This is a genomic window from Brevibacillus sp. HB1.4B (genome assembly GCF_013284285.1).
GTDB lineage: Bacteria > Bacillota > Bacilli > Brevibacillales > Brevibacillaceae > Brevibacillus > Brevibacillus porteri.
Genome location: NZ_JABSUT010000001.1, coordinates 57,672 through 173,014, shown reverse-complemented (window position 1 = coordinate 173,014; position 115,343 = coordinate 57,672). Strand labels below are relative to the sequence as shown.

At 46.2% G+C, this 115,343-nt stretch carries 125 protein-coding genes, 2 pseudogenes and 2 riboswitches (2 of these 129 cut by a window edge); of the genes and pseudogenes, 16 read left to right on the top strand and 111 right to left on the bottom strand.

Annotation, left to right across the window (positions count from 1 at the left end; genetic code table 11):
- The 26 genes from spoVAEA to HP398_RS00815 all read right to left on the bottom strand — a co-directional run.
- Positions 1-341, bottom strand: partial view of a stage V sporulation protein SpoVABEA gene (spoVAEA, locus tag HP398_RS00940; protein ID WP_017248059.1) — the 5' portion only. It extends 274 nt beyond the left edge of the window; 341 of the gene's 615 nt are visible here — the first part of the coding sequence; its start codon is at positions 339-341; the stop codon falls past the left edge of the window.
- 29 nt (positions 342-370) lie between these two features.
- Positions 371-721, bottom strand: a complete 351-nt coding sequence (gene spoVAE / locus HP398_RS00935; protein WP_007724093.1) for a stage V sporulation protein AE — start codon at positions 719-721, stop codon at positions 371-373.
- Positions 721-1,746: a stage V sporulation protein AD gene (spoVAD, locus tag HP398_RS00930; protein ID WP_173621583.1), complete on the bottom strand. Its 1,026-nt coding sequence runs from the start codon at positions 1,744-1,746 to the stop codon at positions 721-723. Before spoVAD ends, spoVAE begins: the two co-directional genes overlap by 1 nt.
- A gap of 13 nt (positions 1,747-1,759) precedes the next feature.
- Positions 1,760-2,245 carry a stage V sporulation protein AC gene (spoVAC, locus tag HP398_RS00925; RefSeq protein ID WP_017248057.1) on the bottom strand — a complete coding sequence of 162 codons (486 nt, stop codon included), beginning with the start codon at positions 2,243-2,245 and terminating at the stop codon, positions 1,760-1,762.
- 81 nt (positions 2,246-2,326) lie between these two features.
- Positions 2,327-2,746 (bottom strand): stage V sporulation protein AB, encoded by a 420-nt coding sequence (locus tag HP398_RS00920; RefSeq protein ID WP_017248056.1) that lies wholly within the window; start codon positions 2,744-2,746, stop codon positions 2,327-2,329.
- Positions 2,743-3,357: a stage V sporulation protein AA gene (locus HP398_RS00915; protein ID WP_017248055.1), complete on the bottom strand. Its 615-nt coding sequence runs from the start codon at positions 3,355-3,357 to the stop codon at positions 2,743-2,745. Before HP398_RS00915 ends, HP398_RS00920 begins: the two co-directional genes overlap by 4 nt.
- 166 nt (positions 3,358-3,523) lie before the next feature.
- On the bottom strand, positions 3,524-4,279 hold the full coding sequence (gene sigF / locus HP398_RS00910) for an RNA polymerase sporulation sigma factor SigF (RefSeq protein ID WP_017248054.1): 756 nt from the start codon (positions 4,277-4,279) through the stop codon (positions 3,524-3,526).
- A gap of 11 nt (positions 4,280-4,290) precedes the next feature.
- The gene (gene spoIIAB, locus HP398_RS00905) at positions 4,291-4,740 is read right to left on the bottom strand and encodes an anti-sigma F factor (protein WP_007724107.1); all 450 of its coding nucleotides are present in this window, start codon (positions 4,738-4,740) and stop codon (positions 4,291-4,293) included.
- Complete coding sequence (gene spoIIAA / locus HP398_RS00900) at positions 4,740-5,090, bottom strand: anti-sigma F factor antagonist (protein ID WP_007724108.1); 351 nt, start codon at positions 5,088-5,090, stop codon at positions 4,740-4,742. The genes spoIIAB and spoIIAA overlap by 1 nt, the downstream gene beginning before the upstream one ends.
- Positions 5,091-5,237: 147 nt before the next feature.
- The gene (locus HP398_RS00895; RefSeq protein WP_017248053.1) at positions 5,238-6,422 is read right to left on the bottom strand and encodes a D-alanyl-D-alanine carboxypeptidase family protein; all 1,185 of its coding nucleotides are present in this window, start codon (positions 6,420-6,422) and stop codon (positions 5,238-5,240) included.
- 143 nt (positions 6,423-6,565) lie between these two features.
- The gene (locus HP398_RS00890) at positions 6,566-8,638 is read right to left on the bottom strand and encodes a methyl-accepting chemotaxis protein (RefSeq protein WP_173621582.1); all 2,073 of its coding nucleotides are present in this window, start codon (positions 8,636-8,638) and stop codon (positions 6,566-6,568) included.
- Between the two features lie 179 nt (positions 8,639-8,817).
- Positions 8,818-9,777, bottom strand: a complete 960-nt coding sequence (locus tag HP398_RS00885; protein WP_026043036.1) for an ABC transporter ATP-binding protein — start codon at positions 9,775-9,777, stop codon at positions 8,818-8,820.
- Positions 9,778-9,797: 20 nt separating this feature from the next.
- Positions 9,798-10,787 (bottom strand): ABC transporter ATP-binding protein, encoded by a 990-nt coding sequence (locus HP398_RS00880; protein WP_026043035.1) that lies wholly within the window; start codon positions 10,785-10,787, stop codon positions 9,798-9,800.
- A 14-nt stretch (positions 10,788-10,801) separates the two neighbouring features.
- Positions 10,802-11,719: an ABC transporter permease gene (locus HP398_RS00875; RefSeq protein WP_017248051.1), complete on the bottom strand. Its 918-nt coding sequence runs from the start codon at positions 11,717-11,719 to the stop codon at positions 10,802-10,804.
- Positions 11,720-11,725: 6 nt separating this feature from the next.
- Positions 11,726-12,658: an ABC transporter permease gene (locus HP398_RS00870; RefSeq protein ID WP_017248050.1), complete on the bottom strand. Its 933-nt coding sequence runs from the start codon at positions 12,656-12,658 to the stop codon at positions 11,726-11,728.
- 248 nt (positions 12,659-12,906) lie between these two features.
- Complete coding sequence (locus HP398_RS00865) at positions 12,907-14,565, bottom strand: peptide ABC transporter substrate-binding protein (protein ID WP_173621581.1); 1,659 nt, start codon at positions 14,563-14,565, stop codon at positions 12,907-12,909.
- 115 nt (positions 14,566-14,680) lie between these two features.
- Entirely contained in the window at positions 14,681-15,151 is a 471-nt protein-coding gene (locus HP398_RS00860) for an Lrp/AsnC family transcriptional regulator (RefSeq protein WP_012686077.1), read from the bottom strand.
- A gap of 330 nt (positions 15,152-15,481) precedes the next feature.
- Positions 15,482-16,789 (bottom strand): pyrimidine-nucleoside phosphorylase, encoded by a 1,308-nt coding sequence (locus tag HP398_RS00855; RefSeq protein ID WP_017248048.1) that lies wholly within the window; start codon positions 16,787-16,789, stop codon positions 15,482-15,484.
- Positions 16,790-16,813: 24 nt separating this feature from the next.
- Positions 16,814-17,623, bottom strand: a complete 810-nt coding sequence (locus tag HP398_RS00850) for a purine-nucleoside phosphorylase (RefSeq protein WP_007720725.1) — start codon at positions 17,621-17,623, stop codon at positions 16,814-16,816.
- Positions 17,624-17,683: 60 nt separating this feature from the next.
- Entirely contained in the window at positions 17,684-18,856 is a 1,173-nt protein-coding gene (gene deoB, locus HP398_RS00845) for a phosphopentomutase (protein ID WP_069844653.1), read from the bottom strand.
- Positions 18,857-18,975: 119 nt separating this feature from the next.
- On the bottom strand, positions 18,976-19,863 hold the full coding sequence (xerD, locus tag HP398_RS00840; RefSeq protein ID WP_017248046.1) for a site-specific tyrosine recombinase XerD: 888 nt from the start codon (positions 19,861-19,863) through the stop codon (positions 18,976-18,978).
- Between the two features lie 93 nt (positions 19,864-19,956).
- Entirely contained in the window at positions 19,957-20,196 is a 240-nt protein-coding gene (locus HP398_RS00835) for a YqzK family protein (RefSeq protein ID WP_007720735.1), read from the bottom strand.
- 156 nt (positions 20,197-20,352) lie between these two features.
- Complete coding sequence (gene fur, locus HP398_RS00830; protein WP_007720739.1) at positions 20,353-20,817, bottom strand: ferric iron uptake transcriptional regulator; 465 nt, start codon at positions 20,815-20,817, stop codon at positions 20,353-20,355.
- Positions 20,818-20,911: 94 nt separating this feature from the next.
- A complete protein-coding gene (gene spoIIM, locus HP398_RS00825; protein WP_016739960.1) occupies positions 20,912-21,538 on the bottom strand; it encodes a stage II sporulation protein M in 627 nt (208 codons plus the stop codon).
- A 67-nt stretch (positions 21,539-21,605) separates the two neighbouring features.
- Positions 21,606-22,778: an endonuclease Q family protein gene (locus tag HP398_RS00820; protein ID WP_017248044.1), complete on the bottom strand. Its 1,173-nt coding sequence runs from the start codon at positions 22,776-22,778 to the stop codon at positions 21,606-21,608.
- A gap of 4 nt (positions 22,779-22,782) precedes the next feature.
- Positions 22,783-23,352, bottom strand: a complete 570-nt coding sequence (locus HP398_RS00815; RefSeq protein ID WP_305852141.1) for an NUDIX domain-containing protein — start codon at positions 23,350-23,352, stop codon at positions 22,783-22,785.
- 93 nt (positions 23,353-23,445) lie between these two features.
- Here HP398_RS00815 and HP398_RS31320 point away from each other — a divergent pair.
- A pseudogene (locus tag HP398_RS31320) lies at positions 23,446-23,490 on the top strand (hypothetical protein); the annotation flags it as partial.
- A gap of 10 nt (positions 23,491-23,500) precedes the next feature.
- Here HP398_RS31320 and HP398_RS00810 read toward each other — a convergent pair.
- The 10 genes from HP398_RS00810 to HP398_RS00765 all read right to left on the bottom strand — a co-directional run bounded on the left by HP398_RS00810 (position 23,501) and on the right by HP398_RS00765 (position 37,507).
- Positions 23,501-24,700, bottom strand: coding sequence for a DUF3866 family protein (locus tag HP398_RS00810; RefSeq protein WP_173621580.1), 1,200 nt, complete (start codon positions 24,698-24,700; stop codon positions 23,501-23,503).
- A 143-nt stretch (positions 24,701-24,843) separates the two neighbouring features.
- Positions 24,844-25,965 carry a M20/M25/M40 family metallo-hydrolase gene (locus HP398_RS00805; RefSeq protein WP_017248041.1) on the bottom strand — a complete coding sequence of 374 codons (1,122 nt, stop codon included), beginning with the start codon at positions 25,963-25,965 and terminating at the stop codon, positions 24,844-24,846.
- A 91-nt stretch (positions 25,966-26,056) separates the two neighbouring features.
- The gene (gene mce / locus HP398_RS00800) at positions 26,057-26,473 is read right to left on the bottom strand and encodes a methylmalonyl-CoA epimerase (protein WP_069844648.1); all 417 of its coding nucleotides are present in this window, start codon (positions 26,471-26,473) and stop codon (positions 26,057-26,059) included.
- A 328-nt stretch (positions 26,474-26,801) separates the two neighbouring features.
- Positions 26,802-28,946: a copper amine oxidase N-terminal domain-containing protein gene (locus HP398_RS00795; RefSeq protein WP_017248039.1), complete on the bottom strand. Its 2,145-nt coding sequence runs from the start codon at positions 28,944-28,946 to the stop codon at positions 26,802-26,804.
- Positions 28,947-29,186: 240 nt separating this feature from the next.
- Positions 29,187-30,524 (bottom strand): dihydrolipoamide acetyltransferase family protein, encoded by a 1,338-nt coding sequence (locus HP398_RS00790; RefSeq protein WP_217368462.1) that lies wholly within the window; start codon positions 30,522-30,524, stop codon positions 29,187-29,189.
- Between the two features lie 20 nt (positions 30,525-30,544).
- Positions 30,545-31,528 (bottom strand): alpha-ketoacid dehydrogenase subunit beta, encoded by a 984-nt coding sequence (locus HP398_RS00785; RefSeq protein ID WP_017248037.1) that lies wholly within the window; start codon positions 31,526-31,528, stop codon positions 30,545-30,547.
- Positions 31,529-31,541: 13 nt separating this feature from the next.
- Positions 31,542-32,534, bottom strand: a complete 993-nt coding sequence (locus HP398_RS00780; protein ID WP_017248036.1) for a thiamine pyrophosphate-dependent dehydrogenase E1 component subunit alpha — start codon at positions 32,532-32,534, stop codon at positions 31,542-31,544.
- Between the two features lie 18 nt (positions 32,535-32,552).
- Positions 32,553-33,974 (bottom strand): dihydrolipoyl dehydrogenase, encoded by a 1,422-nt coding sequence (gene lpdA, locus HP398_RS00775; RefSeq protein WP_017248035.1) that lies wholly within the window; start codon positions 33,972-33,974, stop codon positions 32,553-32,555.
- Positions 33,975-34,112: 138 nt separating this feature from the next.
- Positions 34,113-35,204 (bottom strand): Glu/Leu/Phe/Val dehydrogenase dimerization domain-containing protein, encoded by a 1,092-nt coding sequence (locus HP398_RS00770; RefSeq protein WP_017248034.1) that lies wholly within the window; start codon positions 35,202-35,204, stop codon positions 34,113-34,115.
- Positions 35,205-35,437: 233 nt separating this feature from the next.
- Entirely contained in the window at positions 35,438-37,507 is a 2,070-nt protein-coding gene (locus HP398_RS00765; protein WP_173621579.1) for a sigma 54-interacting transcriptional regulator, read from the bottom strand.
- 216 nt (positions 37,508-37,723) lie between these two features.
- On the opposite strand from HP398_RS00765, the gene HP398_RS00760 reads away from it, so the two are divergent.
- Positions 37,724-37,984, top strand: coding sequence for a DUF2627 domain-containing protein (locus HP398_RS00760; RefSeq protein ID WP_007720834.1), 261 nt, complete (start codon positions 37,724-37,726; stop codon positions 37,982-37,984).
- Here HP398_RS00760 and HP398_RS00755 read toward each other — a convergent pair.
- From HP398_RS00755 to HP398_RS00720, 8 genes are all read right to left on the bottom strand, one after another.
- Positions 37,981-38,904: an MraY family glycosyltransferase gene (locus HP398_RS00755; RefSeq protein WP_371736689.1), complete on the bottom strand. Its 924-nt coding sequence runs from the start codon at positions 38,902-38,904 to the stop codon at positions 37,981-37,983. The genes HP398_RS00760 and HP398_RS00755 overlap by 4 nt on opposite strands.
- On the bottom strand, positions 38,886-39,578 hold the full coding sequence (locus tag HP398_RS00750; RefSeq protein ID WP_017248032.1) for a glycosyltransferase family 2 protein: 693 nt from the start codon (positions 39,576-39,578) through the stop codon (positions 38,886-38,888). Before HP398_RS00750 ends, HP398_RS00755 begins: the two co-directional genes overlap by 19 nt.
- Complete coding sequence (locus HP398_RS00745) at positions 39,565-40,119, bottom strand: copper transporter (RefSeq protein ID WP_017248031.1); 555 nt, start codon at positions 40,117-40,119, stop codon at positions 39,565-39,567. The genes HP398_RS00750 and HP398_RS00745 overlap by 14 nt, the downstream gene beginning before the upstream one ends.
- A 25-nt stretch (positions 40,120-40,144) precedes the next feature.
- Positions 40,145-41,311, bottom strand: a complete 1,167-nt coding sequence (steA, locus tag HP398_RS00740; RefSeq protein WP_173621577.1) for a putative cytokinetic ring protein SteA — start codon at positions 41,309-41,311, stop codon at positions 40,145-40,147.
- Positions 41,312-41,422: 111 nt separating this feature from the next.
- Complete coding sequence (locus HP398_RS00735) at positions 41,423-41,599, bottom strand: DUF2759 family protein (RefSeq protein ID WP_017248028.1); 177 nt, start codon at positions 41,597-41,599, stop codon at positions 41,423-41,425.
- Between the two features lie 116 nt (positions 41,600-41,715).
- Positions 41,716-42,519, bottom strand: coding sequence for a class I SAM-dependent methyltransferase (locus HP398_RS00730; RefSeq protein ID WP_017248027.1), 804 nt, complete (start codon positions 42,517-42,519; stop codon positions 41,716-41,718).
- Positions 42,520-42,521: 2 nt separating this feature from the next.
- Positions 42,522-42,896: a VOC family protein gene (locus tag HP398_RS00725; protein ID WP_017248026.1), complete on the bottom strand. Its 375-nt coding sequence runs from the start codon at positions 42,894-42,896 to the stop codon at positions 42,522-42,524.
- On the bottom strand, positions 42,880-43,689 hold the full coding sequence (locus HP398_RS00720) for a class I SAM-dependent methyltransferase (RefSeq protein ID WP_173621576.1): 810 nt from the start codon (positions 43,687-43,689) through the stop codon (positions 42,880-42,882). Before HP398_RS00720 ends, HP398_RS00725 begins: the two co-directional genes overlap by 17 nt.
- Positions 43,690-43,789: 100 nt before the next feature.
- Between HP398_RS00720 and HP398_RS00715 the strand changes: the two genes are divergently transcribed.
- Positions 43,790-44,656 carry a LysR family transcriptional regulator gene (locus tag HP398_RS00715; protein ID WP_017248024.1) on the top strand — a complete coding sequence of 289 codons (867 nt, stop codon included), beginning with the start codon at positions 43,790-43,792 and terminating at the stop codon, positions 44,654-44,656.
- Between the two features lie 7 nt (positions 44,657-44,663).
- On the opposite strand, the gene HP398_RS00710 is transcribed toward HP398_RS00715, so the two are convergent.
- The 3 genes from HP398_RS00710 to HP398_RS00700 all read right to left on the bottom strand — a co-directional run bounded on the left by HP398_RS00710 (position 44,664) and on the right by HP398_RS00700 (position 46,656).
- Positions 44,664-45,521 carry a metallophosphoesterase gene (locus tag HP398_RS00710; RefSeq protein WP_173621575.1) on the bottom strand — a complete coding sequence of 286 codons (858 nt, stop codon included), beginning with the start codon at positions 45,519-45,521 and terminating at the stop codon, positions 44,664-44,666.
- A complete protein-coding gene (locus HP398_RS00705; RefSeq protein ID WP_173621574.1) occupies positions 45,514-46,092 on the bottom strand; it encodes a beta-class carbonic anhydrase in 579 nt (192 codons plus the stop codon). Before HP398_RS00705 ends, HP398_RS00710 begins: the two co-directional genes overlap by 8 nt.
- Before the next feature lie 114 nt (positions 46,093-46,206).
- Complete coding sequence (locus HP398_RS00700; RefSeq protein WP_254475767.1) at positions 46,207-46,656, bottom strand: hypothetical protein; 450 nt, start codon at positions 46,654-46,656, stop codon at positions 46,207-46,209.
- A 117-nt stretch (positions 46,657-46,773) separates the two neighbouring features.
- Between HP398_RS00700 and HP398_RS00695 the strand changes: the two genes are divergently transcribed.
- On the top strand, positions 46,774-47,211 hold the full coding sequence (locus HP398_RS00695; protein ID WP_173621572.1) for a hypothetical protein: 438 nt from the start codon (positions 46,774-46,776) through the stop codon (positions 47,209-47,211).
- Between the two features lie 97 nt (positions 47,212-47,308).
- Here the strand turns inward: HP398_RS00695 and HP398_RS00690 are convergent, their stop codons facing one another.
- The 4 genes from HP398_RS00690 to HP398_RS00675 form a co-directional block, all read right to left on the bottom strand.
- Complete coding sequence (locus HP398_RS00690) at positions 47,309-47,995, bottom strand: hypothetical protein (protein ID WP_173621571.1); 687 nt, start codon at positions 47,993-47,995, stop codon at positions 47,309-47,311.
- 23 nt (positions 47,996-48,018) lie between these two features.
- Entirely contained in the window at positions 48,019-48,213 is a 195-nt protein-coding gene (locus tag HP398_RS00685) for a transcription initiation factor TFIIIB (protein ID WP_173621570.1), read from the bottom strand.
- A 30-nt stretch (positions 48,214-48,243) separates the two neighbouring features.
- Positions 48,244-48,912, bottom strand: coding sequence for a hypothetical protein (locus tag HP398_RS00680; protein WP_173621569.1), 669 nt, complete (start codon positions 48,910-48,912; stop codon positions 48,244-48,246).
- Positions 48,913-49,381: 469 nt separating this feature from the next.
- Positions 49,382-50,386, bottom strand: a complete 1,005-nt coding sequence (locus HP398_RS00675) for a DUF4062 domain-containing protein (protein ID WP_173621568.1) — start codon at positions 50,384-50,386, stop codon at positions 49,382-49,384.
- Between the two features lie 803 nt (positions 50,387-51,189).
- Here HP398_RS00675 and HP398_RS00670 point away from each other — a divergent pair.
- The gene (locus HP398_RS00670) at positions 51,190-51,414 is read left to right on the top strand and encodes a helix-turn-helix domain-containing protein (protein ID WP_173621567.1); all 225 of its coding nucleotides are present in this window, start codon (positions 51,190-51,192) and stop codon (positions 51,412-51,414) included.
- Between the two features lie 76 nt (positions 51,415-51,490).
- On the opposite strand, the gene HP398_RS00665 is transcribed toward HP398_RS00670, so the two are convergent.
- The 18 genes and pseudogenes from HP398_RS00665 to dxs all read right to left on the bottom strand — a co-directional run bounded on the left by HP398_RS00665 (position 51,491) and on the right by dxs (position 68,256).
- Positions 51,491-51,658, bottom strand: coding sequence for a hypothetical protein (locus HP398_RS00665; RefSeq protein ID WP_173621566.1), 168 nt, complete (start codon positions 51,656-51,658; stop codon positions 51,491-51,493).
- Between the two features lie 347 nt (positions 51,659-52,005).
- Positions 52,006-52,446, bottom strand: coding sequence for a hypothetical protein (locus HP398_RS00660; RefSeq protein WP_173621565.1), 441 nt, complete (start codon positions 52,444-52,446; stop codon positions 52,006-52,008).
- Between the two features lie 1,032 nt (positions 52,447-53,478).
- The gene (locus HP398_RS00655) at positions 53,479-53,658 is read right to left on the bottom strand and encodes a hypothetical protein (protein WP_173621564.1); all 180 of its coding nucleotides are present in this window, start codon (positions 53,656-53,658) and stop codon (positions 53,479-53,481) included.
- Between the two features lie 30 nt (positions 53,659-53,688).
- The gene (locus tag HP398_RS00650) at positions 53,689-54,354 is read right to left on the bottom strand and encodes a GPW/gp25 family protein (protein ID WP_173621563.1); all 666 of its coding nucleotides are present in this window, start codon (positions 54,352-54,354) and stop codon (positions 53,689-53,691) included.
- A gap of 37 nt (positions 54,355-54,391) precedes the next feature.
- Entirely contained in the window at positions 54,392-54,682 is a 291-nt protein-coding gene (locus HP398_RS00645) for a hypothetical protein (protein ID WP_173621562.1), read from the bottom strand.
- 35 nt (positions 54,683-54,717) lie between these two features.
- Positions 54,718-54,999 carry a hypothetical protein gene (locus HP398_RS00640; RefSeq protein ID WP_173621561.1) on the bottom strand — a complete coding sequence of 94 codons (282 nt, stop codon included), beginning with the start codon at positions 54,997-54,999 and terminating at the stop codon, positions 54,718-54,720.
- 32 nt (positions 55,000-55,031) lie between these two features.
- A complete protein-coding gene (locus HP398_RS00635; RefSeq protein ID WP_173621560.1) occupies positions 55,032-55,817 on the bottom strand; it encodes a hypothetical protein in 786 nt (261 codons plus the stop codon).
- 32 nt (positions 55,818-55,849) lie between these two features.
- Complete coding sequence (locus HP398_RS00630) at positions 55,850-56,464, bottom strand: hypothetical protein (protein ID WP_173621559.1); 615 nt, start codon at positions 56,462-56,464, stop codon at positions 55,850-55,852.
- A 784-nt stretch (positions 56,465-57,248) separates the two neighbouring features.
- Positions 57,249-57,776, bottom strand: a complete 528-nt coding sequence (locus HP398_RS00625) for a hypothetical protein (RefSeq protein ID WP_173621558.1) — start codon at positions 57,774-57,776, stop codon at positions 57,249-57,251.
- Between the two features lie 55 nt (positions 57,777-57,831).
- Positions 57,832-58,368 carry a hypothetical protein gene (locus HP398_RS00620; RefSeq protein ID WP_173621557.1) on the bottom strand — a complete coding sequence of 179 codons (537 nt, stop codon included), beginning with the start codon at positions 58,366-58,368 and terminating at the stop codon, positions 57,832-57,834.
- Positions 58,369-58,618: 250 nt separating this feature from the next.
- A pseudogene (locus HP398_RS00615) lies at positions 58,619-59,593 on the bottom strand (tyrosine-type recombinase/integrase).
- Positions 59,594-59,749: 156 nt separating this feature from the next.
- Positions 59,750-60,538 carry a sporulation transcription factor Spo0A gene (spo0A, locus tag HP398_RS00610; protein ID WP_173621556.1) on the bottom strand — a complete coding sequence of 263 codons (789 nt, stop codon included), beginning with the start codon at positions 60,536-60,538 and terminating at the stop codon, positions 59,750-59,752.
- 258 nt (positions 60,539-60,796) lie between these two features.
- Positions 60,797-62,131: a SpoIVB peptidase gene (spoIVB, locus tag HP398_RS00605; RefSeq protein WP_017248019.1), complete on the bottom strand. Its 1,335-nt coding sequence runs from the start codon at positions 62,129-62,131 to the stop codon at positions 60,797-60,799.
- Between the two features lie 241 nt (positions 62,132-62,372).
- Entirely contained in the window at positions 62,373-64,097 is a 1,725-nt protein-coding gene (gene recN, locus HP398_RS00600; protein ID WP_173621555.1) for a DNA repair protein RecN, read from the bottom strand.
- A gap of 16 nt (positions 64,098-64,113) precedes the next feature.
- Positions 64,114-64,563 (bottom strand): transcriptional regulator AhrC/ArgR, encoded by a 450-nt coding sequence (gene ahrC / locus HP398_RS00595; protein ID WP_017248017.1) that lies wholly within the window; start codon positions 64,561-64,563, stop codon positions 64,114-64,116.
- Between the two features lie 5 nt (positions 64,564-64,568).
- A complete protein-coding gene (locus HP398_RS00590) occupies positions 64,569-65,426 on the bottom strand; it encodes an NAD(+)/NADH kinase (RefSeq protein WP_069844630.1) in 858 nt (285 codons plus the stop codon).
- A gap of 128 nt (positions 65,427-65,554) precedes the next feature.
- Positions 65,555-66,373, bottom strand: a complete 819-nt coding sequence (locus tag HP398_RS00585) for a TlyA family RNA methyltransferase (protein WP_017248015.1) — start codon at positions 66,371-66,373, stop codon at positions 65,555-65,557.
- A complete protein-coding gene (gene dxs / locus HP398_RS00580; protein WP_017248014.1) occupies positions 66,370-68,256 on the bottom strand; it encodes a 1-deoxy-D-xylulose-5-phosphate synthase in 1,887 nt (628 codons plus the stop codon). The genes HP398_RS00585 and dxs overlap by 4 nt, the downstream gene beginning before the upstream one ends.
- Positions 68,257-68,504: 248 nt before the next feature.
- Between dxs and HP398_RS00575 the strand changes: the two genes are divergently transcribed.
- The gene (locus HP398_RS00575) at positions 68,505-70,199 is read left to right on the top strand and encodes a M3 family oligoendopeptidase (protein ID WP_173621554.1); all 1,695 of its coding nucleotides are present in this window, start codon (positions 68,505-68,507) and stop codon (positions 70,197-70,199) included.
- Between the two features lie 53 nt (positions 70,200-70,252).
- Here the strand turns inward: HP398_RS00575 and HP398_RS00570 are convergent, their stop codons facing one another.
- The 21 genes from HP398_RS00570 to HP398_RS00470 form a co-directional block, all read right to left on the bottom strand.
- Positions 70,253-71,155, bottom strand: a complete 903-nt coding sequence (locus tag HP398_RS00570; protein WP_069844627.1) for a polyprenyl synthetase family protein — start codon at positions 71,153-71,155, stop codon at positions 70,253-70,255.
- Positions 71,155-71,406: an exodeoxyribonuclease VII small subunit gene (gene xseB, locus HP398_RS00565; RefSeq protein WP_017248011.1), complete on the bottom strand. Its 252-nt coding sequence runs from the start codon at positions 71,404-71,406 to the stop codon at positions 71,155-71,157. Before xseB ends, HP398_RS00570 begins: the two co-directional genes overlap by 1 nt.
- Entirely contained in the window at positions 71,375-72,757 is a 1,383-nt protein-coding gene (xseA, locus tag HP398_RS00560) for an exodeoxyribonuclease VII large subunit (RefSeq protein WP_173621553.1), read from the bottom strand. The genes xseB and xseA overlap by 32 nt, the downstream gene beginning before the upstream one ends.
- 113 nt (positions 72,758-72,870) lie before the next feature.
- Positions 72,871-73,725, bottom strand: coding sequence for a bifunctional methylenetetrahydrofolate dehydrogenase/methenyltetrahydrofolate cyclohydrolase FolD (gene folD / locus HP398_RS00555; protein WP_017248009.1), 855 nt, complete (start codon positions 73,723-73,725; stop codon positions 72,871-72,873).
- An 88-nt stretch (positions 73,726-73,813) separates the two neighbouring features.
- The gene (locus HP398_RS00550; RefSeq protein ID WP_173621552.1) at positions 73,814-74,776 is read right to left on the bottom strand and encodes a tRNA (adenosine(37)-N6)-threonylcarbamoyltransferase complex transferase subunit TsaD; all 963 of its coding nucleotides are present in this window, start codon (positions 74,774-74,776) and stop codon (positions 73,814-73,816) included.
- A gap of 18 nt (positions 74,777-74,794) precedes the next feature.
- A complete protein-coding gene (gene nusB, locus HP398_RS00545; RefSeq protein WP_069844622.1) occupies positions 74,795-75,199 on the bottom strand; it encodes a transcription antitermination factor NusB in 405 nt (134 codons plus the stop codon).
- Positions 75,200-75,246: 47 nt separating this feature from the next.
- Positions 75,247-75,459: a DUF2273 domain-containing protein gene (locus HP398_RS00540; protein WP_017248006.1), complete on the bottom strand. Its 213-nt coding sequence runs from the start codon at positions 75,457-75,459 to the stop codon at positions 75,247-75,249.
- A 12-nt stretch (positions 75,460-75,471) separates the two neighbouring features.
- Positions 75,472-76,029, bottom strand: a complete 558-nt coding sequence (amaP, locus tag HP398_RS00535) for an alkaline shock response membrane anchor protein AmaP (RefSeq protein WP_026043028.1) — start codon at positions 76,027-76,029, stop codon at positions 75,472-75,474.
- A 152-nt stretch (positions 76,030-76,181) separates the two neighbouring features.
- Complete coding sequence (locus HP398_RS00530) at positions 76,182-76,598, bottom strand: Asp23/Gls24 family envelope stress response protein (RefSeq protein ID WP_017248004.1); 417 nt, start codon at positions 76,596-76,598, stop codon at positions 76,182-76,184.
- Positions 76,599-76,668: 70 nt separating this feature from the next.
- Positions 76,669-78,024 (bottom strand): acetyl-CoA carboxylase biotin carboxylase subunit, encoded by a 1,356-nt coding sequence (accC, locus tag HP398_RS00525; RefSeq protein WP_069844621.1) that lies wholly within the window; start codon positions 78,022-78,024, stop codon positions 76,669-76,671.
- Positions 78,025-78,040: 16 nt separating this feature from the next.
- Positions 78,041-78,541 (bottom strand): acetyl-CoA carboxylase biotin carboxyl carrier protein, encoded by a 501-nt coding sequence (gene accB, locus HP398_RS00520; protein ID WP_017248002.1) that lies wholly within the window; start codon positions 78,539-78,541, stop codon positions 78,041-78,043.
- A 207-nt stretch (positions 78,542-78,748) separates the two neighbouring features.
- Entirely contained in the window at positions 78,749-79,423 is a 675-nt protein-coding gene (locus tag HP398_RS00515) for a SpoIIIAH-like family protein (protein ID WP_069844620.1), read from the bottom strand.
- 13 nt (positions 79,424-79,436) lie between these two features.
- On the bottom strand, positions 79,437-80,132 hold the full coding sequence (gene spoIIIAG, locus HP398_RS00510; protein ID WP_173621551.1) for a stage III sporulation protein AG: 696 nt from the start codon (positions 80,130-80,132) through the stop codon (positions 79,437-79,439).
- A gap of 31 nt (positions 80,133-80,163) precedes the next feature.
- The gene (gene spoIIIAF / locus HP398_RS00505; RefSeq protein WP_017247998.1) at positions 80,164-80,841 is read right to left on the bottom strand and encodes a stage III sporulation protein AF; all 678 of its coding nucleotides are present in this window, start codon (positions 80,839-80,841) and stop codon (positions 80,164-80,166) included.
- An 8-nt stretch (positions 80,842-80,849) separates the two neighbouring features.
- Entirely contained in the window at positions 80,850-82,034 is a 1,185-nt protein-coding gene (gene spoIIIAE / locus HP398_RS00500; protein ID WP_017247997.1) for a stage III sporulation protein AE, read from the bottom strand.
- A gap of 16 nt (positions 82,035-82,050) precedes the next feature.
- On the bottom strand, positions 82,051-82,440 hold the full coding sequence (spoIIIAD, locus tag HP398_RS00495) for a stage III sporulation protein AD (protein ID WP_017247996.1): 390 nt from the start codon (positions 82,438-82,440) through the stop codon (positions 82,051-82,053).
- A 13-nt stretch (positions 82,441-82,453) separates the two neighbouring features.
- Positions 82,454-82,657: a stage III sporulation protein AC gene (gene spoIIIAC / locus HP398_RS00490; protein ID WP_007725726.1), complete on the bottom strand. Its 204-nt coding sequence runs from the start codon at positions 82,655-82,657 to the stop codon at positions 82,454-82,456.
- A 16-nt stretch (positions 82,658-82,673) separates the two neighbouring features.
- Positions 82,674-83,192: a stage III sporulation protein SpoIIIAB gene (gene spoIIIAB, locus HP398_RS00485; protein ID WP_017247995.1), complete on the bottom strand. Its 519-nt coding sequence runs from the start codon at positions 83,190-83,192 to the stop codon at positions 82,674-82,676.
- The gene (gene spoIIIAA, locus HP398_RS00480) at positions 83,180-84,142 is read right to left on the bottom strand and encodes a stage III sporulation protein AA (RefSeq protein ID WP_173621550.1); all 963 of its coding nucleotides are present in this window, start codon (positions 84,140-84,142) and stop codon (positions 83,180-83,182) included. The genes spoIIIAB and spoIIIAA overlap by 13 nt, the downstream gene beginning before the upstream one ends.
- A gap of 146 nt (positions 84,143-84,288) precedes the next feature.
- Complete coding sequence (locus tag HP398_RS00475) at positions 84,289-84,762, bottom strand: CD1247 N-terminal domain-containing protein (protein WP_017247993.1); 474 nt, start codon at positions 84,760-84,762, stop codon at positions 84,289-84,291.
- Positions 84,763-84,841: 79 nt separating this feature from the next.
- A complete protein-coding gene (locus HP398_RS00470) occupies positions 84,842-85,105 on the bottom strand; it encodes a YqhV family protein (protein WP_017247992.1) in 264 nt (87 codons plus the stop codon).
- Positions 85,106-85,254: 149 nt separating this feature from the next.
- Between HP398_RS00470 and comA the strand changes: the two genes are divergently transcribed.
- From comA to HP398_RS00455, 3 genes are read left to right on the top strand one after another with little or no spacing between them, the layout of a single operon-like run.
- The gene (gene comA, locus HP398_RS00465; RefSeq protein ID WP_173621549.1) at positions 85,255-86,076 is read left to right on the top strand and encodes a phosphosulfolactate synthase; all 822 of its coding nucleotides are present in this window, start codon (positions 85,255-85,257) and stop codon (positions 86,074-86,076) included.
- On the top strand, positions 86,067-86,783 hold the full coding sequence (locus HP398_RS00460; RefSeq protein WP_173621548.1) for a 2-phosphosulfolactate phosphatase: 717 nt from the start codon (positions 86,067-86,069) through the stop codon (positions 86,781-86,783). Before comA ends, HP398_RS00460 begins: the two co-directional genes overlap by 10 nt.
- 36 nt (positions 86,784-86,819) lie before the next feature.
- Complete coding sequence (locus HP398_RS00455; protein WP_048035783.1) at positions 86,820-87,281, top strand: DUF441 domain-containing protein; 462 nt, start codon at positions 86,820-86,822, stop codon at positions 87,279-87,281.
- A 51-nt stretch (positions 87,282-87,332) separates the two neighbouring features.
- Here HP398_RS00455 and HP398_RS00450 read toward each other — a convergent pair whose 3' ends face one another.
- The 7 genes from HP398_RS00450 to HP398_RS00420 form a co-directional block, all read right to left on the bottom strand.
- Positions 87,333-89,021 carry a DUF4179 domain-containing protein gene (locus HP398_RS00450; RefSeq protein WP_173621547.1) on the bottom strand — a complete coding sequence of 563 codons (1,689 nt, stop codon included), beginning with the start codon at positions 89,019-89,021 and terminating at the stop codon, positions 87,333-87,335.
- Positions 89,002-89,571, bottom strand: coding sequence for an RNA polymerase sigma factor (locus HP398_RS00445; protein ID WP_173621546.1), 570 nt, complete (start codon positions 89,569-89,571; stop codon positions 89,002-89,004). The genes HP398_RS00450 and HP398_RS00445 overlap by 20 nt, the downstream gene beginning before the upstream one ends.
- Positions 89,572-89,769: 198 nt before the next feature.
- Positions 89,770-90,624 carry an aminoglycoside 6-adenylyltransferase gene (ant(6), locus tag HP398_RS00440; protein WP_173621545.1) on the bottom strand — a complete coding sequence of 285 codons (855 nt, stop codon included), beginning with the start codon at positions 90,622-90,624 and terminating at the stop codon, positions 89,770-89,772.
- Between the two features lie 145 nt (positions 90,625-90,769).
- Positions 90,770-91,327, bottom strand: a complete 558-nt coding sequence (gene efp, locus HP398_RS00435; protein WP_007725738.1) for an elongation factor P — start codon at positions 91,325-91,327, stop codon at positions 90,770-90,772.
- A 41-nt stretch (positions 91,328-91,368) separates the two neighbouring features.
- Positions 91,369-92,439, bottom strand: coding sequence for a M24 family metallopeptidase (locus HP398_RS00430; RefSeq protein WP_173621544.1), 1,071 nt, complete (start codon positions 92,437-92,439; stop codon positions 91,369-91,371).
- A gap of 28 nt (positions 92,440-92,467) precedes the next feature.
- The gene (gene aroQ / locus HP398_RS00425) at positions 92,468-92,908 is read right to left on the bottom strand and encodes a type II 3-dehydroquinate dehydratase (RefSeq protein ID WP_017247984.1); all 441 of its coding nucleotides are present in this window, start codon (positions 92,906-92,908) and stop codon (positions 92,468-92,470) included.
- A 140-nt stretch (positions 92,909-93,048) separates the two neighbouring features.
- Positions 93,049-93,561 carry a YqhR family membrane protein gene (locus HP398_RS00420; RefSeq protein ID WP_254612845.1) on the bottom strand — a complete coding sequence of 171 codons (513 nt, stop codon included), beginning with the start codon at positions 93,559-93,561 and terminating at the stop codon, positions 93,049-93,051.
- A 124-nt stretch (positions 93,562-93,685) separates the two neighbouring features.
- Between HP398_RS00420 and HP398_RS00415 the strand changes: the two genes are divergently transcribed.
- Both HP398_RS00415 and HP398_RS00410 read left to right on the top strand, forming a co-directional pair.
- Entirely contained in the window at positions 93,686-94,633 is a 948-nt protein-coding gene (locus HP398_RS00415) for a DUF1385 domain-containing protein (RefSeq protein ID WP_017247982.1), read from the top strand.
- A gap of 36 nt (positions 94,634-94,669) precedes the next feature.
- Positions 94,670-95,029: an ABC transporter C family protein gene (locus HP398_RS00410; RefSeq protein ID WP_017247981.1), complete on the top strand. Its 360-nt coding sequence runs from the start codon at positions 94,670-94,672 to the stop codon at positions 95,027-95,029.
- A gap of 43 nt (positions 95,030-95,072) precedes the next feature.
- On the opposite strand, the gene HP398_RS00405 is transcribed toward HP398_RS00410, so the two are convergent.
- The 3 genes from HP398_RS00405 to HP398_RS00395 form a co-directional block, all read right to left on the bottom strand.
- Positions 95,073-96,002, bottom strand: a complete 930-nt coding sequence (locus tag HP398_RS00405; protein WP_173621542.1) for a patatin-like phospholipase family protein — start codon at positions 96,000-96,002, stop codon at positions 95,073-95,075.
- 120 nt (positions 96,003-96,122) lie between these two features.
- Entirely contained in the window at positions 96,123-96,554 is a 432-nt protein-coding gene (gene mntR, locus HP398_RS00400; protein ID WP_173621541.1) for a transcriptional regulator MntR, read from the bottom strand.
- Between the two features lie 99 nt (positions 96,555-96,653).
- Complete coding sequence (locus HP398_RS00395) at positions 96,654-97,217, bottom strand: NADPH-dependent FMN reductase (protein ID WP_173621540.1); 564 nt, start codon at positions 97,215-97,217, stop codon at positions 96,654-96,656.
- A gap of 156 nt (positions 97,218-97,373) precedes the next feature.
- Here HP398_RS00395 and HP398_RS00390 point away from each other — a divergent pair, with 156 nt between their 5' ends.
- Positions 97,374-98,381 (top strand): hypothetical protein, encoded by a 1,008-nt coding sequence (locus tag HP398_RS00390; protein ID WP_173621539.1) that lies wholly within the window; start codon positions 97,374-97,376, stop codon positions 98,379-98,381.
- 167 nt (positions 98,382-98,548) lie between these two features.
- Here HP398_RS00390 and HP398_RS00385 read toward each other — a convergent pair whose 3' ends face one another.
- A complete protein-coding gene (locus HP398_RS00385) occupies positions 98,549-99,886 on the bottom strand; it encodes a M28 family peptidase (RefSeq protein ID WP_173621538.1) in 1,338 nt (445 codons plus the stop codon).
- Between the two features lie 317 nt (positions 99,887-100,203).
- Between HP398_RS00385 and dat the strand changes: the two genes are divergently transcribed.
- Entirely contained in the window at positions 100,204-101,055 is an 852-nt protein-coding gene (gene dat, locus HP398_RS00380) for a D-amino-acid transaminase (RefSeq protein WP_017247975.1), read from the top strand.
- Between the two features lie 55 nt (positions 101,056-101,110).
- On the opposite strand, the gene HP398_RS00375 is transcribed toward dat, so the two are convergent.
- The 5 genes from HP398_RS00375 to gcvT form a co-directional block, all read right to left on the bottom strand.
- Positions 101,111-101,941 (bottom strand): lipoate--protein ligase family protein, encoded by an 831-nt coding sequence (locus tag HP398_RS00375; RefSeq protein ID WP_017247974.1) that lies wholly within the window; start codon positions 101,939-101,941, stop codon positions 101,111-101,113.
- 71 nt (positions 101,942-102,012) lie between these two features.
- Positions 102,013-103,092: an undecaprenyldiphospho-muramoylpentapeptide beta-N-acetylglucosaminyltransferase gene (locus HP398_RS00370; RefSeq protein WP_017247973.1), complete on the bottom strand. Its 1,080-nt coding sequence runs from the start codon at positions 103,090-103,092 to the stop codon at positions 102,013-102,015.
- A gap of 98 nt (positions 103,093-103,190) precedes the next feature.
- Positions 103,191-104,660, bottom strand: coding sequence for an aminomethyl-transferring glycine dehydrogenase subunit GcvPB (gene gcvPB / locus HP398_RS00365; protein WP_017247972.1), 1,470 nt, complete (start codon positions 104,658-104,660; stop codon positions 103,191-103,193).
- Complete coding sequence (gene gcvPA / locus HP398_RS00360) at positions 104,653-106,005, bottom strand: aminomethyl-transferring glycine dehydrogenase subunit GcvPA (protein ID WP_017247971.1); 1,353 nt, start codon at positions 106,003-106,005, stop codon at positions 104,653-104,655. Before gcvPA ends, gcvPB begins: the two co-directional genes overlap by 8 nt.
- Before the next feature lie 42 nt (positions 106,006-106,047).
- On the bottom strand, positions 106,048-107,151 hold the full coding sequence (gene gcvT, locus HP398_RS00355; protein ID WP_173621537.1) for a glycine cleavage system aminomethyltransferase GcvT: 1,104 nt from the start codon (positions 107,149-107,151) through the stop codon (positions 106,048-106,050).
- A gap of 79 nt (positions 107,152-107,230) precedes the next feature.
- Positions 107,231-107,346: riboswitch (glycine riboswitch) on the bottom strand.
- Positions 107,347-107,444, bottom strand: a riboswitch (glycine riboswitch). It lies immediately after the preceding riboswitch.
- A gap of 220 nt (positions 107,445-107,664) precedes the next feature.
- On the opposite strand from gcvT, the gene HP398_RS00350 reads away from it, so the two are divergent.
- The 3 genes from HP398_RS00350 to HP398_RS00340 all read left to right on the top strand — a co-directional run bounded on the left by HP398_RS00350 (position 107,665) and on the right by HP398_RS00340 (position 111,500).
- Positions 107,665-109,371 carry a DEAD/DEAH box helicase gene (locus HP398_RS00350; protein ID WP_017247969.1) on the top strand — a complete coding sequence of 569 codons (1,707 nt, stop codon included), beginning with the start codon at positions 107,665-107,667 and terminating at the stop codon, positions 109,369-109,371.
- 36 nt (positions 109,372-109,407) lie between these two features.
- Positions 109,408-110,532, top strand: a complete 1,125-nt coding sequence (locus HP398_RS00345) for a YqhG family protein (protein WP_173621536.1) — start codon at positions 109,408-109,410, stop codon at positions 110,530-110,532.
- A gap of 110 nt (positions 110,533-110,642) precedes the next feature.
- Positions 110,643-111,500 carry a hypothetical protein gene (locus HP398_RS00340; RefSeq protein WP_017247967.1) on the top strand — a complete coding sequence of 286 codons (858 nt, stop codon included), beginning with the start codon at positions 110,643-110,645 and terminating at the stop codon, positions 111,498-111,500.
- A gap of 33 nt (positions 111,501-111,533) precedes the next feature.
- Here the strand turns inward: HP398_RS00340 and HP398_RS00335 are convergent, their stop codons facing one another.
- The 5 genes from HP398_RS00335 to HP398_RS00315 form a co-directional block, all read right to left on the bottom strand.
- Positions 111,534-111,788, bottom strand: a complete 255-nt coding sequence (locus tag HP398_RS00335) for a YkuS family protein (RefSeq protein ID WP_017247966.1) — start codon at positions 111,786-111,788, stop codon at positions 111,534-111,536.
- Positions 111,789-111,827: 39 nt separating this feature from the next.
- The gene (locus HP398_RS00330) at positions 111,828-111,989 is read right to left on the bottom strand and encodes a YqzE family protein (protein ID WP_007725773.1); all 162 of its coding nucleotides are present in this window, start codon (positions 111,987-111,989) and stop codon (positions 111,828-111,830) included.
- A gap of 57 nt (positions 111,990-112,046) precedes the next feature.
- A complete protein-coding gene (locus HP398_RS00325; protein ID WP_069844598.1) occupies positions 112,047-112,568 on the bottom strand; it encodes a shikimate kinase in 522 nt (173 codons plus the stop codon).
- Entirely contained in the window at positions 112,565-114,433 is a 1,869-nt protein-coding gene (locus tag HP398_RS00320; RefSeq protein WP_026043023.1) for a stalk domain-containing protein, read from the bottom strand. The genes HP398_RS00325 and HP398_RS00320 overlap by 4 nt, the downstream gene beginning before the upstream one ends.
- Before the next feature lie 196 nt (positions 114,434-114,629).
- Positions 114,630-115,343, bottom strand: partial view of a helix-turn-helix transcriptional regulator gene (locus tag HP398_RS00315; RefSeq protein WP_069844596.1) — the 3' portion only. The gene runs 246 nt beyond the window's last position; only the last 714 of its 960 coding nucleotides appear in the window; its start codon lies off the right edge, out of view; it ends in the stop codon at positions 114,630-114,632.

Here is a 115,343-nt window from a genome sequence, read left to right as displayed (position 1 = left end):
TTTACAGAATAAGCGACTGTCGCACCATTGACCCAGTGTGTATTCGAGGCTACTGCAATTGCACCGATTACTTCGATATCAGGATGCTTCACCACGTATTCGAGTGCTCGTTCTCCTCTACCCTTGCCGTAATCTCCATTGTCATCGAACATGACGATGACAGGATCATACGGTGTCATTTTAATGAGTTCGACCATCTGATTGCCTCGTAATGGAGTCGGATTCCCGGCAGACAGTGATATACATCGCCCCCCAAATTGCTTAGCGACATTCTCGATAACTTTTTGGGCAATATGATCTCCGTCTGTCACCAATATGACTTTCCGGCGTACTGTGTCCATGCTGGGTCACCGCCTTTTACTGCCTGGACTTACCCTTTGGGTTTAAAGATGAGTGAGGCAAAAAATCCAAATGCAATCGCGGCCGATATACCCGCACTCGTGACCTCAAAAATCCCCGTTGCCACACCGATCAACCCATGTTGTTCGGCCTCGCTGATAGCTCCGTGATACAAAGAATGACCGAAGCTCGTAATCGGTACAGTCGCTCCTGCGCCTGCGAAATCAATAAACTTGTCATACACGCCGATAAAATCGAGAAAAACTCCTGCCACGACCAGCGTACTCATGACATGAGCAGGCGTTAGCTTGCCAACATCCAGAAGGAGTTGACCCACTACACAAACCAATCCCCCTACGACAAAAGCAATCAGGTACTCCATCATTTTCCTCCCTCAAGTGCAACCGCATGGGCGATGCACGGTATCGAATTGCCCTGCTGAGTGCTTACCGGGCTTAATAGTGCTCCCGTGGCGCAGATCAACACGTTTTTCAGTAACCCACGGTTGAGCTGATCCATTATGTAGCTATAAGTGACTACTGCACTGCTGGCACAACCGCTCCCGCCTGCAAATACATCCTGATCGGGGGAGTATATCATCAATCCGCAATCATTGTAGACTTGATCCATGTCGTATCCTTCTGTCAGCATAAGCTCCTTTAAAATCGGATACCCGACAGCTGCCAGGTCACCAGTCACGATCAAATCATAGGACTGTGGAGAGCGCCCCGTATCTTGAAAATGCGTCTGAATCGTCGAAGCAGCTGCTGGCGCCATGGCCGTCCCCATATCAAACGGGTCTTTAATCCCCATGTCCACTACTTTCCCCATCGTTGCATACGTAATGCGCGGACCATTTCCCCCTATCCCGACCAATCCCGCGCCAGCTCCTGTCACTGTCCACTGAGCGCTGGGCGGCTTCTGGCCTCCGTATTCCGTAGGATAACGATACTGCCTTTCTGCTGTGGCATTGTGGCTACTGCAAGCAGCAATCGCCTTGTTTGCATAGCCTGCGTTTACCAAAGCCGCCGCATTTGCCAGTGTAAGCATTGAGGTAGAACAAGCGCCGTACATGCCCAAAAGCGGAATCGTCAACTTTTCTGCTGTAAAGTTGGTGGTGATGTTTTGATTCAACAGATCACCCGCAAGAATGATATCCACATCCTTGCCCGTGATCCCCGCCTTTTGCAACAATGTGTTGACTGCATCCTCCATTAACTGGCGTTCGGCGTCTTCCCACGTTTGTTGGCCTGCATACATATCATCGTGGATCTTATCGAACAAGTGCGCCAGCGGCCCTTCTCCTTCTTTTGGTCCCACAGCAACTGCCGAGCTTTGCAGGCGAACATTTTGATCAAAGTGCCAAGTTTGCCGATTGACTCGTTTCACAGGTGGATTGTTTGACACTGACAGCCCTCCCTTAGAAAAACATGTTGATCAGGCTCTTTAATATTCCTGCAACGAAAGCAGCAACAACCCCAAAAACAATGACCGAACCAGCGAGCTTAAACATATTTCCCCCAACGCCAAGCACAAACCCTTCGCTCCGATGTTCAATGGCAGCAGAAGCGATCGAATTGGCAAAGCCTGTAACAGGCACGGCTGATCCGGCTCCAGCATACTGCCCGATATTGTCATACACACCTAAACCTGTGAGCAAAACGGATAAAAAGATGAGTGTCGCAACGGTCGGATTGCTTGCCGTTTTCTCCGTAAATCCGAAGAAGGTAATATACATATTTTGAATGGCCTGACCCAACAAACATATGGTCCCTCCTACCCAGAAAGCACGAAACGAGTTAAGCAGAACATTTCGTTTGGGCTGGAACTTGGAAGCCTGCTGTTGATACAGTTGTTTGGTCATCTGCATCGATCCGGGGTTTTTGGATTTTGTTTTGGTTGCCATGCCCTTTCACTCCCTTTGTAAGCTTTCTTCCTATATCCTTCCTTTTTCTAAAGATGCCTATGAATAGTGGTATTTACCATTTCACAGATGGAGCAACCATTGCAATAAGGAACCTGTCACTTTCCCCAGCACCACTGCCATCAACAGAAAAAGAAGACTGCCGTCCATGTGGATTCGCTTTGCTAATATCGGAAAGACGTTCAGTACCTCAGTTAAGCCTGCGGCGAGTGTCCCCACAAATATCCCTGCAAAGATCCCGTAAAGCGAAGAAACAATAACGGGCAATTGAACACCCCAATGAAAAAAATCAATAAACGTAAAAAAAAGCGCTCCGGCCACCAGAGCCCATTCCAGCGAGCGGATATACCGATGAGCATTCGTTAATTGTGTCAACCTCGGAATGATGTCCAGAACGGTAATAAACGCGACCAGCCCGCTCCCTACTGCAAGCCCTCCACCCAGCCCGATCAAAATAAGCAACAAGCACTTGATGACGCTCATTTCTTCGTCCGTTGGTTTTCCTTGTTTTCATTTTGTATGTAGTATTGATCCAGGCTTTGCTGATACATAAACAATTCCACTTCAAGCGGACTAGGTTCCTCGTTGATTTTTTTCTGAAAGATATGATTGAAAAACAGAATCATCCCCAAGCCGATTCCGATAGAGTATGGGATTTGCATCCACAAAGGCTGATGGCTTTTTTCACCTGTAATCAAATAGTAGATTCGTTCGTGAACCTGCATCATGCTGACATCCGTATGGAAATTCATGATCGCCAATCCTGAGCCAATGAACAACAGAAGCCACACCAATGCCACTAAAATCGGATTTGATTTCTTACGTGGATTGAGTACTTCCACAATGATTTGGGGTGCACCCTGGACGTCCAGTTCCACATCAGGATAGACAGAACGCAATCTTTTAATCACCTGCATAATATCGATAATGATCAAATTGCCATCCGTTGGCTTCGTCTGGTAAATGGGCATCCGCTTTAACGCTTCCTCGCGCTCTCCATCCCAGTAAAGCTGGCAAATGTCCCCAAGCGTAATCATAGCTTGTGGCTGTATGGCCAATCGCTTTCTCAGGCGCAGAAACAACGCGTCATTCATGGTACCTTCCCCTTCCATCACATACCTGATTATTCGCTAGTATGTGCCTCGCCACAAAACCCATGCAAACAAACGGAAATGATCGTTCTGTTTAATGAAAACTATCGAGATGTTTTTCACAAAACAAAACACCCCAGCCACGTAGTGACCGGAGTGTTTGCATCTGTTAATGCTCAATTTGCTCTTTGATCGTTTGCAAAATGCGCTTCTCAAGGCGCGATACCTGTACTTGCGAGATTCCCAGCCTCTCCGCTACTTCTGACTGCGTCTGATCCTTGTAGTAGCGCAGGTAGACAATGAGTTGTTCCCGCTCGCTCAATCGACTGATCGCATCCTTGAGCGCAATTTTTTCAAACCATTTGTTGACCCCTTCATCCGCAATCTGATCGATCAAAGTAATGGGGTCCCCGTCATTTTCAAAAACCGTTTCATGGATGGAAGAAGGTGCCCGATTCGCTTCTTGCGCAAACACGACTTCTTCTGGCGTAATCCCCACCACGTCCGCAACCTCAGCAATCGTGGGTGCGCGACCGAATTGCTTGTACAGCTCATCCTTTGTTCGTCGTACCTTATTGGCTGTTTCTTTGAGTGATCGACTTACCTTGACTGTACCGTCATCACGTAAGAAGCGTTGAATTTCTCCGATAATCATCGGCACAGCATAGGTTGAGAATCGAACATCATAGGAGAGATCAAACTTGTCTACGGCTTTCAAAAGGCCAATACAACCGATCTGAAACAAATCATCCGCTTCGTATCCACGGTTGATAAAGCGCTGGACGACGGACCAGACCAGCCGAATATTGCTGTTGACTAAAAGCTCTCGTGCCTCAGTGTCGCCAGCTTGGCTTTTGGCGATTAGCTCTTTTACTTGGTCATTGGTCAGAAATGGTTGACTCGCGTTTTTGATATCGGCACCCATAGGCACTACCCCTAATTTTGCAAGGCTTTGGCAAACGCTAGGCGTTTGGTGAGGCGCACAGTTGTTCCTTTACCCACAACCGTTGCCACTTCCAAAGAGTCCATGAAATTCTCCATAATCGTAAAGCCCATCCCAGAGCGCTCAAGCTCTGGTTTCGTCGTATAGAGTGGCTGCATAGCCTGCTCCACATCCTCAATTCCACGTCCATTGTCTTCTACAATCAGATCAATACTGTCCTCTTGAATTCGCACAGAGATCTGTACCACACCCTCTGGATTTTCGTCATAACCATGAATAATGGCATTGGTAACAGCCTCGGATATAACGGTTTTGATTTCTTCCAGCTCGTCCATCGTAATATCGAGTTGAGAAATGAAGGCTGCGACTGCTACACGTGCGAATGCTTCATTTTGGCTCAATGCTGCAAACGACACTGACATAAAGTTACGTTGTACCATCATTACGCCACCCCCAGAACATGCAAAGCATCCGCTTCGTTTTCGCGAAACTTGATTACCTTGAATAACCCGGACATCTCAAATATTCGATAGATCGTAGGATTGATCGAGCAGACATACATTTCTCCAGATCGGGCAGAAATCTGCTTGTATCTTCCCAAAATAACCCCGATACCAGAGCTGTCCATAAACGTCAAATCAGCCAGACTCAGCACAATATGGCGAATCGTAGAGGTACGCAAAAGATCATCCGCCTTCTTGCGCAACTCCTCTGCCGTATGATGATCCAGCTCACCCTGCAAACGGATCACCAGCACATCCTGCCGTGTCTCCATCGCGACTCGTAAACTCATAGCTGACACACTCCTTCTCCCTTGATAGAAACTCTCTTTCTTCCTCGGCGAAACCAATTCCTGCCAGCCGACAAAAGAACAAAAAAATCGAGCAGCCGCGCCATTCCATTCGGGGCAACTCGATTCTTTTCGCGCTCATGCTGTCTGTCAGTAGCTAATCAAAACGCTCTTGGTGGTTCGCTTGAGAATCTCCCACATGTTGGCTTTATCTACCTGATCTTCTGGGAACAGATCGATTCGGTTTACTTCCTTGCCATCTTTCGTTCGGATGAAAATGTGGCCAATTACTTGGTCTTTTGCTATAGGTGCGTGAACCGCCTCATTGATGACAATTTCCTTCTGGAAGGTATCGGCCGATTCTCCTTTTTTCATTAACAAACTAACCGCATGTGGTGTCACCGCATTGATTTGCGGTTTCTGACCTTTATCTACAACGAGTGCGCGCACTGCTTCTCCCTTTTTGTACATCGGCATCACCTGAAAGTGTGTGAATGCGTAATTGAACATGGTCGAAACCTCATTGTTACGCGTTTTTACATCAGGCTCACCCATGACGACTGCAATGACACGCATGTTGTTGCGTTTGGCTGTCGCTGTTAAACAGTATTTCGCTTCGCCTGTGTACCCTGTTTTCAAACCGTCCACCCCTTCATAAAAACGCACCAGCTTGTTCGTATTTACAAGCCAGAAGGGGCTCTCTGTATCTTTCCGCAAATAGTCTTGATACGTACCGGTGAACTTCGTGATGCCATCGTGCTTTAAGAGCTCACGTGACATGATCGCAATATCTGCTGCCGAAGAGAAGTGATTCGCGGCTGGAAGTCCATTGGAGTTGACAAAATGCGTATTTTTCATACCGAGCTGCTGTGCTCGTTCATTCATTCGCGCGACAAAACTCTCTTCTGTCCCAGCCAAGTGTTCAGCCATCGCTACAGAGGCATCATTCCCAGAAGCAATCGCAATCCCTTTCAACATGTCCTCTACCGTCATTTCTTCACCAGGCTGTAGAAAAATTTGCGACCCGCCCATTGATGCTGCTCTTTCACTTGTTCGAACCTTATCGGTAAGCTTAAGCTCTCCCCGCTCCACCGCTTCCATGATCAAAAGCATGGTCATTACTTTGGTGATACTGGCGGGTGGCATTTTTTCATTGGCGTTCTTTTCATACAAGACTGTTCCCGTATCCGCTTCAATCATCACTGCGGATGAAGCTAGTGGGGCAAAATGATTGTCACCCTTTTGCTGTCCAGCCTTTTCTTTGGCAACAGCCATCGGAGAAAAGATGGTAAAGCACATAACGAAGCATAGAGCGAGGTATCCATTCCGTTTCATAGCAGTCTCTTCCCTCCATTCATGTTTTTATTCTCACCATCATGAAAGGAAAATATTCACACAAAAACGGCAAGATTATCTTCTCGAAAGACATCCGGTTACACAAAAAAATCCCTTCCACTACTCGCAGAAGGGACACTTTCTTAAATGACGAATCGGCTCACATTTTGAGTTAACTCGTCCGCCATTTTTTTCAATTGTTCTACGTTTTCATTAATGCGTGCAATCGAATTCAATTGTTCATCCACTGTCTCTACCACACCTGAGATGGAATCACTAATTTCATCCGACATGGTGGCGAGACGCTGCATGGAGTTCGTCACAACCTGATTACCTGCGGCCATCTCTTCCGAGGTCGCCGTCATCGATTCGCTTTGCTCTGCGGCCGATTGAATCTCTGCCACGATATTTTGGAAAGCAGTACCCACAGACTCTACAGACTGCAAGCCTCCACTCACCATGGTAACGATCTCGTCCATATGCTTGCTCATATCCATTGCCTCATCATTGATCGAATGGGCAATAGCAGCAATACGCTCAGAGAAGGAGCTGCTTTCCTCTGCGAGCTTGCGAACCTCGCTGGCTACAACCGAGAAGCCTCGTCCAGCATCTCCAGCACGGGCAGCTTCAATGGCTGCATTCAGCGCCAACAAATTCGTCTGCGATGCAATACTCGTAATCATTTCGACGATACTCGTAATTTCACGAGCACGATCACGAAGATTGTGCATTTGCCCAGCAGTACGTTCTACCTCACTAGTGGCACGTCTTACCGTATTGATTACGTTCCCCACTAATTCCATTCCGCCTTGCGCTCTCTCAAACGTACGGGTCGTAGCAACCGATGTTGATTCGGCAGCCACAGCCACCTGTTCAACGCCTTCCGATATTTCCGAGACGGTATTGGCCGTCGCTTGCACTTCATTTGTCTGCGTAGAAACGCGTTGAGCAATCGTTGAAATATTATCCGTAATGACGTTAATGGCTCCTTTGTTCTCTTGCGCAAATAGAGTCAGCTCATCTGTCGCTACGTTCAGTTGTGTAGCTTGTCCCTGTACAAGGGCAATCAGCTTGCGAAGTTCAGCCGCCATCTCATTCATTTTGCGCCCAACCATAGCCAGCTCGTCATTGCCGTTTACTTTTACGTTGATATTAAAATGTCCGGCGCCGATTTGATCCATATCCCGGGCTATCGCGAACAAGGAAAGTCGAATCCGCTTCGCAAACCACCAGATCGCCCAAACCGAGAGTCCGATGATCGGCAAGCTGAAGAGCACGAAGTATAGCCACATTCCGTCCACCTCGCCATACACCTCGTCGGTTCCCGTGGACAAAACTACATTCCATTTCAACAACGGTATTGGTGCAAAAGCTGCAAATGAATCAATACCATGATCCGAGTACAATAAGCTATTGCTTGTCTCATACTGCATCAGGGCAAGCATCTCTTCATAATCTTTGTCACCAGCTAGCACGAGCTTGTTGTTGTTATTCGGATTTTGATGAGCTACAACCAAACCATCTTGTCGAACGACAAATGCGTAGCCATTCTCCATGAAAGAGATCTCAGGAATTTTTTGAATCATTTGGTCAATTGTAAACCCAACAACGAACAATCGGCTCGTATCATCTGTCTTTTCCCCTATGGGTGTCGCAATATAAAGAAAACTCTTGTTGCTGCCTTCAACGATTTCTTCATCAGAAATGACCAAGGATTTCGTAGTTAGTGCTCTTTGGAAGTATTGCTTTTGCTTGAAGTCAATCTCATTGGTCCCGGTCAAGGAATACAGGGATTTCCCGGTAGCCGTGTCGATCAAATAGATTCGGGATACTTCTTTATGTGCCTGGCGCAATAGAGTAAACTGCTCCATGATAAGCGGCTGTAGCTCTGTCATCATCACACGTTTGGTTGCCGCCGATTTCGTGGAGTTCACAATTGCTTTTATGTCATCTTCTATGCTATTTGCATGCTGGTCAGCCAGCATTTTCGCCTGGTTAGAGGTAATGCTGAACAGCGTTGATTTCGAGAAGGAAAGAGCTATGTATTGCAAAGAACCGATAATAATAAGTACAAGAATTAGGCCAAACACAATCATCTTTGTAGCAAGAGAGCCTTTTAGCTTTTCCGTTGCTACTTGGCTAGTCAAATTTACTTTTTTTAAGAGATTCGAAATTCCCTCCTTCTTGTTCCATCGTGGCGACAAAAATTTACTCATGCTACTTGCCCCCTTTATCGCTACTACAATTTTCCAGTGCAAGAACTCCGAAAAAATACCCCTGAAAAAACTGCCTCTGGGTACAATACCCATTTTTTTCAGAGGTAAAACCTCCCTTATGAAGGGAAACGAGTTCCGGGCTGCACGAGTAGCCTCGGAACTCGTTATTTGTAGTTGATTTAGTTATACAAATGACAAGCTGCGAAATGTCCTGGCTCTACTTCTTTCCATACAGGTGCGGATGCAGCGCATTCCGGCATTGCTTTCGGGCAACGAGTACGGAAATGGCAACCGCTTGGTGGGTTCATTGGGCTAGGTACATCGCCTTGCAATACAATGCGCTCACGGTTACGCTCAACTTCTGGGTCTGGAATCGGAATCGCAGACAACAGCGCTTGCGTATACGGGTGGAGCGGCTTTTCATACAAAGCATCGCTTTCTGCCAGCTCAACCATTTTACCCAGGTACATAACCGCTACACGGTCGGAAATGTATTTTACCATGGACAAGTCATGGGCAATGAACATGTAGGTCAAGCCCATTTTTTCTTGCAGCTGTTCGAGCAAATTTACAACCTGTGCTTGTACGGATACGTCCAAAGCAGAGATTGGCTCGTCACAAACGATGAATTTTGGCTCTACTGCCAATGCACGGGCAATTCCGATACGTTGGCGCTGTCCGCCTGAAAACTCGTGTGGGAAGCGGTTCATATGCTCAGGATTCAAGCTCACCAAGGAAAGGAGCTCCTGGATGCGTTCTTTGCGCTTTTGACCAGTCGCCAGGCCATGAATATCCAGTGCCTCGCCAATGATATCCCCAACTGTCATACGCGGATTCAAGGATGCGTAAGGGTCTTGGAAAATCATTTGCATGTTGCGGCGCATCGCCTTCATTTCCTGCTGGTTCAAATTCATGATGCTCTTACCTTCAAACAGGACGTCCCCTTCAGTCGCATCATACAGTCTCAAGATGGTACGACCGGCAGTGGACTTTCCACAGCCTGACTCTCCTACTACGCCCAATGTTTCTCCACGTTTGATCTCAAACGAGATATCATTCACAGCTTTCAGAGTATTATCGCCAATAGAAAAGAACTTTTTTAGATTACGTACTTCAATTAAATTTTCACGTTTATCCACTGATATCCCTCCTTCTACGTTCATGCACGGTTCTGAGCAAGCGGATGCTGAAGCCAACAAGCTGCTCGCTGAGTCGTGCTGACGTCGTTCAGCTCAGGATCGATCTCTTGGCACACACGCATCGCTGATTCGCAACGCGCAGTGAATCCACAGCCAACTGGCGGACGCAGAAGGTCTGGCGGCGTACCAAAAATCGGTGTCAGTGGCTCGTCACGGTTCAAGTCAAGACGTGGTACCGAGCGAAGCAAGCCTTTGGTGTAAGGATGTTGCGGATTGTAGAAAATATCGTCAACTGTTCCTGTCTCGATCACTTTTCCTGCGTACATAACGATGACGCGTTCACACATCTCAGCAACAACACCAAGGTCATGCGTGATCAAGATAATGGAAGTGCCTGTTTTCTTTTGCAATTCTTTCATCAGGTCCAAAATTTGCGCCTGAATCGTTACGTCCAAAGCTGTCGTCGGTTCATCCGCGATCAACAGCTTCGGCGAACAGGCGAGAGCGATCGCGATCATCGCACGTTGACGCATACCGCCAGAGAACTCGTGTGGATATTGCTCCACACGTTTCTCAGGTTGCGGAATACCAACCATGGTCAACAGCTCAATGGCACGATCACGTGCTGCAGCTTTCGACATGTTTTGGTGCTTGATCAAGCCCTCGGTAATTTGGCTACCGATGGTCATGGTTGGGTTCAAGGAAGTCATTGGATCTTGGAAGATCATCCCGATATCTTTACCGCGGATCGATTCCATTTCTTTTTTCGACTTCTTGACGATATCCTCGCCATTGAAGAGAATTTGCCCTTGTTTAATTTCACCTGGAGGCATCGGAATCAGCTTCATGAGGGTTTGAGCGGTTACGGATTTACCGCAACCGGACTCCCCTACAATCGCTACAGCCTCTCCGCGGTTGACGTGAAAATTCACACCGCGGACTGCTTTTACTTCACCTGCATACGTATGGAAGGATACATGCAGGTCTTTTACATCAAGAATGCGTTCCATTACGACGATCCCTCCTATTTACGCAGGCGTGGGTCTACTGCATCGCGCAGACCGTCACCGAACAAGTTAAATGCCAAGATGGTCATGGAAATAAAGATTGCCGGGAATGTCAAACGCCATGGATAGTACTTCATGGCCGGCAAGCCCTCATTGGACATCGTTCCCCACGATGCAATTGGTGCCGAAACCCCTAACCCGATAAAGGACAAGAAAGATTCTGCGAAAATCGCGGAAGGTACAGTCAAGCTCAATGTAACGATAATTGGACCCAAAGCATTAGGAATCAAGTGTTTGAAGATCAGACGGTTGGCGTCAGCTCCAAGGGAGCGTGCTGCCAGTACAAACTCTTGGTTTTTCAATTGAAGGATCTGACCACGCACAATCCGGGCCATACCGATCCATCCCGTTATCGTCAAGGCAAGAATAATCGTTCCAACACCAGGCTCTAATACAACCATCAACAAAATAACAACCAGCAGGTAAGGAATTGCAAACAAGATATCTGCGAAACGCATCATCAATTCATCTACTCTTCCACCATAGAAACCTGCGAGACCACCCCAGATCACACCAATGATCAAGTCAATGAACGCTGCGGCAAGACCTACTTGCAGAGAGATACGTGCACCGTACCAAATACGCTCAAATACGTCACGACCTAGGTCATCTGTGCCAAACCAGTGTTCAGCAGACGGCTTTTTGTTCTTGCCAGCCAGATCCGTCGTAAAATAATCTTGTGGAGTTAGCCATGGGACCACAATGGCACATACGATCAACGCAGCAATGAAGATCATAGAAATCATTGCGACTTTATTCATTCTCAAACGACGCCAAACGTCAGACCAGAAAGAGAGACTTGGGCGCTTGATTGCTTCCGCTTGACGAAGGTCAACGGAAATTGGCTCGAAATGTTCTTTAGTCAAGTTTTGCACGTGTCATTACTCCTTTCCTGCGTCCGAAAGTTTGATCCGTGGGTCTACCAAGGTGTATGCGATGTCAACAATCAGAATCATCACAACAAGGATCATGGAGTAGAACACGGTCGTACCCATGATTACCGTATAGTCGCGGTTTGTAATGGACAAAACGAATTCGCGACCAAGACCAGGAACACCGAAAATACGTTCAATAACGAATGCACCTGTCAAAATACCGGCAATCAGTGGACCCAGGTAAGTAACAACTGGCAAGAGCGCATTACGGATTGCGTGTTTTACTGTAATGGTAAAAGTGTGCAGCCCTTTTGCTTTTGCTGTTTTGATGTAATCTTGACCCATAACTTCAATCATATTGGAACGCGTCAAACGCGCGATAAATGCCATCGGTGATGCGGCGAGTGCCAATGATGGAAGGATGGTGTATTCGAATCCTTCCCATTTCGCGATTGGAAACCAGCCCAAATTAATAGCGAAAATGTATTGGTAAAAGGACGCCAAAATAAAGCTTGGTACCGATAATCCCAAAACGGCGATGACCATCGCGGAATAGTCTTGCCATTTATTATGGTTTAGCGCTGCGATAACCCCTAGCGTAATCCCACCAAAGATAGCGAGCAATAAAGCTTGTGCACCCAAGTGAGCAGAAACTGGGAAACCACGATTAATCATGTCATTAACAGTTGAAGATTTCTCCGTAAACGATGGACCGAGCTCCCACGTTACTACACCCTTCAAATATTCAAAGTATTGTTCGTGCAACGGCAGGTTCAGCTTGTACTTTGCCTCTAGTGCTGCCTTAATTTCCGGCGGGACCTGCTTCTCGGATGTAAATGGACCACCTGGTACTGCTTTCATGATGAAGAAGGTGGCCGTTACAATTAAGAAGAGCGAGATGAGCATAAAAATGATGCGCTTACCGAGATAACGGATCAACTAACTTACCCCCTTGTAGATTTTTGATTGCTTTCACGTCCCATGTTTACACTGCGGAACGCTGCCGACACAGTGTAAAAATCGGCTGTGTAAATAACCCTTAGATCTCTTGCAGTAAAGCTTCTCTCTCTATTTTCTCTTTGCTGGCAATCATGCCAGCTGGTATTTATGGGAAGGGCTTGCATAGCAGAGGGTATATGAGCAACCATATAACCTCTGCTGCAAATCCCGTTTCCTTCGTTATGAAATTACTCGATGTATGCGCCTTTCCAATCCACGTCACCCAGGCCAGTTTGGTGAACGCCTTTCACTTCTGGCTTCTGTACCCAAGATTGCGTGTAGAAGTAAATTGGCATGATTGGCATTTCATCCATCAGGATTTGTTCTGCATCTGCCAAAATTTTCTTACGTTTCTCGAGGTCTGATTCCTGAGCGGATTGGTTCAACAACTCTTTATATTTTGCATTTTCCCAACGCGTATCGTTGTTTCCACCCATTTTATCTTTGTAAAGCTCCAGGAAGTTGATTGGGTCATTGAAGTCACCCAGCCAGCCCATCCGTCCAATCTGGAAATTACCCTCATGCATATCTTCCAGGTAAACTTTCCATTCTTTGTTCTCGAGTTTCACATCTACACCGAGATTTTTCTTCCATTGGTCTTGGATGGCCTCAGCAATCTTCTTGTGAGCCTCAGATGTGTTGTAGGACAACGTAATCGCTGGCAACTTGCTCATGCCAACCTCTTTCAGTCCCTCTTCCAAAAGCTTTTTCGCGTTTTCTAAATCTTTGTCTTTGAAGTAGCCGTTTGGATTCAGCACCATGGATGGAGGTACAGCGCCTGTTGCCGGGATTTGACCCGTTTGGAGAATGTTGTCGATCAAGGCTTGGCGATCGATCGAGTAGGCAAATGCTTTTCTCACTTTAATGTTATTAAATGGCGGCTTTTCGGTATTGAACTTGTACCAGTACGTACCAGCGATTGGATTTGTTTGAATCTTGCCTTGATCTTTCAATGCTGGAATCGCATCTGTTGGCAAAGCACTCATTGGTGCGCCAGCCCAGTCGATTTCGCCATTTTCGAACATGGAGAGCTCTGTATTTTCGTCTTCTACCATGGAGAATTCGATTTTTTCGAGCTTTACATTGTCTTTATCCCAGTAATTTTCGTTCTTCACGAGCACCATCTTGCTCTTGTGCTCCCAAGATTCGATTTTGAAAGGTCCGTTACCGACGTGCGAACTTGCTTCGGCTGCCCACTTCGGATTTGCATCAATTACTTTTTTGTTAACTGGGAAGTAGGTACGGAATGCGAGCAATTCCAGGAAGTATGGAGTTGGATTCTCCAGCTTAACTTCCAGCGTCTTATCGTCAAGTGCCTTCACACCTACTTCATCAAGCTTTGCTTCGCCCTTATTTGCTTTTTCACCATTTTTCACGTAGTACAGCTGATATGCGTAGTTGGAAGCTGTTTTTGGATCGAGAGCACGCTTCCAAGCATATTCAAAGTCATGTGCAGTTACAGGATCACCATTGCTCCATTTCGCTTCTCTGATTTTAAATGTGTAAGTGAGCTTATCATCAGAGACTTTGTAGCTCTCAGCGGCAGCTTCATGTGGCTTATCGTCGGTACCAATGCGGGTCAAGCCGTCAAAGGTTGCCAAGATAATCGCGCCTGAAGTCGTGTCCTCTGCGAGTCCTGGATCAGTTGTAGGTGGCTCGGAGTGCAGGTTCATCTTTAGAACTTGTGGCTTCTTCTCAGCAGCTGGTGTTGCAGGCTGTGAAGGTGCTGGCGTTGCAGGTGTTCCTCCTGCCGGTGGAGCGGCAGCTGGTTGTCCTCCTCCGCACCCTGCCAGGGCGGTTCCTAATACAGCAATCGAGCTCACAAGTGCAAACATATTCTTTTTCAACGCAATAACCCCCAGTACGTTTTTCTTTTTTGTCTTTTTTCTGAAAATAAAGGACGAAAAAAAAACGAAAACTACGCGAAGCTGCTTGACTTCGGCTGGAAGGCATCAACCCCTTTCATTGCAGGGTCACCTCGTCGTCTTGAACGAAAGAGAAGGTGTCTTTGTACTGCTTCAGTTCCAGTGAAACGTCCGCAGCTGCAATTCCTTCAATTTGAGAGAGTCGTTCATTGACAAAGGTGATCAGCTCATCATTACTATGGAAACACGCTTGGATAATCAAGTCGTGCTTACCGCTATAAGCGCCTACAAAGCGTACTGCAGAAAATTTGCTCAATTTTTCTGCCACTTCTTTCTGCAAACCTAGCTTTGTGGTTAACCCGATGATAGCCTGCACATGTAATCCTAATTTCTCTGGATCGGGTTGTATTACGAATTGGAAGACTCCGTCTTGCAAAAGACGAGTGATGCGCGATCGAATCGTTCCTTCGCTCACGCCTAGTTGATGGGCGATTTCTGTATATGGGATACGCCCATCTTCATGGAGGATTTGCAGAATCTGTCTATCGACATGGTCCAGCTTTTTCATAAATACGATTTTCTGGGAACCTCCATCATTTTTTTACGAATTTCGCAATAATCTTTTACAAACAGTCTAATACAATAAAAGTAATCGGAAATGATAGCGGTGTCAACGAAATTTGACAAGTAGAATTATAAAACTTTATAAAGTCAATCCGAACAGTAAAATATATTTTATACAATAAAAAACGACTTATATCTTACTATTGAATATGAAAAACTAGATTTAATCAACAATATTTTTTCGAGAAACTGTATTTTTACTCATAAAACAAGGCGTGCTCATGTGCTGTGCACGCCTTGTTTTATTTGATTGATCAACTAATATTCAGACTTTCTATGCTTCGATAATTTTATAAATCAACGGTTGTTCTCCGTCGATTGCCGTCGAAATTTGGAAGGCACCTTCCATTTCTTTCAACGCATTTTGCAAAAGATGGTCTTCGTTGGCATGGATGGTGACCAAAACTTCGCCTGCCTTCACCTGATCCCCGCGTTTTTTGTGCAGAACAAGACCTACTGCCAAGTCAATCGGCATTTCTTTTGTTAATCTGCCAGCACCCAAGACAACAGAAGCATGACCGATCGCTTCTGCATCAATCGCGCTCACAAAGCCGTCCTGTTCGGCTGTAACGGTATGAATGATCTTTGCTTGCGACAAACGAGACAAATCATAGACGTCCTGTTTATTGCCGCCTTGAGCCTCTACCATTTCCGCCAGTTTATCTACTGCTTTTCCGGAAGCCATCAGGTCTTCGAGCTTTTTACGTCCTTCTTCCACATCAGTAACAAGCCCACCCATAACAAGCATGCGGGAACCAATAGCCAATACCAGCTCGGTCAAATCGCGCGGACCTTTACCTGCTAGTGTCTCCACCGCTTCTTTCACTTCCAGTGCATTGCCCACAGCAAAGCCAAGCGGCTGGTTCATATCGCTGATGACCGCCACCGTTTTACGTCCTACTTGGCTGCCGATTGCAACCATCGCATTTGCTAATGTTTCTGCCTCTTCAATGCTTTTCATGAAAGCGCCCTTCCCTACTTTTACGTCAAGCAGGATGGCATCTGCCCCAGCGGCAATCTTCTTGGACATAATGGAGCTTGCAATCAACGGCACAGCTTCTACAGTAGCTGTCACGTCACGCAGCGCATACAGCTTCTTATCTGCAGGTGTCAGGTTGCCAGACTGCCCGATTACGGACACGCCAATATCACGCACCTGCTGCAAAAATTGCTCGCGTGTGCGTTCTACTTCGAAACCTGCGAAGGACTCCAGCTTGTCAATGGTGCCTCCTGAGTATCCAAGGCCTCTTCCAGACATTTTTGCCACAGGAATACCTGCTGCCGCAACCAATGGCGCAACAACAAGAGTAGTCTTGTCGCCTACCCCACCTGTACTGTGCTTGTCTACCTTAATTCCTTGCAGAGAAGACAGGTCAAGCTGTTCGCCTGACCCTGCCATTGCCAAGGTTAGATCTCCTGTCTCTCTCGCTGTCATGCCACGGAAAAAGACTGCCATTGCCCATGCGGACATTTGGTAGTCAGGAATACTTCCATCTGTATAGCCTGTCACCAGAAATTGAATCTCTTCTGTTGTCAGTTCTCCGCCATCACGTTTTTTGGCGATCATATCGACCATACGCATTGTTAATCCCTCCGAATCCGTTACTTACATTTTGGCTACGATACCGTTCACCAGAGCCAGGAATTGCGATTTTACCTTTTCTGTTGTTTCCATTACTTCATCATGGGACAGAGGTTGTTCCAAAATACCTGCTGCCATGTTGCTAATGCACGAAATACCGAGCACCTTCACACCCATGTGTCGTGCCACGATTACTTCTGGTACAGTTGACATCCCTACAGCATCTCCACCCAACAGGCGAAGCATACGGATTTCTGCAGGAGTTTCATAGGTAGGACCTAGCAGACCTGCGTATACACCTTCACGGAGCTGGATTCCCTGCTCGGAAGCAACTTCATGAGCCAGTTTGCGGAGCTGTTTGGAATAAGCTTCAGACATATCTGGGAAACGTGCTCCCAATTGTTCATCGTTTGCACCGATCAATGGATTGCGGAACGTCATGTTGATGTGATCGGAAATCAGCATGAGGTCGCCTGCATTGTAGCCTTCGTTGATTCCGCCAGCAGCATTGGTTACAATAATGGTTTCTACGCCGAGCAGCTTCATGACACGGATTGGGAAAACAACGGCATCCAGACCATGTCCCTCATAAAAGTGGAAACGACCTTGCATCGCAACAACTTGCTTGCCTTGCAGCTTGCCAATCACGAGTTGTCCTTTGTGGCCGACAACGGTGGACACAGTGAAGCCTGGAATTTCATGATAAGGAATGATCACCGGATTTTCGATTTCATCTGCCAAAACACCCAGCCCTGATCCGAGTACGAGACCAATGGTTGGTTTTTCTGTTAGTTTCGGTTCGATATATGCTACTGCATCATGGAAATTTGCCAATTCAACTCTCTCCTTTTTTGTGTTTCTTCTATTATATAAATGTTTATTTTTGCTTAACCTTTATAAATGATTGAGGAAGCTTTTCCCAATCACTGGAGCAGTTACTCCAAAATTGTCTGCGATGGTCGCACCCAAGTCCGCAAACGTCTCACGGATGCCCAAATGTGCCCCAGCTTGAATACCCTTGTGATAGACAAGCAACGGAACGTATTCTCTCGTATGGTCGCTGCCATGATGTACAGGATCGTTTCCATGGTCTGCCGTGATTACCAGTAAATCATTTTCTTGTAGCGCTTCCAAAAGTTCTGGAATACGAGCATCGAACTCCATCAACGCTTGACCATACCCTTCTGGATCGCGGCGATGACCAAACTTCGCATCGAAGTCCACAAGGTTTACAAAAGAAAGACCTGTAAACGATTGTTTCATCGTGCCCAGAATTTGATCTACACCGTCCATGTTATCTTTGGTACGGATAGATTGGGTAACACCCTCTTCTGCGTAGATGTCGCCGATTTTGCCAATTGCAATAGAAGCAAGGCCAGCATCCTGCAAACGATTCATGACTGTCGGAGCAAATGGCTTCACAGAATAATCGTGGCGATTTGACGTACGGCTAAAATTGCCTGGCTGTCCAACAAATGGACGCGCAATAACACGAGTAACGGCGAATTCATCACGAAGCGTCAACTCACGAGCTACCTCGCAAATATGGTACAGCTCTTCAAGCGGAACAACCTCTTCGTGCGCTGCTACCTGGAATACACTGTCCGCAGACGTATAGACAATCACCGCACCCGTTTTCATATGCTCTTCGCCAAGCTCGTCGAGAATGTCTGTCCCTGAAGCAACTTTGTTCCCGAGCACTTTGCGACCAATACGTTGTTCAAATTCCGAGATCAGCTCTTGTGGAAATCCATCTGGATACGTGTTAAACGGAGTAGACACATGCAGACCCATGATCTCCCAATGACCAGTCGTCGTATCTTTCCCCATGGAGATTTCTTGCATTTTTCCATAATGGGCCATAGGGGTTGCTACTGGTGCAACGTTCTGGAGTGGTGCAATATTTCCCAAACCTAATTTTTGCAAGTTGGGCAATGAAAATCCTGCAACTCGTTCCGCAATATGACCTAAGGTGTTCGCTCCTGCATCATTGAACTTAGGCGCATCAGGTTGTTCGCCAATCCCTACGCTGTCCATGACGATCAAAAAAACTCGTGAATACTGCATCTTAACGCCTCCTGTTTACCAGTCATTCGAATTCTAAGATCAAGTCGTCAGACGTCTGACCTGATTCAGAAAATTTTTCTCCGCCCGACAATCAGGCGGAGTCGATCGGTTTTTCATACTCATGCTCGCGGATGCGTCTTGGCATAGATGTCCTTAATCCGCGTTCTGGTCACATGTGTGTAAATCTGGGTGGTTGAAATATCAGCATGCCCAAGCATCTCTTGAACAGAGCGCAAATCCGCTCCATTTTCCAGTAAGTGAGTGGCAAAAGAGTGGCGAAGTGTATGGGGTGTAATCTCTGCACGGATGTTAGATTTTTGGGCATATCGTTTAATAATTTTCCAAAAACCTTGCCGTGTAATTTGTTTGCCCAAGTGATTCAGAAATAATGCAGTATCACCAGTTCCTTTTACCAGCTTGGGGCGCCCTGCCTGTAAATAGTGGCGAACCACTTGAATGGCAACCGAGCCTAACGGAATGATTCGCTCTTTTGATCCTTTTCCCATGCACTTGACAAAGCCCATATCCAGATTCACATCAGCACTATCCAGATTGACTAACTCCGAGACACGAATGCCTGTCGCATATAAAAGCTCAAGCATCGCCTTGTCCCGCAGCCCGGCAGGATGATTGACAGGAGGACTTTCCAAAAGACGTTCCACTTCCTCAACAGAGAGCACTTTCGGCAAGCGTTTCTCGATCTTCGGTGTTTCCAGATGAATGGATGGATCTTTATCTATGTACTTATCCCGAATGAGAAACTGATAAAACGCTCGTATCGATGCCATATTGCGAGAAAGCGTTGCTGTAGCACGTCCTTTTTCCCGTAAAACAAGTAAGTAACCAATGATGTGCGTCCGAGTAGAATCCTCTATTCGAGCAACACCTTGCTCCTGTAAGTACGAGGTAAAGGCCACCATATCCCGTTGATAGGATTCCAGGGTATTTCTCGATAACCCTTTCTCCACAGTCAGGAAATGAATAAACTGATCAATCAGACTGTCCATGAAGCTGTCCCCTTCAGCTGATAAGTATCTTGTATTGCTTTCCACAAAGAAGAAGAAACTCCTGCTTCTCCAAATAAAAAACTCATACTTGCATTACTCTCCCGTTAAAAAAAAGAGCTGTAGTCGTGCGACATAACCGTCAAAATCCTGTGCCTGAGAGGTATTGATGACTTTTACTACCTTCACTGCATTCCCATGTGGTTCATGATAAGGGTTTGCCGGGAGAAATTTGTCCGCCAGCAAGGTAATGATGCCGTAGGAGAGCAAGGTGCAGGTAATGAAAAGAAGCAAGAAGCGAAGACCCTCCATCAAGCGGCGATAAGAGACCTTCATCCGTGAGCCTCCTTACAGACTTTCTTTCATTTATATGCACTTGTCCCCTGCTCCATTCGAATCGATCCTCTCTTAGGATTCCACAGGAATAGGTCTGCCATTACAAAAGCTCCCAATGAAAAAAGAAAAACTTCTCCGTTCCCAGAGAAGTCGACTTTATTTGAAGTCCTCCACGTTCACTTTATCTACGCAACGATTGCAGATCCCGTAGAAGGTCAATCGGTGGTCGGTAATATAAAAGTTGTAAACATTCTTGACTTTCTCTTCTGCTGTGACAAGCAGATCTTCAAAAATTTCATCCACCGTACCACAATTGAGGCAAATGAGGTGATGATGGTGATAGGCAGCATTATCATCACGAAGATCGTAACGAGCTACGCCATCGCCAAAATTCATTTTATGGAGGATCTTCAGTTCGCTCAACAGCTCTAATGTCCTGTATACGGTAGCAAGCCCGATTTCCGGCGCTTTATCCTTCACCAACAAGTAAACATCTTCCGCGCTCAAGTGATCTTCTTCATTCTCCAACAACACGCGAACAGTGGCTTCACGCTGTGGTGTCAGCTTGTAGTTTTGTGAATGCAACTGCTGCTTAATTTTCTCTAATTTTTCTTCCAACATTAATGCCCCTCCCCGCTCGCATGAAACCTGTTCCTATTATAGTAGAGGGGCATCGAATAAGTCAAATGCATAAGTTCTTACCTGAGAATTATTCTTAATTAAGTACGAGCTGCATCAACCGAGGGGAAATGAAGGTTTCAAACAAGGCTGCAATCGTCAATACCGCCAGCATGCTAAGTACAAGAACCGTATAGCCCATAAAATGCGGCATGATGACATCCCTTTTGCTTAGCACTCTCGTTCGTATGAGTCGAAGAGAAAACGAAATTCCGCTGACGCCTACAATAAAAAGGGCAGGGACGACTAATAAATTTTGTGGGAGAACACCCACCATGGCAAATGTTACGCCTTGCCATTGGAGTTGACTCACCAAAAAACCGACGGTGAAACCAACCACGACTCCTTTTAAGAAGAGCATCAACAAAATCATAGGCAACCCAATAATGGATAATCCTAGCACCCACATGATCGCTATGGTTTTGGCATAATGACCAAACGCCTGCTGAAAATGGGCACTGGTCTCAGGGATTCCATCACTGCCAAGACTGTTGAAAAAATATTGTAGAAAACCGTACAGCTCCTGCTTCTGTGACAATGGCAGTGAATTGACGAGGACGGCTCCGAAAATAATGCCCATCGTAAACAGGACGATCGTGAACCAGTAGAGTGACTGATGTTCTCTCGCATAGGATTGGATAGTTTGTCCGACTCGTGAACGCACGCTTCGTCGCCTCCCGCTTGGCTGATTACTGTACAGCTTATGCGGACGAGTTCTCCCCTATGACAACCTACATCGGGACGATCTTTCCGTAGGTACCGGCGCCGCCTTTTTGAACAGAGAGCTTTCCCTCTCGTGCGTGTACGATAAGCGATGCGATTTTCTCTCCGACAACAGAGGTGAGCTCTTCTTCGTTTACGCGATGCAATACGTTCATCTGTGTACCAAACGACCGATACAGCTTGTCCAACAATTTCGGACCGATTCCCGGAATGAATTCCAACGGGATTTGCTCGATATAAGGAGGACGGAACGCCGGATGCTGGCCGGCCTCTACATCCGCCAGCTGATCAATGCGCGCTGCAACCCCTCGCACAATTCGTTGGAAGCCGCATTCTGGACATTTGCCAGAGGCATCCGCCGCTAGTAAAGACTGGCACCCTTGACACGCCGTCTGATGATACTTCCCAAGCTCGGGATGCAGACCGTAGTTCATATGAACCCCTCTGCCACCGATGCGCTTAATTGCTTTCACCCACTCTGCGAAGGAACGCTCTTGCATATATATCGCTTGATATTCCCGGCCTATCTTCGCCAGAGAATGAGCATCTGAGTTTGTGAGAAAGGTTTTGTCATGGAGCTCGGATATGCGGTCTGCCATGATGGTATTCGCACTCAATCCCAGCTCAACCGCATAGATAAGCGACGGATCAAGCACTTCGGCCATCGAATCCGTACAGCTCCCATACAACCCTTTATGCGGCGTAAAAATATGTGCCGGGATCAAGAGGCCCTGCAATTGATCGACACAGGCTTGTAGTTCCCTCAGTGATGTGTAGATACGCTGAGAACTTAAATGCACATTTTTGCAGCGTTCAGACAGCCACGCGGTAAATTGCTTCATTTCTTGCAGTTTCGGCAGATAAACGAGAAAATGAGCTGCACCACGCCCTGGCTCCTTGATTTCTACTTCGCACCCCAAGAGTAGCAGTGTATCTTTGTAGGAAATCCCTCCATCCACCTGTTCAGTGGCTAATCCCTTTTCCAACAGATCTACCAGCTCATCCTGAACCTCCGGCGAATGTGCATCGATAATCCCGATGACATCCATCCCTTTTTTATCTGAGGCTTCCTCCAAAATTTTCGTGAGTGTCATTTGGCGAGAAGCCGTTATTTTCACAGGTTTACCGGTCCACGTACCACCGATGTGAATATGCATGTCGCAAAAATACGAAGAAAGCATAGTACTAACCACGTTCGCGTAGCATTTTGTTTTCCCACGCAAACAATGCCACGACTGTTTTGGCATCGCGAATTTCTCCACTTTGATGCAGAGCATGCGCTTCTTCCAATGTTACTTCCAGCACATCGACGAACTCATCCTCGTCCGGCTTGCTTTCTCCTTTTTTCAAACCAGTGGCCACAAAAACATGTAAAATTTCATCCGCGAAGCCGGGAGATGTGTAAAAAGAGCTGAGCGGTGTGTACTGACTCGCAACATAGCCAGTCTCTTCTTCCAGCTCGCGCATTGCACATGCAAGCGGCTCTTCCCCTGGCTCCAGCTTTCCTGCTGGGATTTCCACGATCGTACGCTCCAATGGCTTGCGGAACTGTCGAACTACAACCATTTTGTTATCATCTGTTATCGGCATTACAGCTACCGCGCCTTGATGATTCACGATTTCTCGCTTGGCTGTGTTGCCATTGGGCAGAAGGACCTCATCTACCTTGACCTTAATAATTCTTCCGTCATAAATCGGTTGACTGGAAATGGTTTTTTCATATAAGTGATCATATTTACTCACTGTCGTCATCATCCTTTTTTCATGAAGTCGTTCTAAATCGTCGATTCCCTCCATAAGTTGGGAGCATAGAGCTTGTCCATCTTATTGTATCGGAGGAGATTATGAATGAAAACATATGTTAGCGAAAACCAATTGCGTATGGTTGGGAAAGCTTGGGAGATCAAGGCTGCACTTCGTTCCTGGTCAAATAAAGACCTAACGCTTCAAGCGTACTTAATGAAGCGGGCAAATGCGGGGCGTCGTTAACGGTTTGGACGATGTAGCCCAAACTGTTTTCTACATAATCGGCAGCCATCCATGCCGTCTGAAAAGGGGCAGGGTCCTCTTGCCAATTTCGTCCCATCGTAGAAAAGGACAAGCCATACCCCTTTTCCAGCGCTGCTAGTTCTAATTGGTCTGGGACTTTTCCTTTTATGAAAATATGCTTCCCCGCAACTTCTAGCGTTTTCAATTGCCGTGAAAGGACTTCATCTCTTTCATCTCCGAAAATCGGAATTGTAACCAGGGCAGGACAAAGAGCAAATCGGTTTAATATCGATACAGTATGATGACTGACACCGTAATGCCTGGTACGTGGGTCACCAAAGCTGATTCGTGGAATAAAAAAGGGCGTTCCACCGAGAGTGGATACGGCATGAATGACCTCAGCTAACTGAATTCCCGAGAAGCCATAAGGTGTACCTGTACCTGCTACCCCAGGTCCCAACATACAAACAATAATATCGGCATGCTCTACATGGCGCGCTGCCAACAAGCCACTATGAATCGTCAACGACTCGCGATCTCCACCCCACGCATGACCTGTCGTTACCGTCGCAGCCAAGCTCCCGACTGCTTTTAATTGCTGGACGTGCTGACTCAAGGCAATCGGCAAGGATGCACCGTCTGGCATGACATATACGATACGGACATTTGGATTTTTTTTATGCAAAGCAAGGACAGCAACAGGTAGAAGACTGTGCAGCTCTCCGACCAAAACAGGGGTACCTTCCAAGGATAGGTCATCTTGCACAAACAAAGGGTGGTACGGGCTAGTCTGTTCTTCTACCGAATCAACCGCGAGCTGCCATGGCGAATAGCGCATTTTCATGACATGCCCCCACTCATTCGGAAGAACATCGGTTTCCTCCAGTTGGGTAACCTTCCCTACGACAAAGTGATACCCGCCTGTCCCCAATTCAAGGCGAACAGCAGTTGTATTGATCAAGAGTAAATCGCCACTGCTATAATCCTCCTGCAAAAAAGACAGCACTCTCTCCATTTTGTATCCAGCAACCGATTCTATCCGGACTTCGAGTATCTGCATCCCTGTTTGTTTTTCTAGAACTTTTTGGACCGTCCCCACTGCCAAACGGAGCACTCAGCTTCCCCCTTTCATTCCTGCCTCGTCCCCACTTTCTATTCAGTCTATGATGAACAGTGCTTGTCTCAATCATGCAAACGAGTAAGAGAACGTACAAAAAGGCCGGAACCCCTCGCAAGGAGATTCCGACCTTCTTTTGATTACTCTTGTACTTCTGCAATTACAGCAAGCACCAGCTCAGCCGCTTTGTTCAGTTCAGCGATTGGCATGCGCTCGCTTTTTGTATGGATTTCTTCATAGCCGATGGCAAAGTTTACGCTTGGCACGTTGTAGCCGTTAAATACGTTACCGTCGCTTCCGCCGCCGCTTGCAACCAGCTCAGGATTGCGGTCTACACGCTTAACCGCTGCAATCGCTTTTTGTACAACAGGCGTTTCTTCGTTGAATTTGTAGCCGTGATACATAAAAATAACGTCATTTTCGCAAGTCGCACCCATTTCGGCTGCCACTTCTTCAAATGCTGTCGTCATTTTCTTCACTTGAGCTTCCAGCTTGTCCATGACCAAGCTGCGAGCCTCTGACCAAATTTCCACATAATCCGTTACGATATTGTACGCTTTACCGCCTTCAAAACGACCGATGTTTGCAGTTGTGTCCGCATCGATACGGCCTAGTGGCATACGGGAAATGGCTTTACTTGCAACCGATATAGCACTGATGCCATCCTCTGGATTCACACCTGCATGCGCTGCTTTGCCGTGAATTTTGGTTACGATGCGATATTGTCCAGCACCAGCTACTGTAATTTTTCCAACCGGACCTTCCGAATCGAGGATGAAGCCCATTTCTGCTTTCAGCAGGCTGGAATCCATTGCGCGGGAGCCTACAAGTCCTGACTCTTCTCCCACAGTCAATACGACTTGGATCGTTGGATGTGGCAAGTTTTGCTCTTTCATGCTACGAATACCTTCAAAGATCGCCGCGATTCCTGCTTTGTCATCCGCACCGAGGATCGTCGTTCCATCGGAATAAATATAGCCATCGCGAATTTGTGGCTTGATTCCGTTTCCTGGTACAACCGTATCCATATGACTGCTAAACAGGATAGTCGGACCGTTGCCAGTTCCTTCTAAGGTTGCGATCAGATTGTTGGCACCATGTCCGGTTTTCGCTGCTGCGTCATCCTCTTCTACGGTAAAGCCCATCTCAATTAGTTTTTCTTTGAGCACCTTATTGATCTCTGCTTCGTTCTTCGTTTCACTGTCAATTTGGACGAGCTCTAAAAATTCATTTAACAAACGCTCTTGGTTGATCGTACTCACACTCGTTACCTCCTGATCGTACTGCCCGATTTTGGTACATATTCACAAGTTCCAGTATACCGCAAAAAAAATTTTTCTACTACGTAAACGCCTATGATTCTTTCGGATATTGGCATAGCTCATACAAAACGCCATTCGCTGCCTTTGGATGCAAAAATCCAATCAAAGCATCGTGCGCACCCGCTTTGGGGACCTCGTGAATGAGAGGTACACCTTGCTCTTTTAATGTGGCTAGACGACCCGCAACATCATCCACATCAAAAGCAATGTGGTGAATGCCTTCTCCGCGTTTTTCCATAAATTTTGCTATTGGACTCTCATCACTTAACGGTTCTAGTAATTCAATATGACTTTCCCCGATCTTTAAAAATGCCACTTGTACTTGTTCGCTCTCAACGATTTCGGTTCCAACCAACTCCAATCCCAATTGCTCGGTATAAAAGGGAAGCGTCTTTTCCAAGCTTTTTACCGCAATGCCAATATGGGCAATTTTTTTCGGTGCGCTCACGAATCATCATCCTTTTGTAAGTGGTTGTCTCATTGGCTACATTTCGGTACAATTTCAGCATGGGCGAAAAAAAGAAAGCCAATGATATCCTTTTCTTCATTCTAGCACAGCCACTTACAGAATCACCTGATAATTTCCTCTACCTTGAAAGGAGGTTTGATTAGAATGAGACACCAGTCGCTCTTTGCAAAAATCCTGATCGGCATTCTAATACTCTCACTCATCGTTCCCACGTTTTTTTACTTTCAATAAACGATTGATAAAACGATTAAAAACCCCTTTCCGACTGAAAAGCGGAAAGGGGTTTTTCGTTTGTCCCAGCTCGTTATTATTTTTGAACGAATATGCTGGAAGTTTTCGCATCCCAGCCGACTTTATAACCAAGATTATCCGTAACGGTACGGATTGGGATCATTGGCATGCCGTTTTTGAGAACAACAGGTGTTGGCAATTGGATATCCGTTTTGCCTACTTTTGCTGTTTTCGACCCAACTGTAAACTTCACGACTTTGGTTCCACTGATAACAGCAACACTTGTATTGTTCCATTGCGTAGTCAGTGCCAATCCTTCTTTAAAGAATTGGGCTGGAACCATGGTCGTATTACCATCTGCAAGGTAAGGAGCTACAGAGAGAGGATACGTTTTGCCATTCAGGCTGAAGTTTGCTGTATTTACTTTAAAGGAAGCCGCGTTCGCTGGAATAGCTGTTGATGGCTGTTGTGGTGTTGGCGTTCCAGGCTTTGGTTGAGCCGGAGAAGGCATCCCTACACCAACAGCACGCGCAAACAGCAAGCCTCTTTCTTCGGAAGTAAATACGCTAATGCTATATGTGTTTTTCACAGCAGGGTTTACGATGTTCGCCGCTGGATTGATCACGATAGTAGCATTTGTTGCCGCAGGAATATCCTGAGACGGATAAATCAGAACGTTTTGTCCACGAACCGCAACAAAATTCGCACCTGCACCATTCACAGAGATGTTAGCTGGCGCGATGTAAGCCGGTACCTTGTAGCCTACCGGGAATACGATCTCGATGAAATCGCGCTGTTTTTGCAGACCAACACCCAATCCTTTGATTGCCACGTTCACACCCGTCTGCTTGCCAAGTGCATTTTGTGTCAATGCGATAGTTGCGGTGCTGTTGTTAGTAGTTGTATTTGGTACAGGTATTGGAGTTGTCGGGTTGGTTGGCGTCGGGTTCACCGAAGAGCCACCGATGCTGAAGGATTTGGATTCCAAAGTTCTTCCGGAAACAGTAGCCTTCAACGTATAGCTACCCGCTGCTTTTGGATTCGAAATCCACGCTCCGTAAGTAACTTCAACCTTCACTTTGCTATTGGTACCGAAGTTGGTTGGCGCTACCAACGCGATTCTATTTCCAACTGCAGTTGCTTTTTTCGCTGGTTTCCCATTGAGCAAAAAGTCTGATGCAGTCAAAATACCCGGTACCATGTCAGATGATGGGAATTCAAGAACTAGTTCCCCATCTGCTTTCAATTCTTTGCTACCGAAATCAGCATCAAAGGTGTAGCTGGTACGAGCACCTGCGCCCGGATCGGACAGGTTCACAGTAAAGCTGTCGGAAGCGTTGCTAGGAGTGGAGGAACCGTTCTTAGTAATTTCAACATCCTCTGATTCGTATGTAGTTCCATCATATTTCACTTTGAAAACGTGCTTGCCTCCGGAATTAGGGTTCTCGATTCCAGCATCCTTGTCAAATTCCACGGTGATGTAATCATCTGCGTCTGCACCACTCGGAATTTTGACATCAACGGTACTGCCACTAACACTGACAGATTTCGCTGTATAGCCGTTTACTTTTACATCCTCTTCATCAATGCTTGATGGCAGCATGTTTTTATCTGGGAAAGTGACAGTAATCGTGGAGTTTGACTCCAGCTCATCACTTCCTTTGAGAGAAATTTTGCCAAGCTTGAGGCTAACTTTTTCTCCTGCTGCTTTGCTGCTCAACGATACTGCGTAATCTTTGCTGGACTTGCTACTGCTGCTCGAGCTGCTTTTTTTGATATCTACATCATCCGATTCCGAATCCTCGTCACCCGCTTCTACACTTACGCTGTATGAACCTTTGTCATCGGGATTCGTGATACCGCTCGTAATTTTAATCTTAATTTTATCGCCTTCATCTAGATCTTCATCAGTCTTGATTGTAATTTCGCCTTTAGAAACACTTACTTTCTTCACATCGAAGCTAGCATCAATATCGTCTGTATCAATATCATCGTCGATATCAAAATCAGAATCGAAATCAATAGTAATGGATTCTCCACTTTCCAGATCTTCTTCTAGCTTGAATTCAATTGTGTAATCACTTTCTTTACCTGCACCATCGTTGTCAGCCGTTACCGACAATTTTTCAATAGCATGTGCTTGCTGCGGTACTGCCACAAATGGTGTAGCGGCCAGCGCTGATGCCAGCACTATTGGTAGTGCTTTTTTACTTTTCTCCATGTTTTTCCTCCCATAATTACCCTTAATCTGGAAATTCTCTCTAGCGGGACGCTACCAGTCTACCACAAATGCTATCTGGTGGGAATCTCTTCTAGATCATTTATGAGACTTACTGGCTCCAATTGGTAAGACGAAAATGTCTCGGAAAAAGTTACATACGTAATGATCGATTTGGAAAATTTTTTTGTCATTCTTTTATCAAAAAAACCAGGTCGTTACTTGACCTGGTTTTTCGACACCCTAGTATAGCTTGGTATCCGGACCTACATTTTCAAGCTTTTGTTTCACACTCTGAAGGAATCGTCCGCAAATCAGACCATCCAGCACGCGATGATCCAAGGACATGCACAGATTGACCATCGAACGCACTGCAATCATGTCGTTAATGACGACAGGGCGTTTCACAATGGATTCGACACTAAGTATCGCAGCTTGCGGAGCATTGATAATCGGCTGGGACAAAACAGAGCCAAATGAGCCAGTGTTGTTAACCGTAAAGGTCCCACCTGTCATGTCATCCATTGTCAATTTCCCTGCACGGGTGCGAGCTGCCAGATCATCGACTGCCTTAGCAATGCCAAGAATTGATTTTTGGTCAGCATGCTTGATGACAGGAACATAGAGAGCATCTTCCGTGGCTACTGCGATGGAGATGTTGATGTCCTTTTTCACGATGATTTTGTCATGTGCCCATGTGGAATTGATCATCGGGTACTCTTTCAACGCTTCTACAACCGCTTTGATAAAGAACGGAAGGAATGTGAGGTTGAGCCCTTCTTTTTTCGCAAATTCACCTTTGGCCTGATTGCGGAAGTTAACGAGATTGGTCACGTCTACTTCGACCATCGTCCAAGCATGTGGAGCTTCGTGCTTGCTCTGTACCATCCGGTTTGCAATCGTACGACGAATCGACGTTACGGGTACAACTTGATCACCGCTTGCAACCGGAATATCTACGGAAACAGCAGGAGTCGAAGCGGGTGCTGACGGCACAGGTGTTGAAACGACAGTAGATTGTTCGACTGCTGCCACGGGAGCCTGCGCGACTGTTTCTTTCACTGTCTCAGCTGGCTTTTGGCCGCCCGCGTCGATAATCGCTTGGACATCTTTGCGCGTAATACGGCCGCCTGCTCCAGTCCCTACAACGCGGGACAAATCAATGCCATGTTGCTGTGAAAGCATGACTACAGCAGGTGAATAACGTTGTTTTGGTTCATCAATGACTGGTGCTTGCTGAATCGATACCGCCGGCGTAGCTGCCTTTGGCTGCTCGGTTGCAGGCGCTTGTGGAGCCGTAGTTTCCGGTGTGCTAGCAGGCGCTACAGTTCCACCTTCTGCTCCACTTTCTTCTATATATAGGATCAATGTGCCGACAGCGACTGTCTCACCTTCTGGCACGACGATCTCAGTAACGCGTCCTGAAACGGTAGAAGGAACCTCTGCGTTTACTTTATCCGTCGTCACTTCAGCCAGCGAGTCGTATTTCTTCACCGTGTCGCCTACATTGACCAACCATTTGCTGATGGTGCCCTCGGTCACGCTCTCTCCGAGCTGGGGCATAAGTACTTTCGTTGCCATGATCCTTGGTCCTCCTCGCCTTAAAAGTTGGCCAGCTCGCGCATTGCTTCCAATACTTTTTCCGGGTTCAGCATAAAGTATTTTTCCATCGGCGGGCTGTATGGCATAGCTGGCACATCTGGACCACAAAGACGTTTGATCGGTGCATCCAAATCGAACAGGCAATGCTCCGCTACAATGGCAGCTACCTCACCGCCAACGCCGCCTTCTTTGTTGTCCTCGTGTACGATCAATACTTTACCTGTCTTCGAAGCCGCTTCTACAATCGCTTCTTTGTCCAACGGATACAGTGTGCGCAAATCTAGCACATGCGCGCTGATGCCTTCTTGTGCAAGCTTTTCCGCAGCTTGTAGACAGAAGTGCAGAGTCAAGCCGTAGGAGATGACCGTGATATCTGTTCCCTCTCGCTTCACGTCCGCTTTGCCAATCGGCAACACATAGTCGTCCTCAGGCACTTCGCCCTTGATCAAACGATAGCAGCGCTTGTGCTCGAAAAAGAGCACCGGATCTTCATCGCGAATGGCTGCTTTTAGGAGACCTTTTGCATCATAAGGTGTCGAAGGTGCCACTACTTTCAAACCAGGGGTGTTCGTGAACATCGCTTCCACAGATTGCGAGTGGTACAGTGCACCATGAACCCCGCCGCCGAATGGGGCACGAATCGTGATTGGGCAATGCCAGTCGTTGTTCGAACGATAGCGCATTTTCGCAGCCTCACTGACAATTTGGTTCACAGCTGGCATGATGAAGTCAGCAAACTGGATCTCCGCGATTGGACGCATACCGTAAGCTGCCGCACCAATCCCTACACCGACAATAGCGGATTCAGCCAGTGGCGTATCAATCACACGCTCCTCACCAAACTCATCAATCAACCCGTTTGTCGCACGGAAAACCCCACCGCGTACGCCAACGTCTTCTCCGAGGATAAACACATTGGAATCGCGACGCATTTCTTCACGCATCGCCATTGTAATTGCATCAATAAAAGAAATGACTGCCATAAAAGATCCCCCCTTATTCCCCGTATACGTATGTCATTGTCGATTCTGGTGTTGGATATGGCGCGGTTTCCGCATATTCAGTGGCTTCATCCACTTCCAGCTGGACGCGGGCAAGCATATCTGCTTCCTTATGTTCGTCCAAGAGTCCGATCTCTCTCAAATAGGCAGCGAAAACAATCAACGGGTCCTTTTTCTTTGCTTCTTCTACTTCTTCTCTCGTACGATACACACGATCGTCATCGTCACTAGAGTGCGGAACAAGGCGATACATAACGGCTTCAATCAGCGTTGGCCCTTGACCACTACGAGCACGTTCAACCGCTTCTTTCATGACACGATATACTTCAATCGGATCGTTTCCGTCCACACTGATTCCAGGGAAGCCGTAACCGATCGCACGGTCTGCTACACTTTCACAAGCCAACTGCTTATTTAGTGGTACAGAGATCGCGTATTTGTTGTTTTCACAGAAAAAGATAACCGGGAGCTTGTGGACACCCGCAAAGTTCGCACCTTCGTGGAAGTCCCCCTGGTTACTGGAGCCTTCTCCGAACGATGCATACACAACAAAATCTTTTTGCTTCATTCTACCTGCCAAAGCCATACCAACTGCGTGTGGCACTTGAGTAGTCACAGGGCTTGAGCCCGTCAAAATATTGTACTTCTTGCCACCGAAGTGACCTGGCATCTGTCTTCCACCGCTATTCGGATCTTCTGCCTTCGCAAAAGCGGACAGCATGCAATCACGGGCTGTTTGGCCAAAAACCAGAACCAAACCAAGATCGCGATAGTATGGGCACAAGAAGTCTCTGTCTTTTTCCATCGCAAAAGCTGCTCCCACCTGAGCTGCTTCCTGACCCTGGCAGGAAATCACGAACGGTACTTTGCCCGCACGATTCAACAGCCATTGGCGCTCGTCAATTTTTCTGGCCAATAGCATGTAATAATACATGTCAAGGACTTGCGCATCGGTCAATCCCACTTGCTCATGTCGCTTGGTTGTCATCGTTACATACCCTCCTTGCTAATTGTGTATCGCTTTTCCGTCGACAGCCTGTGCTGCCTCCATGATTGCTTCTGATAAAGATGGATGCGGGTGAATCGTCTGTCCGATCTCCCACGGAGTCGCATCCAGTACACGGGCCAAGCCCGCTTCGGAAATCATATCTGTCACATGTGTACCGATCATGTGAACCCCTAACAAATCATTGGTCTTGGCATCAACGACCAACTTCACAAAGCCGTCATTCTCACCGTGGATCAGAGCTTTGCCCAACGGCTTAAAGCTGAATTTGCCGATCTTCACATCGTAGCCTTGCTCTTTTGCTTCTTTTTCAGTGAGTCCGACATTTGCGACTTCAGGTCTGCTATACGTACATTTCGGAACCTTGGTGTAATCCATTGGGTGCGGGTTTTGTCCAGCCATGTGCTCTACCGCGAGTATTCCTTCATGCGAAGCAACATGCGCCAATTGCAGACCGCCAATCATGTCACCAATCGCATAAATATGAGGCTCTGCGGTCTGGAAAAATTCATTAACCACGACTACGCCACGCTCGACTTTGATTTCTGTTGCTTCCAAACCGATGTTTTCTACATTCGCTTGGCGTCCTACAGATACGAGTACCTTTTCGGCTTCAAAGGTTTGGACTCCATCCTTGACTTCCGCCTGAATAGAGACTTTGCCTTCCCCTTTTTCCAACGATTCAGGCAGCACCTTTGCTCCCGTCACGATGTTGACTTTCCGCTTTTTCAACAGACGAGCCAATTCCTTGCTCACTTCTTCATCCTCAAACGGCAAAATACGGTCGGCGTACTCCACAACAGTTACTTCCACACCGAAATCATTGAGCATGGAAGCCCACTCAATCCCGATGACACCGCCACCAACGATGACAACAGAAGCAGGCAATTGCTCCCACTGCAACGCTTCATCGCTTGTTACCACATATGAACCGTCAATGACCAAACCGGGAAGTGTGCGTGGACGAGAACCTGTTGCCAGCAAAAGGAATCGTGGAACGATCATTTCTTGGTCCCCGTTCTCCTTTTCAATGCGCACAGCACCTGCCTGCGGAGAAAAAATGGAAGGCCCCATAACTCTTCCAAAGCCTTCGAAGACAGTAATACTGCCTTTTTTCATCAAGTACTGAATCCCTTTGTGAAGTTGGTCGATAATGCCTTGCTTTCGCTCTTGTATTTTTGTGAAGTCATAGCCTACAGTACCTGCCGAGACTCCGTATTTGTCAGCTTCCTTCAGGGTGGAGAATACTTCTGCACTGCGCAATAGCGCTTTTGATGGGATGCAACCACGGTGCAAGCAAGTACCACCGAGCTTTTCTTTTTCCACGATTGCTACCTTCATTCCCAATTGGGAAGCGCGGATTGCCGCTACATAACCGCCGGTACCTCCCCCGAGGACGACTAAATCAAACTCTTGAGACACCACGATCTCTCCTTTCATTCGGAAAGCTAACCTGCGTATTTACGAGAATATGAATATTCAAAGAAAACGGTTTATGTATTCCTGACCGCCCTCCATAGAAGAGCGGACAGGAGTTTGAACTTTATAGAAGAAACGAGATTAGCGCTTGTAAACAGTCTTGCCGTTTTGCAGGAAAGTATTACGTGATCTTGCAACACTTGCAATGCGCTCTTCCGCCATGCGATCAGCAGCTTTGTAGGAAGCCATGCCATCACGTTCAGCGATTTCATAAATTTTCAGGATGCTGTCATAAATCGTTTCTACTTTTTTCAGTGCACGCTCGCGGTTGTAGCCTTGCAGCTCATCTGCCACATTGATTACACCACCAGCATTGATCACGTAGTCAGGTGCGTAGATCAGACCCATTTCGTGAATTTGGTCGCCGTGTCTCTCTTCTTTCAACTGGTTGTTAGCTGCCCCAGCGATCACTTTTGCTTTGAAGAGTGGAATGGTGTCATCGTTGATGATTGCACCCAATGCGCAAGGAGAGAAGATATCGCACTCTACACCAAAGATCTCGTTTACGCCTACCGCTTTGGCACCGAAATCGTTCACTGCGCGATCTACGTTTTCTTGATTGATGTCCGTTACGATCAAATGCGCGCCTTCTTCATGCAGGTGGCGGCACAGATTGTACGCTACGTTTCCTACACCTTGTACGGCAATCACACGTCCGGAGAGAGAGTCAGAACCGTAAGCCAATTTAGCAGCAGCTTTCATTCCACGGTAAACACCATAAGCTGTTACTGGGGATGGGTTGCCACTGGAACCGAATGCTGGAGAAACGCCTGTGACGAAATCTGTTTCCAAGTGGATCATATCCATGTCTGCTACCGTTGTTCCTACATCCTCAGCTGTGATGTAACGGCCATTCAGCCCTTGAATATAGCGACCGAAAGCACGGAACAGCTCTTCGCTCTTGTGCTCACGCGGATCACCGATGATGACTGCTTTACCACCACCGATGTTCAGTCCTGCTGCTGCGTTTTTGTAAGTCATCCCACGACCGAGACGCAGTACGTCCACAATCGCCTCTTCTTCTGTTTTATACGGCCACATGCGCGTACCGCCGAGTGCTGGTCCTAATGTCGTATCATGAATGCAAATGATTGCTTTCAAACCGGAATTTTCGTCTTGGCAAAATACCAATTGCTCGTAATCGTACTTTTGCATGTAGTCAAAGATGTTCACTGAAGAAACCTCCCTAGTATCTTTCGTTTTCCGCTTAGGTAAGCTAGCGTAACAGTGGGCTCCATTTGGAGAATTTCCCGTCAAAAGGTATATGCAAAAGTCATGCCAATAAAATCAAACTTATGAAAGCGCTTTATTTACAAGAACGTGGAATGAGTATCCTGACGTCAAGTCTGCATTTTTTTGCATATACGCGCAAATATTTGCGTGCAATATTTTGCACAGCTGCTTCGTTACTCTTCCTGCACATCCATGATGCCCAATTTTTCCATCTTGTAGTACAAACTGCGAATCGCGATTCCAAGGCGTTTGGCTGCAAGGGTGCGATTGCCTTTGGCTGCTGCCAGTTCCCGCAATATGTGCTGACGTTCTGCCTTTTCCACAGCTTCTTTTAACGAGGTACCCGTAGAACCCTCATGCTGGGCCTCTTCCTTTTTGGTCGAAACAATTCTTCTTTCCAGTGGGGGTAAATGCTCCGGCAAAATGATTCGCTCGTTGATCCGCATATGAATCATCGCCCTGCCCAGTACATTCTCTAGCTCGCGTACATTGCCTGGCCAGTGATAGGACAGAAGCATCTGCCATGTTTCTTCATGCAGTTCTTCTACATTTCTTCCGTACTCCAGATTGGCTTTTCGTAGCAGGTGCATAGCAATCGGTTTAATATCTTCCAAGCGCTGTCTGAGTGAAGGGATATGAATCGGCACGACGTGGAGACGATAATACAGATCTTCACGGAAACGTCCCGCTCCAATCGCCGCCTCCAGATTCACATGGGTAGCCGCAATGACGCGAACATCGATGTTGATCGGTTTCGTTCCACCCACTCGTACAACCTCTCGCTCCTGCAGGACGCGCAAAAGCATGACCTGCATGCTCATGGACAGCTCGCCGATCTCGTCCAAAAAGATCGTTCCACCGCTCGCTTCCTCAAACAGCCCCCGCTTTCCTCCTCGACGCGCGCCTGTAAACGCGCCTTCCTCATAACCGAAAAGCTCACTCTCCAGCAGGCTCTCTGAGATCGCTGCACAATTGACACGGATGAATTGGTTGTATTTTCGTTCACTTTCATTATGTATGGCGTGGGCAAATAGTTCTTTCCCCGTTCCCGATTCCCCACGAAGAAGGACAGTTGCTGGAGTTGACGCCGCTTTTTTGGCTTGCTCGATCGCTTGCTGCATCGGCTCGCTATAGCCGATGATGTCTGCAAAGCTATATTTTGCCTCCAAATTGCGGATGATACGACGAGCTCTCTCCAGCTCTTCTGTCAGGCGCTTGAATTCGGAGACATCGTGAATGACGCCAACGCTGCCTTTCAGCTCACCATCGACCACAACTGGTGCAACATTGACCACGACGTCCTTGCGCTTAGGTCCTAATTTCATAGGGACGCCTCTCACTGCCTTCTTCGTTTTCAGGACTTGCATGTGCATGCTATCGCCTTCGGAAATGTCTACCGTCGCTGGTTTCCCGATGATGTCGTCTTGCGAAAAGCCCGTAAGCCTTGTGTAGGCCTTGTTAATCAAAAGTCCATTCCCGAATTGATCAACGACTGATATTGCTTCGTCCGATGATTGAATAATCGCTTGTAGCATGCTCTGCAAATCTTTCAAGTTCGTCACTTCTTCTGCCAACGCCATGATTTCTGTAATATCACGGAAAATGGCAACGGCTCCGACAACTTCTCCTCGATCATTGCGAACGGGCACGCGGTTTGTAATAATCCGCGTCTGATTCGGCAAGACCTGCTCCTGATTCAATTCGGGAGAGCCTGTCTTTAATACAATATGTAACCGAGTGTTCGGTATACGCTCCGAGACTTTAGTATCCAGCACTTCACTCGCCTCGATGCCCATCAATCGCTCTGCAGCTTTGTTGAACAACGTAATAATTCCTTGGCGATTGACCCCGATAATCGCGTCATGAGTGGAGTTCAGCATCGTTTCGCGCTCCCGCTGATTTTGCATCAAGACTGCAATCAGCTTATCGCGTTCCCGAATCAATTTCATGACGATTCTCGTAAACGTTCCCGGGATGAGCACCGTCTTATCTTTCTTTAATTGCCTGAGATGCTCATACTCCCCCAAGTCCCCTGTAGCTTCTAAAATGACATCCAGATCCTCGTCCAAATAAGGCCGATAATCTTGATCGGCGGGAATCCCCAAAGATTGGGCCAACAGTATGCCTGGAGCGTCCGGCCGTTGATCGACCACAGCCACGACTTGTAATCGGTCCATCTGGTTTAGCATCCGCAGGAGTGCTGTACCACCACGTCCCGCACCAACGATGAGCAGCTTGTGCATGCGAGAGACCCCTCACTTTTTGAACAACCTCTTTACGATCTTACTCGTTACCATTGTACTCCAACAAATCGTTGATGGACAGGCGTTCTTCCCTAACGTGCGCTCGTTCGTGTGCAACAGGTACGGTGGACAAGGCTGTTCGCATCCGATATGATGAAAAGACCTTATTGTAGTTGGTGAAGTCGTTTACGCATTTGAGAAAGGGGTGAAAAACCCTTGGTTTTTCAGAAAATCATTGCACTCTTAATTATGGTAATCCCGGCGGCAATCGCCATGTACGGAATCAAGTTAATTCGTGACGCATTCTTCTATTCTGCCTCTCCGGATGTTGGATTTTTATGGGGAAAACTCATTCTAGGGATACTGGCTTTCGCCATCCCTGTATGGTTTATTGCCGGATTTATTCTCCATCACGAGCGCAAAAAAAATCGCGTACAGCCCCGTTTCATGGTTCCTGAACCTGATGACGAGGACTAGACCAAACCGGACGAGCCAGTCTGGTTTTTTTTATTTTCAGCTTCTGCAGCTCTCCCCCATTGATCGAGTCGTCTGAGCCAACCAACCTGTTCAATCACACGGGAAAACGAGCAAAATTCTGACGTAACCTGAAGACACAAGAAAAGCACGAGCATACTCGCCTGTACATAAATCGGTGTCCCGATGACCAAGGAAAAGCCTACTGCAAAGCCCAAGGCATTCGCCCCTGTATCTCCGAGCATGATTTTGCCGCCAGCGTCATGAGGAAACATGAGCATACTCGCCACGAAGATAGGCATCAAAAAAATCCAGTTTGCCATCGCCGTACCGGCTCCTATTGTCCAAATGCCAAAGGCCCCTGCAATTGCTGTCAGGCCCCAAAACACTTTGATCGCCCTTGCAGGCCGCAAATCAAACAAGTTAATGATGTTGGGGGCGAGAGCAAGTAAACCAAAGGAAACAATACCTGCCCACAACGAATTCGAAAGAGAGAAGGAAAGACAAAAAGCCGTGCTTGTCCCACCTATCAGCTTCCACATGCCACTGGTCATTCGCCTCTCTCTCCATAACACGCCGAAATGTCCACGAAAGCCTTTTGCATCCCGATCTGATGCGCGATCGTCACGCCACCCCCAAAAGGCCATTGTGATCATACCTGTTAGAAATAAAAAGCCGGGCAGGAGAAGCTCGCTTTTGGCCCCTCTGAGCAAAAGGAATCCGATTAGCACGATCCCGGTTATAGCGCTCGAACATACGAGGATAAGACCCCCTGCTGTCAGTACTGGCTCTCTATCGTAATTGAATCGATTCATCCCCATGGCATTAAGCTTTTGTATACCGATTTTATGCAGCGGGCGGTCAAGCACCAGCGGAAAAACGACCGCGACAAGCATCATAAGCATCATGTTTTTCGTTTCCACTCATGCCCCTCCCACCATTTCCAGCATAGCGTTCGACTAATCGCGACAAACTCTTTCCCTCGATGACAGAAGCCTGCCCAATCGTTTTTCGTTTCACGGTGCGAAAAAAAGACAGGCACCTCTGCTACACGATACCCTGCCCGCAAAGCATCGACAGTGAGCCCCACCTCTATGCCGAATCCTTTATCCTGGCTCCCCAATCGGTTAAGAAGCTCGCGACGTATTGCCCGTTGTCCCGATAAAGGGGCTTTTGCTTCAAAGCCTGTCAACATCCGAATGCCATGATGGGCCAAGCCTTTTGCTAATCCGAGCCCTGCTTTCACTTGCGGAGGTGGAAGAACAGCTACCGCCATATCACAGACATCTTGTAGCACCGGCGTAACTAAATGTGCAGCTTCTGCTGCGCTGTCTCGCAAATCACCGTCGAGAAGCATGACCACATCCCCACTGGCGCACTTCCAGCCCAGTTGAACAGCTGCACCTTTCCCTTGATTGCGCGGCGCTCGAATCACCATATCCGCCCACTTGCTTGCGATGTGTGCAGTCTCATCTTTACTACCATCATCAACGACGATCAGTTCATCACAAAAAAAGCGTTCACGGATGGCACGGAGTGTATCACCGATAGAAGCCTGTTCGTTGAACGCCGGGATGACGACGCTAACTTTTTTCACGCGAGCCCTTCCTCTCAGCCAATCTATTTTGCACTTGCTCCAAAAGTGCCCATTGTTTTGCAGGAGAGTCAGGCACTTCTACGACCTGAATCCAGGAATTCGCCTGTTTTTCCCGTAGCCAAAGCGGGGCTTGCCTTGCTACCACCAAAAGCACCCCATCTTCCCACTTGTTTCCCTCGCGATACGAAACCACTTCCATTCCTACCGAATGCATCAGTTGCTTAATCTGTTCAGCAACGTTGCCATCCTCCTGCCAAACATACACCTTGCTTCCTGCCAGTTCATCCACATAGCGTATGCTCATGAGTTGGACGACTTCTTGGTTGCTGTGTGCAACTTCCTTGAGCAATCGATTCATTTGCTGCCTTAATTCATGGTTGCTTTTGAGAGCGCGATCGTACTTTGCTTCCATATTGGAAAGAATGCCATTTGTTCCTTGCGTTATCCATGAATGGCCTGCCATCCCTCCTAACAAGATACCTACCCCAAGCGCGACAAATATGGCAGCCAGTGAAATCAAATGATAGCGGAAGGGTATCATGTATACCTCCATGAAAATGCGTTGTTCATAAAGTCCAAGTCCGCCACTGGGTCCAAATCATCTGGACAGCATGACGGGTGATCGGATTAATGACGAGCGCGGCTGAAACAGGGAGAAGCATAGCGACTATACACCACCCCCACAGCTTCCATGACTCGCTCGGCCGATAGAGATGACTGACTCCTTTGGCATCAATTAGCTTTGTCCCGATCTTCGTGCGTACCAATAACGTGCTCGCCATACCTTTGCGGCCTTTTTCCAGAAAATCAATCATATTGGTATGGGCACCGATCGTAACGATCAGTTCAGCCTCGTTTTCGTACGCTAACAGCATCGCCACATCTTCGCTCGTACCAGGCGCTGGCAACACATGAAAAGGCAAACCGAGTGCTTTTACGCGAATCGTTCCAGGTGCTGTCCCATCCACAAAAGCATGTACGACGATCTCCGCTCCGCTTTGGAGCGCTCTGTCCGAGACGCTGTCCATATCTCCCACTATCAGGTCTGGACGATACCCTGCTTCCATGAGGGCATCTGCACCGCCATCGACACCAATCAAAACAGGTCGATATTCGCGAATGTAGGAAGACAGCGTCAGTAAATCCTCTCTGTAATGTTTCCCGCGAACGACGGCAACGACGTGTCGCTGTTCCATTTTTGTATGTAATCGCACATGGCAAATTGGTTTCAAAAATAGGTCTTTTTCCTTGCTGGCGTACAAAAGTGTATTGTCAATAAACGATGAGAGCGTGTCATCCAACTTATCGTGCGCTTCATGCCATCGGTTCAAAATAGCTGGAACCGTCACCTGCTGCAGCCTACATACATGGACCCACTTCTCTTCCAATAGGATGTACAGATTTTCTTCACGTATCGTTGCATACTTGCCCTCGACCCATTCCACGAACGAATCCGACACATCTCCATCCAGTACCTCATAGAGTGTGACACCGTTTGTTAAAAGTTGACGAGCTCCTTCAGCCGGGTATTGCCCCGTCATGAATGGTGAAAGGTTGAGGACAACTTTTACCCCTCTTTCCAGCAAGGACTGTGCTGCTATCTCATCAACATCCGGATGATCAATGATGGCGATATGATGGGAGTGGAGACGTTTGCACAACTGCTTCGTCTTCAGATCAGCTGCTACGACAGCCGTGTATGAATGTGCTACAGAACTTTTTCGTTTGCCCACGTTTTCCACCTCCGCCTTTAGTATGCTAAATATTTCCTTCCTACATGCAAAAAAAAGAAGCCGTGCATCAAATGCACAACCTCTTTTTAAGCGAAGCGTTTTCAGTTTCATCTACGCACCCTTGACCAGGTAGTAAATGATCAAACCATCTGCGAACAGGAAAACCATCAAAGATACAAAGCCAAATAAGATTGCAAATGTGTTTTTCGCTTTGATGGAACTCAAACAGCCCCAAGCAATAAAGAATGTGAAGATAAACATCAGGATGTCAAATAAAACTAGTTTCATAAACGACAACTCCTTCACCATGATGACGCAAACCGGAATACAATGGCAATTCCATTATATAGCTTCACGTATTATGAGACAAGCATATCCAAATTTGTGAACAAAAAGTTTCACAATTATTCCCCTTTTATTGTGCCACATGTTGCGTTGCCTATCCATATACTCCAGCAATCTTGCTCATTCCATTTTTCTTGCCCGGCTACGTGATCATGGATGGTGTGAATGAGGTCCTTCAGTTCCGCATCGGTCAATTCATGCAGAATGGAGCGGCCTTTTCTTGAAAGCAAGTCAGCTTCCAATTCAGACCAGCTATCGTATTCACGCCTTGTCTCCCATAGGGTTGTCTTGTTCACCTGTTTAAGCCCCGCGAGTTTCATGGTGTTCTGCACCGCTGTATCATCCGGTCTTCGTCTCTGTTCGATCGTGAGTAAGCGCGGGTACCGGGTAAAAAAATAACCGCGAAAATGAGTTGGCGATGCTGGCATTTTGACATCGTCTATCGTCCTGTCTTGTATGAAGCAAATTCCCCCCGGTGCCAAGAGCCTAATGACTTCCTTAAAAAACTTCTGCAAGTCTTGCTCCGGGAAATGATGGATCAAGGCGCGAGCGAATACAATATCCGCACACTGACTCGGTAAGCCTGTTGCGCGGGCATCGCCCTGTGCAAACGAAATCTTCGGATCGTCAGCGCATTGCTCTCTCGCCGCATCTACCATCACCTGGGAAAAGTCAATCCCTGTGACAGAAGCAGCTCCTAACCTAGACCAAGCCTTGCTGTAAATTCCACCACCACAACCGATGTCTACGACGTTTTTTCCCACAGGATTGACGAGTGACAGGATCGTCTGACTCCACGAATCGTCAGCGGTTCTTCCCGTATAGCTCAACTGGTTTTTCTCTGCATGAAAATCAATGGTCATTCCTATTTCGCCTCCATGAACTCCAGTCGGTTTCCAAATGGGTCCTCTGTGAAAAAGCGGATAAGGTGAGGAATTTCTTCGTCAATCCGAAACGATACCCCATTTGCTTGCAGATGCTCCATCAACGAACCAATGTTTTGCACAAGGAACGCCGGATGTGCTTTTTTCGCGGGAATGAATCCTTCCTCTACGCCAATATGAATCATTTGAGCGCCACATTGAAACCATACACCACCTCGTACGAGAAGCTTCTCTGGCTTTGGAACCTCCGGCATTCCCAAAAGCTCACCGAAAAACTTGCGGGCTACGTCCTCCGTTCCTCCTGGTGCTGCTAATTGTACATGATCGAGCCCAATCCATTCATGCTTTGTTGTCATCGTCTTCATTTCCTCCTCTTTTTTTACACAGAACCATCCATTCGTCAATCTGATGGGTCATTACTTTGCCTTCCTTTGTGGTAAGCCCGAGATATTCCTTTTGTTCGTCTGTAGCGTTTAGCAGCAGTTTTTCGACGTCCGCCTCCTGCTCAACTGATTCGGAAGTACGCTGAACCCATGGTAAAAACTCAAACCTTTTTTTGCGTTCCTGCTGCTTTTGTGGATTCAAGCCGTTCGCTTCAAACAAAGCGCGCCATTCACTTACAGAAAGACAGCGAACATGACTGGGATCGCGTGTTTTCTCTACTTCATTTATGAATGCCGAGAGTGACGACTCCTCAGGCGAAACATTGTCGATGAAGAGAAACAACCCACCAGGGGACAGCACGCGACTCACCTCACGAACAAAAGCCGCCGGATCTGGAAAATGATGAGCTGCGATTCGGCATGTGACGATCTCAAATGATTCATCGAGAAAAGGAAGAGATTCTGCATCAGCCTGAACATACATCACATTATGAACAAGTGCTGTATCATTGGCCGCAGCCGCCGCCATGAGCATCGGGCGAGTCAAATCCGTGGCGACGACCAAGCTCACATGTGGAGCCAATGTCCTCGCTACGTGCCCACCTCCTGTGGCTATATCCAGTGCCCGCCACTTCTCTGCTGGCTGCATCCACTCCACCATCAGTTCCAGGTCGCTACCCTTTGCATGCGTCTTGCTTTGCACGTATTGCTCGGCATTTTTTCCAAATTGCGCTTGTACAGCTTGTTTGATCTCCTCATTCTTCATCGGGAACACCTCCTGCCTACATCATATTCCAATGTTTGTCATCTTTGTTATAGAATACAGATAACTAGTTATCAAGAATTTGAATAGGAGGCAACTCACAATGGATCGAGAAAGTCTTGAGGTATTTTTGACGATTGCTCGTCATGGATCGATTAATCGCGCTGCACAGGCATTATTTTTGGCGCAATCAACATTGACGCACCGATTGAAGCAGTTAGAGCGCCAGGTTGGAAGTGCGCTTTTTGTTCGTACTGCCTCAGGAGTGAGTCTTACAGGCGAAGGACGTCGGTTACTACCAGTGGCTACAAATATCGTGGAGCAAATGCGCTCCTTTATCCAAGAGAAAGAACAGCGCCAATCGATGAACATCGTCGCAGGAAAAGCTTTTGTCGCCTATGAACTGCCGAGGCTGATCGGGGAGTACCGGATTGCTCATCCGGGCTTTACCTGCTACGTCCGCTCTACGTTGTACGAGGAATCCCTCAGCGCTCTGCTAACCGGAACGGCCGATATTGCCTTTCTCGGGAGTGAAATGTATCACCCACATATCCATCAAGAATTCCTTCCCAGCGATCGCCTCCTGCTCGTCATGGCACCAAGTCATCCTTGGGCAAACGGGTTTCCTGGTTTTCAGGCATGGGGAACCGAGGAAATGATTGTGTTCGGGAATCACACTGCTCCTTATCGCCAACGGATTGACCGCTATCTGGCGCAGCAGGGAGTTTTTCCGAATATTATTATGGAATTGGACAGTTTCAATGCTGTTAAAAAAATGGTCGAACGTCAGCTAGGGATCACGATCCTTCCGGAAAGAACCATACAACAAGAGCTAGCGACCGGAAGATTGGTCGCCTACGATATCGCAAACGGCGAATTAGTACGCCCCACGCTCATCGCCTACCTGCATCCAAAAAAAGAGGACGATGCTTTCCAGCAATTCGTCCAATGGATCAAGGAACATTATTAACAAGAGTTTACTGTAGGGTTAGTACCGTAAGCTCCGGGCGGCAAAATAAACGAACAGGCAAGATCGTCGTACCCAATCCTCTGTTGGTGTACACAGCCATGCCACCTACCTGATACAGTCCTTGTACATATTTACGCCCGTATTGCGGCGCCAAGAGATGACCAATGAAGGGCAAGCGCACTTGTCCGCCATGGCTGTGGCCGGACAGTTGGAGATGCACGGGATGCTCTGACGCAATATCAGCAAAATCAGGCTCGTGCACCAACAAGATCACGCTGCCCTCCGGCGGGATATTTTCCAACGCCCGCGGAAGATCAGGTACGCCATAGAAAACATCATCGACCCCCGCCATGTATAACTGCTGGCCATCTTTGTGCACGACAACGTGCCGATTATCCAACACATCGAATCCAGAAGCGACTAAGCCATCTCGAACTTTTTGTTGTTCACCAGCTCGATAATCGTGGTTGCCTAAAACGGCGAATTTGCCTAATGGGGCTAGGAGCTGATTGAAAAGGGGAACGGCGGCGAATAGAGGCCGCGTCACTTCATCTACGATATCCCCAGTGAAACAAATCAAATCCGGTTTTTCGCTCTGAATCAAGGCAATAACCGACTCTAACTCTTTCGGTTCAAAATAATGGCCGAGATGGACATCACTGAATTGAATGAGCTTTGTCCCTTTAAAGCTTTCTGGCAATCCCGGTATCGTGATGGACAATCGCACGATATCAAGTGCTTTCCGTTCCCATACATGACCGTACACGCCAGTCGCTACACCGAGACCAATCAATCCACCTACCCATTTCGTGACTTTGTGGAGAAATGATTTTCTTGAAATGGGGGCAAGGTTAGGATCATTCACTGTCTTTCATTCGCTCATACCCATTCACGACAACGTCCAATCTTCCCGTCACCGGGTCAATGAGTAAGCCATGCACCTCCACATTAGGTGGGAGGAGTGGGTGATTTTTAATCGTTTCTACGCTATTTTTCACACTTTCTTCTACACGATCGAATCCGTGCAACCATTTATGTAAGTTAATCCCTGCATGTTGAAGCGTGGAAAACGTTTGAGCCGAGACTCCTCGCTCCAGCATCTTCTCCATCGTGCGTTTGCTGTCTATCGCACTCATCCCGCAGTCATAATGCCCGACGACCATCACTTCTTCGGCATTCAATTCGTAGATCGCAATCAGAATACTACGCATGATACTCCCAAAAGGATGGGACACGATTGCCCCGGCGCTTTTTACGTGCTTGATATCTCCATTGCGCATGTTCATGGCTTTCGGCAGCAGTTCAACCAAACGGGTATCCATACAAGATAGCACGACCAATCGTTTATCAGGAAACTTGGTGGTTTGGTACTTTTCATATTCTTGGTTCGCCACAAATTCACGGTTAAATGCGAGAATTTCATCTAAATTACGCACTTTCACAGCACCTGCCTCGCTCTTTGTAGTATGTATTTGTATCGTATGCTTTTCTATTTTACATAGGAGAATCAAAATCTCGCAAGTGACTGTGGCAGTTTCTTATCAAGTGGTTCATTTTTTCAGGATGTAATGTTGCTCGTCTAAACGAAATTTTTCTGGTGAAAAGAGGTTCTCAATCGTCGAGTAAATTGGTTCTCTTTTCGTGAATTTCTCACCTATCCATAGACCATACAGTTCAACCTGCGTCTTGTCGTGATCAAGTAGCTCCTCGCACCAAGCACGTAGATGCATCATTCTGGTCATGCTTTTTTGATAGTCCTCTACGTATCTTTGATAATGACGAGGTCTCTCCTCTTCTGGGTACATCCCTAGTTTTACTTTATCAGGATGCTTGGAAATGCTAAACCTGCAAGCGCAACCCTCTTCAGTTGTCACCAGCCACGCCTGTTTTTGCGGAAAATACTTGAATAAATCAGGGCTTTTTTCCCGTGACAGTTTGCCTGTCAAAACATAAGGAGAGACTATCGGATTAGGCTCAATTCCTGGTGTTTCTCTTATCATGACGAATAATTCTAGGCACATGGATTCAGTTCCTCCGGAAAGAGTACTTTTTTAGTTATAGTAAAAATACCCCAAATTTGGTAAAATGATTAAAAACAGAATTAGGAGAGTTGCAGATTGAAATTTAGACTAGCCTTCATACTTGCTCTAGCACTAATCCTTCCAGCCTGTAGTGAAACGGCAAGCACACCAGAAGTGCCGCTACCTGCATATGTATTAGCCATTGACCGGTTTGACGAAAGCACCGGAATGTGGATGGTTGCTTTAGCGACAGAATCAAATGATGAAAAGGAATTGCGCGCTTTAGTGGAAAATACTCGGACCTTAGCGAAAGACAAGAAAGAGGAGATTAACTCCGTTTCTGTGACCATTATCAAACCAGATGGAAGGATTCCTTCCACTATTACGGCATTTGGGAGAATTGCCTTGACGAGTAAAGGCATGGAACAAACCGGATTAAGTAGTACTTCCGAAATGGTATTTGAATATAGAAACGCACCCGCTGCAAGCCCCGAACAAACACCTACTACACCAACTAAAGAAACAGCTAAGTGACCTCTGTAATTCTATCTAGTAAAATGGTATATTGATGATTAAAGTCAGGGTTAAAATACCTTGGCTTATTTCTTGTACCGACAAAACAGCCAATTCATCAGGTTAAAACTTGGAAAAGCTTTTCTAATTGTTCCTTATTTGCGAATGACTCATCAATCGATAAAAAGGATAATAGGGTAATTGGTTTTTGGGCTTTATCTGCCGCAAACATTTTGTGATGACCATCCAATATAAAATGACTATAAACCCATATCTCATCAAAATGATTCAACGGATATTTTATATCTAGGAAAGAAATGCTCAACGCTGTAGGGGTTTCTTTTACATTCACCCTGTCTTTGTAATCATTAATTGCTATAGGATTTAATGATTCACTGGATTGAATGGGTACTATATATTCTTCAATTTTCCTCATACTGCTAATATTCCTTAGCCCAGCCTTATAGTACTCAGTCCCATGTGCCTCTCTTTTCAGCCTAGGATACACCTTCAGCAAAGTTGCAATGTAATGACCATTGGGAATGAGACAGGATAAATCAGACAGGAACTCTTGGTCTAGTGAATTTATCCCTTGATTTAATCTGTTGGATATTTTTGTTGCGCTTTTCATATCCATTCCTGAAGCGCTGGCATAAAAAAGACAGGTTTCACAATCTATACCTGTATTGGCGATCTCTTTTCCCTCAATGGTTAGAAACCTTTGACGATAACCAGCCTGCTTATACGCAATTGGTGATGTAGAAGAACGAATATGAATTTCTTTATAGGACAATAGTTTGCTCATTTTTCATTATCTCCAAGATCATTTTAACTTTTATATTTAGAGGGGTTTTCAACATAACTCTCGATAACATAACCACAATTCGTACAGATTCTATGAATGATGGCAGAACCAAGAGGGATAATCTTGCCTAAAGGAAACACTGCCGCATCTCCAGCTTGCCTCCCTTTTCCAATCTCATTACCTCCACATTTCGGGCATTGTTCTATTTGATTTTCCATTTTATACCTCGCTATTCTTTTGATATTTCATTAATCTTTTAAATGTTCATTCCACAATGCTTTGTCATAGTAATCAACACAAAGACCTTGATTGTTTCGCGTAAATAGATCTAAATGATAGTGATCATGACCGAAACTCCTAAGAAACGAACCTGCACCCGTTCTTGAAAGTGGCTCAAAAGAACCAGAAGCGTATTCAAATACTATTTTGCTCCCTATTATAAAAAGAGTGTTATAATCTCGCTTCATCAATATCTTATCTTTATTTTCCTTATAATGGAACATTAAATAATCATCATAGTCTAAATCAGAAAATATTCTTGGATTCACTTCAAAACTTCTAACTCTTCCCTTTTGCTGATGTGCTTTCTGTCTTAGCTCTTTCCACTGATGCGTATTAAGGTGTAGGGAATGATGAAGGAAAACAAGTTCATTATTCTTTTTCGTATGTGAAAATCTATGCAAGTGTATAGGTAAGTCTTTTTCCGAATTTGTTACATGAATGATCTTATCTCTGTGATTTGAACCTATAAGAAGAACACAAGCTAAATACTGCAACGATTGTTGATTACCAAAAATCATAAACATGTCCTTCTCAAATTCACATGCGAATATATCTTTCGTACGAAATACAGGAGTTAGAACAATGTACTTTTTATTCTGTAACCAGATTTCTTTTTGAAGGAATTGGATTTTCAAAACAGCCTCCAATAGATTTGTTTTTTCGCAAATGGCTATCTCGTTACAAAATGCTCCATTTTTTTCACGCGATGATTATCTGTCAGCAAGAGAAGTCGAAGGGAACAAAGATGACTGCTATCCGAATCGTAATAATCTCATTGAATGTCAGACGACCTTGAGAAATTAAACCTGCCTGAACAAAGAACCAATTTTGAATTTCAAAAATTAAACAGTAATAAAGCACTTATTATTGGACTTTTGATTCTCTGTTCGATTCTAATCACATTCTATTATATAGGCAGTAGTATTATTGATCATCGCATGATAGGCTCATTTGGTATTAGCGGATTTATTATATCTGCAATTTCATTGCTTCTCATGATAAAAAAGGATTAGAGGATTCCTTATTAGGTGCCATACGCTGCACCTTTTTCTTTTGAATAAAAAAGACCTGTGACCATTAGCCACAAGTCCCTAGTGTAATCCATTATTCTTCTGTAGCTGCTGTTTCATCATTTGAAGAACTCAATTGGATTTCTTTCTGTAACATTGCTAAAAATTTATGGCCTGACTTTGAAGTATGTATTTTATCATATTTTCCTCCTGTTGCCTTAACCTTTTCCATTAGCCCATATTGCATGTATTTTGGTACTACATAAGCAAAAATATACTTGCTTTGTGCATGTGCACTTGTATTGTTGGTTACACCATTTGCCAATCTTGAAGAATGTTTTATAAAAAAATCCAATAAACTGAGCGTTGATTCTATTGTAAATACATTCTGAGGTAAAGTTACTGTTTCAAGTTTAAGTAGAGCTTTCAATTCCTTATAAGTTAAGCCATTAAACTCTGTTTTATCTTTTTGCTTTTCAGCTAACTTGCCGTTTGCCTCCTTTAACTTTTGATTCTCCTTAAATAGTTCCAAGTTTTCTTTTTGTAGCTTAATGATTTCCTCATTCAAGCCACTCACTTCAGGCATTTCTTTTCCAGATATCCAACCATGCAGTTTGTATCTTAATTCTATTTCCCTCAAAGACTCATAGATGGCAATCTTAATGTCCTTCGTATCATCAAAGAAACTACTCATTCTACTAGTAGCCTGCACTTTAAATTTCTTGTATTTATCAGGATTGTCCACTTCTATTGCTTCTGATGACATTTCTTTTAACTTTTCATCCAAAGCAGATTTATTCATTACAACGGCAAAGACTGGGATGCCTTTATCAACAGCATACTCATATTCTAGATGAGTATAGCTCTTACCACTCTTTTTCTCAATTGATCCATAACGACCACCAAGAATTAGCATATACACATCAGACTCATCAATCCAACGCTTGATTACGTCTAGCTGAGAGTCATTGCCAGCTTTGAATAGCTCCATACCTGCTGGAATATGCCCAGCACTTAAAATAGCTTCAACTGCTGCTTGGCGCTCGTCCTGCAAGTCCTTGAAAGTTGATGAAATAAACACTTGTAACTTCTTATTCATGCCATACGCCCCTATAATCCATTTCCAAATATTGTACCATAATTGGGGCATAAGAATCAGATTTAACAAGACTAAAAAAGCATTTCATACCTGTGACACCTAAAGTAAATCTTTATTACTCTTTCATGTAAATCCTTATAGTTAATTAAGTGAATCAAGTATGAAAATAGATGTTACAAATAAAAAACCACTATACTTGGATAGTGGCAGTTAAAATTGTATTACTTACGAATCTTATTAAGTCCCATTTGAAGGTATTTTTTGAATCATCAAAATCATAACGATACAGGTAAATAGTTGTTACTTCCAGTTGATCCATGACCTCTTGTTTCACGATATGTTTGTCTTGTATCTCCAGCTCAACTTGCTCATATGATTGTTGAGGTTTGATCGAGATGACCTGTTCGCTATCCCTCAATACAACTGATTACGCTTTCTTTGGCTCACTAGCAACGAAATAAATAACATTCAATGTGTTTGTATCAGGTCTGACCGAAACGCTCACACCTTTCAACTTGATGTACAATCCGTTTTATCTTTTCGCAGTACACGCTCATGAAATCGTCGAGTAATCTAGACACAGACTTTACTGCCTATCATGGCATTCACTTGGGATTAATGACGTAGGAGATTCATAGTGTTAAGCCTCCTTATATTGAAAATGACAATAGGAAAGTAGCAGAAATAAGTGGAGATTTCCGTTAGTGAGTGGTATTATTAGAGTATAGGTACGCTTAAAGCGTATAACTGATTATCACTATATCAGTACGCCTAAAGCGTGCTGTCAATAGGAGAATTTAAAAATGCTTGATAAAAAAGTTTTTGGTGAAAGAGTAAAGGGAGTAAGATTGTCATCAGGACTTAATCAACAGGAATTTGGAGAGAGGTTAGGAATTACAAAGCAGACTGTGAGCGGCATAGAAACAGGGTATAGAGCTACTTCCTTAGAGATTCTTTTTGAGATTTGCCAACAGTTCAAAGTCTCATCAGATGAATTGCTTGGCCTTAATGAAAATGACCGCTCATAGGCGGTCACTTTTCATTTTTACGGTGTGATGAGGATCAAATATTACCTTTTCAAATAACCATCAAAGGGGTCAGAGTTTACTTTACTCTGACCCCTTGATCGTACAATACTTTCAAGGCTTCTGCTATTATTCTTGGATTAGGCTTGTTCTTTTCTATAATAATAATATTTTTATATAACAGTGCTTGTTTTTGTGTAACTTTTTGATTGAGATCGATTCCTCCCATTATTTCTTTTTCATTCATATGAACACATCCCCATCAATAATTATTTCATCCATCATATTTCCCTCCCTAAAGTGAATAACCATGTTAATCATTATTTCCGAGTGCCAAGGTTAACATATCAGATAAATAATAACTAAAAGCGGAGAAAGTTTTGGTAAATCATTATCGTAAATTAAAAAACCTCCCGTAAATACGAGTGGAGAACAACAAGGTACTATTCATTATCGACATGCTATCGCTTTATATACCCCTAGACAAGAACATATATTCTTGTCCATTATGAAACGTACGATCTTTTTATGCAAGCAAAAAAGACTTCGCTCTTTTTGGCAAAGTCTTCTGATCGATTGTTCATTTTATAATGTTCATCTCACAAACTCGTCTTCTTTATCAAACCATGACCTCATTCTAAATTTGATACTTTTTTTCTTGAAGTAGCATACTCTACATTCGACATCCCAATCACCAGTTCGTGTAACCTCAAGCTTGCCTAAATTAGCAGTTTTATAAATACAAAGTCTGTGTTGACCATCTGTAATGCCCCAATGTCCACATGCAAACCTGCATATCCGAATTTCCGATGTGTTGCCGAACTGAAGTAAACTATCTTTTAGTTCTACACACTTTCTTACTGAACCATCATCGTAGTACCACTTATCGTGTCCCTCCCTAAGCAATTCTTTTTGATACTCTTCCTCAGATAGTAACAATGAGCATTTTCCTGTACGTTTACGGTAGCAATCGTACTTGCTTAAGCAATATGAAAAATTCATCTCAGCAGGTATCACTTTCACAGTTCTATCCAAGAAAGCCCTCTCCTCATAAAACTAAATCTTTGATTTAAATATCTTGACTTTCCCCGTCAGTCTTGATCAGTTTGCGTATTCGCTTTTCCATTTTGTCCTTATTTATATTGACTTTTGGTGTATGACCATTAGATTTGCATAGTTGAATATAGTAGTCCATTCTGTCTTTGGCTGGTCTATTATCTAAAAATTTTACGATGTGGATTTTTAATTTCTCCAACAAATCCATCTGTCGTTAAAGCATCTTTGATTTCACCAATATAATCCTTGCTATATTCCAATCTCTCGTATAAGTAAAGAACTCGTACTAAAATCTTTCGCACTTCGTTGTTCGTATACGCACCTTCTATGTGGCCCAATTCTTCTCTTGTGACATATCTATATATTGAAGAAGGCCTGATCTTGCTTTTACTGTTAATTTAGATACTACACTAAAAACAGTTATTATCACAATTCCCTAATCAATATAGTGCAAGAAATACACATACGCTGCGTATCTTTTGCTTTTGCAGTTCCATTTGAAAAATTTAGATTTAGGTCTATACAATGCTACTGGAAGCCATGTAGCTTGATTGATTTCTATTTTTACTCTTTTCTTTTTTGCTAGCTTGGTTAATGTATCTGCTTCAATATGATCAGTTACGAAGAAGATATTTTTATTAATGTCTTTTGCTAGTTAAACCACTGCGAATACAGTTTTGAGATCTCCAGTGCTTCCCAAATGAAGTTCAATATTATTTGTACATAGATTATAAATACTATTTTTATCAGGAAGCTTGTGTATATTTTTACTATAGATGTGAATTAGAATATAGATCAATAACAGACAAGGGAATAGACTGATTCCTACACTATATATTATTCATCAATTCAAATAGTTTTAAAGTCATTAGTCCAAGTGGGAGAATTACGAAGTTGGATAAAAGTATTAGTAACCATAGTATCACCAAATAATATAATAACACCAACCGATCGGAAAGCTGTTTCACTTATTAACTACCCCTAATTCAATCAAAGTCATATTTCATATAGTCACACCAGCTCGAAACGAGAAGAGTTTAACGTAAATTCCTCCCCCTTCTGCGAAATTACTTTAAAACAGCAGCCATCTTGCCATAAAACGTCAACAATTTCTCCAACTTCTAGTTGAGTTGACAGATCACCATAAGAAGAACTCCATCCTTTATTGTCTTTCACTAACGCCTTCGCCATTTCTATCCTCTCCATAATCAATCTCACATTTTATAATAAAATCGCATCAATTTTCACAATTTCATTGATACCTTTGAGTCCTAGGCCAATTTGAATGTACTGCTTATCAGCATACTTCTTTATATAATGGACTTCTCGAATCCAACCATCAAACTGTTCCATTATATCCCTTATATTTATTTGACACATCCTCTCAAATTCTAATCTATTTTCAGCACTCTTAAACATATAAGTCAATCCATATGTGGTTCCCTCGTAAATTACATACTTGTCTTTTTCAGTATTTAGCAGCCTAACTAATTGTTGCTTAAAGCAATCAAATCCTTTTACAATTTTTATATCCCCATCCTCAAATTCAATATCTCTTGATCCTTCAAGATCAAAATGAAAATCAGTTGGATATTCATCAATTTTTTTAATCGACACACTTTCACTTACAAAGGGTTTACTAGGAATCCATTCAAATTCCCAAAGTCCTTTTTCTTCTGCGTCCTCCACAATTTGAATTTCTGCTTTCTTTAGCTCATGTCCCAATGTATTGAGTAATTGGCTAACATTTTGCTGTAACTCTTCTGGTGACTTGAATTCACCCATTAGACCTTGCCCATAACAAACTTTCTTAAAATCACGCAGTTTTTGATATTGTATTAAATCTAGTTCTTCAGGATTTACTTGTTGTTTTGAGAAATAAATCATAACCTTTTTACCGCTTGCAATGAACCTTTCAATCTCTTCAATAGTTCCAGATTCTGCAACTTCCTGTAGGAGAGCCTATCCGAGTCCAAAACACCCCCAAGAGCAAATCTGATTTATCCACGATCTGTTGATTGATTATTTCTTGAGGCCTATCTCCCATTGTTGGAACAGTGTTGGTTTCCCACATAGTCGGAAGAAAAATAATATTAAAAATATCCGCGTTTTGCGTATTCCATGTATTTATTGCATCGCGTATCACTTTTCTCTCTTTATGTAGGTCAGATGGTGAGGCTATCAATATTCGATAGAAAGGGGCTTGCTTTGCCATGTCTACCTCCAGCATTGTGTAATGAAACCCTCATTTTATTCTTTTAACACGCTAAGCATTGGATCAATTAATAGGCGAAATTCGTTTATTGAAATTCCAAAACCATATCGCTTTAAAATATCATTTAATTCATTGTCAAATATTTCGGTCTTGATCAAAGCCAAATCTATCAGAAGCTCATCTACCACTTCTTGATCTTCCATTGATCGATAAAAGCTACTGTATTTTTCAAGTATACCTTGAGTTGGCTTTTCATTATTATTGCAGTAATACATTGCCATAAAGTGCTCAAAAGTAATAATCTCTTTTTTATCCATCACTTTCATTCTTTCCCGTTCAAATTAACATTTTATTTGAAGTCCACTTTGATCACATCGACAATACTATCAGGCAAAATGACTCTGCCTTTAGCATCAAAACTGGCATTGTTAGCACCGTTAAGTGCTTCATTGAAGTACTTCTTGTAAAGATAATATAGTGCCGATTTCAAGTACGCTATATCTGACTCATGACTGATGAACTTGATTACATACGATGAAGTACTATTAAGGAATAATTCCCTTAGATTTCGACCATGAACATCTTCAAATGTATTACAGATATCTGCAACGACCTCAGGAATTTCTAGGTAGTCATGATTTTTTAAGTCATTAGAGCAGCAATAGGCAATTTCATGGACAAGCATAGCATAAGGCCCCCAATGAAATTCATCAGTGGTTTTGAGATTGTATAAGAATGAGCCATTGCCAGCATGTTTGGTTATAATATCATTCTTAAAATTCAGCCATTCCCTTTCGCTAAAGTCTACCTCAATTAAGGAATACAAAAAACTCCATATTTCCTCTAGAATTAATCCTAACGGTTTTATACCCTCTTTGAAAGTTTCACTTGAACGTGTTCGTGAAAGATGAAACCAGTAAACGGCGTCATAAACAAGTTCGGGATTATGTTGTTTCTGGAATAATTCAAAAAGCACTTCATCTCCTGACTTAGAACAATGAGGATGATCTATATAGTACAACTCCAAGTTTCCCACTTTTTCGAAAAAATCTTTGATTTTCGATTTACTTACTGCTGTAATTTGTTCAACAGACTCATATGTAGATTTAACATTATGGCAGTCTAGAATCTTCAAAATTCCATATCCCCTTCCCACCAATCCCAATTTTACCGTTTTATATTAAAAGACTCTTTCCATCTCGTTAATTCATCAAAAAAGTAACTTGCCAAGTCTATTGAAATATCATTTACCTTTTTGTATTTCTCTAACATAGTAAAAATCCTATATACTTCAACTACTTCCTCAATATTCGGATCATCATATCTCACAAGATCATACTTATTTTCATTGTAAATAGTAAAATCAAACTCAAAATTAATCATGTGGTCGTTTTTCAATTTTCCTATTGACCACTCTTGAAGTGCAGTTAAAAAAGTGGGATTTAATTCTTCAATATTTGTTTTGATTTCCTCATAAATAAACAAATGAATTATTTTTATTGTATCCTTTCTTTGTTTTTCTTCTAATTGTTGCTGCTTCATCTTTTCTTCGTCTCTGTTTCTCTTCTCATCCTTTAACTGTTCCAAAGCAATCTCTGTCTGCTTTCTTGCAATCAACAGAGCCACGAACGCTCCAACTATACCCCCTGCATAATTACCAAAAAAGCCAATCCAAACACTATCCACCTGTATCGCTAATGGGTTGGGAATTGCAACCAAAACATTAATAATTATGGGTACCAAGAGGACTACAACCCAATACTTTAGTTTAATGCCTAACATCATTACCCTCCGATAAAAACGATATTTATTAAGTTATTTCTTCTCTTTTGTCTTTCGCTCCAGTTCGCATTTTTCACAATGAATATGAGAAAAAATGAAGTACTTGCACCACCATCTATCTGCTTTCATTTTCCACCTTCCTTTCTCATAAAATCGCTGTTTTATGATGTTTTATAAATCCAAATACCATGAGGATTTATGAACGTATCGATAATGAAATAAACTACAAACAGAAAAATTAGAATATGAATGACACTGACCCAAGTGGTTATTGTACTCTGTCCTTTGACCTTAGTACGATGTAGAACAATGAAAGTAGTTGCAGCCAACACGACTGAGACGATTGGGATTACTAAAGTACTTAACAATATTACAGATCCAAAGGGTTTAATTAGGTAGCAATATAATAACAACGCATAGTAATTAACAATTGAAACTAGTGAGACTAAAAGCCTCATAACTAGAGGACTGAATTTCCTTACTATTTGATATCCCACTCTTTCAATCAAATTTACCTTTTCATTTGGTATAACTACTCATTAACAATCTCAAGTTGCACATTTTCTTGTGAACATACTTCTTTTATTCGCTCAAGCCATGTCACATGACAGCGTACTGGCTCATTAGCTTTAATAGCGGTCTCTGACAAATCTAATGTGCCTTCAAATATTTTGTCTGTGATAGACTTGGGACAATTAACAAACTCATAGACACCTGTTCCAAGCTTCTTAATTATGACTTTCGCTACACATCACGTCCCAATCAAATCTTGTTTTTAATCGGATTAAGTTTTCCAGCTTGAAAAATACTCTTTTGTCTTCTTCTTTCTTCTATTGTGTGGAAACATTAGTTGTTCTCTTGTAAACACACCAACACCAATAATTGAAATGAACTCAATACTATAAACACTATCTTCTCGAAAGAAAATGTATCCCCACTGCTTGAAATATTGTGACTCTGGATCTTTTACTTCAGCGAGTCTCCCAATTAAATCAGCACGTTTCTTTTGTTCTTCTGCCTTTTCAATAACTCGCTTCCTAATTGCTTCATAATCCTTTTTAGGCTTTTCTGGCTCTGGCTCAAATGGCAGGAGGCTTAAACTTGACTCTTTTATATTTGTTGCGTATTTCCTACCATTTTTCTCATAAGAAATAGTATATGTAAACTCCGAGTACTTACTGTATTGTTTATCAATGGTTGCCTCAAGACCGCCTTTAGTGAACACCTTCTGACCTTCTGTAAATAATGGTTCACTTTTTTCAATTGGCCTTGTGCTAGGCTCTAACCCATCCCAATCCCAACTAATTGGCAATGAAATCATCCTCTCTCCGATCAGATGTCAGTTGCATGTTGATCAAATCACCGTTTTATCTTGAAATCACATCTAGTACTCTTTGATGATAGTCTGGCTTCTCCTCTAAAGCATCAAAAATGACATGTTCGTCATAAAATTGGCTCATTTTCCTATAGTCGTAACCTACATTGTCTGTCCATGAAACTAAGAAAATCTTGTTAATGTCTCTCCTTGTGTATAAATCCTCCATTACCTTTTCAAAGCTGCTGCCCTTTATAGTTGAATCAAACGGATACAATATTGCGTAATCATACTTCCTTTTTGTTGTCTTCCAAGAACTTGGATTTATTGAGTCGATGAACAATTGATGATTACCAAACTTATAAGCTGTCCCAGTTTTGAATTGTTTATTTGTATTAAAAATAGCATCTAGATTTTTCATTGAATTCGCCCTGAATAAGACTGTAGATGGCTTCTCCACATTTGTTTTTATAGCCTTTAGAATCAGTGGATGTTTTTCATACTGATGAGTACCTGTTAACAGTAATGCCTTCTTACTGGATGCTAAGAAATCTACAATTTTCTCATAAGCATTAGAACGATTATTCATTTTAACCTCCTCATAACAATCATCTTTTATTGCGAAATCCCCGCTTCCAATTATACCAAATATTTCTTTATCATTCGACATTGCTCTGAGACTGTCTGTGGGCGTTTATAGGCCGTGTTGTGAGCTTAGTTGTAGTTTTTTTATGTCTAAGGACTTAAGCGTTAATATGGGCATTGTGGAGGATTTCAACCAATACAAAAGGACACTCGCCTTGTTGGGCTAATGTCCTTTTGTATTGGTTCAATAATCACTAATCATCTAAATGAGCAAGTGGACTGTGCTTTTGATACTTCTTCCCGATTTCTTCATCTGAAAAATCTAGGTAACATTTCTGTGTTACCTCAACTGAAGAGTGACCAAGTATCCTACTTAAGCTTACCCAGTCTCCTCCATTAAGAAGATAGTATTTAGCAAAGTTATTTCTTAATAGATGAGGATGCACATGAAAACCAATGCGTTGGCTCGTTTGGCGTAAGGCATACTCAAAATTTCTGATCTCTAACCTTGTACCTCTGCTGGTTGGGAAAATGTAAACCGAATCAACATATCGGTCTTTATATTGCAACTATCTTTTTAACTCATTCCCCATTGATGGTGAAAAATACACATAGCGTTCCTTCTTATTCTTTGGATTGGTAACGAGTATTGAGCGATATGGAATATTTAAGTGCTCTGGAAGTATGGCTAAACATTCACCACCCCTCATTCCTGTGTCATATAGCAACTTAGTTATCGTCGCGTTACGGTATTCGTGGAAACGGGTGGTATCAAACGCCTTAAACAGTTTCTTGAGTTCGTCGGGTGTTAGAGTTTGTTTAATTTTTCTATCTGCTTTTATTCGTTCAATAGTTTCCATTGGATTCTTATTTATCTCGCGTTCTACCGTGTGGAGATAATTAAAGAACACCTTTATGTTACGAACATAATTAGCAATTGTGGTTGTAGATACGGGCTTCTGATAATCTGTCCGATTATCAGGATAGTTGATTTGCTTTGTGGATTCCCTAACAGCTACCGTATACTTGCCGCGTTCCCGAATGAATTTAATATAGTGTCTGATATGACCTGATTGAATTCGTCCTACCTCATCTATCCCGTGTTCTTGCTGCATATATTGTGCAAACAATTTTAAAGTCTGCTCGTAACTCCCCATGGTCTTTTTTGCTAAATTCTTTGAAGAGCAGTACAGCATAAAACTGTCAATTTGGAAATCCAGTCCTGTCATAAAAACACCCCGTTCATGGTTTTTTGAACCAATAAACAGGGAAAATTAGTTGGTCATACTCTCGGTAACTAATCGCCTCTAAAAAGAAGTTTATAGCAAAAACCGAGAGTATCCGATATTAATCCATGTGCCCAAACCCCTTGCTACGACTACACCCTAGCTAATCTTCGCCTCAATCCGCAGCTTGTCCGCCACCATGGCAATGAACTCACTGTTGGTCGGCTTCGCCTTGGTGTTGGAAATCGTATAACCAAACAAGCTGGAAATGGAGTCCAAATTACCACGGGACCACGCTACTTCTATCGCATGGCGGATCGCACGTTCTACGCGACTAGCGGTTGTATTGAATTTTTTGGCAATGTCCGGGTACAGGACTTTGGTAATCGAACCGAGCAGCTCGACATCGTTGTATACCATTGTAATCGCTTCCCGCAAATACAAATAACCTTTGATATGAGCAGGAACTCCAATCTCATGAATGTTGCTGGTGATGCTCGCGTCCAAATTTCGTCCGCGGATTTGCAGGGTAGCTTGTGGTTTCACAGAAGAAACAAAAGAAGAGGCAGGTTTGGTTGTAATGATTTGACGGATGCGCTGTGCCAGCACCTCCATATCAAACGGTTTCAAAATGTAGTATGCTGCTCCCAGCTCTACTGCTTTCTTCGTAATTTCTTCCTGCCCGAAAGCAGTCAACATGATAATTTTAGGTTGAGGACTTAAGCGCATGGCCTGAATTTGCTCCAAAACAGCCAAGCCATCCAGATGTGGCATGATGATATCCAAAATTAATACATCGGGTACACGTTCCTGCAGCAGTCGAACTACCTCATTGCCGTTGTAAGCAACACCTACAACATTCATGTCATACTGGCTACTGATGTACTCTTCCAACAGATTTACAAATTCACGGTTATCATCTGCCAACAACACTTCAATCTTGCTCAAGGTCGTTCCTCCTAACAATGGACGGTCTTTTGGAAAGAAGGTGGCGTTCTAGGGGTAACAAATCTAAAAGGATTAGTCCATACCATCTTTTCTCTACAAAAATTATTCGACAAAGCAAATTCCATTCCTGCCAATGACGAAAGATTGAATGATTTAACTGATATTTCGACAAAGAATCCATTCATTTCCAAGCGATTCGTCAAAGGACTGCAAAAATCGAAAAAGCCGCCTCGCTTCGTTCGCGTGACGGCACTTCATTCAGGCAGCTTTGGTTGTATGGGTTCGAGACTCGGCAGTACCTCGCACATTCACACCAGCATCCTGAAGCATCCACTCAATGTAGCAGCCGTATCCCGAAGTAGGATCATTGACAAACACGTGCGTGACGGCACCGACGATCTTGCCTTTTTGAATGATGGGACTGCCGCTCATCCCCTGTACGATGCCACCTGTCTTTTCCAAAAGGCGTTTGTCCGTGACTTTAATAATCATCCCTTTGGTTGCAGGAAAATGCTGCTTGACCACGTTTGCGATCTCAATATCGAACTCTTCGACCTTTTGGCCTTCCACGACAGTAAGAATTTTGGCTGGCCCTTCCTCTACCTGCTCAGCAAGAGCGATTGGTAACGGCTCCTGGTAATAGCTGCGTTTGGGCTCGTCCTTCATTTTGCCGAAAATGCCAAAAGGGGTGTTTTTGGTTATATTTCCGAGAACTTCACTTTCATTGTAGAAACGCGCAAATTTCTCCCCTGGGTTGCCACTTTGTCCTTTTTCAATCGATGTGACACTTGCTTGCACGATCTGGCCATCTCCTACGACAATGGCTTGACCAGTATCAACGTCGGAAATGACGTGCCCTAATGCCCCGTACGCTTTGGAATTCGGATCATAAAAGGTCAGTGTCCCTACTCCTGCCGCTGAATCCCGAATATAGAGACCCATACGGTATTCACTGTCTTTTTTGTCTTTTGCCGGGTGCAAAGTGAGCGAAAGCTTTTCCTTGCCACGAACGACAAGCAATTGAACGGAATGATTCTTTTTCCCCGTTTCGTTAATCAATTTCTTTACGTCGTTCATGTCATTGATGTACATGTCGTTCATTTTGATAATCATGTCACCGACGTGTATACCTGCCTGTTCACCTGGAGAAAACTTGTTTTTACCATTGTCAACTAAATGATGACCGACAACCAAAACACCCGCTGTTTGCAGCTTCACCCCGATTGACTGTCCACCAGGGTACAACCGCAGATCTGGCAATACATTTACTTTTACAGCAGTCAGCGGAATGTTATGCCACTTCACCTGCAATTGGGCTTCCCCAGCCCTACGCGGTTCAACGGACATAGGCCTGCTCAAATCAACGGATACCTCACGCGCCTCTGTCCCGTTAACGTGCAAAATATCAGGATTGCTATTGATTAGCGTGCCCATTACCGGCACAGAGACCCGCAGTTGCTCGAGGGACCCTTCCATCAAACGCAATTCACGGGGAAAGGAGGACAGATCGCGGAACGGGGTGGAACTCACGACAAGCGCCGTGATGAGGAGAAGGAGACTTCCCATCCATTTTCTTTTGTTTTGTCGGATCACCAGTAATCACTCCTACCGTTCCCTACCTACACCTACAAAACAAAACGGTCAGGTCCGTTTTGATTGACCGCAAGCGGTCATGAGGGACACCTCCACCTTGTGTACCTTTAATGTTGCCACCAGCCAAGCGGATTATGTCAGGAAAATAACCCACTCTGAACATTAGAAAACCAAGCTTCACCAAGCCCTTGGGAGGGCATTGCTGCACTCTTATCAACGAAAAAAAGACTGCCAACTAAAATTAGCTGACAGTCTTTCGTTCACGACCGAGGAGGATCATCTCGCGTGCATGTTCTTCTGTTTTCGCTGTTACCTCTGCCCCGCTTAGCATGCGAGCCAGCTCCGTTACCCGTTCATCATCAGACAAACGATGCACCCGCGTCTCCGTTTCATTCTCGCTCATTTCCTTTTTGATCAGAAAATGCGCGTCTGCCATGGATGCGACCTGGGGTAGGTGCGTAATGCACAGGACTTGGCGCTGCCCAGCGACTCGGGCGAGTTTTTCTGCTATCGCTTGAGCGGCTCTTCCGCTTACACCCGTGTCGACTTCATCAAAAATAAGGGTCTCCACTTGATCCGTACCCGCCAAAATCGTTTTGATGGCCAGCATGACACGAGACAGCTCCCCGCCGGAAGCAATCTTCGCCAAGGGACGCAATGGCTCACCCGGGTTAGGTGAGATTAAAAACTCGATCTGATCCATTCCGTTCGCATCTACGAAGCGCTTGATTCCGTCGATTTCTACCCCGTCATCATCCGGCGTCTGTCTGACGTCGATGGCAAAACGAGCCCGCTCCATGTGCAGTTCTTTTAGCTGCTGCTCGATTTCTTGTGCGAGTTTTCCTGCACATTCGGAACGAATAACCGACAACTCCAATGCCTCCACCGCCAAATCGGCTGCAAACTCCTGTAATTGCTTTTCCACCTGCTGGAGGCGGTCTTCGTAGTGATGCATGTCATCCAATTCATCCTGAATCGTGGCAGCGTACTCCAAAATATCGTCTACACTTTTGCCATACTTGCGTTTTAACGACTGGATTTGATCAAGACGGCGTTCTACTTCTGCCAGCTGCTCCGGTTCAAAATCCATTTGGTACGACAATTGACGAAGGTTATGTACCACATCTTCTATCTGGTAGTATGCCGATTGGACCATCTCCAAAATCGGAACGAGCTGTTCTTCGTAGTTCACACCACGCTCAAGCTCTCCCATCGCATGCCCTAACCAATCCATGCCTTTTTGGTCACCATGCAATGCGCGGTATGCATCTTGAATCGTTGAATAAACTTTTTCAATGTTCATCCACTTTTTCCGCTGCTGCATGAGCTTCTCGTCTTCACCAGGCGTGAGAGTTGCCGCCTCAATTTCATCCAGCTGATATTGCAATAGATCGATGCGCTGTACCAGCTCCCGATCATTACGCGCCATACGCTCCAGATCTTGCTTTGTTTTACGGTAGGCAGCATACAGCGTACCGTACTCTTGCTTCGCAGATCCCAAAGCGCCCTCCCCATATGCATCGAGCCAATTGATATGCTTGTCTGACTGCATCAGCATATGCGTATCGTGTTGTCCATGCACCGTAACCAGCCATGGCCCTAACTCACGCAGCATAGCGAGAGTTACGAGCTGGCCATTAATTCGGATGATACTCTTCCCTTGATTCGATATATCTCGGCGTACTACGAGCATTCCGTCTTGCTCAATCTGGACTCCGACATTCTTACAAACGTCAAGTCCAGGGTGACCAGGCGGCAATTCAAATAGCCCTTCCACTTCTGCACGCGGCTCACCGTATCGGACAAAATCAGCCGAAGCCCGGCCTCCTAACAACAGTCCTAGCGCATCGATAATGATGGATTTACCGGCACCAGTCTCACCTGTGAGGATGTTTAAGCCTTTTTGGAAAGAGACTGTCACTGATTTGATGATGGCAAAATTTCGGATCGAGAGTTCCACTAGCATCGCAAGCGACCACCTTCTACAACATTTCCATTAAGCGTTTCGTCACTTCATTGGTATTTTCTTTGGAACGGCAAATAATCAGGATGGTGTTGTCGCCACTGATTGTCCCCATGATTTCTTCCCACGGAAGGTTGTCAATCAGTTCAGCTACCGCATTCGCATGTCCCGAAAGTGTCTTCAGTACAATAAAATGATCAGCTTGGTCAATGCTAATAAAGGAATCCACAAGCATGCGTTTCAGCTTTTGCAGTGGATTGAATTTTTGTTCAGCAGGCATTGAATACTTATATCGTCCATCAGGGAGCGGCACTTTTACCAAGTGTAGTTCCTTGATGTCTCGGGATACAGTCGCTTGCGTTACGTTAAAGCCAGCAATCCGCAAGCGGTCCACCAGATCATCCTGTGTTTCCACCTCTTGATTGCTGATGATATCCCGAATTCGAATATGTCGTTGCCCTTTGTTCATATGGATTACTCCCATTCCCCTTGTAATTTCGTTCGTATTGCTTCGAAAAAGCCACCTTTTTTCCACTTAATCAGCGGGGTAACACACGGTGACTTTTTAATGTAAATCTGATCGCCGCCCTCGAGTCGATATCCAAACTGCCCGTCTATGGACAGTCCCATCTCTTGATGAATGGCATCTACTTCGACCCGGATCGTTTGATTGCCTGACAGTACCATTGGCCGGGCCGTCAAGGAATGAGGAGCCACTGGCGTCAGTAATAGCATGTCCACATTGGGCGCCACTATAGGGCCGCCTGCAGAGAGTGAGTATGCCGTTGATCCTGTTGGCGTAGAGACAATGACACCATCTCCGCTGAACGTCGCGACGTACTCATCATCCAGAAAGACCGCACATTGAATGATTCGGCAAAATGACCCTTTGGCAATGCCTATATCATTCATTGCCGTGTATGTCCCCAGCGTGGTTCCTTTTCGCACCAAACAAGCTTCCAGCATCGCTCTCTTTTCAATGTCGTACTTTCCAGAAAGGAGATTGTCTACAGCCTGAGGCAGATGCTCCGGTTCCGCTTCCGACAAAAAGCCTAACGTGCCTAAATTAATTCCAAATATTGGGATCGAGTGACCAGCAAGCTGGCGAGCAATTCTGAGTAGCGTGCCATCGCCCCCTAATACACAAACCAAATCCGCCTGCTTCCCCATCTCTTCTACAGATGCGCCCAGCTCTGGATGCCCTACATCTGATGCGACATGTTCATCCAGGAATACGTGCGCCCCTCTGTCTTCAAGTAAATACAGCAGTTCCCGTGCAACGATACGTGCTTCAGGTTTTCCTTTGTTCGCTATGATTCCAATTTTCTTCACGTGGTCCACCCCAAAACTGGTTGGTTGGAAATCCTTCTTGAACAACCTCATATTCAAGTATACAACTTCACATGCATAAATAAAAAGCCTCGATTGTGACAAAACTCCCGAGGCTTTGGTTTTTTATCCTATTTCAAATTCGCATGTGCAGAGGCAACTACCTCTGTTACGCATTGCAACCATGCTTCCGAATCCATGCCGCCCTCACTTTTCTGGACATGCATAACAAATTCAATGTTTCCTTCTCCCCCTGTAATTGGAGAGTAGTCCAAGCCCTTTAGCGCGAAACCCAATCCACTGGCAAATTGACCGATGTCAGTCAGTACGCTCTCGTGTACTTCTGGATCACGGACGATTCCATTCTTTCCGACTCTATCCTTGCCGGCTTCAAATTGAGGCTTAACCAGTGCAACGACGTCACCACCATCGAGCAGAAAACGGTACAACACCGGCAAAATCAATCGCAATGAAATAAAGGATACGTCAATCGATGCCGCGTTTGGACGTTCATGTTCAAAAGCTTCCGGGTCCATATGACGGAAATTTGTCCGTTCCATGACGACCACTCGTTCATCCTGTCGCAAGGTCCACGCGAGCTGTCCGTACCCGACATCAATAGCGTATACAAGTCGCGCACCGTTTTGCAGCGCACAGTCCGTAAATCCACCCGTAGAGGCCCCGATGTCCATCATGACACGATCCTTCATGTCGATCTCAAAGACACGCAATGCCTTTTCCAACTTGAGGCCACCCCGACTCACATACGGGTGTACCTCGCCCTTCACCGTAATCGCAACATCCTCGGCAAATTTGGTTCCCGGCTTGTCACAGCGCTCGCCAGCTACTTGCACAAGGCCTGCCATTACGGCTGCTTTTGCTTTTTCTCTGGTCTCATAATGGCCTCTCTCGACCAAGAGAACATCAACCCGTTCTTTTCTTACACTCATGCTTCCACTACGCCCTTCGAAATTGGCATCAAGGATCGGACACGAGCAGCGATATTATCAGCTGTGAGCCCTACCTCTTGCCGCTGTTCTTTCACACTTCCATGCTCAACAAAATAATCAGGTACCGCGACAACCTGTACATTCATGCCGTGATAGCCTGCACGATTGTAGCATTCTATGACAGCGCTGCCGAATCCGCCCATTTCACAGCCCTCTTCGACCGTAATGATATCGTAGCCTTCCTTCGCCAGACGGTACAAAAGCTCTTCGTCCAGAGGCTTGCAAAAACGTGCATTGACCAGCATCGGTTTGATTCCTTCTTCTTGAAGCTGATTGACAGCCGCCTCAGCAATTTCAAATACGTGACCGAACGAGAGGATCGCCACGTGTTTGCCTTCTCGTACAATCTCCGCTTTTCCGATTGGCAGCACTTGCAGATCATCATCCATTTTGACGCCACGAATCGGCAATCGCGGATAACGATAAGAGATCGGACCGTCTTTATATTCCACTGCTGTCTTCATCATGTGACGCAGCTCATTTTCATCCTTCGGTGCCATAATGACCATATTTGGAATGATGCGCATGAATGCCACATCGTACATCCCTTGGTGCGTCTCCCCGTCTGCTCCGACGAGCCCAGCACGGTCAACAGCGAAAATCACGTTGAGTTTTTGGCGCGCGACATCGTGGACCAGCTGATCATAGGCTCTTTGCAAAAAGGTCGAATAAATCGCAAAGACCGGCTTCAAGCCTTGTGTCGCTAATCCTGCCGCAAATGTACATGCGTGCTGCTCTGCAATCCCAACGTCAAACAGTCTGTCAGGGTACTTCTGTCCAAATGGGATCAAGCCTGAACCCGCTGGCATCGCAGGGGTAACAGCTACGATCGAATTGTCTTCATCTGCGAGCTTCATCATCGTTTCCGCAAAAACAGACGTATACGTTGGTGCAGATTTCGGTGTATCACCTGACTCGATTTTATACGTACCGATACCATGCCACTTGACTGAGTCGGCTTCAGCTGGCGCATAGCCTAGTCCTTTTTTCGTGATGGCATGAATCAAAACAGGGCCTTTTGTATGCTTGGCTGTCTTTAATGTATCGAGCAACAGCTCCATGTTATGTCCGTCGATTGGGCCAATATACGTAAAGCCGAGCTCTTCGAAGAGAACGCCAGATACGAGCAAGTACTTCATGCTGTCCTTGAAGCGTTCAGCCATGTGAGCCAATTTGCCCCCTACAGCCGGAATGGATTTCAACAATCCTTCGACTTCATCCTTCGCCCATTGATAGTTCTCCGTCGAGCGAATTTTCCCCAAGTAGTTATGCAAGGCCCCAACGTTTGGCGCGATGGACATTTCGTTATCATTTAACACAACGATGACATTCTTACGCTCATGACCGATGTGGTTCAAGGCCTCCAGAGCCATACCACCTGTCAGCGCACCGTCACCGATGACTGCAATGACATGATTCTTTTCCTTTTTCAAGTCCCGCGCAGTCGCCATCCCCATTGCGGCAGACAAAGACGTACTGCTATGTCCGGTTTCCCAGACGTCATGCGGGCTTTCTACCATTTTTGGGAACCCACACAGACCTTTATACTGACGCAAGGTCGGAAACATCTCCCGGCGTCCTGTCAGCATTTTATGTACGTATGCTTGATGTCCGACATCCCAGATCAGCTTGTCCTTAGGACTGTCAAAAACATAGTGCAGCGCTAGCGTCAGCTCGACGACTCCCAGATTCGGCGCGAGATGACCACCTGTTTTCGATAGCGTCTCGATTAGAAACTGACGGATCTCGGATGCCAATGTATGTAGCTGCGGTTGCGTGCACTTTTTCAAGTCTTGAGGATCATTTATAGTAGTAAGCAGCATTGGTATTCCTCACTTTCCACTGTTCGTTCTCCGGCGATTGTGCATGCTGCATATCAATCAAGCCACTAGAAAACCCGGCTTTCCTTATTGCTATAGCCGATTTCGCTTATTTTCAGCTTGATTCATTATAACGGTTTCTTAATAAAAACACCACTTTTCATCAACATATACGAATATGAAGGCGATACCTTGCATTTTCTGGTAAGATGATTTTGAATACATACTCCGAACAAAAGAGGTGGACGTCCGTGAAGTTCTCACAAATTCAGTATGAGCGCATGGATATGGACAAAGTTGAAGGACAATTCACGCAATTATTGGAAGCGTTTCAACATGCTGCAAGCTTCCCTGAGCAAGATACGATCATGGCTCAATTGAACAAACTGCGACAAGAAGTGGAATCTGCGCGGAATGTCGCACAAATCCGCCACACGATCAATACAGAAGATCCTTACTACAAAGCAGAGCAGGACTATTGGGATGAAGCAACTCCTTTGTATACCGGAATCGTTTCCCGCTACTATCAGGCAATCGTCGATTCTCCCTTCCGCGCTGACTTGGAAGAAAAATGGGGAGCACAGCTGTTTCGCATCGCTGAGAGCACACTCCGTACATTTTCGCCAGAAGTTATCACTGATTTGCAGGAAGAAAATCGTTTGGCTAGTCAATATGTCGCTCTGAAAGCTTCTGCCAAAATCATGTTTGAAGGAGAAGAGCGAAACCTTTCAGAGATGATTCCTTTTACAATCGCGAAGGATAGAGACATGCGCAAACGCGCTAATGAAGCGAAGTATGATTATATGCGGCAAAATACGGACGAATTTGATCGCATTTACGATCAGCTCGTCAAGGTACGCACACGCATCGCCAAAAAACTCGGCTTCAATAGCTTTGTGGAGCTAGGCTATGCACGTATGAACCGTTCTGATTACAACGCAGAAATGGTAGCCAGTTTCCGCCAACAAGTGCTTGCGCACATCGTTCCAGTAGCATCAAAGCTCGTTGAACGTCAGCGCCAGCGCATTGGTGTCGATACACTTGAGTATTACGATCTTTCCTTTGATTTCGCTACAGGGAATCCGAGCCCGAAAGGCCCGCCGGAATGGATTGTGGAAAACGGGAAAAAGATGTATGCCGAGTTGTCACCTGAAACCGACGAATTTTACAACTTCATGCTGGACAATGACTGTTTAGATCTATTGAGCAAAAAAGGAAAGGCTACTGGCGGCTACTGTGAATACATCAGCCAATACAGGCTCCCCTTTATTTTCGCCAATTTTAATGGTACATCCGGTGATATTGATGTACTTACGCACGAGGCAGGACATGCGTTTCAGGTGTATGTAAGCCGAGATTTTGAGGTCCCTGAATATCATTTCCCAACCTACGAGGCGTGTGAAATACATTCAATGAGCATGGAGTTTTTGACCTGGCCATGGATGGAGCATTTTTTCAAAGAAGATACCGATAAATACAAATTCTCTCATCTGAGTAGTGGACTCCAGTTCATTCCGTACGGCGTGTCTGTTGATGAGTTCCAGCATGTTGTCTACGAGCACCCAGATATGACCCCAGCAGAGCGCAAACAGGCTTGGCGTGAAATTGAGCGCAAGTACCTCCCGCATCGCAATTACGCACAGAATGAGTATCTGGAGGATGGCGGGTTCTGGCAGCAACAAACGCATATTTTTCAAAGTCCCTTCTATTACATCGACTACACACTGGCCCAGATTTGCGCGTTCCAATTTTGGAAACGATCTCAATCTGAGCCAAAACAAGCTTGGGAGGATTATTTGACGCTTTGCCGCGAAGGCGGAAGTAAATCGTTCCTCGAGCTGGTACAAGTGGCGAAGCTCTATTCTCCATTTGAGGACGACTGCATTCCATCGGTGATTGGCGAGATTGAACAATTCTTAAATAGTATTGACGATAAAAGCTTGTAATCGGTAGGTATACAAAAAAGCTGGCAGTTCCCGTACGGGTTGCCAGCTTTCCCTTATTTATTACGATCACGCACGTAGTCGGCCAAAGGGCTGAGTGCAGAATTCTCGATTCCCGCATCTGCAAGCGCTGCTTTTGCCTCCGCAATCAATTCGGTAAGACGCGCCTTCGATTCGGCTAGACCAAGAAGCGATGGATACGTCGCCTTTTCCCGATCCGCATCGCTGCCAACTGCTTTCCCCAGCTCTTGGGCATCTCCTTCCACATTCAAGATGTCATCCTGAATTTGAAAAGCAAGACCAATGCAAACACCATAGCGTGTCAATGCTTCCATTTGTCCTTCGGATGCTTCTGCGAGGTAGCCTCCCCCGCGCAAGGCTGCGATCAAGAGATCACCCGTTTTGTGACGATGGATAAATTCGAGCTGATCGAGGTTAAGGCGCTTACTCTCCCCTTCGATATCAGCCATTTGTCCACCGACCATGCCAGTTGCTCCTGCACGTTTTCCCAGCTCCGCAATCAGTTTCACGGTAGTAGCCGCTGAAACATCAGCGCGATCCATGTAAGCTTCTGCAATGTATGCGAACGCTCTCGTCAGCAAGGCATCTCCTGCCAGGATGGCTGTTGCTTCACCGAATACTTTGTGATTGGTTGGTTTTCCGCGACGCAGATCATCGTCGTCCATCGCAGGGAGGTCATCGTGAATCAAGGAGTACGTATGTATCATTTCCAAGGCAGCCGCAAATGCCACACCCCGTTCAATCGGCTTGTCCAGTGCTTCGAGGACCGCCAACACCAGCATGGGACGCAGCCTCTTTCCGCCTGCCATGAGCGAATACTTCATGGATTCGTACAAGTTTTCCGGAACTCCTTGCTGCTCAAGGGCTGGCAGGAGTCTTTGTTCTATATAAGCGGTCTTTTCCACCAAATAACTCTCGAATGTATGCACGCCGATCATTATTCTCCTTCCACGCGAAAAGCCTTCTGCTTTACCTGCCCGTCTTCTTCTACCAACTGGGTAATCTTCGCTTCGATTGCATCCAGCTTTTGACCACAAATTCTGGAAAGAGTTACTCCTTCCTGATATAACGTAATCGCTTCTTCGAGGGGAATATCTCCTTCCTCGAGTCGATTGACGACTTCTTCCAGACGCTTCATCGCTTCTTCAAACTGCATATCAGTCTCTTGTTCTGTTTTCTTGCGAGCCACTCTTCTTCTCCTCCTCCCGCTTCACTTTTTCCACACGCGCAGTCGCACTGCCATCACTTAATCGTACCATGATCTCATCGCCCGGGGCAAACTGTTCCACCGATTTTACGAGTCTGTCATTGGTGTATACAAGTGAGAATCCACGCTGCATGACCTTCAGCGGACTCAGTGCTTCCAAAGTAGCTACACGAGCTGCGAATGCCATTCTTTTTTGGTTGAGACGACCCAGCATCCGTTCGTCTAGGGTGGCCCGGAGTATAGACAGATTTTTTCTTTTATCCCCGATTTGATCGGCGAGGCGATAGCGCTTGATCTGTTCATCTAATCGCGTATAGCGTTCGCGTCTTCTTTCCAGCAAATGCTTCATCGATTGACGCATCCGCAAATGCGCCCGATCCAATCGTTCAGACGCTTCCTCCAGCCTCCGCTCCGGTTGGCGCATCGCATATGAATTGCTCAAGCGTGTCAAACGGTTTCTCTGCTCTGTCATGGTACCACGCACTGCTCGATGCATCCGTATTTCGAGCTGCCGCACTCTCTCGACCCATTCCAAATAATGCGGTACAGCCAATTCAGCTGCCGCTGTCGGTGTAGCTGCACGGACATCTGCTACGAAATCGGCGATCGTCACATCCGTCTCGTGTCCAACAGCGGAGATGACAGGGATGAGTGATGCAGCAATTGCCCTCGCTACGTTTTCATCATTAAACGCCCACAGCTCCTCGATAGAACCACCACCGCGCCCTACGATGAGAACATCAATGTCAGGCTGATCGTTCATAATCCGAATAGCGGAGACAATCGATGCAGGTGCATCCGTACCTTGGACAACGGCTGGTGAAAGTACGATCTCTGCTTGTGGATACCGTCTGCGAATCGTCGTGCAAATATCTCGGATGGCTGCTCCTGTGGGAGAAGTGACGACACCGACACGTTTGGGAAAACGCGGGAGCATCCGTTTCCTCTCCGCTGCAAACAACCCTTCTTGAGCCAATTTTTCTTTTAGCTGCTCAAATGCTAAATAAAGCGAGCCGAGACCATCTGGCTGCATCTCTTTGGCGTACAGCTGATACGCGCCGTCCCGTTCGTATGCAGAAATAGACCCGCGTACAATCGCTTTTGCTCCATCTTTGGGCAAGAAACGCAGGAAGCGGTTATAACTTGCAAACATGACGACTTTGATGCGTGACTGCTTGTCCTTCAGCGTGAAATACATATGACCACTGGAGTGGTGGGTAAAATTGGAGATTTCCCCTCTCACCCATATATCTTGCAGGTGGGGTTCCTGTTCCAGCACCAGCTTAATATAACGATTGAGATCACTCACTGATAAGATATCTTGTAATGCCATGCGGCCCCTCCTTTACAAAAAACTTGGCTTTGCCGTGCATGTAACAAAGACTATGCAAAAGAATGGATAAAGCTTATGCCTTATCCATCCTATAATAAGTTGCCGATTTTCTTCTATTGTTTTGCTTGCTTTTTCGCTGCCGCAACCGTATTTTTCAGCAGCATCGTAATCGTCATCGGGCCAACACCGCCAGGAACTGGGGTTAAAAAGCTAGCCACTTCTTTGACCTCGTCAAACTTGACATCTCCAACCAACTTACCCGTTTCGATGCGGTTCACACCAACGTCAATGACGACAGCGCCCGGTTTGACATGCTCTTTGCCGATCATATGAGCCCTACCGGTTGCAACGACGAGGATGTCTGCCTTTTGGGTGTATTCCTCGAGATTTTGTGTGCGAGAATGACACATGGTTACCGTAGCATTTTCCTGTTGCAGTAGCAATGAGACCGGTTTTCCAACGATGTTGCTGCGTCCGATCACCACCGCATGTTTGCCTGCCATTGAGGTGCCTGTGCGCTTGATCAATTCAATAATCCCGTGCGGCGTGCAAGGAAGCAGCGTGTCATTTCCCAATACCATATTTCCTACGCTAATCGGATGGAAACCGTCCACATCTTTTTCAGGAGCAATGGCTTCAATTACCGCATGCTCTGAAATATGAGCGGGAAGAGGAAGCTGAACCAAAATCCCATTAACGTTCGGATTTTCGTTCAACTGTTGAATGATAACCAACAACTCTTCCTCTGTGATGTCCGCGTCCTTCATGATGATCTCGGATGAAATACCGACTTCCTCGCAGCCCTTTGCTTTACCACGCACATAGGAGTGAGAAGCCGGGTCGTCTCCCACAATGACAACGGTCAAACCCGGTACGATCCCTTGTTTTTTCAATTCAGCTACTTCGTTCGCCAATTCGGCCCGAATACTCTGTGCTACTTCTTTTCCCTGGAGAATGGTTGCAGCCATGGAGAAAATGCCTCCTTTATCAACGTCGATACGTTAAGTGTACCGATTTCCCCCTCCGCTGTAAAGCCGAATTATAAAAAGTTCTCATTTATTTAATGTTCGTCTTTTGCTTCATCCACCCCAACATAGCGACTCCATAGGCATTATCACCGGAGTAAACGGGGTCACAGAAGTACAGCTTCGCCTTCACGGCAGGGTGTTCCAGGCGTTTGATCAGCCGCTCACGTATGTAATAATTAGCAGCTACTCCTCCAACAATCAAGATGTCCTTCGGGTAGCCTTGCTCTACTGCATGACGTAAGGACTTCTCTAGAGTATTGGTAATACATTGCTCTGTCGCCCGCGCAATCTCAGCAGGGCTCGTACTTCCCTTCTCCACTTCACGCAAAAGCGAAGCCTCTGGACCAGAAAAACTAAAGGAAAGCCCGTCAACCGCCGAAGAAACCCGAAACGCTCCAGTTGAGTCCTTAGCTAATTGCTCCAATGCAGGACCCGCAGGAAAGGACAGACCGAGTGCCACACCAATCCGATCAACCAGCTGCCCAGCGTGCAGATCGATCGTCCCACCGATTTTCTCAATGGCATAACCGGCTGCATGACGCTCGCACAACAACAACTCGCTGGTGCCTCCAGACAAATGTACGGCCAAAAAGCGATCCTCTATCGGACGCACCTCAGCGGTATATTCCCCCGCCGCGATATGCCCCTCTTGATGAGTCGTCAAGTGGAGGGGAACGCGCAAATAAGTCGACAACGATTTCGCCAAACCCTCTCCTACCTTAAATACAGGCATATACGATCCGTCTTGCGGACGCGGCTTCTCGCTCACGCAAATCGCTGCAATCTCGTAATCCTTCCACTTCATCTCTTCACTTAATTCCGGCAGGTTCATCACATGCTGAAAGACGGCTTCGGATTGTTGCAGTCCGCGCTTGCCCTCCTTTACTTTCAGAAGGCGTTTTGCTTCTGCGACAATTCGGCCGTCTTCCTCAGCCAAGCACAGTGATGTCCGGTAATTGCTCGTGTCGATGCCCAACATTACCTTACTCATGCTTGTATCTCCTACCTATTACGCCTGCTTGGTTTCACGCGATTGCAAGAAGCTCGACAACACACCGTTAATGTATCGGTGGGACTGCTCGTCGCTAAAGAGCTTCGCGATCTCAATCGCTTCGTTCATCACGACTTTGTCAGGAGTGTCTTGCTCGAACATGATCTCGTAAAAAGCCAGACGAAGAATAGCGCGATCTACATTGGCGATGCGTTCCAATTGCCATCCACGCAAATACTTCTTGATTTCCGAATCAATCTCAGTCAAGTTTTTCAATACACCGTCGAGGAGATATCGCAAGTACTGCGCATTTTCCTCAGATTCTTCCATGACGAGGGCAACCGCATCCGTTAGCGGAACCTCTGCCATATCGATTTGGAAAAGACATTGAACTGCTTTTTCTCGTGCTGTTCTTCGTTTCATACCATTCATTCACCTACTAATTAGATTGAGCTCGGACCTTCTTTATGTCACCGAAACTTGCCTGGCAAAATCTTGTCGAGTATCTCACGCAAGTCTTCTTTATGATCGAGCTTGCGACCAATATAATAACCGGTCCCGACAAACACAACAAAAACCAGTGTATCCCAAAATCCCACGAGAAGGTAGATGATGCCGAAAAAAAGTCCGGCCAAAACCCCCATTAGCTTCCCCTTGTGTTCCCACATTAACTCCCTTACCATGGACTTCACCTTCTATTCCACCCGTTTACGAGCCGCGTAGTTTTCCTGCTGAGCTACTTCCGTCACGACAATGACCACCTCGGAAATGACAACCCCAGCAATCCCTTCGACTTGCTCCTTCACGTCAGCCTGTAGCTTCTGTGTCAGTTCAGGTAATGGCGTTTCTCCATCTACCGAAACACGCAGAGTGATAATATTGCCGCTCTCGAGTGCTTTGACTGTCGTTTTCATGTCGCGCACTCCTTTCACTCTGCGGGCTGCACGCTCTGCAATGGTCTGGATCGTCTGAATCGTAATGTTGACCTCACCCAAATCACTGCGCTGACGGATTCCCCGTTCTACTTTAGGCTTGTTAGAGCGGAAAGAACTGAAAAAGAAGCGAAGGCTGACTACGAGGAAAATAATCGCGACAATGAGATAGGTGATGTTCGTACCCGCCAGTATCTGATCCACGTACGGACGGAAAAAATCTGGATGGATCAATCCGCTGGTCGCTGCTATCGCGATGCAGGACAACACAATAAGCGCAAAGCTATAAATCGTCAAGATAAAACGGTCAAACAAGTTCACAAGCACCTCTCCTTTCAGCCATGTTTGAAAAAGGAGACAAACACGGCACGCTCCGGAACACTCCATGAATTTACGCTGAAAGCCTAAACAAAATCACGTTTTCAAATGAGGAAAATGCCCCCTGTTCGTAGGGGGCATCCATCCGCTGCTTGTTAGCGCACGCGCTGGTGTTCTTCAACCGGTACTGGTGCCGGTGCTTTTTCTTCAGCTTTCAACTCAACATCAACGATATGTACGTTTACTTCAACTACCGAAAGCCCTGTCATGCTCTCAATCCCATTGCGTACACTATCTTGAATATTTCGAGCGACTTCCGGGATGCGATGTCCGTATTTGACAATGATAGACACATCAACCGCTGCTTCTTTGGAGCCAACCTCCACACGAACGCCACGAGCTATATTTTTACGGCCTAAACGTTCAGCTATTTCTCCTACGAAACCGCCGCTCATTTGTGCTACGCCTTCTACTTCGGACGCAGCCATGCCGGCAATCACTTCCAACACTTCGGGAGCGATCTGGACCTTACCAAGTTCTGTTCTATCTAAATCTGGAGTAAACTCTTCCATGCTTCGCACCTCCCTTTAGATTTGTATTTCATTATACCAAGCACACCGTATTTTTACAAATCAGCCCTACTTACTCTTCATCCAGCTTCAAATCGTAGGTTTCCAAGAATTTCGTATCGAAATGACCGCTGACAAATACTTCATGCTCCAATACCTTCAAATGGAATGGAATCGTCGTCGTAATACCCTCTACGACGAATTCACTCAAGGCACGCTTCATACGGTCAATCGCTTCGTTACGATCCTTGCCCCACACAATCAGCTTGGCGATCATAGAGTCGTAGTATGGCGGAATGGAATATCCCGCATACGCTGCACTGTCTACGCGCACACCAAAGCCGCCTGGCGCCAAATATTCCGTGATACGACCTGGCGAAGGCATGAAGTTTTTCGCAGGATTCTCAGCATTAATACGGCATTCAATAGCCCAGCCATCCATTTGGATATCCTCTTGTGTAAAGGACAATGGTTGCCCTGCCGCTACGGTCAGCTGCTCCTTGATCAGGTCAAAGCCAGTCACCAGCTCGGTTACAGGGTGCTCTACCTGAATACGCGTATTCATTTCCATGAAGTAGAACTTTCCGTGTTTATCCAGCAAAAACTCGACAGTGCCCGCACCATGATAGGAAACGGCTTTTGCCGCCGCAACAGCAGCTTCACCCATTTGTCGGCGCAGCTCCTCACTCAATGCTGGAGATGGCGCTTCCTCGATCAGCTTTTGGTGACGACGTTGGATGGAGCAGTCGCGCTCACCCAGGAATACGGCATTGCCATGCTTGTCGGCCATGATTTGAATTTCTACATGTCGTGGGCCTTCCACGAACTTCTCCAAGTAAACCCCTGGATTTCCAAAAGCCGTTTTCGCCTCGTTTTGCGCCTGACGGATCGCTTTTTCCAAATCTTCGTCGTCAACGGCTACGCGCATTCCGCGTCCGCCGCCACCCGCTGTTGCTTTGACCATGACAGGATAGCCAATCTGGTTTGCGGTGACTACAGCGTCAGCCACATCTTCGATCAGTCCTTCCGTACCTGGTACAGTAGGTACGCCTGCCGTTTTCATCGTATCCTTAGCTGTGGACTTGTCCCCCATCTTCACAATTGCTTCTGGGTCTGGACCGATAAAGGTAATATTGCAGGCGGTACAAATCTCGGCAAAGTCGGCGTTTTCTGCCAAGAAGCCATAACCAGGATGGATGGCGTCTGCCCCTACCTTGGTCGCTACACTCATGATGTTTGCTATATTCAAATAGCTTTCCTTAGATGCCTTTGGACCAATACAGTAGGCTTCGTCGGCCAGCTTCACATGAAGCGCTTCACGATCCGCTTCGGAGTAGACGGCGACCGTACGAATGCCCAGCTCGCGGCATGCCCGGATAATACGCACGGCAATTTCCCCGCGATTGGCAATCAATACTTTTTGAAACATTCCGCTCTCCCCCACCTTATTCTGGCTTCACCAAAAACAATGCTTGGCCATACTCAACCAATTGACCGTCTTCTACAAGCACTTTCACGATCTCGCCGCTTACTTCTGCTTCGATTTCGTTAAAGAGTTTCATAGCTTCCACGATGCAAACGACTTTGCTCGCAGTCACTTTGTCACCAGCTTGTACATAAGCCGGCTTGCCTGGTTCTGGTGCGCTATAGAAAGTCCCTACCATTGGAGATACAATCTTGTGGAGATTGGCGTCATCCGATGCTTGTACAGCTGCTGCTTTCGGAGCTTCTGCTACGACTGGCGCTGCCGCAACAACTGGCTGAGCCGGGATATGTGCTACTGGTGCTGCAACAGGAGCTTGAACCGCTGGTTGCGTGACGACAATCGTTTCCGTACCATTGGATTTTTTCAGAGACACCTTGGCACCTTCTGTTTCCAAGTTAAATTCTTGAATGGAAGATTGATCAATTAACTTAATAATTTCGCGGATTTCATGCATTTTCATTACGAACAAGCACTCCTTCTTTTCTTTCAATAAGGTTCGTGGAGTCCATTATGTATCCTTTTGGCAAACCATAAATCCATGGTAGCCTGTTGCCTAAACCACGTCAAGAAAGGATTTCCCCGCTTCTTTTCCAACAGAAGCGAGAAAATCCTTACCATCATGCCCGTTTCTCCTATCCCTTATAACGAGAAACTACCGCAGCTTTTATTAGGATGACTTGTATTGTACGTTTATGTTTGTCGCCGGGATATTCAAGTGCTGCTTCACGTTTGCAATGATTTCCACAACCTCGTTGGCGCTCAATTTATCTTTTTGTACAAGGACTGTCGCCTTGTCATTTTGGACAGTAACGACCGCATCCTGATAGCCACTCGCCTTGAGCATTTCTTCTGCAGTCATTGTAGCACTTTCCATGTTGGACAGTTCTTCAAACTTAGCCATCGCTTCTGCTACTGCCTGCGGAGAGGACTCCGTGCTATTTACGATTGCGAGCTGTTCGTCTTTTTGTTGCTGCAGCATGGCTTCGCGTTTCATTTTGTAGCCTTGGAAGATTTCACTCGCCGTTTCCGCTACTGGGACGACCGTGTTCGTAGCCGCTGGTTTCGCTTCTGGCGCAGCAGGAGTTTTGGCTTCCTGCGTGCCATTTTTTTCGTCTACCGGAGTTGCCTTTGGAGCTTGATCGACAGGAGTTGCTTGTGGGGCGTGATCTACTTGCTTCGATTCAACAACCACGCCAGAAATTTGCTCTTGTTTCTGGACGGCTTGCTCTTTTCCTGATGTTGGGACCTGTTCTTGCGGCCCCTTCACCAAGTAATATCCGGAGAGCACAACCATGACAGCAAGCATTGTCAACAACCATACCGTTTGCTTTCGCAGAATCATTCGCCATTACCTCCTACCCTTTTTTGGGCAAAATGGATATTTTATAAGCGGGTACATCCAAAACCTTTTGAACGGCTTCAGTGATCCACGCTTTAACCTGGATGTTATCGGCCCCTTTAGCGACTACCAGGACCCCGCGGACTTTCGGCTTCAACGTCTTCACAATGACGGGGGCATCTTGCTTGCCGCCTTGCACGATGACGACCTGCTCATCTCGTGACTGGTCATTTTGATTGCGGGTTGCCTTTTCTTTGTCCATTTCCTGATTGGTTGAGGAACGAATGTTACGATTTTTTTCCACAACCAGCTCTGGCGTTGATTCCAGATTGACCATGACCTCTACTTCGCCGACGCCGACAACAGAAGCGAGGATATCGCGAAGCTGTGTTTCGTAAATGTTTTCATATTCTGCAATGATGTCGGTAGTCGCTGATCCCCCCAGCACCTGGGAAGTTGAATCGCCTCCAGGAGGACCTGGCGCCTCACTCCCTATATCTCCAAATCCGAGTGGCTGATCTTTTTCCACTCTGAGGAAATCCGTCAAAATCATGATGGCTATCCCTACTCCCAATATGACGATGAAATAATGCAGCGGCTTTAGTTTTTGGTTTTTGCCCTTGCTCCCCACCACGATTTTCTTTTCTTCCTGCATCGTTTCGCCTTGTCGCTTCATAAACAGACTTTTCAGCTTTTCCCACAATTGGTTCATGGTTTTCACCTCGCTTCACTGACAGTATCCGCTACTGTTTCTCTCTTTCTCTCGATTCGTCTTTGATGACGACCTGACTCTTCGAAAGCCCCCACTCTTTGGCGACATCGTTTGTGATTTGCGCGTAAAGTGGGTTGTCATGGTGAGTTGTTGCTGCAATATCTGATTTGGGATCAGGTTGTATTTCAATGGGCTCGCCAATCGTAATCTCAACAGGCTGGACAGGTTTAATCGGTTCAATCGTGCTCTGCCCTTTTTGCTCTTCCTTGTTCGCGTCACCGACTACCAACTCGATTCGCTCAAGGGTTGGCTGTTCCGGATTTTGCTGATTGACGGTAATCGTGACATCTTCGACTGTTACGCCGTACTGCTCTTTGACACTGGCTTTTACCGAGGACGCTACCTGTGACTGTACGTAAGCGGTCATCTGTTGGTTTTGTTGACCGAGCAGCTTGTCAGTGATGCGTTTCCACTCTGCCGAAGCAGGCTTGTTCAGCTCTTGTTGGTAGCGATCCAGACGAAAGGCCAAATCTTCCTGCGAGAGGCTGAACAGACTAAACACGGGAGAAATGATCGTCAGCAAGAGAATCAAGCCCATCACCATTTTTACGTAGCGTTGCAATGTCGTATTGGGCAGGATCAGATCAAGGAAGGCAGCCAAAAGGACGAGCAGGATAATTTTTTTCAACCACAGTGTTAACCACGTCATTTCATCACCTACCGAACCATCATGGAGATGTTGCCCGCCGCAATAATGATCGTAATCGCCAGAAAGAACATCAAGCCGACTGTCGCCAAAGCAGCAAAGACGAACAAAAGACTTTTCCCAATCGTACCTAACGCACTGATGATTGGGCTGTTTCCAAGCGGTTGGAGTACGGCAGATGACAGATTGTAGATCAGAGCCAGTACCAGTATCTTCAAAGCCGGAAACGCGCATAGCATGATCAGAATTAAAACTCCTGCCAAGCCGACGGCATTTTTGACAAGTAGCGAGGCATTGAGTACAGTATCTGCCGCATCGGAGAACACACGACCTACAATCGGGATGAAATTGCCCGTGATGTATTTCGCCGTTCGGAGAGTAACCCCATCCGCAACAGCTGAAGTCGCTCCCTGTATGGAAATGATGGCGAGAAAAATCGTCAGAAATGAGCCAAGGACACCCATTGCAATATTGCGAAGTAAGGTCGCTAACTGTGTGACTTTGTACCTCTCTGAAAACAGGCTGACGATAGAGAGCATCGCAGAGAGAAAAAGAAGCGGAAACACGACATAAGAGATCATCATGCCACTGGTGTTGATCATGAAGATAATCAGCGGGTGAAACATAGTGGCGGATGCCAGATTGCCTACCGAAGCAAGCAGCGCGATGACGAGTGGGATCATGGCTAGCATGAAATCAGACATGTTCGCGATTGCATCTTTGGCATAGGTAATGGCAACATGAAAGCTGTTAATTGCGAGTACCATCAAGACGAGATAAGTAATCGAGTACGCCACTGTCGATACCGCATTGCGTTCAAAGGCGTTCTGCATCGTTTCGAGAATCATCGCGAATACCGTAATGATAATGATGGAGCTGAGCAGCTTGCCATTCATCAAAATCTCATGAAAGATGAATTTGCCCATTCCTTGCAGGACTCCTGAAATACTGAGGTCACCTTGCTGCATGAGGATTTGGATAAAGCCTTCCGATTTCAAGTCTGGCAAGTACCCTTTATAGTCGCGCTGCAACTGATGCCAATACTGTTCGACTCTGTCTAGTTGCAAGTGATCGACCTGTTGTTGCACGATTTGATTGATCGGACCGGCTGCGGGTGTCACAGCAGCAGACACGGCAACTGGAAACAAGGCAAGAAGCAGGAACAAGAACAGGATCAGCTTGCAAGTGTGTGCCATGGACATCCCACCTCCCTTATGCCGGCAACAAATCGATCACTGTTTCGATAATGATTTGGATGATCGGTACAGCCATAACCAGTATGAGGACTTTTCCAGCGAGCTCGATTTTCGAAGCTATCGCACCTTGTCCAGCATCTCGGGTCATCTGTGCCCCGAATTCAGCAATGTAGGCAATTCCAATGATTTTTAGAATCGTTTCCAGAAACACAAGGTTCAAATCTGCTTGAACTGCCAATTTTTCCAAAACTCGAATGACATCTGCTATTTTTCCGACGAGAAAGTAAAAGATGATGACTCCGCTCGCGATCGCCAGCAAAAAGGCGAACATCGGCTTCTGTTCCTTAATGACTAGCGCGAGAATGGTAGCCACCAGTCCTAGTCCGACAATTTGTACAATCTCCATCTGGAGCCCCTCCTCAGTTGAACAGGAAGACGCGTTTTACCTCGGAGAACAGATCACCGATGTAATGGGACACCATGTACAGGACAATGATGAATCCGACTAGAGTTGCCCAATGCGCAATATCTTCCTTGCCCGCCTGCTTCAGGACTGTATGCAGGATGGCTGTTATGAACCCTACTGCTCCTATCTGGAAAACAGGTGTCAAATCAAAATCCACTGTGAACACCTCGCCTTTAGAACATCAGGATGACGACCAAGAGTCCACCTAAAAAGCCCAAACTCTTGTACATTTTTTCGTACTTTTCCTGTTCTGCACGAGCCTCCTCTTCCAGCCCTCGCAGGTGGGTGACAGCTAGGCGCAAATGCTTTTGCTGGTCTTCCCGATCGGATGATCCAAGTACCTGACCTAGACTCTCCAGCACCTCTCGCTCTTGTCTGCGCAAGGCGGTTTGGGCCCAGAGTCTATTCATAGCTTGTTGCAAGGCTTCCTCAGCCGAATGCGCCTTTTCTGTCTGCAAGAATTCAGCTGCCAGTAGAAATACTTTCCCTACCTCTTCGGAGACGCGATGACCGACCTTCACAAAAGCCCGCTGTAATGGAGTCATCCCGAACACGATTTCCGTTTCGAGCATTTGCAGAGCAACGAGCAGTGCCCGAAGCTGAACGGGACGATTCGCGTAATACTTGCCGATCTGCCAACCAACCATCGACGCTGAAAACAGGATGAGTACGGCTCCCATCAGCTTGACCATGCAACTTTCTCCCTTTCAACCAGGTTCATGCTTTGATCGTAGATGGCCTGGATTGTTCCAACACCTTTTGCGCGGCTGAGTACGATATAGCGGGAAAAGGCACCATATCGAATCAGCTTGCCCAGCATGGGGCGTTCGGCTACTTCCTTGACGCTCGCTCCATGTGCCGAGCAAATGACGGCTACCCCTGCATGAATCGCTTCCCAGACTGCGTCGCCATCCTCCGCTCTTCCCACCTCGTCCACAATCAGAACATCAGGAGACATGGAGCGAATCATCATCATCATCCCTGCAGCTTTTGGGCAAGCATCCAGCACGTCCGTTCGTGGACCGACGTCTCGTTGAGGAACCCCTTGCAAGCATCCCGCCAACTCAGAACGCTCGTCCACAATTCCTACCTTACGACTTGAAGACCACTCGCTCCCATAGCTGATGGTTCGCGCCATATCACGCAACAAGGTTGTCTTTCCGCACTGGGGTGGGGAGATGAGCAGCGTGTTCAGCAATTTGCCATCCTCAAACAAATACGGCATGACCTTCTTGGCCGCGCCTTTTTTCTCGCGGGCAATCCGGATGTTGAAGCTGGTCACATCTCTGATTCCCTTCACTTCACCTTTGTCCAGCACCACTTTCCCCGCAATGCCAATGCGATGGCCGCCAACTACCGTGATGTAACCCCTTTTCAACTCTTCTTCTAAGGCATAGAGAGAATGCTGGCTGACCTGGTTTAAGAGCTTTGCAGCCTCTTCTGCTGAAAACAGCCAACCTTGCGCGGGTATCGAGGTGATTTGCCCCGACGGTGTCACATAGCTAGATTGTTGTCCAAACCGGACTTCTAGCGGTTGGTTTTGCCGAAGCCGAATCTCTTCCAAATTCTCTCTTACCGCGATAGGAAGGGCCGTCAAAATCGTGCGTAAAGTTGCTGGCAGAATCGCCAAAATTTCATTCATCCGGTACCCTCCTTTTGCAGCATTCTGCCTTTGTACACGTTGTCTTACCTCCATCCTATGCTGAGGTGGACGAGATTTATGCAAAAAAAATAGCTTGCTCTCGTGCTAGAACGCGAGTAGCAAGCTTTTCCTATAAAGCTCATGGATTATTTGTTTTTCTTGTTATCCACCGGCTCTATTACATAGTGTCGGTAGCCTTCCTCATCTTTGCCTTCGTGCAGATAGATTTCTTTTTGGCAGCTAGGGCATGCGAACTCGTAGGTCGTATCGAGATGGGGATCTACTTGTACTTCATACAGATGTGCGTCTTCATCATCATCCAAATCGTACAAAGTCGCGTACTCGTCGTCATCGTCCTCACAATCGACAACGGTTTCGTACAAGTCATCATCATCTTCAAAAAGGTAGAGCTCAATGTCCTCTAAGTCTTCATCCAAGGCCTCCACATAATCCTCTGCCTCTTCCACTCGCGAGTGAAGCTCTCGTAGTTGACCCTGTACCTCCCCTAGAATCTCAATCATCTCTACCATAATTTTTCCTTCGGGGCTCTTCTCCCCCACTTCCAACCCATCTGCCAACCCTTGCAAGTATGCGATTCGATTCGCCAATGATTCTGGCATCCACATTCCCTCCCATCCAATCTCTCCCACATATCTTTCCCCATCGTGATAGCATTTACCAATGGAAGGAAATGGGTAACTACTTGCGGACACCAATCAAGATGCAGGAGACCCCCACCAGAATCCAGGCAATTTTGGCAAAGCTAACCCGATCCGACATGCCTAATAAACCGATCGTTGTAGTGGTGATCAAGATGATTGGCCCGACAATCGCAAGACCTGAATTAATGAGCAGAGCTTTTTCGACCTGGTTCACTTTTAAAATGAGCAAAGCTGCAATGATCTCGATACTACCTGAGAAGACCCTAAGCGCCGCCATACCCATAATTGCTTTTTCCAACATACCGTCTCGTCCTCCCCTCCTTTCACTCTATGCCTGTACCACATCATTTCAGCACTTTTTGCATTTCCTCTATAGGCTTTTGCCCTCACTCCTCCCCTCCGCTGGGCATACACTGAACCATACGCCTAGAAGAAATGAGGAACTTGCCGATGGTAGAGTGTGATCAATCGTTTTTGCCTGAAAGCTGGGCAAACCCGTCCGGGCAAATAAGAGAGAAGCCCCGTGCGAAGGGCTTAACCATGGTCATTGACAAAGGCCTTGGGCTTACCGCTTATTCCGACTTGTTAGCACTGGCTGCTCCCTATATCGATCTATACAAACTCGGTTTTGGCACCATCGCTCTGTATCCGCTCGAAATACTCAACCAAAAATTGACCCTCGCAAAACAAAATGGCGTACACATCATGCCAGGAGGAACTTTTTTTGAAATTGCTATCCGTCATAATACGATTGCAGATTATATGAAGCTGATTCGCACTCTCGGTTTTACTGCGGTAGAAATATCCGATGGAACGTTCCCTTTATCCTTCTCACAGCGTCAAGAAGCCATCAATTACGCATTAGACAATGATCTGGTGGTCTATACTGAGGTCGGGAAAAAAGCGGCCGATTATCGCGCTTGTCGAGAGGAATTGCTGGAGACACTTAGCTTCGACCTGCACAACGGTGCCAGTCACGTTATTGTCGAAGCGAGAGAGAGTGGTACTGTCGGCGTATGCGACGGGGACGGCAATATTGACGATTCCTTCGTTCGAGATATTGTCTCGGCGGCCAAAGAAAAAGCCTCCCGCCTGATCTGGGAAGCCCCACAAAAAGATCAACAGGTCTGCTTCATTAAGGCCGTTGGCAGCGACGTAAATCTCGGAAATATTGCCTATACGGATGTATTCTCTGTGGAGACGCTACGGCGAGGATTGCGCGGCGATACAGCCCTACTCATGGAGAGAGGGGGGTTTTATCCGTGCGAATAGAAGTGGTGCCGACCGTGGAAGAAATTCGTTTTGAACAGATCAGCAATCATGTTGTCATTGTCATCGATGTGCTTCGAGCCTCCAGTACGATTGTCACCGCATTAGGCAATGGATTTCGTAGCGTCATCCCGGTCGAAACCATTGGGCAAGCGAACTCGCTGCGCGCCAACGACTGTATTTTGGCTGGTGAACGCCACTGCAAGAAAATCCCGGAATTCGACTGCAACAACTCACCAACCGAAATCGCTTCTCTGGGGAAAACGGGGAGCCAGCTGATTCTCACTACGACGAACGGGACTCGCGCGATCCAAAAAGCAGAACGTGCCTCTGCACTCTTGATTGGCTGCTTCTTGAATGCTACTGCATGCGTGCAGCACGCTCTTTCGTATCATCTCGATATTACGCTGTACTGTGCAGGTACCCGGTCGGAATTCGCTTTGGAAGACGGTCTGGCTGCCGGCTTGATGATTGTCCAGGCACAACAATCGTTACCGAGCATCCAAATTTGTGATCTGGGTGAAGTTCTAAAAGCGAGCTATCTTTACTACGCAGGAAAACTGAGCGAGCTGTTACCCCACACAACAACAGGAAAAAGGCTCGTCCAGCATCATCTCGCAAGCGATTTACGGTACTGTGCTCAAGTAGATCAGTATCAAATCGTTCCCTATATCAAGGAGAAACGCATACTCCCACACCTTGTCTCATAATGTGAAAGGAGAACAGGGACAGGGGTTATGATGCCAATGATGTCTGGAGAAGTGATGCTCGTCATCCTGATCGTTATCGGTCTTATTGGGCGCTCACCAATTATTGCGACTGCTGCGAGTATATTGTTGGTGTTGAAGCTAACGGCGCTGGAGCGCTTTTTCCCGACGGTGGAACGCCGTGGGCTGGAGCTAGGCCTGCTTTTCTTGACGATTTCCGTACTGGTTCCATTCGCCAGCGAAAAAATATCGTGGAAGGACGTCACCCCACTATTCACGACGGTAGTCGGACTGACAGCACTAGCTGGTGGAGCTATTGCCACCTGGATGAATGGAAAAGGACTTGACCTGCTAAGGTCTGAGCCGCAAATGGTTGTCGGTCTGGTCATTGGCTCAATCATTGGCATTGTATTTTTTCGGGGCATTCCCGTCGGACCTTTGATGGCTGCTGGCATTACGGCGTTTGTGTTGAAGCTGTGGGAATGGTTTGGCAGCAGATAAAAATGAAATCCCCCTCTTTTTTGCATCGGAGGGGGATTTTTTCGTTTTGACTTAGCGTTTGTCAGTCGTTTGGAATGGAACTTCCCAATTCATTCCCTGGTACTGACGCCATTGCATCAAATGCTCCAGATTCAGAGTTTTCGGCAGCTTTTCTATGTCACGGACAAAGAACGTACCGCTGACATGTACACGCCCGTCCTTGTCTCTCTTGAATGATTGTCTGACGAGCAATTTGTAATCTTGCTTGGCATCACCTTGCGCATTCCATTCAATTGCCCTGATGACGCCCTCTGGAAGAACAGCCGTGTACGGGATAATCGCACCTTTCCCCTTGTACGTATGTTCCCCTATTTTTTCCTCGCCCTCCGTCGTTTTCAACGTAACGCCTGAAAAGGTGTACGTGCTGTCATGACTCGTTACGGTTACCTTTTCCTTGCCCAGCTTCTCAACAGGTATGCTTGCTTGAAACTTCGCCGGCTCAAACAGATACAGGGAGTGCAGCCTGAAAGTATACGTTTGGTCGTCAGCCAAAGGCGCGATGCCATTCAACTTCGTATATCGTTTCCCCTCGTCATGCAGCTGTCCTCGGTAACCGGGAGATACCGTGTTTTTGCGAATTTGATTGATTTCATCCCCGTTAATGGCATCATCCCATCCCGCTACCACTTTTCCTTTTTCATCCACGATCTCATAGGCCAATCCGATGTCTACGAAATATCTCTCCACGCGCGCTGCATCCGTGAACCCATCTGGTGCGTTTTCCTTTACGACCCAACCATTTTCTTCTTTTATTTTTTGAACCTGCTTCGCTCGCTCTTCCGTCCACGTTGTCTCCAATTCAATTAAACTGACACTAGGCACAGTCTTAATGTTTTGCAACGCTACCTTAATTCCATGCGGGGTCATGAAATCTTTCCCGATCGTAGTTTCATTTGCTGCCGCTCTCGCCTTTTTCAAATCGACTGGAAACTCCATCTTCCAGCTGCCTTCTTTTCCATCCAGCATCGTTGCGTCGACGCCAACAACCATTTCATCCAGTTGCGTCTTACTTTCTTTTAGGAATTGGAAGATATCATGACTAATGACAAGATATTCGCCTTCCTCCCCGATGCTATAGCCCCCTCCATCTGGATTGAGCTCTTCACCTGACTTCGTTTTATACGTAAGGTTCACATCGATTTTACCCGGTTCAAACGGGATCCGCTTGCCATTTTGATCGACGACTTGAGCGAAGATAGCCATTCGCACCGGATCAGCAACCACTTCTTTCACATTCAATGTAATTCCTTGATCGGTTGCGCTCTTATTGATGGCTTGGGCATAGCCTTTTTCGGCAGCCTGCTTCATTCCGGTGTCTACGCCTTGGATGGACTGAATGACACTGTTTACATAGCTCGCAAAAGTCGGTGACACCATGGACCCAAACGCAATAATCGCTGTAACACTCGCTACGGCTAACGCGGTTTTTTTCAAAATAGTTACACTCCTCTTTTTCCAATTTGATTTTTGTGTAGGAGTACGCACGGTCTCTAATGCCATCATTACCTGAGCAGTAAAGTCGATCGGCAACGTACTGGGGACTCGCAGGCTCGAATACTCCTCGCCGCTCTCATCTTCGTCCACCATCTGCCGCTGACAGCATAGACACGCTTCTACGTGTTGTTCCATCAGCCTGGCTTCGTCAGAAGATAATTCTCCAACCAAATACTTGCGCAATTGTTCAGTTTTGGAGCAGTTCATAGATAGCACCCCTTCCTGACCTTTCTTGCGCCATACTTGCCCGGAGCTTTTTCTTGGCGTGATGAATGCGCATTTGCACGGTTGTAATCGGGATATGCAGAATTTCGCTAATCTCCTTGTAACTCAACTGCTCCATGTATTTCAGCAGAAACACAATGCGGTATTCCTCACCCAGCGCCATGATTTGTTGTTGCAAGGCGTCTTGCTTTTCCTTTTCCAAATAAGCTTTTTCGGGTGTATCTGTTTCAATCAGTCTGGTTTCTTCCAATGGCGTCTTAAGGTAGCGTTTGTTCTTGCGCCACGCATCGACGCACAAATTGGACGCAATCCGATACAGCCAAGCCAAAAAAGCATCGGTCGGCCTATATTTGTCCAACTGGCAGTACGCCTTGATGAAAGCCTCCTGCGTCAGGTCCTGGGCATCCTGCTGTTGTCCTGTCATGCGATAAAGATAGCTGTATAATCGATCCTTGTACTTGTCGACCAGGTACGCGTAGGCATCGCGATTTCCTGTTTGTACCTGTTGAATAAGCAACCAATCATCCTGCAATGGAAATCCTCCCGTTTTAAAAAAGTTCGCTGCGCAGCGTTCATTTTGGCAGGTTCATATAGATTAACGGATCATTTAGGTTTTTCTTTCCAAAAAAGCATACATTTTTTTAAAAAAGCTTGAGTCAAGGGGATTCACTGGCCGTCTCCACTTCCAAAAATAAAACCGCCCTTGATAAGGGCGGTCGAATGACGTCTATCACTTCCATGAATGGTAGATGTTTTTCGCGTACTTGGTAATGGCTTCATCGTAATCTGGATACGGATATCCGAGACTTTCTGCCACTGCTTTGGCGTACTTTCGAAATAATTCATAGCAAGTGAATAACGATTCCCACATCTGCGTGTAGCCATTTTCGTGATAAGTGGATCGTAACGCTTCCCAATCTTCTTTAGGAAGATAGTGATCTATAAATTTGTAATTTTTCCCGACACTAAAGGTAAACCCTTTCTCACATCCGATTTGCCAAGCCATCATTCGGAGCAAATTCGGTCGGGCAATTTCGTTGAGATGGTCAATCGCAAACAGGATTTCTTTTCTTGCCAGACCTTTAACAACGTAAGTAGAGACCATCCAAAATTCATTGCAGCAGTCATCAAACTCTCTAGCAGTTGGCTTCCGGGTCCAATATTGACGATCGGAAGCGAGCACCTCGTGTTTGATAAGCTCGTCCTTATCCAGCAAAACCTCAACTAGACCGTCGCTATCTGCAAAATACTGCTCTGTCTCGTCTATCGGAATCAGCGTCAGATCTACTTTATTTCCATCCTCAAATAGCATGAGATAGGAAAACCAATTCCCTAACTCGGACGGAAAAAGCTCCATATCCTCCGGCTTTTGCATCATAAACCGATTCCCAAAAACATCGAGCCATTGATCATTTTCCTTGAAAGAATCCATCTCTGTCACAAAATACGAAATATCATAATCTTGGAATGGATCAGCGGGTATGTTTTTGTTCGTGCGTGACCCTTCCAAGGTTACCAACCGGATTCGATCATCCTTCCTGGCGAAATCGATCAGCATGCTCATCATTTCTTGTACCGTTCTCACAGCCATCCCCCTCCACCCTACTCTTTCTCCGTACCACTTAACGTAGTGCAATTGCATAATTTTTACAATACCGCATCATTAGGAGAAGCAAATAAAAAAAGCTGCACCCATATATGGGCACAGCTTTTTCTTCCAATCCGTACTTTTACGCGCGGGAAACGTATGCTTCCGTACGAGTATCGATGATTAGACGCTCTCCTTCTTCTACGAAGAGAGGAACGTTTACTACGAAACCAGTTTCCAAGGTTGCTTTCTTTGTTACGTTAGAAGCAGTGTCACCTTTTACACCTGGCTCACATTCTGTTACAACGAGTTCCACTGTGTTCGGCAATTGAATACCGATTGTTTCTCCGTTGTACTGCATGATTTGCACGTTCATGTTTTCCTTGAGGAAACGCAGTTCACGCTCAATTTGCTTTTGAGTGAACGTCATTTGCTCATAGGTTTCTGTGTTCATGAAAGTGTACTCGTCTCCGCTCGCATACAGATATTGCATCGTGCTGGATTCGATACGGGCAGGGTTAACTTTTTCACCACCGCGGAAAGTCATTTCCGTCGTGTTACCGCTGCGCAGGTTGCGCAGTTTGGAGCGAACGAAAGCCGCACCTTTACCTGGTTTTACGTGTTGGAATTCTAGCACGGTAAAAATATTGCCATCCACTTCGATTGTCAAACCGGTACGAAAATCGTTTACAGAGATCATGGTAGTCCTCCCAAATCAATCAATAACAGAATAAGTATAAATTACACAGGCAAAATGAGCAACTCTTTCGTGGACTTGTTCAGGTTCTCATGACCATCAGCAGTAATCCACACATCGTCCTCGATCCGAACGCCACCAAGTCCTGTTACGTAAATGCCTGGCTCCATCGTTACGAGCATACCTGGCTCCAATACGAAGGTACTTACAGTCGACAGCCCTGGCAGCTCGTGAACTTCCAGTCCGAGACCGTGACCTGCGCTATGTCCATAGGCATCGCCATAGCCTGCTGCTGTGATGATATCTCTCGTTGCAGCGTCAGCGTCTTTTGCGGATACACCTGGCTTCAGTGCTTCCAAACCTGCGAGCTGTGCACGCAGAACGATTTCGTAGATTTCACGCATTTTCGGGTCTGGCTCTCCCACAGACAATGTGCGTGTGATATCGGAATTGTAGCCCTGATAAGCAGCACCAAAGTCGAGCGTAACCATTTCCCCTGCCTGAATTACTTTCTCGGAAGCTCGTCCATGTGGCAGAGCACCGCGCACACCCGACGCTACGATCATATCAAATGCAGAGCCTGTCGCTCCTTGTTTGCGCATGAAGTATTCCAATTCCAAAGCAACATCGGATTCACGCACACCTGGCTTGATGTAGCCTTGAATATGCGTAAATGCTGCTTCCGCGATACGAACCGCTTCACGAATAATAACCATCTCGGATTCGTCTTTAAACATGCGGATTTTTTCAAGCAGACCGCTTGTTGGCACCAGTTCTACTCCTTCAAATCCTTTGTTCCAATCCTGATAGGTGCTAAAGGCCACACTGCTCTCGAATGCCAAACGCTTAATCCCTTTTTCTTGCAGGAGCTTTGCAATCGATTCAACAGCTTTTCTCTCGTTATTTACTACAGTAAATTCAGGTGCTTGTTCTTGCGCTTGTTCCACATAGCGGAAGTCAGTGACGAGAAACGCCTCTGTTTCGGTGACAATGACCCATCCCGTTGATCCGGTGAAACCACTCAAGTAGAAGCGATTCTCTGTTTTTTCGGTAATAAACGCCTCTGCTCCAACTTGTGTAAGTGCTTCGCGCAATTTATGCAAACGTTGTTTCATGGCAGCCTTTTCCCCTTTTTGACAGCTTTTATTTTTTTTCGATTTTACGGACGAGCGCTCTTAGCGCCCATTCATATCCATCGATCCCCAATCCGACAACTTGTCCAATCGCGATAGGAGCGATGACTGAGTGATGGCGAAATGGTTCCCGTGCATGAATATTGGAAATATGTACTTCAATCGTTGGCAGAGCCACACTGGCCAATGCGTCTCGGATCGCATAGCTGTAATGTGTGAATGCCCCTGGATTGATCAAGATGCCGTCATGGACACCTCTCGCCTGATGAATCGCGTCGATGAGGACACCTTCGTGATTCGATTGGAGATGCTCAAGCTTTCCGCCCAACTCATCCATGACACCCTTCAGGATTGTCACCACATCCTCCAGCGTTTCCCTTCCGTAAACATCCGGCTCCCTTGTCCCCAATAAATTCAGGTTGGGTCCGTTCAATAACAAGACGGAAGTCATCGACCATCCCTCTCCCTATAAAAGTTTTTTTACTAATGAAACATTTTACCACAAGCCGTCCTAGTTCCATAGTGGGCATTCATCTATGAAACTTTTCGAACATTGTTACATCCATTTTGACAAGGAACGGAGAAATCCTCCTACCTTGTAGACTCATTCCATGTATGATTCTCGTCGGATTGCTCGAGTATAATTGTCATCCCGATAAACAAGCCAAACGTCAAATACCATGCACCTTCCGTACTTAAAGTGGCTATCTCCCAATTTCCGATATGAAAGAAGAAGCCTGCTATCACTAGCACGCCAGCCCCGTAGACGAGTCCCAACCACCAGGCACGGATCCGGCTAAAAAGCAAGCTGAACACAAAGGAAGCAACGGCTGTTTCAACAAATAGCACGATACCACCAAGACACAAGCTCGCAAACTTATTTTCGTCCTCGATGCTGATAAAGGGACGTGCAAAGGCTCCGACTCCATACGGGGTCATGTTCAAGAAGTGAGCTATCAACCGAGCGAGCCCCCAAATAATCGTTCCCCAGAATGCGACCTCCAAAATCTTCGAAGTGGAGATTCTTTTACTCTCCTGCTTCACTTCTTCCGTATGGGATACACGCGCTTGCTTGTGTTTCCGTCCTGTTTTGCTTATTTCCATTTCCATCACCTCTGTTCTCTAGTATGCTCTTCCTCTAAGCTTTTCACTTTTGCTTTACATTTGTTGGAAAAGTGCGAACTCCTTGTAGCTTCAAGTCGCCATTTCCGTTAATATAGTGGTAAGGATGGTGATTGTATTGGCGCAACAAAACGTACCTAGCTACGGCGGTCAGGCCGTCATCGAAGGTGTTATGTTCGGTGGCAAAACCATGACTGTTACGGCTGTTCGCAAAAAAAATCATGAAATTGAGTATTTTGAATCCCCAAGATCGGAATATAAATGGATTACTACGCTGAAAAAGATTCCGTTTGTGCGTGGGATTGTTGGTTTGGTCGAAGCCAGCGCCAATGGGGCCAAACATCTCAACTTCGCCTCTGAACAATACAGTATGGAGTCTGGAGAAGAAGTATCTGAAAGTCCATCGAAGCTCACTATGATTTTAGGTGTTGCTGTCGTCGGGGTACTTTCCTTCCTGTTCGGGAAATTCGTATTTACACTCGTTCCCGTTTTCCTGGCTGACTTTTTACTCGGAAAATGGGTACCGGATGGCGTTCCTCAAACCTTGGCTGAAGGCGGATTTAAAATCTTGCTCCTCCTCGGCTACATTACAGCGATTGCACAAGCTCCGTTGATTAAAAGGCTTTTTCAATACCACGGAGCCGAGCATAAAGTGATTAACGCATTCGAATCCGGGGTAGAATTAACAGTAGCCAATGTACAAAAATTTTCCGCTCTGCATTATCGTTGCGGTAGCAGTTTTCTCATTTTCTCAGTGTTCGTCGGTGTCGTGATTTACTCACTGTTCAGTTATGACTCCCTGACGGAGAGGGTCGTACAACGCATTGTTCTTTTGCCACTGGTAATCGGCGTCTCTTACGAGGTTTTGCAGTGGACAAACAAGCTCCGTGATGTACCAGTCCTACGTTACCTTGGTTATCCAGGATTGTGGTTGCAAAAGATCACGACTCGTGAACCAGATGACAGCCAAGTCGAGGTAGCCATCGCTTCATTCCAAAAGATGCGGGAGCTTGATCAGAAGCACGTGCAGGAAAGAATGGTTACGACCGGATAGCGTGAGGCATTTTTATTCCCATAGAGGTGAAGCCCTATGTTACGCCGCATTCCACCAGTGATTCTGATAGTGATCGTATTAGCGATTTACGGATTTTTGATCACACTCATCAATGACCCTGTTAGTACGATTATCATCTTGGGATTATCCGTTGTACTTTTCTTGGTCGTGCGCAACTATTTACAAACCGGCTCCTTCTTTTCACAAGGCGCAGGCTCTGGCAAACCTAGACAGCCAAAGGTCAAGGTGAAGCCAAAGCCCTCCATAGGTCGGCAAGCAGTGAAAAAGCAGTCGACTACCCCGAGAAAAGATCATCCGTTTCGTGTGATCGAGGGCAGCAAAGGAAAGCAAAAAGAGAAACAAGACGAAAAATCGCAAAATAATATCTCCCACTAAAAACAAGAACAGGTTGCCTGAATCGGCGACCTGTTTTTATTTTTCACACCAGCATTTTCGGAGAGCTATTGCGAAACACTTTTACGTAATCTTCAAAATCCCATTGTGCCAAAAATTTGTGAGCGGCTGCCTCCCCTGACTCAAACAATCGCTGCCTCATTTCTTTTGACATCTGAAATTGGGTTGTCCTTACCCCTAATGTATGAATGAAAATTGTCCGAACGGCTTTTGCCTTTTCCACATACAGACGGTCATGGGCATCGAGCATAGTCGCCAGTAATCCCCGAGAGAAGGAAAAAAGACCTTTGATACTGGTCGCTTCTCTCTTGTTTGGATCATCACTCAGGCGAAAACCAATTGTCGGCCACCGGGGAGTCCCCTCTACATCAAATAACCACACGGGGTAGTTGCTCAATAATGCGCCATCGACGATGTAGTGCACATGTCCAGCACTTGTCAGCTTTGCGGGCTGAAAAAAGAACGGAATAGAGGAAGACATACGAACGGCTCGTGCCACAGGAAAATGATCTGGTTCTACACCATACCGTGCCAAATCGTCGGGAAATATAAGCATTTTTCCGTCAGTGACATCAGAAGCGACAACTTTCAGCTTACCAGGAGGAAGATCTCCAAATGTTCGTACTCCTTTTCGCTGTAACAACTTCTCTATGAACAACTCGATTCGATCTGCTCGATAAACCCCTTCCCGCACGACTAGTTCATAGATTGGTCCGATGAGAGGGAGCCTGCCCAGCCCTGAGCGCTTGAGAAAGTGAAGGTAATCCAGCTCTTCAAAGATCGGTTTCAACTCATGGCTTGAATAGCCTGCGCCAAGCAAAGCTGCAACAATGGAGCCAGCCGAGGTACCAGCGAGCCTTTCCCATGTGTATCCATTCTCCTCCATGACTCGCAAGGCACCGATAAAAGCGATTCCTTTTACGCCGCCACCTTCAAAGACTGCATCCGCTTTCACCTTGTTTCCCCTCCCTAAAATTCCTCCCCATTTTCCATGTATAAGACGACAGCTTTTCCGTTACCACAAAGAAAAACGCAAGCCTGGTCGGCTTGCGCTATAATACGATAACGATATAGACTATTCCTCTTTTTGCTCATCTAACAAACGAATGTTACGAAGCTCTTCTATACGCTTTGGATCTGACTCGAAGTACTGAACCAGATACTCCAGGCATGTAATCGATTCCCAGCTCAGGTGGTGCTCGATTCCTTCCACATCCTGATAAATATGCTCTTCATCCAAGCCAATGATCCGCATAAATTCTTCTAGAAGACTGTGACGGTCCACTAGGCGTTTTCCGATTTTCTTCCCTTTTGGCGTCAAGACAAGCCCGCGGTATTTTTCATAAACGAGATACTTGTCTTTGTCTAGCTTCTGAACCATTTTCGTGACCGAAGAGGGATGTACTTCTAACGCTTCAGCAATATCGGAGACACGAGCATAGCCCTTTTCTTCAATTAAGTTGTAAATGCGTTCCAAATAGTCTTCCATACTCGGCGTCGGCGGCATTGTGAACCCCTCATTTCCAAACCGTTATTTCATCAAGCCAAAAAAGGCACGTAGAAATATCATACCGTGTAATGAGAACCATTTGCAAGAGAAAAGTACCTATCGCAGCTGTTTTTCTGGTGTTGGGTTCATCATTTGGACATATTGTACGAGTTGTTGACCCAACTGCTCCATGCGCGCCTGCAAACGCTCATCCTTCAGCTTGCCTTCTGGTGTAAAGGCATTGTAAGCACTTGGGATGGAAGGGCTAGATGGCAACGGCCATGCATGCAGGTTGCGCATGATTAACTGCAAGGTGTTGACCGTGTTCGTAGCACCCATGCTTCCCCCAGCGACGCCAATGATGGCAACCTGCTTGTCACGCAAAATGCGCCCTTCCAGGAAGTCAATGGCGTTTTTCAAAGCACCTGTCATTGTGCCATGGTATTCAGGCGAACCGATCACAAGTCCATCCGCTTCGGAAACTGTTTTGACAAATTGATGGACAATTTCAGGGTACGTACTGGTATCATCACGATCATCATACAGCGGCAGCTTCCAGTCCGCGAGATGAATCATTTCAACATCGGCACCTGCAGCCTTCGCTGCTTCGAGTACAATATGAATCGCTTGTTTTGTCGTAGAATTGGCATTCATGCTTCCGGCTATTCCTACAATTTTCATGGTTTCACCCCATCGATAATCTAAATACTGGTATGATCATCATTATATTCCATTAAGTATATTTTGTAAACATTTATGTTTATTTAATATCGTCTGTTCTGAACAGACCTGTTTGTCACATACACTTGTACCAAGTTGCAAGTGAGGATGATGCCTATGGACAAAGTTGCTTGGCATATCGCCGTGCTTTTTGCAGGGTCTGCGTTAGGTGGATTCTACTTGGGTGGATATGAGTGGTTACGCTTTTTTACTTATTTCGGTTCCTGGGGGACAATAGGCATTGCACTTGCGGCTCTTGGCCTCGGATGGTTCGGCGTCCAGCTGTTGACCTTTTGCCATCGCAAGCAAATTCGCTCCCTGTACGAGCTGTACTACGTATTGTGTGGCGAAGCGTTCGCTTCTAGCCTATCTGTAATCACCCACATTCTGCTATTGGGCTATACAGGAGTCATGCTTGGCCAACAGGCAGATTCCCTCTTGGAGGAGCTCTCTCCTCTCTGGTTCATCCTTATGACCATTGCAGCCATCTTCTTTATCATAAATCGTTGGAGATGGATTGTCACTGCAACAGCCATATCTCTATCCATCGGTTTACTATTATTCGGATTGATTTTCAGCGCACAATCCCATGTCCCAATACCGAGCTTAGGTTATCAAATGAATGTGAACTGGCTGATTCACGCCGTATTTTTCCTTGCTTTGCATTTTCTTATCAGCTTGGCCACGACTCTACCTCTGGCAGTCCGTGCGTCCCATGAGCGAACTGTTCGGATGGGGGCAATCATCGGAGCTGGAATCTTCCTTTTGTTCACGTTTTTAGGTCAAGCTATCCTTCTTGCCCATTGGCATGATGCACACTCATCTATACTGCCTATCAAACAAATTTTGGTTCAAATGATGACGGGTGGCGATTGGCTTCTCGCTATCCTCTCGCTTGTGCATGGTGGAGTCATTGTCGCAGCCCTACTCTACTCGTTGACACATCCAATTGCGACACGTCAACATCTACAAATGCTGCCATTGATTGTCGTCATGCTGCTTACCGTTTTGGTATTCTCTCTCCTCACACTCGTGGTTCCGTGGAGTATGTCTGCAATCGCCAGTGCAACGACCTATTGCGGCATGTTCTTAATGGGCTGGTACGTTTGGAAGCATCAGCATTGACCTGATTGATTGTTTACTCGTAGCTCCTGTGGTCAAGACAAAGTCTTGGCCACTTTTTTCGCATGATAGGACCCATTTCAACGGACTCATCGTCACGTAGGCCTCCTCTACACATGGTTACTCTCCCTCATTTTACCACAATGAAAAACGTCCCCCGAAGGAGACGTTTACTGCAAAGCCTCACTTTCCGCTTTCAGCTGTACCCCATTTGGAGTACTCAACGGATAAGCTGGCGTTGTTTGTGCCGTAATTTTGTGGATTGCTGAAAGGACCGCCTTAGTGGCCTTTGTAGTTTGTTCCCAATCCATTTGCGCCAAGGAGTCTTCTTTTGCTTGTCCTGTCTCTGCATTCGTCACAAGTGCCGTAGGAATACCTGCGGCGGCCAAAGAGCTCACTGCACCGTTTCGTTCACGTGTACCATTCTTTTCGGAAGGTGATGCCCCCGCTTCTCTCAGGAGTTGGATTGGCAGATTTTCGTTGCCCAGCGAATTGATTGCAACAAGCTCTGCCTTTTGGCTGCCCACACCATCGACATAGAAGGCTGCAATCATAGCTTGTCGTTCCTTGGCTGATAAGGTATTCGCATAAGCAATCGGGCCTCTGTTTCCCGATGTAACTGCACCAAAGCTGACAAACCTCACTTCCGTATCGATCGGCTTGTCAGCCATATTACGCGCGATTTCAAGTAAGGCTGCTACACCGGAGCCATTGTGATTAGCCCCAACCGATAACCCAGCGGAATCATGATGAGCGGATACCATGACGACCTGCCCGGTGTCGTTTTGATTGGGCTTTCGACTTGCCACGATATTATACGAGGTTTGCTTGATGCTTACGGCTCCTTCCACCTTGACGCTTCCCTTTACGGGCCGTTTGTCCATGATGCGTTTTTGGAGCTTCGTGCCATCCGCCTTAGACAAAGCTATTACAGGAACAGCGATATCCAAAGGTTCGCCCAGCGAAGCATTCCAGCCTTCCTCTCGATCATTCCAGATGATAAGAGCAACGGCTCCGGCAGCTGCTGCTTGGCGTACTTTTTCTCCGAACGGAATCTCGCCTCGCTTGACCAAGGCAATCTTCCCCCGGGATGCATCATTTGCAAAATCAACCGCTCTTCCCAAGCCTGCATCCACCACCTCTGCTGTCGCGGTTCCATTGATCCCAAAAGCAAATCCACTTACTGTCCATTTTTGACCTGGCCATTCTTCTATCGTCAGTGATAGAGTAGCAGGCTTTCGGTACGTATAATAAGAAAAGGGATCGAGCTTGGTCTTGTACCCGTAAGATCGAAGTGTATTTTCCACATAGACAGCTGCCGCAAATTCCGTTTCAGTAGCAGGTGGACGAGCTGTTCTCGCCAATTGCTCGACATGGCTATACAAGCGTTCACTATCGATCCAATCTTGCGTTTCCTCTGCATGAGCACGATGTGAAAGGAAAGGTATCGGAAATATCGTTCCACAGACAAGCAAGGCACATAGCGCATAATGACGGACTGATCGCATGGCATTCTCCCTTTCCTTCGCTCTTTGCATTTATTATGGGCGGTTATGACAAATAGAGTCTAGTCAGAATAGTTAGTCAAATAACTTCATCCTGCGCCATCCCTGGACAGCTTTCGCTTTCTTCTGCCCAAAACGTCGATTTTTCGAGTGACTTCCCTCCATATGAATTCTTAATAGAAAGGTGCTTTTCTCTGTAAAATTATTGATAAAGAAAAGGCGACTTTCAAATTGACCTATGTCCTTCCCTTTTGCTAAGGTGGAATCAATAAAAAACCGTTTGAAAGAAACGGATTGGAATCCATTGAGGGGGAAGTACCATGCTGTATGTAGATGGAAAATGGGTAGAAGAAGGGCAAGTCGCAGTTCATCCAGAAGACCGCGGTTATAACTTTGGGGATGGCATATATGAGGTAGTACGCATTTATAAGGGACGCATGTATCAATGGGATGGACATCTTACCCGTTTGTTTCGAAGTGCCAAAGAAATAAAAATGGAGCTTCCATGGAGCGCAGAAGAGCTGACAGATTTAGCGAATCAGTTGATCGCCAAGAACAACATCACGGAGAATGATGACGCCAGCCTTTACCTGCAAGTATCTCGTGGCGCCTCACCGCGTGTTCACGATATTCCGTCTGGGATCAAGCCTGTGATCATGGGCTTTGTCCGTCACAAGGACCGCCCTGTCTCCGATATGAAAAAGGGCTGGACAGCACAACTCGTCGAAGATATCCGCTGGCTCCGTTGCGATATTAAAACGCTCAATCTGCTAGGAGCTGTTCTTGTCAAACAATACGCAAAGGATGCAGGTGCCCAAGAATCAATTTTGCACCGCAACGGCGTCATCACAGAGTGCAGCTCTTCCAATTTGTTCGTCGTAAAAAATGGCGAGCTGTATACGCATCAGGCTGACAATCTGATCCTGCACGGAATTACCCGCCAAGTGGTCATTGATTTGGCTCGGGACAATGGCATCACTGTACATGAAGAAGCATTCGACATGGCTTTCTTGAAGCAAGCCGATGAAGTCTTCCTCACCAGCACGACTGCGGAAATCATGCCGCTCATCTCGGTAGATGGCGTCGCTGTCGGCAACGGACAGCCAGGACCTGTCGTACTTACGCTACAAGATTTGTTTGAACAGCATATCAATACAAGTGTACTCGTGTAATGAAGAAAAGCTCTCCCGGTATGCATATACATCCGAGAGAGCTTTTCTTTATTGTTTAACGACGCAGATTCCATTCGTCTGTGGCATAGCGCGTCTTAACGAGTTCTTCTGCCAACGCAAGTTCTTCGTCCGTAAGCGTTGAAGGGATCAGCTCCACTTCCAATCCAGATGCAAAGCCTTTCGAGAACGCCTCGATGGATTCTTGGAGACTGATTGGCCGTGGGCTTACTTCGTTGATCGTCACTGCTTTTTGTCGGAAACTATCGATCATCCGTTGTTTTACCCGCTCCGATGGGAAATGCAAGAGCGAGAATAGTAAATCTACGTCCATATCAAGCAGAATAGAGCCGTGCTGAAGAATAACGCCCTTTTGTCGGGTCTGAGCGCTTCCCGCTACTTTTTTCCCCTCTACAACGAGCTCATACCAAGAAGGCGAATCGAAGCAGGCGGATGACCCTGGCGAATTGTACTTTTCCTTCTCCTCTTCACTCGCCAAAGAGACCATTTCCGCTGAGAGTCCAAGGTTCTGGAATCCGTGCAGCAGTCCCAAGCTGATGATTTTGTAGGCTTCCGTCACACTCGAAGGCATTTTCGGATGGTCTTCGGATACGATGACACTGTATGTCAGCTCCTGATCGTGGAGAACAGCACGCCCTCCCGTCGCTCTGCGAACAAAGCCCAGTCCTCTATTTTGAACTTCCTCCAGGTTTATTTCCTTGATGGCCTTTTGGAAATAACCAATCGACAGTGTCGCGGGGTCCCACGTGTAAAAACGAACGGTCGGGGGAACCTTGCCCTCACTGTGTAACTGCAAAATCGCTTCATCTACTGCCATATTCATCGCGGGTGACATTGCTTCCGTCACGATATAGCGCCACTGTTCCATCTATGTACCTCCTCATTCACAACGCCTTCATTGTACGCTTCTGGCACGAAGGACGGCAAGCTTCTGATGGGCTAATTGGAGCGAGCTGTTTCCTGTAAAATGGCCAATACCTGCGCCAATGAATCTGTTTTCTTCTCATTCTCTTCCCGCATTCGCTGCAAGATGGACTCCCTGTTGTTTTGCAAGTCATTCACCGCTTGAAAAAAGCGATCAGCCGTTAGCTCTTCTTCCAGCAAAACATGACACAAGCCCTGCCTTTTAAAAGACTGTGCATTTAAAATCTGATCACCCCGACTTGCTTCACGTGACAACGGTATCAAGAGCATCGGCTTTTGCAGGGCTAAAAACTCATAAATCGCATTGGAGCCAGCTCGAGACACGACAAGATCAGCCATTGCCAGCAAATCGGGCAATTCCTCCTGTACATACTCAAATTGCTTGTAGCCATTCACCTGAATCGTTTCATCCACTTGATTTTTGCCACAAATATGTACAATGGAAAAATGTTCGAGCAAAGCAGTAAGCGAATGGCGTACCGCCTCGTTTATTCTCCGTGCTCCCAAACTTCCTCCCATGACGAGCAGGACAGGTTTCTTTGTAGAAAAGGAGCAGGATAACAGACCCGCTTCTCTTCTCCCATGCTTCAGCTCATCTCGCACCACTGCGCCTACGTGAATCCCTTTGTTTTTCGGCACTTTCGAAAGCGTATCTGGAAATGTTACGCACACCTTGCTGGAAAAAGGGACAGCCAGCTTATTTGCGAGACCGGGTGTCAGATCAGATTCATGGATGACTACAGGAAGACGGTTTAGCCACCCCCCAAATACGACCGGCACGGAGACGAAGCCCCCTTTGGAAAAAATCACATCCGGCTTCCATTTGCCAAGAAAGCGAGACGCCTGCCAAATGCCTTTGACGACTCGCAGCGGGTCACTCACGTTTTTCCAATCAAAGTATCGTCGCAGTTTGCCTGAAGAAATGCCAATATAGCGAACATCCGGATGGTTGGCGACTAGCTCTCGTTCAATTCCTGTCGCAGAACCAATATAGGCGACTTCCCAGCCCAGCTTGATAAAGTGGGGGATAAGCGCAAGATTCACAGTAACATGTCCTGCCGAACCACCACCGGTAAATACAATCTTTCTCTTCATTCGGCCCGAACCCTCCCTGCCTCTTCTTCCCCCATGATAGCACCAATCGGAAAGAAAAGCCGCCCGTAACAACAGGCGACTTTTCCTGGAATCTAGAATTATGCTTGTGGTTGATAACGTAGAATTGGCTTTCTTGCGGCTGTCGCTTCATCCAAACGTTTGACCACAGTGGTATGAGGAGCTTCCTGAACGATTTCTGGCGTTTCCTCGCACTCGCGGGCAATTTGTATCATGACGTCGATGAACTCATCGAGCGTTTCCTTTGTCTCGGTTTCGGTCGGTTCGATCATAAGGCACTCGTCCACGATCAATGGGAAGTAGATCGTTGGCGGGTGATAGCCGAAGTCGAGCAAGCGTTTTGCGATATCGAGCGTGCGTACGCCCAGCTTCTTCTGGATTACACCAGACAGGACGAACTCATGCTTGCAGACGCGATCAAATGGCAGATGATAAGCCGTTGCCAAACGACGCATCATGTAGTTGGCGGAGAGCACCGCATTTTGGGAAACTTGGAGCAAGCCTTCTGGACCCATGGTACGGATGTAGCTGTACGCACGAACGAGAATACCGAAGTTTCCGTTGTAGCCTTTTACGCGACCGATGGAAGCCGGACGATTGCTATCCCAGTAGAAGCTGCCGTCTTCCTTTTTCGCTACGATTGGAGTAGGCAGGAATGGCTCGAGAATTTTTTTCACGCCGACCGGACCTGCACCTGGACCACCACCGCCGTGAGGCCCTGTAAACGTTTTGTGCAAGTTCAGATGCACCACGTCAAAGCCCATGTCACCTGGACGGGCAATGCCCAAAATCGCGTTCGCATTCGCACCATCGTAGTACAAGAGACCGCCTGCTTCATGGACGATTTTCGCCATTTCCACGATATCTTCTTCAAACAATCCGAGTGTGTTCGGGTTCGTCAACATCAAGGCAGCTGTGTCAGGACCAACCGCATCACGCAGTGCTTGAATGTCAACCAATCCACGCTCGTCAGATGCAATGGTTACGGTATCCAAGCCAGCTACCGCAGCAGATGCCGGGTTCGTACCGTGTGCGGAGTTCGGCACGATTACTTTGGTACGATGTCCTTCCCCACGGCTCTCGTGGTAGGCACGGATCATCATCAGACCTGTCCACTCACCCGCAGCACCAGCAGCTGGTTGCAGTGTAACTGCGTCCATGCCAGTAATTTCACCCAGTTCTTCTTGCAGGTTGTACAACAGCTCCAAAGCACCCTGTACAGTTTCTTCCGGTTGGTATGGATGTGTCTGCGCGAAGCCTGCGTAACGGGCAACATCTTCGTTGATTTTTGGGTTGTATTTCATCGTGCAAGAACCAAGCGGATAGAAGCCATTGTCTACCCCGTGGTTGCGACGAGACAGTTCTGTATAGTGACGAACCAATTGCAGCTCAGATACTTCTGGCAGCTCAGCCGGCGTTTCGCGAATGAGGTGCTTTGGCAAAAGGCTTGCTACTTCTACTTCTGGAACATCCAATGCCGGCAAATTGTAGCCCACACGGCCTGGTTTGCTCATTTCAAAGATCAGTGCTTTCTCTTGGTCGTTACGCACGTGTGATCGCCTCCAATTCAGCCGCCAATGTGTCGATTTCTTCTTTGGTACGCAGCTCAGTTACTGCAAACAAGGTGTGATTGGAAAACTCTGGGTAGTCGAGTCCGAGATCATAGCCCCCGATGATTCCAGCAGCCAGCAGGCCTTTGTTCACTTCTGCAACTGGTTTGTTCAGCTTCACCACGAACTCGTTAAAGAACGGTGAGGTAAATACGATCTCCAAGCCTTTTGCTTGCAGGGCATTCTTCGCGTAATGAGCTTTTTGCAGGTTCATCATCGCCATTTCTTGTACACCCTGCTTGCCGAGTGCTGTCATGGCAATAGAAGCAGCCAAAGCGAGCAGCGCTTGGTTGGAGCAGATATTGGAAGTCGCTTTTTCACGACGAATATGCTGTTCACGCGCTTGCAGCGTCAATACAAAGCCGCGTTTGCCATTTTCGTCCTTCGTTTGACCGACGATACGACCTGGCATTTTGCGCATCAGTTTGGAGGTTGTAGCAAAATATCCGCAATGCGGTCCGCCAAAGGACGCTGGGATACCGAATGGCTGCATGTCGCCCACTACGATATCTGCGCCTAATTTGCCCGGCGCCTCCAGTACACCCAGAGCAAGCGGATTGGAGGATGTAATCAACAGTGCGCCTTTTCCGTGTGCAATTGGTTCAATCGCTCCCAAATCCTCTACGTTTCCGAAGAAGTTTGGATACTGCACGATGACCGCTGCTGTATTCTCATCAACAAGCGCTTCCAGAGCCGCTGTATCTGTAACGCCATCGCTGTTGATACCTACTTCAACCAGCTCAACGTTTTGTCCATACGCATATGTTTTCAAAACACCACGCGCTTCCGGATGTACAGCGCGGGAAACGATTACGCGCTTTTTGCCAGTGTGACCTGCAGCCATCATCGCTGCCTCTGCCAAAGAAGTCGCGCCGTCATACATCGAGGAGTTCGCTACCTCCATACCAGTCAGCTCACATACCATCGTTTGGAACTCAAAAATAGCTTGCAGCTCACCTTGGCTGATTTCTGGCTGGTAAGGTGTATAGGCGGTAAAGAATTCACCGCGGAGCAGCATATGATTGACTGTGCTCGGCGTGTAATGTTGATAAACACCCGCACCCAGAAAGTTAACATGCGTGCTGAAGTTTACGTTTGTATTTGCGAGGCGTGTAAAATACTTCACCAAATCTGGCTCGGAAAGTGCTTCTGGAATATTCAAAGCACCTTTAAAACGTACTTCTTCCGGAATATCAGCAAACAATTCTTCTATACTCGAAATGCCGAGAGTTTCCAGCATTTCGCGCTTGTCCTGATCAGTTTGGGGCAGGTAGCGGTATTTCACGGACGTTGTCCTCCTCTAAAAAGGATGTATGTGGTGTATCTCTTAGTTTTTTGGGCGTTTATAAAATGGAGCGGCTACGATTTCTGCTTTCAGACGTTTTCCGCGAATTTCTACTTCTACTTGTGTACCTAACGCAGCATGCTCGGTTTTTACGAGAGCGAGACCGACGTTCTTCTTCAAGGTTGGAGATTGTGTTCCCGTCGTCACCTCGCCAATGAGCTCTTCTCCTATATAGACGGGGTAATGCGTGCGCGGAATCCCACGGTCGATCATTTCGATCCCTACCAGCTTCCGTGGAGCACCGTTTTCTTTTTGTGCCTTCAGCACTTCTTGACCGATGAACGGCACTTCTTTGTCTACCTTGACAGCAAAGCCAATGCCCGCTTCGATCGGAGTGATGTCTTTGCTGAGCTCTTGGCCGTACAGTGGCAGCTTTGCTTCAAAACGAAGCGTATCGCGCGCACCGAGACCGCACGGCAACAGACCTTCTTCTTTCCCAGCATCCAGCAAAATGTCCCACAGCTCTGCTGCACGATCGGCATCCAAATAAATCTCGAAGCCATCTTCGCCAGTATAGCCAGTGCGGGAGACCAATGCAGGAATACCACTCACTTGCACATCACGCCCAAAACGGAAAAAGCCGATTTGAGACAAGTCTGTCGTCGTCAGCTTTTGCAGAATGGCTTCTGCCAAAGGACCTTGAATCGCGATTTGTGCTGTTTGTGGCGAAATATTCTTAATCGTTACACCTGGAATCAGATGTTCTTCTAGCCACGCATAGTCTTTGTCGATATTCCCTGCGTTGATGACGAGCAAGTAGTGATCATCTGCATATTTGTAAACAAGCAGATCGTCTACCGTCCCCCCATCTGGGTAACAAAGCACACTGTACTGCGCCTGTCCGACTGCCAGCTTCGACACGTCATTCGTAGTCACACGCTGGAGATAAGAAAGAGCGTTTTCCCCTTTTACGTCCACTTCTCCCATATGGGAAACATCAAACAGACCAGCTTTTGTCCGAACAGCTTCATGCTCTTGACCAATGCTTGTAAACTGCACCGGCAGATCCCAACCACCGAAGTCGATAGTTTTCGCGCCATACTTTGCATAAGAATCAAATAGTGGCGTACGTTTCAAATTGGACATGTGGCACCTCCTGTGAACAATAAGATCCAAAAACAAAACAGAGGGGGAAAAACGGGTACACCAAAATAATGGTGCCCATTTCTCCTCCTCTGTCCTTGGTACCTGAGAGTTACCTTGCGAATCTCATGAGGATTCTTTCTTTCCCCATTTGCAAGTTTCCCCTTTGGTGGCTCGTGTGAGCTCTCTCCAGAGTTGCGTCCGGTAGAGGTACTTTTGCCTGAGAGATTCACCGTTACCGGCTTGCTCCTTCGGCGCTGCCAAACGTTCAAGCAGTCTCTCCCTACTACCATCATTCGCGGTTGTTTCATGGTCATACATAAGTTTTTGCTATCATTTCCATACTAATGGATGTACTACCTCCTTATCCTACCATGAGAGTCCAAAGTTGAAAATATACAAATTAACAGTCAGATTCAGAAAATCTTAACAAAACACATTGACAATAGATAAACGTTCAGTTTTTAGACATTAACCATGAATGTTATGGTAGAGCTATGTAAAGGAGTATCTTATATGCCGAATGTTCCTATTTCATTTGATACGAGTTGGATCAATACGCTTACAGAACGCATGCAAGAAGATGGCCCCTGGGATAAGTGGGAGCTGTTCAAGCTCTCATTGGAAGCCGAGGAAGCGATGGCTGTTCACGAATTTGATCAATTGCAATGTCTGAAATACCTTCCACTCTTGTCACCATTTCCACACCAGTTAGAAACGGCGAAACGTGTCCTGTTAGAGATGCGCGGACGAGCCATTCTCGCAGATGAGGTCGGTCTAGGAAAGACGATCGAAGCAGGTTTGATCATGAAGGAGTATATGGTCCGCGGCTTGGCTAAAAAAATTCTCGTCCTGGTTCCAGCCTCTCTCGTGATTCAATGGACAAAAGAGCTTCATCAAAAATTCGGCATAGCAGCAGTCGCGCAAAAAAAAGAATATATGTGGCGGCAGCATGAGGTCGTTGTCGCATCGATAGACACAGCAAAACGAGATCCTCACAGGCGTCACGTACTCGACATCGATTACGACATGCTCATCATCGACGAGGCCCATAAACTCAAAAATAAACGGACACGCAACTATCAGTTCGTCAAAGAAATCCGCAAAAAATATTGCCTGCTCCTTACCGCAACTCCTATTCAAAACGAGATGGACGAGCTGTACAACCTCATCAATTTGTTAAAGCCAGGTCACCTCGGCCATACTTCCACCTTCTCTACCAATTACGTAGAGGGCAAACGCCAATCCAAAAACAGCGAGAAATTGCGCGAGGAAATTGAAAAGGTCATGATTCGCAACAAACGAAGTGATGGTGGTATTCAATTCACCAGTCGACGCGTTCAGTCGATTCCGATTGACCTTTCTCCAGAGGAATTGACCTTGTACGAAGGTGTGACGCGCTTTGTTCGCGAGCAATACCAAACAGGATTTGGGGTTGGCGGCTTCAACTCTCTCGCTCTGATTACCTTGCAGCGTGAGGTCTGCTCAAGTAAGGAAGCTGCGTTTATGACGCTGTATAACATGCACCAGCGCACTGGCGAGGACTCTCCCTTGCGCACACAAATTCTTGAGCTAGTCGAGATGATTAAACAAATTGAGACGCACTCCAAGGCTGCCAAAGCGGTCGAGCTCATTCAACAAATCAACGACAAAGTCATCATTTTTACAGAGTATCGGGCAACACAAAACTATCTGCAAAAGTATTTGCACGACCACGGCATTACTTCTGTCCCCTTCCGCGGCGGCTTTAAACGCAGTAAAAAGGACTGGATGACTGATCTGTTCCAAAATCGTGCACAAGTCCTGATCGCGACGGAAGCAGGCGGGGAAGGGATCAATTTGCAGTTCTGCAATCAGGTGATTAATTACGACATGCCGTGGAATCCCATGCGAGTGGAGCAACGAATCGGTCGCGTCCATCGTCTCGGACAAAAAAGGGATGTGCACATTTACAATTTATCGACAACAGGAACGATCGAGGAGCATATTCTCAAGCTGCTGTATGAAAAAATCGACCTGTTTGAAATGGTCATCGGTGAACTCGATGATATTGTGGAACGCCTGAATCTAAGTCACTCCTTGGAAGATAATCTGATTCAAATCATTATGGATTCCCGCTCCTCCAAAGAAATGGCGCTGAAGCTCGATAACATTGGACACGCGATTCGGGCAAGCAAAGTAACCAAAGAAGCCGTCCCGCTTTCTGAGGCGGCTGACCAATAACTCTTGTTGGAAACGAAAAAGAAATGAGGTCTCCTGATGCAGCAACAACAGGTCAGACAATTTGTCGAGCGCTATTTGGCGACTTTTTCTGCCCATATCGTCGAGTCTCACCCAGATTATTTCACAGTCAAGCTCCCTGTCGAGGTGGACAAAGATATCGGCAATCGCCCTTTTTACTGGAGCTGGGTGGATAAGATGAATTTGGCTTATCAACCATTAGTACTCACCTTTACTTTTCATCCGGATTGCATGCCAGAGGGTTTGCGATCCGAGCATCTGCATCTAGGGGCTGCCCGCATGCAACAAATTTTCGCTTCCACCAAAAAGCATGGCAGCTTTGTCTGTATGTACGAGCAACAAGGGGGACTTTTAGGTAATGCCGGCAAGCGTCGGTCAACCCCTCTCGTGCCTTGGCTCGGGATGAACTTGAAGGTTTCTCTACTCTGTGACAAGCGACGTGACATTTTATTGTACCTGGGGATTAATTTGCATCAGCCACGGATGGTGGCGGATTTCACTTCGTTTTTATTTTCACTTTCCTTGACCCCTACCATCCCTGACTACTATTACACGTTGGATCGAAAGGTAACCATACAGGAAGCCCTCCAAATGGTACAACTGGAAGTCGAACATACATTGGGACAAGAAGATCAGCAGTGGGCAGAGGAAGCGCGTACACGTTTACGCGAAGAAATGGCCATCTTGGAAGCGTACTATGAAGAATTGGCACGGCGCGAACCACAAGATGAGCAGACAAACGCAGACGAAACCGAAGATGAAGCAGAGCAACCAGTAGCTCAGTCGTCACTCGGGCAAGAGGCTCAGCAAACCGAGCCTGATCCAGCTGGAACAGCTTCTGTCGAACAGCCAATATCTTTTGACGAATACCGGGCTTCTGGCGGACGAATCCTCGACTTTTTACGTGCAAATGGAATCCAAACCACTCCACGCGAAGAGATTAATCAAGAAGAATGGAAAAAGAGCACGCCAGATGAGGAAAGACAACGCCGAAAGGACGAGCTGGCATGGCAATACGAGCCGCGAATCGAGGTTTCGTTTATCAACGGTGGCTTGTTTTATTTATCTTCCATTCCTCCGCTCATGCGGTCATCGAAAGCAAAAAGCATGCGACATCTCCCCGCATCAGGGCGAATCATGTAAAAGATCAACGAGAAAATGTGAAACAGAAAAGACACGTTGCAACAAATCTTTTTGTCATAGCTGGTTACAATAGGAATAGGTTAAGCCTTTACAAAAGGTGGTGCATAGTTGTGACCAGACGATTTCTTCCTTTTATCGCTGCTCTTTTGTCTCTGATGCTGCTTTCCTTACCAGCTTTTGCGCAAGACGAAGCAAGCTGGGACAAGCAATTCCAAGCACAAATTCGAGAATGGATGGATGCAATCGCAAGCCGAGACCCCCAATTCAAGCAATGGCAGGACGCAAAGACGGACGTGCAAACACTTGGTGCAGGGCAGCATCAATGGCTAGTAAGTATAAAAAAAGCGGACAAGCAAGTAGGGTATTTGGTGATTGGAGAAGCACCTGATTCCACCTCCCATGAGAAATTTGTTCTCCTGGAATACGGTGTCGGGGAGTACATCTTGTTCGATGACGCTTTTGCTCCGAAAGAAATCGCGGCAGAGCCAGTTTATGACGGGTTCGCTTCCTACTGGCTGATCACCCAGAAGTCAGATACACAAATGGTCAATGCAAAAACGGGAGAAATGTATCCCACTTCCTTTCAAATTAGCGAGCCCACAGTCGATGCTTTTGCAGGCGAGAAGCTCATACAAAATGGACAACGCCTGACTCAAATGAGAATTTTAAACGCAGCCGAGGCTGATCCTTTTGATCATATCGGGTGGGTCAGCCAAATGAGTACAACGGACACAGACGTGTCCTGGAACCAATTGTGGCAGCAAGATTATACCTCGCCGGTAACATTAGCCGTCCCGATTCATCAGTCACAGGTTTTGGCACCCTTTGTCGTGGGGTCCCTGCATTTATGGAACGACCAAAATGCTTATGTCGGCGTATGGGATGAGGGCCTGCGCTTTGTCCCGTATTCGTATGCCCATCGCGTCGGACGATTTTTTGTAAACGAAACAAGCTCTCCTGCCGAATAACCGGTTGGAGAGCTTGTTTTTTACGTTTTCTATTCACCGATGTTCTGTAGGAGAGAGACGTTCATGAACGGCATGAAAAATTTCATTGACCGTCATTCCCTCTGCATTAATGATGGGAGCACCTGTAATCGTTTTGTTTTCATCACCCAGTACGTTGATATCCTGGCCTGTAATGACAATCGCATCTACCACCTGCTGCCAGTTGCCCAAATCAACAACATCGTAACCATTTTGACGCAGCATCTTGCACAGTTCAGACAGGGAATTTTCTACCGCTACTCTCGCCATATGCACCCTCCGTCTTCGTTCATGATAGGTTTGCGAATTTTATTTGCGCCACAACAGTCGAATGGACATAGGAATGGCACCAAACCAGCGTGACGACCAAGACTCGCGTGGAGTCTTACGCAAACGGCGTTCATCTTTCGGGGTATCCATGTACTGAACAAACAGTTTCGTCAGGTACTTTAAATATTCCTGAAAGGACATCGCACTTGACCTCCTTCTTACTCACGGATTCACACCATGGCGCAAGCGCTGTCCCCTCTATTGTTCCCCGTCCTGCGTTCTTTCAACCACTTGGCTCGTAATTTCCATCACAATATCGGAAAGGCTCTTCCCTGTCGTATCCACCTGAATCGGGGCGAAATCGTATACACCAGCTCGCTCCGCCATTAAGGTTTTTACCCTTGTCGCTACGCCTCCTGCCAACAAGGGCCTGCCTGTATCATTTTCCAAACGCTTGATGAGCTCTTCTTCCGTGGCATACAGCGTGATTACGATGCCGTGCTCCATCATCATCTCTACGTTTTGCTTCCGTAATACAGCTCCTCCCCCAGTTGTTAGTACCTGATGCCCTGCTGCCAGTAATTGTGCAAGACGTTTCGTCTCGACGTCTCGGAAATACGCTTCGCCCTGATCAGTGAAGATTTCTGGTATGCTGCGACCTTCACTTTCCACAATCGCATCATCCAAGTCCGTATGCTTCATTCCCAAAGAGGCAGCGAGTGCGGCGCCAACCGTGGTTTTTCCTGTTCCCATAAATCCGACTAACACCAGGTTTTTCATTTTGTTTCTGCCGCCTTTCCAATCGTTCGGTATGTATTGATCTTCACCGTTTTTTGTTGTTGATTGTACGCTGTCTCATATTCTAATGCTTTTTCAAAAAATGACAGTGGAACCATCGTACGTTCTTTGATTTCGATTAACGGGCTGCCTAAATCTATTCGCTTCCCATCTACGACAGCAAAGCGCTCCCGTTCCTTTATAAATACTTCGCGTCCATTTCCTTTTACGCGGATCATTTGTTTCTTGTCGTCCCAGCTAATGGCTAATCCCATTTTCTCACCGAGCTCACGCAGCGGAATATACACCGTATTTTGGGTGACTCGAGCCGGAATCGATGGATAAAAACTCATGTTATTGATGATCGTGGTGATATAGGGCTCCAATTGCACGGCACCAAAGCCATTCTTATTTGCACTATTGGTATACAGGGTGAAATATTTCGCTTCCCCTTGCAAGGTTTGCCCAAGCGCCTGATCGAGATGCTCTGCACCAATGACACTGCCATGATAATTTTGCTGGACGCGCTGCAAGAATCGCTTATAGGCATCGTCACCGATTTTGCGGCGCAGGTTATCGAACAAGAGTGCTCCCCGGGAATACCAGGTCAGCTTAAACTCTTCTTCAGTGGCAAACTTCTGCAATGGCTTGTCCAGCTTTCCATTTGGATAGCGCTCTTGCAAACGTTTGACATCCCGGTTGTACTCATCTAACAAAGTCGTAGCTGATTGGGCACCATAACGCTTCTGCAAGTAATGGGACACACCGAGCTCCACCAGCCCCTCATCAAGCCACCCATGCGAGGACTCCAATGTAGCCACACTGTTGTACCACCAAAGATGCCCCACCTCATGCGGCAGCCAATGATCGATCAGATTGTTGTGATGCATGTCTCTTTTGAATACGGCGAGATTCGCGTACTCCATGGCGTACGTCGTTCCTGTACTCGTTTCCGCAATCGCCACGTGCGGATACGGCAACGGACCGTACATGTCGATGAAAGTAGGAAATACCGATTGGGCAATGCCCTTGATTCTTTCTATGTTCCCTTTATCAACGGAAGCAATGTCAACCGTTAAATTCGGAGCAAATTGAATCGTTTCAATGTGATAAAGCGGACTTCCCACCAGTCCAAAGTTCAACAGATTTTTTGCTTGATAATGGACTTGTTGCTTACTCCCACCGATTGACTTCGTTTGTCCTCTACCCCATGAACTGACCCATTTGTAGCCTTGTGGAGAGGTAAATGACACATCGTAATCTCCATAGTGGTAAACGAATGGATCACCAAAATCAACGCGTTGCGGCGGATTATACCAAACACCTTTTTGATTTTGGGCCCCCAGCATCGGGTACCATGTCGTCAACGTCCATATATCGTCTTTGACTCCAAATCGTGTACCCCTACGTGGAACCGGGTTCTCGAATTCAATGGTTAAGGCGCCACGAAGCTCCTTACCTAGAGGATTTGCCAGCTTCACCAGCGATTGGCCACGTTCAAAAGAAAGCGGCTTGTCCTTGTAGCGAATCGACTTCACCGTCATTTTGTTCCAAAGGTAGTCGTAAATATACAGCCGTACATCTGGAGTTTTCGGGTTGTCAAACTCCAAGGTCATATTCCCGGTTATTTTTGCTTCGGACGTATGTAATTCTGCTTGAATCTTATAGACAGGGTTCAAATCCTTTACATAAGACGGCAGAGGCGGATCATAGGAAAATGGATCGACGAACTTTTGCTCCTCCTCAGGTGATTGATTCATGGCAATGATTTGAGAAATGGCTGGCCAATACGCGACGACCCCAACTGAGCCAAAAAAAATGAGGATCGTCACACATACTAGCAAGCTCGTTTTATGTAGTGATTTCATGACAGCCCCCAAATAATAAACCGCCCGGCGGCAGGCGCTAAATGTTTTTGTTTCATTGTAGCAAATATATGTCAAACTGAGTAGAAATTCAGGAGATTCTGTAGAGAATACGCCTTATTTGACAATGGTCTTTCCTGAGTGAAATAAAAAAGCCGCCACTCATTGTATCGTAATGATTGGCAGCTTTCTTTAGCGTTTACCAGGTTTCGTACATAATTTTTCCTGTCTGGCTAAGATCATAACCCCCGACCGCTTCCAATTCCTTTTGAAATGGACGTGAATCGAGAACATCAAGAACGGCCTGAATGAGCGGTTCATTGTCCTTATTTTTCAACAAGACAAGGTCATATCGCTCACGCACAGTTGGGACAAACTCCACTCCCACGAGTGAAGCTGCCTTTTCAATACCCACCCCTACGTCTGCCTCGCGCCGTGCTACTACCCCTGCGACTGCCAAGTGATTGGACTCTTCCCGTTCATAGCCAATCACGTCCTTCCCCGCTATTTTTGCCAGTCGAAACTGTTCTTCAATCAACGTGCGTGCACCAGACCCTTTTTCCCGATTGACCATTCGAATCCCCGGCTTCGTAAAATCGCTCCATGCTTTGATCTGTTTCGGATTACCTGCCTGAACGTAGAATCCGGCCCAACGTGACAACATATTGATGACAACAAAACGATGCCCACACAAAATGCGACGAATATACGGGACATTGTATTCGTTGGTATCCCCATCGTACAAGTGTGTGCTGACGATATCAGCCTTACCTGTATACATCGCCACGAGGCTGTTCAGAGAGCCCACGTACGAGCGAAGCGGTCGGTATGCCTCATCCTTTTTCTCCAAATGCCCGGCTAGTAGGTCCAAGCTCACATCCTGTCCGCTAATAATAATATTGCGGCCTGTACC

What these genes read in the sequence shown, in the direction of transcription:
- fur (WP_007720739.1), bottom strand. Translation starts at nt 20,817, where the DNA reads ATGTTGGAAGAAAAATTAGAGAAAATTAAGCAGCAGTTGCATTCACAA.
- HP398_RS00820 (WP_017248044.1), bottom strand. Translation starts at nt 22,778, where the DNA reads ATGCTTTCTTCGTATTTTTGCGACATGCATATTCACATCGGTGGTACG.
- xseA (WP_173621553.1), bottom strand. Translation starts at nt 72,757, where the DNA reads ATGGCATTACAAGATATCTTATCAGTGAGTGATCTCAATCGTTATATT.
- HP398_RS00530 (WP_017248004.1), bottom strand. Translation starts at nt 76,598, where the DNA reads ATGGAAGAGTTTACTCCAGATTTAGATAGAACAGAACTTGGTAAGGTC.
- HP398_RS00385 (WP_173621538.1), bottom strand. Translation starts at nt 99,886, where the DNA reads ATGCGATCAGTCCGTCATTATGCGCTATGTGCCTTGCTTGTCTGTGGA.
- HP398_RS00455 (WP_048035783.1), top strand. Translation starts at nt 86,820, where the DNA reads ATGATGTCTGGAGAAGTGATGCTCGTCATCCTGATCGTTATCGGTCTT.
- HP398_RS00890 (WP_173621582.1), bottom strand. Translation starts at nt 8,638, where the DNA reads ATGAGTAAATTTTTGTCGCCACGATGGAACAAGAAGGAGGGAATTTCG.
- HP398_RS00765 (WP_173621579.1), bottom strand. Translation starts at nt 37,507, where the DNA reads ATGCACAAGCTGCTCATCGTTGGTGCGGGACGTGGTGGTACAGCACTC.
- spoVAE (WP_007724093.1), bottom strand. Translation starts at nt 721, where the DNA reads ATGGAGTACCTGATTGCTTTTGTCGTAGGGGGATTGGTTTGTGTAGTG.
- HP398_RS00880 (WP_026043035.1), bottom strand. Translation starts at nt 10,787, where the DNA reads ATGGAACGCATTCTTGATGTAAAAGACCTGCATGTATCCTTCCATACG.
- comA (WP_173621549.1), top strand. Translation starts at nt 85,255, where the DNA reads ATGGTAGAGTGTGATCAATCGTTTTTGCCTGAAAGCTGGGCAAACCCG.
- recN (WP_173621555.1), bottom strand. Translation starts at nt 64,097, where the DNA reads ATGCTAGTGGAACTCTCGATCCGAAATTTTGCCATCATCAAATCAGTG.
- spoIIAB (WP_007724107.1), bottom strand. Translation starts at nt 4,740, where the DNA reads ATGATGGTACAACGTAACTTTATGTCAGTGTCGTTTGCAGCATTGAGC.
- aroQ (WP_017247984.1), bottom strand. Translation starts at nt 92,908, where the DNA reads ATGACTTCCGTCTTGTTATTGAACGGACCCAACCTGAATTTATTGGGG.
- spoIIIAG (WP_173621551.1), bottom strand. Translation starts at nt 80,132, where the DNA reads ATGAACCAATTGTGGGAAAAGCTGAAAAGTCTGTTTATGAAGCGACAA.
- HP398_RS00895 (WP_017248053.1), bottom strand. Translation starts at nt 6,422, where the DNA reads ATGAAACGGAATGGATACCTCGCTCTATGCTTCGTTATGTGCTTTACC.
- accB (WP_017248002.1), bottom strand. Translation starts at nt 78,541, where the DNA reads ATGAAAATGCATGAAATCCGCGAAATTATTAAGTTAATTGATCAATCT.
- HP398_RS00815 (WP_305852141.1), bottom strand. Translation starts at nt 23,352, where the DNA reads ATGATGACGACAGTGAGTAAATATGATCACTTATATGAAAAAACCATT.
- HP398_RS00470 (WP_017247992.1), bottom strand. Translation starts at nt 85,105, where the DNA reads ATGTTGGAAAAAGCAATTATGGGTATGGCGGCGCTTAGGGTCTTCTCA.
- HP398_RS00325 (WP_069844598.1), bottom strand. Translation starts at nt 112,568, where the DNA reads ATGAAAAACCTGGTGTTAGTCGGATTTATGGGAACAGGAAAAACCACG.
- HP398_RS00370 (WP_017247973.1), bottom strand. Translation starts at nt 103,092, where the DNA reads ATGAAGAGAAAGATTGTATTTACCGGTGGTGGTTCGGCAGGACATGTT.
- HP398_RS00790 (WP_217368462.1), bottom strand. Translation starts at nt 30,524, where the DNA reads ATGGCAACGAAAGTACTTATGCCCCAGCTCGGAGAGAGCGTGACCGAG.
- HP398_RS00785 (WP_017248037.1), bottom strand. Translation starts at nt 31,528, where the DNA reads ATGGCAGTCATTTCTTTTATTGATGCAATTACAATGGCGATGCGTGAA.
- HP398_RS00395 (WP_173621540.1), bottom strand. Translation starts at nt 97,217, where the DNA reads ATGAAAATTGTAGGAATAGCCGGAAGCATGAATGCCAATTCTACGACA.
- HP398_RS00670 (WP_173621567.1), top strand. Translation starts at nt 51,190, where the DNA reads ATGCTTGATAAAAAAGTTTTTGGTGAAAGAGTAAAGGGAGTAAGATTG.
- HP398_RS00860 (WP_012686077.1), bottom strand. Translation starts at nt 15,151, where the DNA reads ATGAAAAAGCTGGACCATGTCGATAGACAGATTCTGCAAATCCTCCAT.
- nusB (WP_069844622.1), bottom strand. Translation starts at nt 75,199, where the DNA reads ATGAAACGAAGAACAGCACGAGAAAAAGCAGTTCAATGTCTTTTCCAA.
- spoIIAA (WP_007724108.1), bottom strand. Translation starts at nt 5,090, where the DNA reads ATGAGTTTACGAGTCGCGATGGAGACACGGCAGGATGTGCTGGTGATC.
- HP398_RS00915 (WP_017248055.1), bottom strand. Translation starts at nt 3,357, where the DNA reads ATGAATGACGCGTTGTTTCTGCGCCTGAGAAAGCGATTGGCCATACAG.
- HP398_RS00725 (WP_017248026.1), bottom strand. Translation starts at nt 42,896, where the DNA reads ATGACAACAAAGCATGAATGGATTGGGCTCGATCATGTACAATTAGCA.
- HP398_RS00675 (WP_173621568.1), bottom strand. Translation starts at nt 50,386, where the DNA reads ATGAATAAGAAGTTACAAGTGTTTATTTCATCAACTTTCAAGGACTTG.
- HP398_RS00685 (WP_173621570.1), bottom strand. Translation starts at nt 48,213, where the DNA reads ATGGAAAATCAAATAGAACAATGCCCGAAATGTGGAGGTAATGAGATT.
- spoVAC (WP_017248057.1), bottom strand. Translation starts at nt 2,245, where the DNA reads ATGGCAACCAAAACAAAATCCAAAAACCCCGGATCGATGCAGATGACC.
- HP398_RS00730 (WP_017248027.1), bottom strand. Translation starts at nt 42,519, where the DNA reads ATGACCATTGATTTTCATGCAGAGAAAAACCAGTTGAGCTATACGGGA.
- HP398_RS00550 (WP_173621552.1), bottom strand. Translation starts at nt 74,776, where the DNA reads ATGAGTAAGGTAATGTTGGGCATCGACACGAGCAATTACCGGACATCA.
- HP398_RS00620 (WP_173621557.1), bottom strand. Translation starts at nt 58,368, where the DNA reads ATGAATAATCGTTCTAATGCTTATGAGAAAATTGTAGATTTCTTAGCA.
- HP398_RS00665 (WP_173621566.1), bottom strand. Translation starts at nt 51,658, where the DNA reads ATGAATGAAAAAGAAATAATGGGAGGAATCGATCTCAATCAAAAAGTT.
- HP398_RS00745 (WP_017248031.1), bottom strand. Translation starts at nt 40,119, where the DNA reads ATGATACCCTTCCGCTATCATTTGATTTCACTGGCTGCCATATTTGTC.
- accC (WP_069844621.1), bottom strand. Translation starts at nt 78,024, where the DNA reads ATGTTTCAAAAAGTATTGATTGCCAATCGCGGGGAAATTGCCGTGCGT.
- mntR (WP_173621541.1), bottom strand. Translation starts at nt 96,554, where the DNA reads ATGCCGCCGACGCCGAGTATGGAAGACTATTTGGAACGCATTTACAAC.
- HP398_RS00350 (WP_017247969.1), top strand. Translation starts at nt 107,665, where the DNA reads ATGCCGAATGTTCCTATTTCATTTGATACGAGTTGGATCAATACGCTT.
- ahrC (WP_017248017.1), bottom strand. Translation starts at nt 64,563, where the DNA reads ATGAACAAAGGGCAACGACATATTCGAATTCGGGATATCATCAGCAAT.
- HP398_RS00780 (WP_017248036.1), bottom strand. Translation starts at nt 32,534, where the DNA reads ATGACAACCAAGCGACATGAGCAAGTGGGATTGACCGATGCGCAAGTC.
- HP398_RS00475 (WP_017247993.1), bottom strand. Translation starts at nt 84,762, where the DNA reads ATGCCAGAATCATTGGCGAATCGAATCGCATACTTGCAAGGGTTGGCA.
- efp (WP_007725738.1), bottom strand. Translation starts at nt 91,327, where the DNA reads ATGATCTCTGTAAACGATTTTCGTACCGGTTTGACAATCGAAGTGGAT.
- HP398_RS00835 (WP_007720735.1), bottom strand. Translation starts at nt 20,196, where the DNA reads ATGAAGGTCTCTTATCGCCGCTTGATGGAGGGTCTTCGCTTCTTGCTT.
- HP398_RS00650 (WP_173621563.1), bottom strand. Translation starts at nt 54,354, where the DNA reads ATGATTTATTTCTCAAAACAACAAGTAAATCCTGAAGAACTAGATTTA.
- HP398_RS00720 (WP_173621576.1), bottom strand. Translation starts at nt 43,689, where the DNA reads ATGAAGAATGAGGAGATCAAACAAGCTGTACAAGCGCAATTTGGAAAA.
- dat (WP_017247975.1), top strand. Translation starts at nt 100,204, where the DNA reads ATGCTGTATGTAGATGGAAAATGGGTAGAAGAAGGGCAAGTCGCAGTT.
- HP398_RS00585 (WP_017248015.1), bottom strand. Translation starts at nt 66,373, where the DNA reads ATGAGTGTAAGAAAAGAACGGGTTGATGTTCTCTTGGTCGAGAGAGGC.
- HP398_RS00920 (WP_017248056.1), bottom strand. Translation starts at nt 2,746, where the DNA reads ATGAGCGTCATCAAGTGCTTGTTGCTTATTTTGATCGGGCTGGGTGGA.
- spoIIIAD (WP_017247996.1), bottom strand. Translation starts at nt 82,440, where the DNA reads ATGGAGATTGTACAAATTGTCGGACTAGGACTGGTGGCTACCATTCTC.
- xerD (WP_017248046.1), bottom strand. Translation starts at nt 19,863, where the DNA reads ATGGACAGTCTGATTGATCAGTTTATTCATTTCCTGACTGTGGAGAAA.
- HP398_RS00375 (WP_017247974.1), bottom strand. Translation starts at nt 101,941, where the DNA reads ATGGAACAGTGGCGCTATATCGTGACGGAAGCAATGTCACCCGCGATG.
- dxs (WP_017248014.1), bottom strand. Translation starts at nt 68,256, where the DNA reads ATGCTGCTTACTACTATAAATGATCCTCAAGACTTGAAAAAGTGCACG.
- HP398_RS00345 (WP_173621536.1), top strand. Translation starts at nt 109,408, where the DNA reads ATGCAGCAACAACAGGTCAGACAATTTGTCGAGCGCTATTTGGCGACT.
- HP398_RS00715 (WP_017248024.1), top strand. Translation starts at nt 43,790, where the DNA reads ATGGATCGAGAAAGTCTTGAGGTATTTTTGACGATTGCTCGTCATGGA.
- gcvT (WP_173621537.1), bottom strand. Translation starts at nt 107,151, where the DNA reads ATGTCCAATTTGAAACGTACGCCACTATTTGATTCTTATGCAAAGTAT.
- HP398_RS00645 (WP_173621562.1), bottom strand. Translation starts at nt 54,682, where the DNA reads ATGGCAAAGCAAGCCCCTTTCTATCGAATATTGATAGCCTCACCATCT.
- HP398_RS00415 (WP_017247982.1), top strand. Translation starts at nt 93,686, where the DNA reads ATGGTGATTGTATTGGCGCAACAAAACGTACCTAGCTACGGCGGTCAG.
- spoIIIAA (WP_173621550.1), bottom strand. Translation starts at nt 84,142, where the DNA reads ATGAATGAAATTTTGGCGATTCTGCCAGCAACTTTACGCACGATTTTG.
- HP398_RS00540 (WP_017248006.1), bottom strand. Translation starts at nt 75,459, where the DNA reads ATGGTAAGGGAGTTAATGTGGGAACACAAGGGGAAGCTAATGGGGGTT.
- HP398_RS00330 (WP_007725773.1), bottom strand. Translation starts at nt 111,989, where the DNA reads ATGTCCTTTCAGGAATATTTAAAGTACCTGACGAAACTGTTTGTTCAG.
- HP398_RS00515 (WP_069844620.1), bottom strand. Translation starts at nt 79,423, where the DNA reads ATGATTCTGCGAAAGCAAACGGTATGGTTGTTGACAATGCTTGCTGTC.
- HP398_RS00700 (WP_254475767.1), bottom strand. Translation starts at nt 46,656, where the DNA reads ATGATAAGAGAAACACCAGGAATTGAGCCTAATCCGATAGTCTCTCCT.
- HP398_RS00335 (WP_017247966.1), bottom strand. Translation starts at nt 111,788, where the DNA reads ATGGCGAGAGTAGCGGTAGAAAATTCCCTGTCTGAACTGTGCAAGATG.
- HP398_RS00320 (WP_026043023.1), bottom strand. Translation starts at nt 114,433, where the DNA reads ATGAAATCACTACATAAAACGAGCTTGCTAGTATGTGTGACGATCCTC.
- spoIIIAF (WP_017247998.1), bottom strand. Translation starts at nt 80,841, where the DNA reads ATGACGTGGTTAACACTGTGGTTGAAAAAAATTATCCTGCTCGTCCTT.
- HP398_RS00855 (WP_017248048.1), bottom strand. Translation starts at nt 16,789, where the DNA reads ATGCGTATGGTCGATATGATCGCCAAAAAACGTGATGGCGGAGAACTG.
- sigF (WP_017248054.1), bottom strand. Translation starts at nt 4,279, where the DNA reads ATGGGTGCCGATATCAAAAACGCGAGTCAACCATTTCTGACCAATGAC.
- HP398_RS00410 (WP_017247981.1), top strand. Translation starts at nt 94,670, where the DNA reads ATGTTACGCCGCATTCCACCAGTGATTCTGATAGTGATCGTATTAGCG.
- spoIIIAE (WP_017247997.1), bottom strand. Translation starts at nt 82,034, where the DNA reads ATGGCACACACTTGCAAGCTGATCCTGTTCTTGTTCCTGCTTCTTGCC.
- HP398_RS00690 (WP_173621571.1), bottom strand. Translation starts at nt 47,995, where the DNA reads ATGAGCAAACTATTGTCCTATAAAGAAATTCATATTCGTTCTTCTACA.
- HP398_RS00450 (WP_173621547.1), bottom strand. Translation starts at nt 89,021, where the DNA reads ATGAACTGCTCCAAAACTGAACAATTGCGCAAGTATTTGGTTGGAGAA.
- HP398_RS00420 (WP_254612845.1), bottom strand. Translation starts at nt 93,561, where the DNA reads ATGGAAATAAGCAAAACAGGACGGAAACACAAGCAAGCGCGTGTATCC.
- HP398_RS00430 (WP_173621544.1), bottom strand. Translation starts at nt 92,439, where the DNA reads ATGAAACAACGTTTGCATAAATTGCGCGAAGCACTTACACAAGTTGGA.
- HP398_RS00655 (WP_173621564.1), bottom strand. Translation starts at nt 53,658, where the DNA reads ATGGCGAAGGCGTTAGTGAAAGACAATAAAGGATGGAGTTCTTCTTAT.
- HP398_RS00735 (WP_017248028.1), bottom strand. Translation starts at nt 41,599, where the DNA reads ATGAAACTAGTTTTATTTGACATCCTGATGTTTATCTTCACATTCTTT.
- spoIIIAB (WP_017247995.1), bottom strand. Translation starts at nt 83,192, where the DNA reads ATGGTCAAGCTGATGGGAGCCGTACTCATCCTGTTTTCAGCGTCGATG.
- HP398_RS00640 (WP_173621561.1), bottom strand. Translation starts at nt 54,999, where the DNA reads ATGGATAAAAAAGAGATTATTACTTTTGAGCACTTTATGGCAATGTAT.
- HP398_RS00795 (WP_017248039.1), bottom strand. Translation starts at nt 28,946, where the DNA reads ATGGAGAAAAGTAAAAAAGCACTACCAATAGTGCTGGCATCAGCGCTG.
- folD (WP_017248009.1), bottom strand. Translation starts at nt 73,725, where the DNA reads ATGGCTGCAACCATTCTCCAGGGAAAAGAAGTAGCACAGAGTATTCGG.
- HP398_RS00390 (WP_173621539.1), top strand. Translation starts at nt 97,374, where the DNA reads ATGGACAAAGTTGCTTGGCATATCGCCGTGCTTTTTGCAGGGTCTGCG.
- deoB (WP_069844653.1), bottom strand. Translation starts at nt 18,856, where the DNA reads ATGCAGTATTCACGAGTTTTTTTGATCGTCATGGACAGCGTAGGGATT.
- HP398_RS00630 (WP_173621559.1), bottom strand. Translation starts at nt 56,464, where the DNA reads ATGTTAGGCATTAAACTAAAGTATTGGGTTGTAGTCCTCTTGGTACCC.
- HP398_RS00570 (WP_069844627.1), bottom strand. Translation starts at nt 71,155, where the DNA reads ATGATCGGCGTGCATACATTCGAGAGTTATTTGGTGGAAAAGACCGCT.